This window comes from Streptomyces sp. NPDC058653, assembly GCF_042716895.1.
Lineage (GTDB): Bacteria > Actinomycetota > Actinomycetes > Streptomycetales > Streptomycetaceae > Streptomyces.
The window spans coordinates 183442-266246 of the sequence record NZ_JBHXRM010000004.1 but is presented as its reverse complement, the minus strand read 5'-3'; the positions used below and the strand labels follow the sequence as shown (position 1 = coordinate 266246).

The window sequence follows — 82805 nt, the reverse complement described above, 5'->3', positions numbered from 1 at the left end:
GGCCCGCTCCGCGGGCCACCCCAACCCGGTGGCTGCGCCACCGGGTTGACACTCCGTCCGCTGCGCTCCCGGAGTTGTCGGGCGCTATGACCCTGGCAAGGGGTCTTCCGCTTCGCTTCAGACTTGGGCGGGTCCGCTGCGCTCCCCCGCCTGACGGTCCTTCCGGCTGCGCCTCCAGTCCCTTGGGGCCCGCTGGCGCGGGCCGGGCTGGCTGTAGCGAGGGGGGGTCGCTCGTTCGTGTGGGTTCTAGTGTAGTGGGTGCATCAGATTGATGCACCATGTACTGTTGGCAGAAATATGGCAGAGGATGGGGGCGGAGAAATGTCGATCGCCAGAGACATTCCTGAGGGCATCACTCGCAGGGCAAAATACTTCATCGGTTCCCATGGTTACTGGACTGGTCGTGCCGATATAGAACAGCACAGAGCTCGATGGACGGAGCATGGGGTCCCCGAGGCTCAGATCGACCGGGTGTCCGCCTACGAAGCCGTCTGGGGCGGTCTCGCTCTTCCTCCTTCTCCCCACTACGACGGCGGACCGCGGACACTCAGCGGAGATGTACCCGAGGGCCCAGATCCTGACTGGCACTTCGAAGCCGGGTTGCAGCGCACGGCTCTCCCCTACTCGTTCGTGATCGGCCCCGGCGGGGAGTTCGGTCTCCACGCCGGGGACTGGGTGCCACTGCACGCCACTGTCGAGGGATGGGTGGAAGCGCTGGCACTGACCACCCATGCCCGCAGCTGTGCGCGCAGCACCATGACATTGACGGGCGACGCCGTAGAGGATCTTGAGCTCGACCGATTCGAAGCAGTTCCGGAGGTCGCCGGCATCGCAGACACCTGGTGGCGCGGCGCCGACTCGCTCATCGCCATCTACCGCGGCGAAGCCGAAGTCATGAACGCACCTCAATGCCGGACCGCCACGATCTACTCCGGACTTAATGAATGGGGACTCAGAGGACTCGGCACATAGACCCTCCAACGGCCTCGTCACCTGAATCCACGCCAACACAAAAGGAAACCGATATGCGGGGAATCTCACTCCGGGAACACCAGGTAGACCAGAAGTCAGCTTTCCGTAAGTGGGTGGGATTCCCTGCAAGATCATCTGTGCCCCTGCAGGGTGCCCGTGGAACGATCGTGTCAGCGACCGGCTCGGGCAAAACCATCACGGCCGCCGCGTGCGCGCTGGAGTCCTTCGCGGACGGCCGGATCCTCGTCACCGTCCCGACCCTGGACCTGCTCGCCCAGACCGCGCAGGCTTGGCGGACGGTGGGCCACCGGGCCCCGATGGTCGCGGTGTGCTCGCTGGAGAACGACCCGGTCCTCAACTCGCTCAGGGTGCGCACCACCACCAACCCGATCCAGTTGGCGCTGTGGGCCGGCTCCGGGCCCGTGGTTGTGTTCGCCACTTACGCCTCGCTGGTAGACCGTGAGGACATCGATGCACCCTTTGGCCAGCGGAAGGTTCGCGGGCCGTTGGAGGCCGCTCTGGCGGGCGGGGAGCGGCTGTATGGGCAGCAGATGAGCCCGTTCGACCTCGCGATCGTGGATGAGGCCCACGGCACCGCTGGTGATCTTGGTCGTCCGTGGGCGGCGATCCACGACAACGCCCGTATCCCCGCGGACTTCCGGCTCTACCTCACCGCGACCCCGCGCATCCTCGCCGCTCCCCGCCCGCAGAAGGGCGCGGACGGCCAGGAAGCGGAGATCGCGACCATGGCCGACGACCCCGACGGCACGTACGGCGCGTGGCTCGCCGAACTCGGGCTGAGCGAAGCGATCGAGCGGGAGATCCTCGCCGGATTCGAGATCGACGTCCTCGAGATCCGCGACCCCTCCCCCGCGATCGGGGAATCGGAGGAAGCCCGGCGCGGCCAGCGCCTGGCCCTGCTGCAGACCGCCCTGCTGGAGCACGCCGCCGCGTACAACCTGCGTACGGTCATGACGTTCCACCAGAAGGTTGAGGAAGCCGCCGCGTTCGCGGAAAAGCTGCCGGAGACCGCCGCCGAGCTGTACCTCAACGACGCCTCTGACGACGGCCTAGCTGCCGCCGACAAGCTGCCGAGGTCTTCAATCGACGCGGAGTTCTACGAGCTGGAGGCGGGCCGCCACGTACCCCCGGACCGAGTGTGGTCGGCCTGGCTGTGCGGCGACCACACCGTCGCCGAACGCCGCGAAGCCCTGCGCCAGTTCGCCAACGGCATCAACGCGACCGGCCGCCGGGTCCACCGCGCCTTCCTCGCCAGCTGCCGCGTCCTCGGAGAAGGCGTCGACATCACCGGCGAACGCGGAGTCGACTCCATCTGCTTCGCCGACACCCGCAGCTCCCAGGTCGAGATCGTCCAGAACATCGGCCGCGCGCTCCGCCTCAACAAGGACGGCAGCACGAAGATCGCGCGGATCATCGTGCCAGTGTTCCTGGAGCCGAACGAGGACCCGACCGACATGATCGCCAGCGCCTCGTTCCGCCCCCTCGTAGCGGTCCTCCAGGGGCTCCGCAGTCATGATGAGCGTCTTGTTGAACAGCTTGCCTCCCGCGCACTCACCAGCGGAAAGCGCACCGTCCACATCCAGCGCGACGAAGACGGGCAGATCGTCGGAGCCGGCGGCGAGAGCGACGGCAACAACCAAGAGCACGACACCGACACCGCCGCCGAGTCAGCCCTGCTCCACTTCTCCACCCCGCGCGACGCCGCGACCATCGCGGCGTTCCTGCGAACGAGGGTGTACCGGCCGGAGTCCCTGGTGTGGCTCGAGGGCTACCAAGCCCTCATCCGCTGGCGGGCAGAGACCGAGATCACCGACCTCCACGCCGTGCCCTACGACGTCGAGGTCGAGGTCGGGGCGACGAAGACGTTTCCGCTTGGCCGCTGGGTCCACCAGCAGCGCAAGGCGCTGCGGGCCGGTGAGCTGGAAGAGCGGCGCAAGACGCTGCTGGACGCCCCGGAGGCCGGGATGCTCTGGGAACCGGGCCAAGAAGCGTGGGAGACCAAGCTCGCCGCGCTCCGCTCCTACCGGCGGGCGACCGGGCACCTCGCGCCGCGGCAGGACGCGGTGTGGGGTGAGGGCGAGGCGATGGTGCCCATCGGACAGCACATGGCCAACCTCCGCCGCAAAGGCGGCCTCGGGAAGGACCCGCAGCGGGCCGCCGCCCGCGCGCAGCAGCTGACGGAGATCGACCCGGACTGGAACTGCCCCTGGCCGCTGAACTGGCAGCGCCACCACCGCGTCCTCGCCCACCTCGCCGCCGACGAACCAGACGGCCGCCTGCCCCACATCGCACCCGGCGTACTCTTCGACGGCGACGACATCGGACGATGGCTCCAGCAGCAGACACAGCCGGGCACCTGGACCCAGCTATCGACCGAACAGCACGAGCGGCTGTCCGTACTGGGCATCAAGGGCGCTGAGGCCCCATCTCCCGCCCCGGCGCCCGCGTCCGGGACAAAGGGGCCAAGCAAGGCGCAGCAGGCGTTCCAGCGCGGCCTCGCGGCCCTCACCCAGTGGGTCGAACGAGAAGGCGCCCACCGGCCGGTACCACGCGGACACAGCGAGACGATCACGATCGACGGCGAAGCAGACCCGGTGACCGTGAAGCTAGGCGTATGGAACTCGAACACCAAATCGAGGTGCGACAAACTCACCCCCGAGCAGCTCGCCGCGCTCGCGAAGCTCGGCATGAAATGGGCGGGACCGGCGCCGGCCATTGAGGCCGCCCCGGAGCCGCCCGCCCCGCAGCCCACGCCGCTGGCGGCCCCGACAAAGCGGCCGGTGCGGGAGCACCACGAGGAGTGCGACAAGATGCACTACGTAGGCGGGACCTGCACCTGCGACCTCATCGAGCAGTACGGGCCACCCTCCGAACGCGACGACTACTGACCGCCCCCGACTCCGACCAGGCCCCCGGCCCGATATCAGGGCCCGGGGCCTCGCACGTCACCAGCCGGGCATCGACACGACCCTGCAACACGGAGCGCAACACGCACCCGCCCTGCGCCTTTTGCAGGCGGTTCCAGCAGGTCAGCGCGCAACCGATCCTGTCCCAGCGCCTTCAAGTTCCGCATGAACCGCACGTGGTCATATTCGATCTTGTATTTCAGTCAGAGCATTGGGGCGGTCGGAGACTGTCGGAATCCGGCAGTGATCTCATGGTGTCGTGCCGGCACCGTGTTGGGACCGACGCGGACGTAGAAATCTGAGCGCTGTCCGTTGCGGTAGGCGTACATCTGGCCCCCGCCGGCGACTTCGACCACCAGAACCTTCTTGCCGTCGTGGTCGATCACCCGTGGCTCGTAGGGCGGCGCCGGCTCCACGTTGTCCCGGATCATGTTCACGACCTTCATCACCTGCGTATCGACGTTCTCCCCTTCGGGCAGGCCCACAACCTGCAAGTCGTCCCTGATGCCGATCAGGATGGTGCCGCCGTCTTGCGATGCGAAAGCGGCGATGGTCTTGAGCATTTTCTTCCGCGATTCGCCTTCCGGGACCTGCTGTTTGCACTCCAGATGCTGGCCCTCCCCGTTCGCCAGGAGGAGCTCCAGCTCAGGGCCGGGCTGCTCCCAGACGACTGAGGCATCGCGGGCGCGCCCGTACGTGGGAGTCGGGAAGTTGCGCCAGTCCAGCCACTGGTCATTGCGGCGGAGCATCAACAGGCTGTCGGGCGGGAGGCCAAGCGGCAGCTCGAAGGTGTAGGGGCCGGTACCGACGACGGAGTGGGTCCTGTTGCCCGCCGCCCAGCTCAGCTCCAGTACCGCGCCGTCCAGTGCCTCGCCGTCGACGACGGCCGTCAAAAGGTCATGCCTGATGGTGATCTGCTTGAACCAGCCCGCACGCTGCGACAGGACGAAACGCCACAGGTCAGAACGGCTTGCCCTGCCGTCGTGCGGGAGCCGATAGAGGAAGGCGCTGAGAGCTTGGTCGAAGTTCAGGAAAGAGGGCCCGTCCCCGACCAGCAAGCTGTTACCGGGCTGGGGAGTATCGGTGTCCCGGCTGACGGTCCACTCGGTGCGCGGCCACGGCGTGATCACCTGGCCCCACTCTTCGTGGCCGTGCAGCCGATAGCTGAAGGCGGAGGACGGCGGGCCGGGAGACACGACGTGGAGGTCATGGATGTCCTGCTCGTCGCCCCGCAGCAGCGCGGCGACCGTCGGGCCGGGCAGACGCCGTTCCAGGAAGGCCGCCGTGCTGTAGCGCCAGGCTCGTTCTGTCAGTGGGGCGTCTTCGTCCAAGATGACGTGCGCGTGGTGCAGTCGCCACCGTTGTGCGTGCGCGACCAGTGCCAGCCGGACGTTCACAACGGCGCGCTTGGTGAGCATCTCCATCAGTACGTATGTCTCCGTCTGCCCGCTGGTCATCGTGCCGGCTCCCCTCTCCCACTGGTGTCTGGAGCCGACCAGCCGCATCGTCACCGCCCGTGCTCGCGAGCAGGCTACGCCGGTCTGACTTCCCGTTGTGAGTTGGGAACGCGAGGCCGGGCGGCTACACCTCGAAGTACGCGACGACCACGACGGTGCGCAGCGCGGTGACCCAGTACAGGAGCCGTACGGCGGTGTTCCGCGAGGTGTTTCAGTGATCGGGCCGTGCCGTCGTGATTCGGGGACCAGCGGAGGTTCAGCCGCGTCACCACTTCGAGTGGCGTGTTCTTCGCCAGTCCTGGACGCCTTGTTCGGAAGCGCGCTTCCCTGTGGCCCGCGTCGGCTATACCGGAGCGGAGCCGATCTCCTGCCCGCTGTCGTAGAAGGAGTCCACTGCCTCATGGCCGACGCCGCGAACGCCCCTTCCGCCACCCGTGCTGCCCGTGTGACCACGATCGTCGCCATCGTCATCGGCGTCGCCTTCACCGGCTTATGGACCTTCATCTCCATCCCCCAGCTCATGGACTTCATCAGTGACCGGGACATCACCGCCCCGCTGTTCCTGGCCATCGCGGTTCTTGCCGGTCCCGCCCTGTTCTGGTCCTTCATCGGTCTCGGCATCGGCATGAGCGCGCTGGGCTGGGCTGCCGGGCTCGCCAGCACCGGCATCCTCGTCAGCCTCACCTACGGGTCCCTCGTCGCCGCTTCCGACGGCCACGGCTTCACCTACTGGCTGTTCCTCACCATGCTCGTCGCCTGCAACCTCGCCGCCTTCTGCGTGACTCCCTACGTCCTCGTCCGCAGCACGGTCGGGCGCCGCCGTTGACCCGTCGCGCGCCACCCCGTCCGCGCGACAGTAGGCCCCGGAGTACGAGTCAGCCGATGGTCGGTGTGACCCTCTCCTGGGCAGGCGCGGCCTTCAGGCGGTCCAGGCGGTCGTAGAGGGCGCGGACCAGGCGAGCGCGGTTCTGGACGCAGCGCACGGTGCCCTCCAGCGTTGTGGACAGCCAGCCTTCCGCCTCGCGGAGGACGACGTCGGCGAGCGCCCAGGGCCCGCTGCTCTTCGGCAGCTGCTTCTCGGCTGCCCTGCATCTGCCGGTAGATTCAGCCGATGGATTCCACTGAGCACATCCTGGCCCTGATTCGTAGGGCATTGGACGAATTTGACGATCATCCGGTGCAAGTGTCGGTCCGACGTTCCGTACGGATTGCCAGCCTCATCGGTGACTCGCGCGTAGCAGCACGCCTTGGACTCGACCTGCAGTCGATCGGCGGCGATCCGGCGCAGCATCGTGGTGACATTCAACGCCTTATAGCTGACCCCTCACGCTGGGGAGAACGTGAGGAGCCAAGTCCTGACGTGGAAGCGATGCGCGAGTACATCAAGGACCGTTCGAAGCGTGATGACTCGAACACAGTGCTAGCCCACTCGTTGGCAGACATTGAGTACTTGACCAGGCAGTTTCCGAGCACGAATAGCTCTGCGGGACTTGAAGCCGACATGGCCCTTCGTCAGATCGAGGACAGGGCACGCCTGCGAACGTTCTCGTATCTGGTGGCTTGGGAGCGACGCTTCGGCTACGCGTCAGTGAATGAGTCGATCTTCGGAAGCTACAAGGTTCAGGTCGACAAGATGGTGGCCGAGGGCGTCCCTGACCTCGTGGAGAAGTTCACCTCGGTCTACCGGCGCATGAACGAAGCAGCCGCCAGCACACCGGACGGGCCTGGCGCGGAAGAGCTCTCACAGGCCCTCACGACCTGCCGTCGCATCTTGGAGGCGGTCGTTGACCACGTGCTGCCTGCTCAGGCTAAGCCCAGCGAGTCGGGGCACAAACTCGACCAGCCCTCTTACCGCAACCGTCTCTTCGAGTTCATCAAGCGGGCGAGCAATAGCGGGTCCGCAGCGAAGGTGACCGTTGCCCTGGGGAAGGGGCTACATGAACGGTTCGTAGCTATCGATGAGCTGACGAACAAGGGAGTTCACGCCTCCATTGCCCTCCAAGCGGCAAACCTCTGCGCCTTGAACACCTACGTGCTGTGCGGAGAGATTCTGCTCCTCAGGCAGCAGGTTGACAGTCGCAGCGAAACAGCTTGACGCTGCAAGAAGCGGGCCCAGCATCACCCGATGGGTGAGTACGGGGCGCAAGGCAGTGTCGTTGACCTCGGTATGACGATTCATACTGCCGCTGGTTCCAAGGTGGCCCCGGAACGCACCTCCTGTTCAGCACGGTTGAGGATCCTGCCCCGTGAGACTGCGTATGTGCAGGAGACGCCGGGGATCTCACTGTTCTGGGAAGAGATGGTCATCAACCCGGGCCACTCCCCAGAGCGATGTCCTCGAGGCCGTGAGGCCCACTACGGGGTCTGTTACGACGAGATGCTCACCCCGGAGGTGCGCTCTACCCTGGTGTGCACGCTGGAACCAGGCGTTGAGGATGATCACGCGGTGGAGATCGGGATCAGCGACGAGGGCATGTGTGATCAGGACATGTGGCTGTCCTGGCGGGCTGGAGTCCCAGGTGCCCGGCGGATCCATCAACCGGGCGCCTGCAACTGGGCTGTCGGAGAGATGGGAGTCAACCCGTGTCTCCTCTTCGACCGCCATCCGGGGATGCACCTGGGGCAGGGCATCGGGCTGGTGAGCGACGCAGGGCTGAACCGCCGCGGTGAGCGCCCCGATGACGACACCTACAGCCGACGACGGCAATGAGCGCGCCGGTGGCTGCCTACTCCGGGCCGGGGTCGCGCAGCGGGTTGCGGTGACCGCAGTCCGAGCACCTCACGCTCTCGGGCAGGTTCTCGAATCGCGTGCCGGAGACACCGAAGGAGCCGTCGATGCGGAAGCCTCCGCAGCCCTGGCACGGTGTGGCGTGGAAAGGCTTGTCGCAGCGGAGGCAGGTGCCTTCCGCGCTGGTCTGGTCAAGGCGGGTGACTCGGGTGTCTGCGCTGCCGCATCGTACGCAGAACGCTTCTTGGGTCTTCGTGGTTCTGGTGTACATCAGGTTCACGGAATCGTTCCTCCCGCTCCGCTCCGGGGGCGTTGCCGGCCGTCGCGGAGCGTGTGACGCCAAAGCCGCCCCGGGCCCCGGAGAATGCTGGTCCCGGGGCCCGTGGTGTATCGGGCGGGTCAGGGCCGCCGGCGGAACCAGCCGCGGCCCCTGCCCGGTTCCTGGTCGTCCTCCATCTCCGGCGGCGCGGCGGCCGGGAGGGAGGCGGCCTCCTCCCGGGCAACATCGTCCGCACGGCAGGTGCCGCACACGGACGCGCCCCCGGCCGTCCAGGCACGGCCGCGCGCGGTGGTCTCCTCCCAGCGCTGGTCGGTGAACTTCTGCCCGCACCGCTTGCACACCGGGCGCTGCGCCTCCCGCGCGGCGGCGCGGTGTTGCTCCTCCGCCGCGTCGGCGCGGGCGGCCTGGTCGCGGTAGAGGGCGTCGCCGTCGGGGTTGTCGAGCGCGTCCGTCAGCGTCTGCTCGCCGGTGCGTCCCAGCCGCTGCCACACCGCCGCGCCGGCGCCGTGCTCCGTCAGCTGCTCCAGGGTGGTGACGACGACGGGCACCGCCTGGCCGTAGTCCCGCGCGGTGATCCCCCGGTGGTAGGTGTCGTACCGGCGCGGCGCCCAGTAGTCGCGGCCGGCCTCCTCCAGGACGGCGACCGTGTTGGCGACCTTCGCCTCGGTGGTGTCCGCGAACACGAACGCCACCGGGGCCAGGCCCTCCCGGCCGGTCGCGGGTAGACCCGGCGCCACAGCCGCTTCTCGTGGTTGACGTGGGGGATGACCGACTGGTTCGACGGCCGCCGCTCCGCGAGCGGCGATTCATGTTCAGCGCAAAGCCCCAGCGTGAGATGCCCTGGCGGCGACGGCCGCAGCCGCCCAGGGAAGTGAAGCCCTTGGGCGACTGCAGATTCTAGCTCGGTCGCGCCGGATTCGGTAAGACGGTCAGCCTGGCCAACCGTCGTCGTCAGCAGTGGACTTGGCGAATTCGGCGAAGGTCCGCGGCGGGCGACCAAGAGCACGCTGCACGCCGTCGGAGACGTACTCGTCCGTACCTTCCCTGAGTGGCTCAATGGCGTCCGCGAAGGCTTCGGCGTCCGAGGGCGGCAACCCTTGCTGAACGAGTTCCGCGACGTAGCCCTCGACGGAGAGCGGCACGTAGCGGATTTCGCGGCCGGTGGCCTCGGAGATCGTGGCGACCGCCTCGGTCAGCGTCACCGCCCGGGGTCCGGACAACTCATAGATCTGGCCCCCGTGCCGGTCCTCGGTCAGCGCGGCGACCACCACCGCCGCAATGTCCTCGGCATCGACGAAGCTGGCAGCCCCATCGCCGGCGGGCAACCGGAGCTCACCGGCGAGGACGGCATCGGCGAAGAAGCCCTCACTGAAGTTCTGCGCGAACCAGCCCGGCCTGCTGATCGTCCACTCCAGACCACTCTCCCGCACGGCGGCCTCGCTGTCGACGATGCCCTCAAAGATACCGCTGCTGTCCTTTGCGTAATCCGGATTGTCGATCCCACGCCCCGAGGCCAGCACGATTCGCTGCACCCCATGCTGCACCGCCCGCTCGATGAACGGGCGAACGAGCTTCGTGCCGTCCAACTGCACGATGTACATGGACCGCACGCCCGCCAGAGCGGCATCCCAGGTGCCGCTGTCGGTCCAGTCGAAGATGTGCTCGCCGTTCCGGGCCGCCGCGCGAACTGGCAGCCCCTTGGCCCTTAGTTGGCTGACAACGCGGCGGCCAGACTTACCCGTTGCCCCGGTGACAAGAATTGGATGTTCAGACATGGCCCCAGTCAACCGGCGGGCGCCGAGACGATCCATGGCTAACAAGCTCCGCATGATGTCTAGGCGTCTACGCTGAGGGCATGGACGCCGTGTCGGAGCTGTTGGCAGAGGTACGGGCGCGCGGCGCCGTCTTCCGGCAGACAATCATGCGACCGCCCTGGGCCCTGCGGATGGCCAGTGGCGCCCCGCTGACGCTGGCCACGATGCTGCGCGGCCGGGCCTGGATCGTTCCCGATCAGCACGAACCGATGCCCATCGGCGTCGGCGACATCGCCGTCATCCGCGGCGACGCGCCCTACACAGTGGCCGACGACCCCACGACCACACCCTCGCTGATGGTGACCAGCGCCGACTACTGCGCGGGAGCCGAGGGCGTCGAGCACGCCTCCGGGCCCGCCCGCACCTGCGGAACGCCAGCCGAGGGGGCTCCTGTGCTGGTCAGCGGGGCTTTCGAGCGCCGGGGAGAGCTCAGCGAGCGACTGCTGCAGGCCCTGCCCGCCATGCTCGTGGTGTCGGCTGAGGGCAGCCCCTACCCGTCGGTGGAGATGGTGGCCGAGGAGGTCGCCAGAGAGCGACCGGGACAGCAGCTAGTGCTGGACCGGCTGTTGGACCTGATGCTGGTCTCCGCGCTGCGCAGCTGGTTCGACAACCCAGACGCCGATGCCCCGGCCTGGTGCCGCGCACTGGACGACCCGGTCGTGGGTATCGCGCTGCGGCTGCTGCACGACACACCCGCCCGCCCTTGGACGGTGGCGGACCTGGCGGCCAAGGTGGGGGTATCGCGGGCAGCGCTCGCCCGGCGGTTCAAGGCGCTGGTCGGCGAACCACCGATGACCTACCTTGCGGGCTGGCGGATCACCTTGGCCGCGGACCTGCTGAGGGAGACCGAAGACACGGTGGGCGCGATCGCAAGGAAGGTGGGCTACGCCAACGCCTTCGCGCTGAGCGTGGCGTTCAAGCGGCTGCGCGGCACGCGGCCCAGTGATCACCGGAGCCCGGAACTAACGCAGTGGCGGGCTGGATGAGTCCCGCAGCTCTGTCCCACGAAGTGTGAAGGCGCGACGGACGGGTCCGTGAATACCCGAACCGATCACCCCGGCGTGTCCACTTGCTTGGTGCAGAGAAGGAACCGCCACCACCGCAGCAGATCCATCCCGTACGAACAGATCGTCGTCAACGGCCGCGCGCACGCCTGGAGCTCCGCGAAGAACTCCGACACCGGGACGACAACCACACCCTCCCCATCGACCAACACATACGGCCACATGGTGTCCGTGGTCGTCACCAGCGCACCGATCTGCGGCAGCACGAAGCCATCAAGTCCCGGGCAGAATCACCTGTCTCAAGCACGGCCCGGAAGCTAGCAGACCATTGCTCTGACCTGCGAATATTCTCCTCGTAGTTCAGTCAACGGGACTTCCTTGACCTAACGCTGGCGGGCTCGTGACCGCGTACGACAGGCCCATGGGCGAGCTGCTCTGGCCGCCGGCTTGGGTGAGCCGGCAGCAGGAAGCGGCACTGTGAGCAGTCGGCTGGTGGTGATGTCACGGCTGGGTACCGAAACGCCCAGCTCTGCCCGTGAATTGGTACCGGTGGGCATTCTCGGTGTTCCGGGACGGACGCGGGGGTGCTGGCGTGGTGGACGGGCAGGTGGGGCGTGGCCGGTGGCGGTGGGCGGTTGGGCGGCTGTTGTGGGCGCCGGCGGGGGCTGCGGTTGCGGGTGGGATCGTATGGGCGGTCGCGCGGGTGGGGCTGGAGGTGGCGGATCAGCTGGCCAGTGTGATCGGCGGAACCGCCGGCCTGCTCAGTCTCGCCGTCTCGCTGATCGCCCTGCGCTCCCCCGCTGCCGTGACGGCCCCGGTTGCGGGTGGCGGAGCGGACGGGGGTTGGGTGGGGGCGGCTGCCGCTCATGCTTCCTACCGTGTCCCCGCCGTCCAGGCCACTGTTCGCGGCCGTGAGCGTGAACTCGCCGATATCCAGGGTCTGGCGGCCGGGCGGGGTGGTGGGCTCGTCGTGGTCTGCGGAACTGGGGGGCTGGGCAAGACCACCCTCGCCGCCCAGGCCGCCCGGCAGGCCCAGGCACAGGGGCGGGCGGTGTTCTGGGTGCGGTGGCAGGACGACGCGACCCGCCTGGCCCACGACCTCACCCGCATCACCACCGCACTCGGGCTCCCCGAACCCCGGCTCCAGGACGCCCAGAGCGGCCGGGCCGCGCTCGTCGACGTGATCTGGGAACACCTGACCACTGTGCGGGGGTGGGTGATCGTGATCGACAACGCCGACACCCCCCGCACCCTCGGCCCCGGCAGCGAGCCCCCGGGCTCCTACCGCGGGTGGGTGCGCCCCGACGGGGGCGGGCTTCTCCTGGTCACCACCCGCGACACCGCCCCCGCCACCTGGGGACCACAAGCCAGCCTGGTCGCGCTCGAACCCCTGGACGCCGGTGCCTCGGGCGCGGTCCTGCGTGATGCCGCGCCCTCCGCAGGCACAGCCGAGGAGGCAGCCGCGCTCGGGGAGCGGCTCGGCGGACACGCACTCGCCCTGGACACAGCGGGCCGCTACCTCGCGAACCCCACCAGCCGCTACCGCACCTTCACCGCCTACCAGCACGCCCTCGACACCGAGTTCGGCGACCTCCTCGGCGCCGCACACCCGCAAGGCTCCGACCCGGAGGTCGCCCGCACAGTGGTACGGCACACCTTCGACCTCTCCCTGACCCAGATCCACAACGACGGCTACACCCTCGCCCGCCCCGCCCTCTACCTCCTTGCACTCCTCGAACCCGCACCCGTCCCCCGCCTCCTCCTCACCCCCGCCCTCCTCACCCACTCCACCGGACAGAGAGCCACAGCGGCCGAACTCGACGCCGCTCTCGCCGCCCTCCACCAGTCCGGCCTCATCAACACCCCAGCCACAACGGCGACCGACAGTGGCGGGCAAGCGCCGACCGTCGGGCAGATCTCGCTGCACCCCCTGGTCCACGACGTCATAGCCCTCACCCCACCACCCGGCACCACCCGCACCACCTGCCACACCGCCCTCGACACCCACCTCACCCAGACCGTCCAGGAAACCACCAGCGCGGGCCGCGCCGGCTGGCTCACCGCACGCCTCCTCACCCCCCACCTCCCACCCCTCCTCCACCGCACACCCAACGCCGACTTCACCACCATCCGCGACCTCCTCGACGACCTCGGCCACACCCTTCACGAAGCGGGCGCCGCCGCCGAGGAACACCTCCTGCGCCAGAGCATCCTCGACACCGAAATACGGGTCTTGGGCCCGGACCACCCCGACATCCTCGGCAGCCGCGACAACCTCGCCGGCGCTCTCCACGCGCTGGGGCGTTACCAGGAGGCCGTCGACCTTCACCAGCGGAACCTCACCGATTGCGGACGCGTGCTGGGACCCGATCACGCCGACACCTTCGCCAGCCGCAACAACCTCGCCAATGCCCTCGATGAGCTCGGGCGTCATCAGGAAGCCGCCGACCTCCACCAGCAGAACCTCAGCGGCCGCGACGGCGTCCTGGGCCCCGACCACCCCGACACCTTCGCCAGCCGCAACAACCTCGGCACCGCCCTCGACGGTCTTGGGCGTCATCAGGAAGCCGCCGACCTCCACCAGCAGAACCTCACCAACCGCGAACGCGTCCTGGGCCCCGACCACCCCGACACCCTCGGCAGCCGCAACAACCTCGCCCGCGCCCTCAACGCTCTCGGGCAAGGTCAGGAGGCTGTGGACCTCCACCAGCAGAACCTCACCAACCGCGAACGGATCCTGGGCCCCGACCACCCCGACACCTTCGCCAGCCGCAACAACCTCGCCAACGCCCTCTTCGCGCTCGGGCGGTATCAGGAAGCCGTCGATCTCCACCAGCGCACCCTCACCGACCGCGAACGCGTCCTGGGCCCCGACCACCCTCGCACCCACGCCAGCCGCAACAATCTCGCCGAAGCGCAAGCCGCGTTAGCGCGTACCCGACAGCGTCGGCTGCCGTGGCAGCGCCCGCAGCGCTGACCGGACCCGGACTCCTCCCGCGCCTGCGGCCCCCGGGGTGCGGCGCGCGGCGCTGGGTGACGATCGAGACGCGGGCGGTCCCCAGCACCGCCCGCAAGTCCTGCCCGTCGGTCCCCTGGGAGGTCCGCGTGCCGTCTGTCATCTGGTCCGGCGCGATCAGCTTCGGTCTCGTGACTTCTCTGAACTAAGCAGTGATGAACGGGGATGGGCCGCACAGCGGCAGGCGCTGCGGGGTCCCTATTCCGTCCGGACCCGGGAGTGGTGTTCGGTGCGGGGATCAGTTCGGGGCAATGCGGTTGAGGATGGCCGAGGCGACGTGGTCGTCGGCGTTGCGATGTCCTCGGGCGTGGGGGTGGAAGAGGGCGGCCGTCGTTGTCGAAGCCGATCGGCTGCTGAGGCCGGAAGGTGACGTCCTCGATCGGCGCTGCGCCGCAGCTGGCGTTGATCAGTCCGGTGAGCGAGCCGAGGTCCCGGTGGATGACCTGCGGGTAGGGCTGGTCAGTGTGCTGGCAGCCGTCCCGGGGGTTACTCGAAGCCGTTGTCGGCCGCGCTGATGATTCCGGCGGTGTACGGGTCGCTCAGAGCGGACCAGTCGTAGGACGCGGTAGCAGCGGGCTGCGCGCCGGCGGGCTGGACAGGCGGGAGGATGCCGGCGGTGAGCGGGGAGGCCGGCAGGCGGAGCCCGCTCTCAGGCAGAGGACGGGCTCCGCCTGTGCTCGCGGGCGCGCTGGGTGGGGAGGTCTTTCACCTGGTGGGCTTTTTCCGTGACGGCGCTGCTGACGCGGCCCCTCCGCCAGGCCGCCCGGTGTGAGAACCCGACCCGCTGGGTCGGTATCGACGGTGGAGGAGAAGGCCCCGGGAGGTGTCAGACGGTGGTGGCCAGCCAGCCGACCTGTTCGGTGGTGTGCTTGCCGTCGCTCTGGACGCTGGCGTTCACCCTGACCTCGTTGAGCCGGATCAGGAATCCGGTCTCGTTCACGTCGTGGACCCGGATTCCAGGGGTGTCCGGACCGTTGAATGTCTGGGTCAGCGGCAGCACGATGACCTCGGACCCGAGCGGGAACGGGGTCGGGAAGGTGACCCGGGTGAAGGTCGAGGTGTTGCCGCCCGAGGTCTCGACCGCGTTGTCCGAGCCGAGGCTGATCATGCCGGTCTGAATCATCGTCATGGCCTGCTCCAGTGTGATCTCGGGCTGCCGGGGCGGCAGCCGACGAAGATCTGTCCAGCCGTGCCCTGGTAAATCCTCTTTCACCCTCGTGAGTGATCCGCTTTCAGCCGACCCGCCTCGCCCCGCATCCCACGGGCTTCAGCGTGGCTTACGGCCTGGGCCCTGCGGCTGTGCGTCCGCCCCGGGGTCCGGCTCGCGCCGCCGGGTGACGATCGGAGTCACGGCGGCAGTACATGCCGCTGCGCCCCTCGCCCGACCGTATGGGGGTCCGCGTGCCGTCCGTCATCTGGAGCGGGGCCATCAGCTTCGGGCTCGTAACTTCTGAACCAGGGCCTGTGTGGCGGCCGACGTTGGCCGAAGGTCACGCCCATCTGGGATCCACGCGCGACTGAGGCTGCCTCGGCACCCGCCCGCCCGGGGCCGGGGCAATCCGTTGTCGGTGGCGGCGATCAGCTCAGCCGTCCGGCCAGCGAGAGGTCCGGGGTGGGCAGGACCGCCGGTGCGGTCCTGCCCACCCCGGGAGGGTGTCACCCGGTGGCGACGATCTCGTTCACGATCCACCCGCCGAGTACTTCGCTCATGGCGGTGTGCCCCTCGTTGCTGCTGGCGCACACGAAGGCGTCGAGTGCGCTGTTGTCCGGGGTGATCGGCCGGTAGAGGGCCTTCTGGTCGTCGATGGCACCGGCGGCGACGGCGCTGATGCTGGGGACGAAGCAGGAGGTGGCGATGACGTCCGGGTCGAGGGCGTTGCCGAGCTGGCCCATCAGGGCTGCGGCCAGTCCGAAGCTGCCGGTGTCGCCCTCGGAGGACGGCATGGTGAACAGGCCCCCGGGAGCACCGTCGATGTCGGGCAGCCCGCTGGTGCGGACCGATACCCGCTCGCCGCCGGTCTTCCGCAGGAGGGCGACTTCCGCCTCCCCCTGCGCCTGGGTCCCCAGCCAGGTGTCGTGCAGCGTTTTACCGTCGCACTTCACCGCGGTCACGCCGGGCTTGATGCCGTTGCCGCTGCCGGTGTCCACGCCGTTGGCGACCCCGACCTTGCGCACCTTCCGGGGCCATCCCCCGACCTCTTCAAGCGCCTTGAGGAACGCGGTCCGCTCCGGTGCCTGCTCCGGGGCGGCGTCGGCCTTGGCGATGTGCCACCGCGCCATCTCCTTGGCGGCGGGGCTGTTGAGCAGCCAGGAGAATTGGCGCAGGACGGCACCGGTGTCGGGGTCGTCTGCCCAGTTGTCCGTGGCGAAGTGCGTGAACGCCTGGAGGGCAACGGGGAACCATGCGCCCTGGTGGGGGGTGTCGTAGGAGAAGTACAGGGACGTCTCGTGGTCGGGCAGGCTGGGCTCCTGCTCCATCTTCGCCAGGGCGTAGCGGGTGACCAGTCCGCCCATACTGAATCCGCCCACGACGAGCTTGGTCTCGCCCGTCCGCTCGGCGATGGTCCGGCGGATGCAGTCGATGACGGTGTCGGCGTTGTCCGTGATCGAGGCCGTCCGGTCGGCGTAGCCCAGGATGATCACATCCCGGCCGGCCGCGTGGAGCTCGGAGACGAAGCGAAGGTTGTTGTTCTCCTCCAGGCCGTACCAGAGCCGGTCGATGTTGCTCGACCCGCTGGAGAAGCCGTCGGACACGATGACAGGGCGGACGAGCCGGCGGCGGCTCAGCGGGCTGAAGTAGACCCAGGCCGTACCGCCGGCGAAGCCCCATTCGTCATGCGGCTCCGGAGCAGGGGGAAAGGCCGAATGAGCTCCGGGGGCGGCAGCGCCCCAGACGTCAACGACAGGTGCGGACATGATCAGTTGGCTCCTTGCGCAGTTCACGGGCACGCCGAACGGCCGGTCCGTCACGCCGTCATGGCGAAGCCGTGACCACCCGGCACCATGATCGCAGAAAGTGACTCCGCAATTACCTGGAGTGCGCTGAGGGTTTGGCCTACCGTCTGCTGTCAGCAGGGGCGAGCAGACCGGTGGCCTCGGCGGTCGCGTCCGTGGAGGGATGGAAGCAGCGCCGTACCGCCCCCCGTATCGAGCCCTGACGAGGCAAGGAGGCTCGTGAGCATCGGACATGATGACCCGAAGTGCTGAACCGTCCCGCCGCACTGTGACGCCTCGCGCTCGCGTCAGCCGGCGGCGGGTTCGTCGCCCGGCCCGAAGGGCGGGACGTCGCCGGGCGCCATGTCCGACCGGACCCGTACGAAGGGCACCGGATGCCGGTAGATCCCCCGGTCGACGGCCGGGTCGGCGCTGATTTCGGCGATCAGCTCGGGGGCGACGAGGAGCGGGTCGAGTGGTTCACGGCTGCCCCATGCGGCGGTGAACCGCACGCCTGTCGATGGGTGGTCGGGCCCGGCTTCGGTAAGGCGGCCGGTGAGCTGGCGGGCCGCCTCGGGCCGCAGCGCCGTCGTACGGCCCACCGACCGCAGCACCCCGCCGGCGTCGTAGCGGCCCAGGACAAGCATCTGCGGCCGGGCCAGGGTTCCGGTCACCGCACCGACCACCGCCTCGGTCGTGTCCCGGCGCCGGATCTTCGACCACCCGCCCTGCCGCTTGCCCGGTGTATACCGCCCGGCTACCGGCTTGAGAACCACGCCCTCCAGACCAGGAACCTCGGTCCAGTCCCTCAGCCACTCCTCTGCCACCACCCGGTCCCTCGTCATCGGACACAGCGTCCACGGCGCCGTATGTGCCCGGTCGGTGAACAGGGCCTCCAGCACTGCCCTCCGTTCGCTGTACGAGCGGGCCATCAGCATCTGTTGGTCGCCGAGCTGGAGGATGTCGAACGCGGAAGTGAACGGGTTCATGGATTCCTGAAGGGCCAGGAGTGCGAACTCGCCCGCAGAAGCCTTGATTGGCCATCTCTCGTGTCCGGTTCCCGTGACGCACTTCGGCCTGCTGGTGTCGCCGCTTCCGGAGGCACCACGGTCGGCGACTGTTCGATTCTGTTAGTGATGTGGCAGTACGTCGCGACGGGGTGCGGAATGGGGAGGCGGAACGCAAGGGAACCTGATTGGAATTGCGCGCCGATGTGCCCTGTATGACAGCTCGGGTCATCTCACCGGCCGGAGGGGGTGCAGACGACCGTTTCCGCCCCCAGGTTCGATCGGAGCCGCGCCGCGCGGCGAGACCACAGAACTCTGCGAGGGCGCCGAGCCGACACAGGGCCTGCCGGGCGGGGCCGCCGTCACACAGAGGTGCAGGAGGCCCCGCCCGGATTCTCGGCGTTCCGACGACCGGGCGTGCGGCAGAAGGTGCCACCCGGGCGACGCGTTGTGGTGCGGCGCTGTGCCGGTCAGGCGACCTGGTGGTACCTGCCGACTTCCAGGAAGTAGCGCAGCGCTTCGGGTGTGTTGTCGTCGAGGGCGGCGTTGGCTGCCGCGCGCAGGGCCGGGCTGATGGACGGGTCGGCGAGGATGCGGGCGATGGCGACGCGGTCGTCCTCGGCCTGGGCGATGCGGTAGCCGGTCTCCAGCCAGGCGCGCATCGCGTCGGAGTTGTTGGCGTCCAGGAGGGCGTTGACCTCGGCGATGACGCGCCGGCCGCTGTCGGGGTCGGCGAGCAAGCGCGTAATGGCGACGCGGTCGTCCTCGGCCTGGGCGATGCGGTAGCCGGTCTCCAGCCAGGCGCGCATCGCCTCGGGGTCGTTGGCGTCCAGGAGGGCGTTGGCTTCTCGTGTCACACGCTGGCCGCTGTCCGAGTCGGCGAGGATCCGGACTATGGCCACCCTCAGGTCGTCGGCGTCCGCCTCGTCCGTGGACGAGGACACCGCGGGCACCGTCACCGCGGTCGGTGCCGCCGTGGCGGCGAAGGATGGGGTGGCGAGCAGGAGGGCCGGGGCGAGGATGCCCGCGACGATGCCGGGCGTTACGTGATGCAGTCGCAAGGAAAATGCTCCTCTTCGTTGGCTACGGAGGTGAGTTGAGGACGCCTCAGGGCGTTCACTTCGATGATGCTGCCACCTGGGTCTGACAGCGGCGGTTGCCCCGCTGCGGTTGCAGGGCACCGTCGCCGCGGACGTGGCCGATGCTTCATGGCGGCGGCGAAAGGGGTGATAGCAGGCCGATCTAGGCACTACCGCTTCCGCAGCAGGGGCGCAGACAACCGTTTCTGCCCCCCCATTCGGAATGGATCACGTGGGCGTGCCCCTTGGTCACCCGCCGGTCAAGGGGCGGTTGGCTCACGACCGGGGAATCGCGGGATCGTCCACCAGCGACTCCTCATCGCAGCCACAGGTGAAGGGGCCGCACTGCCTGCGGAACCGCATGAGGTCGACCAGTGGCACCTCCTGCAATTGGTCGGAGAGGGCCGGCAAGTCCTGCCGCCACCACTACACCAATCCGCCCGAGGGCGAGGAGAGCATCGAGGACAAGCTCGCCCGGGTCCAGGACGAGTACGTCGAGATGCTGCCCCAGGTGCACCAGGCCGCGCCCAACGCCAAGGTCATCAGGGTCGGCTACCCGGCCGTCCTGCCGGAGAAGGGCAGTGACTGCAACCGGCCCGCCCTCACCGAGCTCGGCTCGGTCACCCACGCCGACGTCAACTGGCTCCGCGACGACGTCCTCAAGCGGCTGAACAGCACGATCCAACAGGTCTCGGCATTCTTCGGGGACCGCTACGTCGACGTCTACTCCTCCAGCGTCGGCCACGATGCCTGCCAGCCCGCGGACACCAAATGGATCGAGGGCATCTGCGACAATGCCGAGGACTACTGGCCCGCCAAGATCTCCGGCATCCTGCTGGACTGCGCGACTGTCGGCAAGCGCGCCACCCTGGTCCACCCCAACGCCGCCGGACACGAAAACACCGCCGCCCACGTCGAGCGGGCCATCCGCGTCGCCCTCCTCGAACGCTGACCACACGCCCACCCCAGCCGCCGGAGTCCCGGAACCCTGTGCGGAAGCACGGCCCGGGCATCCCGCCAAAAGGCCCCGCGTCAGGGCCGCTGTCCGGCCGTCCTGACGGGTGTGCCTGGCCGGTCAGTGCGGGGTGTAGCAGTTCGGGTCGGTGCAGCCGCCAGCCAGCTCCAGTGTCCGGTCCTGGGGCGGGGCGTCCAGCCACCCGCGCGCATCGCGTGGAGCCGGTCGAGGTCCAATGACAGGCCCAGCACCTTGGTGGACAGTTCGTCGGCCCACTGCCGTGTGAGGGCCCCCCACGCCGGGAAGCGTCCCTACCTCCACACACCTCGTATCTCCATGTGGGCGCGTGCGGCACTCAGCCGGAGGCGGGTTCGTTGCCCGCGTCGAAGGGCGGGGCGTCGGCGGGCGCCATGTCGGCCCGGACCCGTACGAAGCGGACCGGGTGACGGTAGACCCCGCGGTCGACGGCGATATCCGTGCTGAACTCCGCGACGAGGTCGGGGGCGACCAGCGCAGGTTCGACGGGCTCGCGGCTCCATGCGGTGGTGAACCGTACGCCGGCCGGGGTGAAGCGGCCGGTGTCCCTGGCCCTGACCGGGCTATCGGGGCCACACGGCGATGTCGCTGACCTCGATGGGTGCGGCCACGGTGTTCTCGGCGAGGCCGTAGTAGCAGTGGCCCGGGTCCTGCCTCGGACACGACGTGGGCCCCGCGGACGTGTTCGTCCGCGGGGCCCATTGGGTGGATCTAGTTCTACGAGGCGCTGAGGGTGTGCTGCGCCTTGTCCACCGATGCTTCGTACCGGGCGAGTGCCGCGTCCTCGATCATCCGGACCCGCGGCGCTGTCGCCCCGGGCGCGAGCTCCCGCCACGCGGCGATCCAGTAGGACAGGTCCGGCACCCCGCATACCTCCAGGAAGATCGCGTACCTGTCGAAGCGGGGCAGGATCTTGTTGTCGAGGTGGAGCATGTCGTGGATGGTGGAACGCTTGAGCACCCTGCCGGTGCGCTCCTCCAGCTCCCGCAGGGACGGCCGCAGCGCCCAGTGGTAGACCTCGCGCAGCTTCTCCACGAGTTCCTCGGGGGACTTCGCCGTCAGCGGATCGGGCGCGCCGGCGGACATGACGTGCCTCTTCTTGATGTTGCTGGTCCGTTTCTGATGCTGCGGCTGGGCGAGGAGCGCGATGTACCAGAGATCCGCATGATCCGACTCGACGCTCAAGAGCAGCCGAAGCTTCAGGTAGGTCAGCGGATCGGGAACGATCTCCAGGTGAAGGTAGGCACGGACGTGGCCGGGAGAAGTGCCCAGCTCCCAGGCCAGCGTCTTCGCGGTATGGCGGGAGATACGGAATTGCTTGAGTAGGACTCTCCGCAGGTTGGGCCCCGGGGCCAGGGTGACTGCCATGTCGTCAGGCCTCCGCGCGACCGCGAAGGAGCCCCGCGAGCGCATCGACGAGCACGGCCGCGATGACGGCCGCGATGCATTCGACGGCGTGGCCGTACACCGTCCCCCACACCAGGGCGACGACCGAGAGGAGAGCCAGCAGCACGCGGACGAAGCCGAAGCGGCGGTCGCGGGCGGAGCCGCTGCTGCCGGAGAAGCCGAAACTGCGGGAGATGCCGGGAAGGACGACGCAGCCGGGCGCGGAGAAGCCCGAACCGAACCTCATCTGGAATTGCATGTACATGAGCGCTCACAATTCTGTTGATGCCGGTGCTTGGAGGTTGGTGGAGATGAAACGAAGGGCCGCGAACCCTTCGGCGCTTAGGCGCAGATCGAGCATGCCTGGCGGCACTCGGGCCGGGCAAATGCCCCTGGACGCAAACAAACTGACGGAGCGTGAGGCTCACGCCACTGGTTTGGTCGGTGAGAATCTCCCGTGCCGTCCGGACCTGTCCGAGGCGTGCGACCACGACGCGCGACTTGACAGCCTCCCGTCCGAAAGTGTCCGAGAGCTTTGACTTCCCGGTGGTCCAGGCAGCACTCTCTTGCACGTGAGCCGTCCGGTGCTTGGAGGGTTCGATCGGGCCGCGAACCCGATCCTGCGTGACTCAGATCACACATACGTAAGGCCCGTGCCATCGGCACGGGCCTTACGTATGTCCGGTGACGCTCTCAGCACCCCTCAGCGGAAGCCGACGACCATGGGGCTTCGCGGCGTCCACTTACACGCGCGGCAGTCATTGCGCGGAGAACCCCAAGTACACGCGGGTGAGGATCCGGATGGTGAGAGTCGAGCGTCGTCGCGATGAAAGCCGCCCCGCACGTCAAAAGCGGGCTGATCAGCCTCGCATCGAAGCTGCGACGCCGGCGGCGGAGACTAGCGACGCCGAAGCCTCCGTTCCCCTCACGGTCGTCGGCGCTGGCGGTGGCGGGGTTGCTGGGGGCAGGTCCCGCTTCGGGTTGCGAGACCGTGACGGGGCGGCGCAGGTCGACGGCGAGTCCGTCCGGAATGAGCACGTCGGTCTGGTCCGGGAGCGGCGTGTCCCAGCTGGGCTTCACCACGCTCGCAACCTGCGCCGGATCGGTCGGACGGGCCGGTCGGCGACCTGACGCAACAGACTGGCTACTCCGTTACGTCGAAGTATCCGCTGAAGTCGTTGCCCTCAGACTCCGACGGACCGGCCGCGCTGAAGGCGTAGTAATAGATTCCTGGCTCGATGAACGTGGGGGCAGGGGTGACGCACTTCTCCGGGGTGATCCGGAAATCCCAGTCGAACGTCATCTTGAGGGGACTGAATCTGTCGAACTTCGCCCAGCGGTCTGGGAAAACCAGGTTGGCATCGAGATCGTCTTCATTGCACAACTGAGAGTTCCAGTAACCGTCCTTGGCCGGGCGCGGCTCGATTCCCTCATAAGCATCGCCATCGACTCGGTACACATTGAGGTGGTTCAGCGCCCGGTTGAAGTTGTACCGGCACGCCTCGCCGTCCGCGTGCCTGAGTATCACTTCAAGACCGACTTCCTGCCCGAGTTGCGCAGGGGCGTGAGGAGTGGTCCGCGCTGATGCGCTGAACGTTCCCGGCGAGGCGACGCTGCACCGTGGCAGTTCCATGATCTCAGGGGTGTTGATCTCCACGTCGCCAATGTCGACGACCGGATCCCTGCCGACATCGGTCGGCAGGGTGTCCCGTTTGTCGTCAGCTATGTGCTGCCCGGCGGTACTGCCGCTGGGTCCCGGCTTCCGCAGTCCACCGCCGGGAGTGTCGGAGCTGAGGCCCCAGACGGCGCCTCCGGTGAAGAGGGAGACGAGGGCTGCCGTGGCCATCCATGTGCGGGCCCTCGGCGCCGTGCGTCGCCACGGGGGCACTGTCAGCATCGTGCGTCGCCCCGCAGCCGGCGGCTCCCCGCCGGGCTCCGTGGCCCTGTTGTCCACCGCATCCATGCTGATGGGCGGGTTGTCCAGTGGACTACCAGCGCCCATCTCCTCGGCCAAGTGATCCAGATGCCGGGTCCCGTCGTCGATCCGCTCTGAGACTTGGCGCAGCACTTGGTCGATGGCTTCTGCGTTCGCGTCCTGACCGAACTGGTCGTCGGGGAGGGCCAGAGTGCCCGCCGGGCCCTCGCCCGGACCGTGGGGACGCACCGCGTGCAGCTCCTCTTCGAGCGCGGCGGCGCGCGCCCGTGCCTGCCCGATAAGCACTTCGGCTCGGTTCCGTTCTGCCAGAACCCGCGCCAGTTCGGCCTCGGCACTGGCGCGCTGGCTTTCGCTCCTGGCCAGCCGGGCCTCAAGGTCGGCCAGGGCGGTTTCGCCGTACGGTTCCACATGTTCCCGCTGCCCGGTCAGATGTTCGGCCTTATGGGAAAGGGTCACCACAATGCCCAGAAGGAAGCTCGCGAGCTTTTCAGCGTCGCGGCGGGCCTTCTCCAGCTTGGCGATGCGGTCCCATGCCTGTGTCAGTTGCCATGAGGTCTCCACCGTGTGCTGCTGAAGCCGCGCCACTTCCTCCGCGCTCGCACCAGGTTGGCCCGGCGCGAGTGACGTGGGCGCCTGGCTGGCCTTCTTCCACGTCGGCCGTACGGAGTTCAGCAGGCGCTTTCGCTCGGTGTGGTCGGCCGAGCAGGCGTCCGCCACCGCCTCGATGAACGGCCAGTCCTTATCCAGGCCCCGGCCCTGTAAGCGGCTCGACACCGTGCTCTTGCCGGGGACATTCCCGTCCCGGAAATGCTCCTTGGTCAGCATGCGCTGCAATTCGTCGAGGGTGAGTCCGGCGGTCTTCACCCACGACCGCAGCTCCGAGGCGACCTCGTTGATCTCCCGGGAAGCCCCCCTCAGCTCTCCGTACCCTCGTCCAGGACGCTCACCTGTCACTACCCGGCCCCCCTCTTCGTCGATGCGAGGGGCCCTGGCGACACCCTCATCCAGTAAATCCAGCGGACAACATGGATCCGTAGATCAAGCTCCCGGCCCGGGACACGGTGGTCTCAACGCCACCAGGCGCCGATGACCGAGAGAAGGAAGACATCATGCCCCGCCCGCCCCGAGCCCCGCACACCCCCAACTGGCCCTACGTCGTCCTCACCGTGCTCCTCGTCGCCATCAGCAGCGGCTGGACACCCGCCGACATCAAGATCCTCGGCGTGCTCCTGCTCCCCCTCATCGCGGTCGCCTACGCAACCCACCGCCAGGACTGACCCCAGCCCCGAGGTGCCGGACTCCGGGAGTACCGGAGTCCGGCACCCGGGCCGGTACGCGGAACGCCCCGACCGGCCGTTCCGCGTCACCAGGGGCGCAGCGGCGCAACGACGGCAGCCAGGGAGGGCCACCGCCCGCAGCGGCCGGGACGGCGACAGGCCCGGTCCGCGCCCTCTGAAAGCGGTGCGGGCCAAGACGGCCAGGGACAACCACCCCGTGTCCGTTTACGCCTTGACCACACCTTGACTTGGTGGTTTGTCCGTGATCCACACCGCGGCGCGATCGGCGCTGTGTCAGCGCCCGAGCCGGACGGAGTGCCACCTGCGAGGGCTTCGGCTGATCATCCCCCAGCTCCTCCATCCGACCGACTGAGCTGGTACGCCACCGGCGCGGTGCTGGACAGGCCGACCAGGTCGCCGGTCTGCCGCAGTGACGGTCCTTCTCCGTGCTCCGCGATCCAGCCCCGGACCGTCCGCAGGATCTGCACCTGCCGCTCCGTCGGCACCCCGCTCCCGCTCATCCCGCCACGCGTCTGCCCGCCGGGTCCCCCACGCGCCGCAGCGGCGACAGCGGCGGCGAGGATCCCGGGGCGCTCCGGTGCCGGCTGCTGCGTGTCGGTGTCGGTGTCGGTCGTATGAACAGGCAAGCCGTGCGGCCTTGTGGACAGATTCCTGCGCCCGCACAGGCCGACGGTCGGGTCGAACGGCCATTTTCCTCAAGGCGGCCACGTGGTCGTTCGATTAGGCGACGCAGACGAGATCCCGAAACCTCGGACGGACCGTATGGTCCAGCCCATGCATGCCGAACAGCTCAAGACCTCGTCAAAGAAGTGGATGAGCGCAGCGCTCGCGGCGTTCTCCCAGGGACCTGAGTCATACGACTTCGCGGTTCACCACGCCGGGATCGCCGCGGAGCACCTTCTCAAGGCTTACCTCGTGACCCTGGATCCGGCCCTGATAGCCGACCCACGGCATCTCGACTCGCTTTTACATGCCACGGGCCACGGCGCCTACGCGTCCGTCCCCGTGAGTCAGACGAAGACCATCGGCCTGATGGAGGCTCATAACCGAGTCCTTCGGATCCTTCGCACCAAGATCCGGGGGTTGAGGAACTTCCGAACGAAAACCGGCGCTAAGCCTGCGTCGGCTCTGGTGGGCAGCTGACGAGGTGTCGGCGACCGGACGGTCTGAAGTCATCCCGCAGATAACACCCCAATATCTGCGGTAGGTTGATCCGTCACCTGCGGTGAGGTTCTCCGGGCGCTATGTGAAGCGGCCCTATTATCTGCGGCGAGGAGGAAGCGGTGCCCATCGTCGTACAGCTTCCGGCCTGGAAGGCGTTGACTGTCCGCGCGGCGACCGACGTCTTCCTCGACTCGCTCGGCAACCCGAACACGGTCCGCAACTACGGGATCGGGGTGGGCAAGACCGCCGAGCGGCTCGGCGAGGCCCGACCGATGGCGGCCGTCGCGGACGACGAGATCGGCGAGGCCCTGGAACTTCTTTGGGGCACTGCGGCAGTGAACACGAGGAACTCCCGCAGGGCGGGGGTGCTGTCCTGGCTCGGGTGGTGCCGTGAGCGAGGCTACGAGGGGCCGATGGTCCCCGCCTGGGCGAAACGGCTGGCGGTGCCGGACTCCGAGACCCCGGCCCGATCGAAGATGGCGATCGACCGGCTGATCGCGCGGCGTGAGGTGCACCTGCGGGAGAAGACGCTGTGGCGGATGCTCTACGAGACCGCCGGGCGGGCGGAGGAGATCCTCGGCGTGAACATCGAGGAACTGGACTTCGCTGGGCGCCGCTGCCCAGTCAAGGCGAAGAGCGCGCGGAGCAAGGCCCGCCGCCGGGGCCAGTCTCGTGAGGACTTCGTGCTGGAGACCGTGTACTGGGATGCCGGCACCGCCAGGCTGTTGCCGCAGCTGCTGAAGGGTCGCACCCGCGGGCCGGTGTTCGTTACCCATCGAAAGCCCGGCCCTGGCAAGGTCGTCAGCTCGCGCGACGTCTGCCCCGATACCGGGTTCGCCCGGCTGTCGTACGGGCGGGCCCGTGCCCTGCTCGACGAGCACACGGCCCTGCGCGGGCCGGGCACGGGCTGGGACCTGCACGAGTACCGCCACTCTGCCCTGACCCACCTCGGTGAGGTTGGGGCGAGCCTGCTGATGCTGATGGCGAAGTCGCGACACAAGAAGACGGAGAACGTCCGCCGCTACTTCAAGCCGTCCCCGGAGGCGATCGCCGAAGTCACCAGCCTGCTCGCGCCCGGCGACAGCCGCCGCTGAGCGCTGGCTTGCGCCTCGCGTCGCTGGGGGCGGGCCAAGACGTTACCGGCGTGGCCCGCCCCCTTTCTGATGCGGCCGATGGGGAGGCTGGGGCTACTTCATGTGGGTGGCGAACCAGTCCAGCATTTCCTTGGGCTCGCGCTGGAAGTGCAGGTAGCCGTCCCAGCGGGCGGTGGTTCCGTGGACCCAGACGAGTTTCTTGTCCTCGGTCGGGATGTTGTCGAACATCGCCTGGATGTCGTCGGGGCGAGTCAGCAGGTCGTCGTGGACCTGGTAGAGGAAGGTGGGGATGGTGACGCTTTTGGCGGCCTCGACCGGCGACATCTCCGAGAAGGGGAAGCTGACGATCCGGCGGACCTTTTCCTCCAGCTCGGCGATGCGCTCGGGCAGGCCCAGCATCTCCAGGGTGCGCTGCATGGTCACGCCGACCGACAGTGGCTGCGGGGAAACGATGCAGCGCACGCCTTCGAAATGCTCGGGGTACATCTGCATGGCGAACATGGTCGCGTTTGAGCCCTGGCATCGGCTGAACAGACCGATGGTCATGTCCTTGAGGTCTTCGCGGGCGCGCGCGTACTGCAGAGAGCCGACGACGTCGCGGGCTTCGAAGCGGCCGCCGCTGCCGATGCCGCCGTTGCCGGTTCCGCTGTGGCCGAGGTTGCGCATGTCGTAGGTGAGGACGTTGTATCCGGCCTCGTGCAGGATGCGGTAGTCAGGCACGAAGTCGACCTCGAAGTCGTTGCCGGTGCTTGCCCCGATCGACTTCCAGGGCTCCAGGTGGGCGGGGAAACCGTAGCGGTTGAACCACAGGGGATGGTTGGCGATGATCAGCTTGTCCGATCCACCACAGGGGATGTACCAGGCTTCCAGCGGCACGCCGTCCATGGAGGGGAAAGACACCTCCTGATAGGCCAGGCCGTAGTCGCCCGGGGTCTTGAGGATCGGCGAGCGCATGGGGTGGCCGAAGCCTTGCGCGACGCCGTCCAAGATCCGCTGGATCTCCTCTTCCCTGTGGGCCTGTTCCTGGTGGATGGTGCTCATGTGCTCTTCTTTCATGTCGAGTCCGCAGGTCGGGGAAACCTGCCGATGATGTGGCCAGTCGCCCCGGAGGGCGCCGTCAGGACGGGGCGCCGCCTGCCATGGGGCCGGGGACGGACAACCGGGCCAGCCATTCGCGCAACAGCGTGGCTTCCGAGGCACGTAGCGTGCCGACGGAGCCGTGCGGCATCTCTGCTTCCAGCCGCGCGGCAGCTCGCGCGAGCCGCGGCGTCACCGAAGCGGCCCCAGGGATGACCGGCGGGCTGATGACGGCCGCGGTGACGGCGTCACGCACGAGTGCTGACAGGTGGTCGCCGGCTGCCGCGCGGGTGCGGATCAGATGCAACGTGACCCCTACCGCGGCCGAGGCCACCATGTCCGCGGCCGTCCCGATCGGCATGCGCAGCCGTCCGGCTCGCTCCAGGTCGCGCATCATCGCCACGAGAACCGCGTGGGCGTTATCCGCCGGAGTCGTACCGCCGCCTATCGGGCGGCCGTACATGATGTTGTAGAGCGCGGGGTTGGTCACCCCGAACTCCACGTGCACGTCCCAGCCGCGAAGAAAGTCCTCGACCGGATCCCCGGTCGTCTCCAGGGCCTGCTTGCGGGTCAGGTAGCGGCTGAACCTGTCCGCCGCCACCTCTCGCAGCAGTCCGTCCTTGTCGCCGAAGTGGTGGTACAAGGTCGGCGCCGTGACGCCGGCCGCTTCACACACCTCGCGGGTCGAGAACTCCCCACTGGCCGACGCCGCCAGAAGATCGGCGGCCGCGTCGATGATCAGCGCACGGGTTCGCTGGGCCGATGAAGCTTCCTTCGTCATGTAGTGATGATACATCAAATTACTCCGGAAGCCCGCATAATACCTATCGACGCTATACGAGGTCCAGGGTCCGTTCGCCGGCACGCCTAGGCGGAACGGCACATCCCGCCCAGGTCTGTGTGTCGCACACCCACCCCAATTCGAACAGGCATACTATTCTAGCCATGGCCGAGTACGACTTCCCCGACGACCTCCGTGACGCCCAGCTGCGCCTTCACCAGGCCAGCGCCGCCTACCGGGCGCTGTGCCAGGCCCTGCCCTGGTCCGTCGAACCATCGCCCGGCTGGGAGGGCGACAAGCAGCCCTACAGCGAGCGCCGGGCCTCCATGGCCCCCAGCCCCGGCTACACCGATCAGCAGAAGACGGACGAAGCCCGGCTGCGCGGCGAGGTCCTTCAGCTCTCCCTCACCGTCTCCACGCACCCGTACTGGAAGACCCTGGAGACCGGCACCGTCGTCGAGGCACGGATGACGCTCAAGCACGTCCACGACCAGGACCCGGCGCTCCGCGGTGCCGGCCCCGGCGGACAACCGCCTCAGACCGCCTGACACGGATGACTCACACGCCGCGCGGACAGGACACACCTCACCGCAGCACCCCCACTGGCGCGCTGCCGCCGCTGCGGGTGCTGCTGCCGGACGGCCGCGTCACCGGGCGCCTTGTCCGCCGCTGGCAGACCAGCACCGGCGGCTGGGTCTACCGGATAGCGCTGCGCGGCTGGAGCTCCCGCGCCGCCACCACCGGGCACGATCTCGCCGAAGACCTGATCGAAATCGATGCCCCCGGGACGCACGTCCGGCCTCTTCCCGGTGTCTCCTACGACGGCGTGCCGGCCCTGCGCACGTCCAGGGCTCCCGCGCCGCCGCCCGACGCCGAACCTCCCGCCGACAGCCCGCAGGGGTGGATCGGCGAGCGACTCCGGGCCGCCCCGGGCGACCCAGACGGAAAAGGGCGCGGGGTGCGTTTCCATATCCCCGGCTGCTGGGCCATCAAAGGTCCTACGGGCGGCACTCTCACCACGGCACAGGCACGCCAGATGGTCCGGACAGATCCGATCGCCCAGGCCTGCGACGCGCACAAGGAACTGACCGGCGACGCATAACCCGGCGTCGCCCGGCTCGTGGTGCGAGCCGGGCGGGGCCGGGTGAGGATCGGGGTACGGGCGGGTAGTGCGCGCCCGTCTTGTTCTCCCTACTGGCGGCTTGGCCGCCGTACGGCCACGGAGGGTCGCATGCCGTCAGCCATCTGGTCAGGGGCCATCAGCTTCGGCCTCGTCACTTCTCTGAACTAAGCCCTGTGCGGGCGCCATCACATCGAGCCCGCCTGCCGGGATGCCGCACGGTCCTGGGCGCTTTCGCCGAGTAGCGGCTCTCCGGTCCTGCGGGGCCCGGTGGGACGGCGTGACGTGGAACCTGTACTGCGCCTGCACTCGTGCCCTCTGACGGCGGCTCCTCCGGCCCGCGTCACGCCCCCGGACTTGCCTCCCGGAACCCAGCACCTGGCTCACCATCTGTAGACGCGGGCTGCGGCGATCCTCGTGATCTTCCTTCCCCGGACGACTTCCAAGATCCCCGACACCTGCGAACTCGTCGTCGCCGGGCCGTGGTCTCGCGGCCCTGGGGCGACGCTCCTGTTGCGGTGTCAGGGAAGGGGGTGTCGGGCACGCTTGGGGGGCGGCAGCATGACGGGGAAGGGAACGGATGCGCACGGGGATACGGAAGAGCGCCGTCCTGGGCACGGTGGCGGCCGTGGCCGTGGTGCTGTCCGGCTGTGACGGAGGCGGAGACAGCGAGGAAGAGCGCACGGACAGGGCCCTGAAGGCCGTCCTCAAGGAGTACGGACCCCGCTTCGAGCAGCGGCGTACCGCGCTCGCCGCCGCCGCTTCGCGTCTGCCCAAGGGCAGCCGCGTCAAGGACTCGTGCAGCAGGGAGCTGGACCCGAGGCCGGACTTCCTGCCCTTCGATCACAAGAACCTCGTCGTCGACAGCTACAACAGCCCAGACCGGGGAGGGAACGTCGACATCGTGCCGGCGGGCGAGGCCGCCGCCCCCGAGAAGATCACGGACAATCCCGACTCGGCGCTGGGCAGGTTCGCCGTCGCGCCGGGGTGGCTCGTCCGCGGCCTGTGGATCACGGGCCCACAGGGCCCGTTGGGCACCAGCCGCTTCAAGGTGACCTCCCAATACGGCTACGAGCCGTACAAAGGGGTCGAAGAGGATCCCGCCGCGCGGCTTCGGCCTGCACAAGCGCTACGCCGTCCTGTTCCGTGTGACGACCTACGGCGAACCCGAACGGCCGGCGGACGAAGCCGCCGTCGTCAAGGCGGACGTGTTCCTCGCCGACCTGGAGAAGGGCGACATCCCCTGCCGGCTCACGGCATCCGGCGAACCGCTCTTCGTGAACGGGCACTGGTACTCGACCGCGCCGTACAAGGACATGCAGACATCATTCCAGTCCGACATCCGGACCAAACTGACCGCCATGGACCGCAGTTGACCCCAGCCCCCCGGAGGGCAGGCGACACGGTCATCGCGCTGTATGTCAGTGCGCGGTACACCCCCGGGGCGCGCAGGGCACCCTGCTCTGCCGGCCCCGGGGGGTCTGTCCGGTCCCGGACGGCGCGCGTGCTTACGCCGGCAGGTAGTGCACGGTCCACTTCTGCATGTGTTCGAAGGTGTTCTCCGGGGCCGGGGACATGAATCAGGAGCGGGCAAAGCCCTGGTCCAGGGCGTTGCCCGGGTACTTCTTGCTCTCGATGAGGAAGTAGTCGGACTGCGCCTTGTTCAGCGTCCAGTCCAGCGCGGGGTGCTCGGCCCCGGGAAGGTCGTAGGTGCACGTCGCCATCCTGACGGTGCCCTTGTCGATCGCCTTGAGGGGCTGGGTCCGGTCCTGCGCCTGTTACATCACGGCCCTGCGCTCGCATAGCTATGGTGAACCCGCGAGGTTGAATTCAGGATGTAACGGTGGTTCGGTCTGCATAGAGACGCCATGTCCCCTCCGTCATTCCGCTCCATCGGCCCTCACCTAGGTAGCGGGGGGAGAGGACCTGCCAGGCGACGGTACCAGCCATTTGGTCGACGACTGCGGCAATTACCGTTCGCGCAGTGGGATCAGCGGCAGTCTGGAGTTCGAGGACTCGCCGCTCGGCTTGTAGGGCGAGTCCGTGGATGTGGGTGACGGCTTGCTGGAGGTCGGCCCCAGTCTCATGCATATAGAGACTGACAAAGTTGCAGGGGTCGCGGCCCAATAGCACTTCTTTGCGATAGGAGATGATGTCGTTGATATATACGGCATTCCAAACGGCTGCATCGACCACCTCTTCCAATCCGGGGGTCGCGTAAGGGCTCGCGTCTATGGCGAGAGCGTACTCACACAACAAATAGGACCAGTACATTCCGCTACTCCCGGGGCGAGCCTTCACGTAGGTCGGTATGTCCCGGCGCGCACGTCCAGTCCTGATTTCGTCCTCGGCGGCGAAGCCGCTGATCATGTCGTTCATCAAGTTGACGAAGCGGTCCCACTGTGCGGGTGGCATCTTCGATTCAATGGTCCTTGCGATGGGTGTGATTATGTCGAATGGCGTGCCTGTGGCATGCCCCAGGACGGCTTCACGCATCGTGGGATAGACGGATTCATCGCCAATGGCGGATCCGTTGGTGCACAGGTCGTCCAGTGCGAACCAGGTGATTACCCAGTCCCCAATGTCTGCCAGCCTGTCCGGAAGTCCATCCGGATAATGCAGGGCCAGGTACAGTCCGTGCTCCTGTCGGGTGAAATTTCGGAAACTGGATTCAGTGGGGAACAGGTGTCGAACCTTTTCATAGAATTGACTGGTTCGCCCCTCAAGCCAGTGAAGGTGAGGGCTGCATTTAGGTTGTACGTAACGGAAGAACGGGCCCAGGGTGAACGCGCCCAGTACCGGTTGCTCGATAGCAGTCACAACAGTTCCCTTTCATTTCTCCCCGTATCAGGGTGCGGGTGGTTGGCGTACAGAAAGTTGCGCTGAGATTGATCTTGCTGGAGACCCCGCGGCTCGCGGGGGAGGTGGCGCCGCCGGCGGCTTCCCGGCGGTTTCTGAAAGTGGTCAGCCCCGTCACTGCGACCAGGGGACGGCGGGTTCAGGTGCCGAATCGAAAAGCATTGCCGCGGAGTTGGTGAAGTGGAACGACGTGACCGGATCGGTCTTGGTGCCCATCCGGTTCACGTCGGTGGTTGGGCTTGCCGAGGGTGTGGAGTGCTCAGGTGTGCCTGCGGACAGCGCGGTCGGCCAGGTCCCGCAGGTGGCGGGCGGACGCGGGCTCTAGAGGGATGGTGTGAAGGTGGTGGAGGGCCTGTCCGTGCCGTTCGGTGATCATGGTTTCGACGCGCTGGACGGCACCGGTGGCGGTGATGATGCTGCGGGCGGTGGCGGCCTGGTCGTGGGTGAGGCCGCGGTGGCCAAGGAGGTGCCGGAGCTGGTCGGCCTGGGTGCGGGTGGCGTGGCGCAGTGCGAGGGCGATGAGGACGGTTGCTTTGCCTTCGCGTAGGTCGTCGAGTGCGGGTTTGCCGGTGCGGGCGGGGTCGCCGAAGACGCCGAGGAGGTCGTCGCGGAGCTGGAAGGCTTCGCCGAGAGGGATGGCGAACGCGGACAGGGAGTCGAGCAGGCTCTGTTCGGCGCCCGCGAGGGCGGCACCGATGTGCAAGGGGCGTTCGATGGTGTATTTGGCGGTTTTGTAGCGGCAGATGGCCAGCGCCCGGCCGACATCGACGCCAGGGGTGCCGGTCGCGGTGACGTCGAGGTACTGGCCGTACATGACCTCGGTGCGCATGGCGTCAAGCAGGGGCAGGACGTCGGTGACCTGCTTGTGGCTGAGGCCAGCGGTGTGGAGGAGTTCGTCGGACCAGGCGAGGGCGAGGTCGCCGATGAGGACGGCGGCGCCGGCGCCGAGCCGGCTGGCGGCGGCGGGCGTACGGCCGGGGGCGTGGCGGGCGGCGAGGGCACGGTGGACGGTGGGATGTCCGCGGCGGGTGTCGGAGCGGTCCATGACGTCGTCGTGGATCAGGCAGAAGGCGTGGAACATCTCCAGGCTGGCGGCGGCCCGGGTCACGGGGAGCGGGAGGCCCCGCCCCCCGGCGGCACGCCAGCCGGTCAGGCAGAGCAGGGGGCGGATGCGTTTGCCGCCGGCCGCCAGGAAGTCCGCCAGGAGCACGGTCACTTCGCCCGGCAACCTCTGCCGGGCGGCGGCACGGGCCTTGCCGGTGAGAAAGCCGTCGAGTATCCGGTCGATGTCGGCGCGGGCCCGGTCCAGGTCGGCGCCGTCGGGCTGGGCTGGGGCTGTGGTGGTCATGAGGGGTCCTGTGGCGGTGGCGGAGTGTCCTGGGGAGACGGTTCGTCGGTGAGGCGGAGGGCTTCGTCGAGGAGGGTCTCGACGATCCTGTGTTCGGGGACGGTGGTGATGACCTGGCCCTTGCGGAAGATCTGGCCCTTGCCATTGCCGCAGGAGACGCCGAGGTCGGCTTCGCGGGCCTCGCCTGGGCCGTTGACGACGCAGCCCATGACGGCGATGCGCAGGGGGTGTGGGAAGCCGTCGAAGGCCGCCTCGACACGGGAGGCCAGTTGGTGGATGTCGACCTGGAGACGTCCGCAGCCGGGGCAGGAGACGATCTCCAGCTTGCGGGGGCGCAGTCCGAGCGAGGACAGGATGTGGCAGCCCGCCTTGACCTGCTCGATGGGTGGGGCGGAGAGGGAGACACGGATGGTGTCGCCCAGTCCTTCGCCGAGGAGGATCCCGAAGGCGACCGCGGATTTGATCGCTCCCTGGAAGGCCGGACCGGCCTCGGTGACGCCGAGGTGCAGGGGGTAGTCGCACGAGCGGGCGAGGAGCCGGTTCGCGGCGATCATCGTGGCGGGGTCGTGGTGTTTGACGGCGATCTTCAGATCCCGGAAGCCGTGCTCCTCGAAGAGGGAGCACTCCCACAGGGCGGACTCCACCAGGGCCTCGGAAGTCGCCCGGCCGTGTTTGGCCAGGAGCCGGGGATCGAGGGAACCGGCGTTGACCCCGATCCGGATCGGCACCCCCGCTGCGGCGGCGGCCTTCGCGATCTCGCCCACCCGGTCGTCGAACTTGCGGATGTTGCCGGGGTTGACCCGCACCGCGGCGCAGCCCGCGTCGAGGGCGGCGAAGACGTAGCGGGGCTGGAAGTGGATGTCCGCGATCACCGGCAGCTTCGACCTCGCGACGATGCGGGGAAGGGCGTCGGCGTCGTCCTGGGAGGGGACGGCGACCCGGACGATGTCGCAGCCGGCGGCGGTGATCTCGGCGATCTGCTGGAGAGTGGCGTCCACATCGGCGGTCACGGTGGTGGTCATCGTCTGGACCGAGACCGGTGCGCCGCCGCCCACCAGGACATCGCCGACGTGGAGTTGGCGGGTACGGCGGCGCACCGGAGTGCTGGGGAGGGCGGGCAGGCCGAGGTCGGTGGTCATCGGGTCCTGCCTTCCCGCTCGGGCTGGTCGGACTGTTTGGGCTGCGCGGGTCGCTCCGGCCGCTCGGTGTGGTGCGGGAGCCCCGCGCGGGCCCGGAGTACGGCGTGGACAATGCCCCGGCGGTCAAGGCCCGCTGCGCTGAGCAGGTCGGTGCGGGTGGCGTGGGGGATGAAGCGGTCGGGCAGGCCCAGGACGTGGGTGCGGACGGTGCTTCCGCTGTCGGTGAGCGTCCGGGCGACGGCCGTTCCGATGCCGCTGGTGCGGATGCCGTCCTCGACGGTGACCACCAGGCGGTGACGTGCGGCGAGTTCGGTGAGCTGGTACGGGACGGGCAGGGCCCAGCGGGGGTCGGCGACGGTGCAGCCGATGCCCCGGCGGTCGAGATAGGCGGCGGCTTCGACGGCCGCTCCGGCCAGCGGGCCGGCGGCGACCAGCAGGACGTCCCGGACTCCGGAGCGGAACAGGATGTCGACGGGACCGTGGCGTTCCAGCGCCGCGATGTCCTCCCCGGCGGCGCCTTTGGGGAAGCGCAGGGCGGTGGGTCCGGCGTGGTGGGTGACGGCCTCGGCGAGGAGTTCCCGCAGTTGTGCGGCGTCTCGGGGAACGGCGACCCGCATGCCGGGAACGGCGCCCAGGAGCGCCAGGTCCCACATGCCGTGGTGTGAGGGGCCGTCGGGGCCGGTGATCCCGGCCCGGTCCAGAACGAACGTCACGGGCAGACCGTGCAGCGCCACATCCATCAGGACCTGGTCGAACGCCCGGCTGAGGAAGGTCGCGTAGATGGCGACGACGGGGTGGAAACCCTCCATGGCCAGCCCGGCCGCCGACGTGACCGCGTGCTGTTCGGCGATCCCGACGTCGAAGACACGCTCCGGGAACTTCTCCCGCATAAGGTGCAAGCCGGTCGGCCGCAGCATCGACGCGGTGACCGCCACCACCTTGGGGTGTTCGGCCGCCACCGTCACGAGTTCATCGGCGAACATGCCTGTCCACGGCCGTCCCGAGCCCGAGCCCTTGGCCGCTCGGGCGGGACGGCCGGTGGACGGGTCCACGACACCGACCGCGTGCAGGCAGTCCGCCTCATCGCCCTCCGCGGGCGGGTAACCGCGGCCCTTGACCGTCACCACGTGCACAACCGCCGGACGATCCAGCGCCCGCGCCCGGCGAAGCGCGTCCTCGACGGCGGACGGGTCATGCCCGTTGACGGGACCAAGGTAAGCGAGTTGCAGCTCGGTGAACAGGTTCCGCAGCTCGTCCCCCGTCGTGCCCTCCGGCCGTTTCAGTGCGCTCAGATGCTCGGCGAGGGCGCCGGTGGTGGGGTCGTAGGAGCGGCCGTTGTCGTTGAGTACCACGATCACCGGGCGTCCAGGGGCGCCGCCGATGTTGTTCAGAGCCTCCCAGGCCATTCCGCCGGTGAGAGCCCCGTCGCCAATGACAGCCACGACCGCGCGGCCGCTTTCCCCGCTGAGAGCAAGTGCCTTCGCCAGGCCGTCCGCATAGGAGAGCGCGGTCGAGGCGTGGGAGTTCTCCACCAGGTCGTGGGGCGATTCGGCCCGCGACGGGTACCCCGACAGACCGCCAGCCTGACGCAGCGATCCGAACGCGTTGCCACGGCCCGTCAGCAGCTTGTGGACGTACGCCTGGTGGCCGGTGTCGAAGACGATCGTGTCCCGGGGCGAGTCGAACACCCGGTGCAGCGCCAGCGTCAGCTCCACCACCCCCAGGTTCGGTCCCAGATGACCGCCCGTCGCACACACCTTCTCCACCAGGAACGCCCTGATCTCGGCGGCCAGTTCGCCCAGCCGTTCCCGGGGCACGGCCTTCAGGGCCCCGGGGGTGTCGGCCTGCGCCAGCAGCGGGAAACGGGTGGGAGAAGTGCTGACGGGGCTCATCGGTTCTTCCTCACTGCCGCGGGCGGTGCGAAGTAGGTGTCCTCGGTCGTGGTGTTGTCTTCCTGCACGGCGAGAGGCCCCAGCCCGGCCAGGGCCGAGAGGGTCTCCTGGACCAGGGCGGGCGGGGCGGACGCCCCGGCGCTGAGGCCGATGGTGGCCACGTCCCGCAGCCAGTCGGGCCGGATGCGGGAGGGGTCCTCGATCAGATGAGCCCGAGTGCCCGCCGTACGGGCCAGTTCCACCAGCCGGACCGAGTTGGAGGAGTTGTCCGAGCCGAGGACCAGGACGAGGTCGGCCTGCGCGGTGATGGCGCTCAGGGCGTTCTGGCGGTTGGTGGTGGCGTAACAGATGTCCTCCGAGCCCGGACCGCGCGCCTGGGGGAACCGCTCCTTGAGCGCGGCGATCGTCGCCCGCGTCTCGTCCACGGCGAGCGTGGTCTGTGTCAGGTACGTGATGTTCGACGGGTCCGGCAGATCCAGGCCGGCGATGTCCTGCGGACCGCCGACGACAACGGTGGCGTCGGGCGCTTCGCCGTAGGTACCCTCGACCTCCTCGTGGCCCGCGTGGCCGATGAGGACGATGCTGCTGCCGCGGTCGGCGAAACGACGCGCCTCCGCGTGGACCTTCGTCACCAGCGGACACGTCGCGTCCACCACCGTCAGGTCCCTGCGCTCCGCCTCCGCACGGACCTGCGGGGAGACACCGTGGGCGGAGAACACCACCAGAGACCCCGCGGGAACCTCGTCCAGTTCCTCCACGAACACCGCCCCGCGCTCGGTCAGATCCGCGATGACATGGGTGTTGTGGACGATCTGTTTCCGTACGAACACCCGCAGCCCACCGGGCGCGTGCTCCTGCTCCAGCAGAGCCTCCACAACGTCGATCGCCCGCTCCACCCCCGCGCAGAACGATCGCGGAGAGGCCAGTAGGACCGTCCTGGGCCGCATGACCCCCGCCCAGGAGTCCACAGCTCCCTCCGCCACCGAAACCAGACGTACGTCCGACGCCGCCACCAGCACGGCCACCCCGCCGGGACTCTCGGCACCGGGGGCCTGACCGGACGCGCACGCGCTCACGGCGGTGCGGGCGACAGCGGCCTGGAAATCACTGTCCAGCCCGTCGCTCAGCAACCGGACCGGACCCGTCACCACCGGATGCCCGACGGAGCTCAGCGCGCCCGCGACCATCGGCGCCGCGGCGCACGCCATGACACGCCCGTCGGGCCACAACAACTCGTCAGCGACCAGGACTTGACCGGCTGGAAGCGCCACCCCCGGAATCGTGACCGGGTACCAGCACACGGAAGACGGAGACATACGTGTCCACCTCGCTCTCGGTATGGGAGATCAGCATCAGGAAGCGCTGCGTGCCCAGAGACAGCCGGCACACCGGCAAGGGGTGAGCACCCGATCGCGATGGGTACCGCACATCCAGTACATCCACCGAAGTCCCCTTCTGTGCAGGGGTATTGGTGCGCATATGTGCTGCACGTGCCGCAACCTTGCGCCCTTGTGAAACAAGGCGTATCCGGGTCACCTCCGGCCAACGCTCAGAACCCGGGGGGCGATGTCTTCCAAGCGACCCAACACAGGGCTCGCACAGCTTCTTGAAGAAGCGGAATGGAACGCGACCCAGCTCGCCCACGCCATCTCCCTGGTCGGGTCAGAACACGGTCACAGCCAGACCGTGCACCGCACGACAGTGACGCGCCGGCTCACGGGCACCCGCCCTCGTCCGCCCCACGCCCACGCCCACCTACATCCTGAAAGCACTGTCCCGCCGCCTCGACAGACCCCCGTCGACCGGCGACGCCGGACTGACCCGCGCACCCGCCCGCACACCGGACTGACCCTGAGCGGCAGCCCCCGTGTGACATCCGGCCAGGCTCACCAGCAACCAACCAGACCCCAATCGGGGCACGTATGCGGGGCGGGGTTCGAACACCTCGGTGACGCCGGGGCCGGCGCGGAGATGGCCACGGGGAGACTCTTCAATCGGTTCGGCGGGCATCCGCAGCCCGGCGCCGATGCCTTCCCACGCCGGTGCCCACGAGGCACACCGGCGTGGATCGCACAAGCGCCGGGGCGGCTCGTCCCGTGTGCCCCGACCTTCGTCTCCGGGCCTCGACTGCCTCCATCAGGTCCGTGGGCCAGGTGGGCAGGCCGAGGTCCACCGGTCTGCCGGTGGTCGCGGTGTCGAATCTGGTCGAGCTTGGCCCGGGCGCTGGCAAGGCTGACCTGAAGCCCTTCGATCTCGCCGAGCCAGCCCTCTTTCTCCGCTTCGGTGATGCGGGCAACGAGGTTGTCGCCGATCTCGACCAGCCGGCTGCGCTGGGTGGGGTCGGGGCGTAAGAGGGAGCAGCGGACGCAGGCTTATCCGAACTGATCTTGAAGCGGATCTCGGGGACAGCGATCTCGCGCGTTGACCGTGAGTGACCGTAGCGAACTGTGTGATGTTGCGGCGTTCGGCGTGTCGCGGACGGCCTGTTGTCGGCAGGCTTTGGTCAGCAGACCCCATTCCCAAGCATGAGCGGCAGCCGCAGGCGCGAGCCGTAGGGGGCAAGCGCGCTCGTCAGGGCCGTGGGGTCGACCCGGTCTGGTCCCGAAGCGCCCACCGGTGAGATGATGGCTAGCATGACGATCATCAGAAAGGCCGATGCCGCGTAGACGGCCTGGCCGCGTCCGTACCGAGCTTCCGCGCCGGCCTCGGATGCAAGACGACATCACGACCATCCATGGTCTGTCCTCGGCAGCGCTCGCTGAAGTTCGACGGATAGAGCGTCAGAAGAAGGACCGGTGGCCGGGCTCGATCGGGTCGGCCATGGTGCGCTGGAGAAGCTTCGTCCACCAGCCGAACCGTCGCTTGTGGGAATACGAGAGCGGCGGCTGCACGGAATGGGCCTGCTGCGGAGACCCTTGGCAGGCCCGTGAGCACCTCGAAGCGGTGATGCTGGCGATGTCCCGACGACGGGCGCGAGAACTCCGCAATCTTGTCGATGCTCTGGACAGACGCTACTGATGCGCGACGGGGCGGCCCGTGTTCGTGTCGCGGGCGGCCTGGTTTCCGAGCAGTTTCAAGAAGCGCTGTCCGGCGGGTGTGTCGCGTGAATCTTGTGCAACCACTTGTTGAGAGCGCTGTAGTCCAGGTTGGTGAGGCCCCGGCGGGGGTCGACGCGATGGAGGAGGGCATGTCCTTGGTGGTGGGCGGACACCCAGGCCCGATCGATGTCCGTGATCTCATCGTCGACCCAGGCGAACGAGCGCCCGGCTGCCCAGTTGACCAGAGTGCGGGTCTTCCAGTGCAGTCCGGCCCGCTCGGCCTGTTCGTCTTCGTCGGTGGGCTCCGGCCAGATCACCACTGTCAGCTGCGGCAGGCCGATCCGTGGTGCGATGCACTCATTCGCGTCGGCCGTCCAGGTCGTGGCCCAAACGAGATCGCACGGTAGCGCCGTCAATCGTGGCCCATGCTCGGGATCGATCCTGGCCAGAAGAGGATTCGAGCCGGCTCTCTGTGCTTCGGTACCTGCCTGATACGTCGGGTGTCCGTCCGGATACTCCTGCGGCGCCGTCCCGAACGGAATGAGCGGACCGTCGACATCGAGGAAGAGCAGGGGGCGCTGTGCAGCAGAACCGGTCACGGCTGCACGATAGCGGCTCTGTCAGGGAGTTGGCCGGGGGCTGATCCAGGAAGGGAGGCCACGTCCGGAGATGTTCTGGCCCCTTGTCAATCGTCACCCAGCGCGAGCAGGATCACGAAGTGCTCTACGGTGCTTCCGGCAACGACGACATCGATGCCGTGCCGGGTGACGGGCGTCCACGCACGGCCGTTGCCCATGTCCTCCGTGTTCGTGACCCAGCTCGCGCCTGGGCAAGGAGCTTCGCCACCCGCGTGGCCACCCGCTCCGCGTGATCGCGGTCTCGGAGATGGTGCCGCGAGTAGACGAGGTCGAAGGCCGACAGGTTGGTCATCAGCGCGATGGCGCCGGCCGCTTCGACGGGCTCAAGCGCCGCCTCGATCTCGCGAGCGGAGGCAGGGCCGACGGCGCCCGCGACGGCCTGATGCGCCCAGTCGGCCTGCGCGACCCTGACGAGGTCGAACACTTGCTCCGCGATGGTGACCTCCGATACCGCGCCCCACTTGGCGTAGACGTGACTCGAACTGGCCAGTGAGCCCAGCAGCGGCGCGATTTCCTCCAAGATCTCCATCCGGGCATCCTGCCAGGCCCCACTCCACAAGAGGACCTCCATTTTGCGGGCCGGAGAGGGGAAACGTATCGGCGCTCAGCCCTCCAGATCGGTGCTGCTTCGTCCGGCATCGCGGCGGAAGTCGGGCATGCCGAGGTGGACGGCGGACGGTTGCGCTGCACGCGCGCGCATGGTTTCCAGCTTCTGGGCGGCGGCGGCCATGGTGGTCTCGATGGCGGCGACTTCGCCGAGCCAGCCCTGGTCCTTGGCCTCCTGGAGGCGGTCAACAAGGTTGGCGTGGATCTCCTGGAGGCGTGGCATCTGGGCTGGGTCAACGAGCAGTAGGGGGCATCTGACACAGGCGTTTTCATGCTGGCACGGGGTCGCGTAATCGCGACCGCAGGTTCCCAGGGCGACCTTGCGAAGTTCGAAGTGGGCGAGGAACTCGTCCCACTCGGTGGTGGTGAGCTCGCGGTACTCCTCGCTGGGCCGCTCGGTTCTGCGACGGGCGATGAAGGCCCGGTGATGGGAGATCACGTCCTCCGGGTAGATCGCGGCATAGCCCATAGTCGTGTCCAAAGCGGCGTGTCCGCAGATCTTCGCGGCGATGTGCGGGGGCAGTCCGGAGCGGATGGCGTCGGTGATGAAGATGCGGCGGAAGTCGTGGGGGGGGGCGAAGTCCAGGGGCTGGCCGGTGGAGTCGGTCAGGCCGAGGAAAGTGAGGACTTCGCCGAGTGCGTTGCGGATGAACTCGCCGCTCATGCGGGACCCCTCGCCGCTGCGGTCTCACTGGAACAGCAAAGGTGCGGGCGGGTTCCAGACGCGTTCTTCGTAGTCGTAGTCGGACAGGAGCGGGATGGTGCCGGTCGCCGGGTCGCGGACGCGGCGGATGACCGTGGCCAGGACGTCGGCGAGTTCGGGGCTGACGAGCAGGACGCGTTCCTGGTCCGTTTTGGACGGGGCGATCTGGAGGAGCGGGACGGTCTCGCCAGTGGTGGGCAGGCGGTACTGGATCATCGCGTGGTGGCTGAGTTCCAGCATCTCCTCGATGCGGATACCGGTGTGGCGAAGGACTTCCACCGCGGCCCAGGCGAAGAACGCCCGGTGTTCGGCGATGTCGAAGTAGTGGAGGGCTCCGTCCTGGACGCGGGCGGCGGCGGAGGCGGGTACGCGCGGAGATGCTGACCCACTATCCGACGGGGATCCCCGTGGCACTGCCCGGCGAGCGACTCACCTTTGAGGTTCTGACGCACCTGTGAGACGGCATGAAGGCCGGGATAGCCGTGCCGGACGCTGTGGACACAGAGATCGGGAGCGTGCGCGTCGTCGTTGAGGAGTGAGACCAGCGCTGGCGAGCAGGCAGCACAGAATCGGGCGGCTGTCCTCGCTCCTCGCCGAAAGGGACCGCGGCGCCGGACCACAGCGGCACCGCGAACAAACCGAAGGCGAACCCCATGTACGAACTGAACCCGCCCGGGCCGCACTTCGACATGCCGGGCCGCCGCTCGCCGCCCCGTCGAGCCGCACCAGAACAGCGGAGTCTCGTAGAAAATCGAATGCCGCGCCTTGATGACGAAAAGTGAGTCGCCCGCCAGCCGTACGGGTTCGGCCAGACCGGCGTGCGGGACGGCCAGGGCCGTTCCGAGGATGTCACCGTGGCGCGAGCGCCACGTCGGCCAGGTCCGGTTGGATGTGGGCCACGGGCACCGCACGGCTCCGGGCTTCGCCAACCGGACGCCCGACCCGGGGCACCGCCTCCCCCGCGGACGGACACGAGCAGATCAGCATCGGCAAGGTAGTAGGTGTTGATCACGCCGATGCCGATCAGCGCGGACCACCCCACACCTCTCATGATCACCCGACCCTCCCGACCGTGCCCGTCGACACCGCCCAACCGAACGGCCCGCCGGACCGAGCGTGCCGGTCGCAGGAAGGCGTGTGGGCCACTTGTGCCGGGTGGGGGCGAAGACGCCGTGGCCGTTCCCCGTGTCCGTCAAATGCTATTCCATCTGTCCAGGCTGTCAGAGCGGGATGCGCAGGCTGGAGTGGCCCGCGTGCCAGGCGGTGAGCGTGCGGTCCCCGATGCGGGCGTCCAGCAGATCGGTGGCCCCGATACCGAAAGCCACATCCGCCTCCAGCCACGGCTCGTCCTCCAGCAGCCCGCCGACGACATCACGGCGCACCACCTGCTCGTGGACGGCGTCGGCCTCCACGTGCTCGGCGTAGAAGTGCACCGCCGCCTCACCCGCGTCCACCCGGCGCATCGCCTCTGCCAGCCGGCGGGACGCCGGCGAGGACGTCACCTCGACCGCGGCGAAATGCCCCACCAGAGCCCCGCGCAGAGCGCGGTGCAGACCGAACATCGACATCAGGTTGACGCTCGCCAGCATGTCGCCCGCCGCGGCGTCCACATACCGGCCGTACGTCGTGTCCAGAGCGAGATCCGTCATCAGGTCGGCGAAGAGCCGCGAATGCATCCGGTCGGCCCGCCCACCGCCGTACTCGTCGAACTCCACCGCGACCATGGCCGCCTTCGCCCTGCCCCGCAACCGCGGGACCACCCAGACGTGCGGATCGGCCTCCTTCAGGTGATACAGCGAACGCTGCGCGGCGTACTCACGCAGCTGCCACAGCTCACCCTCGTCCCGGAGAAAATGCGAAAGCCCCGTCGCGTGCGCCGGCTCGGCCAGAATCCTCTCCAACGCCTCCCCGGCACCGCGCGGACGGCCCCCGGTGTCCGCGCGCAGCGCGTCCAGGAAACGGCGTTCCAGCACCGACCGCAGCCCCAGCAGTCCCGGATCCCACTCCCAGGCGGCGTCAACACCCCGGAACCCGCGGTAGTGCAGTTCGTAACAGACATAGAGCGCCAGATGCAGATCCTCACCATAAGGATCACACCCCTCCGCCACGCCCTCCGGCGCCAGCAGGCTCCTCCCGTCAGGACGCCCTCGCAGCGCACAGAGAACCCTGTCACTGAGCTCGCCCCGGCCCGCGGGCAGAACCGGCTCACCCGGCCGGACACCGGTCGGTTCCGCCTGCCTCACTCGTGCCCCTCCCCTCTGCTTCCAGCGGCACCGGTATCACCGGCACCGCTCGAATTGCGCGTACGGCCCGAACCGGTCCGCCGCTCCCCCGGATCCCTGGGCCCGCGACGGTGACTCGTATCGCACCAGGGATACGTCCGGCTGCGCCGGCAGGCACACACGGCCACGACGAACCGGTCCGAACGCACCGCGCTCCCGTCGTCCAGCGTCACTTCCACCGGCCCCTCCACCAGGAACGGCCCCTCACGTGTCGGAGAGATACGGCAGGGCCCCTCACGCGGCGCGTTCGGCACGGATGATCACCAGCTCTTCCTTCTCGTCACCAGGTGCGATAAGACCGCGGTCCAGCAGCCACTGTCTGCGCGAGGCCAGTACCGGGCCGAAAGGCACGAGGCGGCGGTCCGTCACCCCGGCCGGCAGACCCGCGCGCTCCAGCCGCTCCAGGGTGTCGTGTACCCCGCACAGCGCCGACTGGACAAGAAGCAGCACCCCGCCGGGACGGAGCAGCCCGGCCGTACCGTCGCACAGCCGGTCGATGAACAGGCGTCCGTCGTGACCCGCGTCCCACGCCCTGGCCGGGCCACGGAGAGGCGGCCCGGCACAAGGCGCGGGCACGTACGGCGGATTGCTGAGGATGAGATCAAACCGCCTGCCGGCGGCAGGGGCCAGAAGATCGCCACGGACGGCTTCGACCCGCAGCCCGGCGAGCACCGCGTTCAGACGGGTGGTCAGAACAGCACCCCGGGCACGGTCCACAGCCGTCACCCGAGCACCCCGCCGCGCCGCGGCGAGAGCGAGAAAACCAGAACCCGTCCCAACATCCAGAACAGCCGACCCGAAACCGACCGCCTCCCGTTCCAGGGCATCACGCAACAACAGCGTGTCTTCCTGCGGCCCATAAACACCGCGCGGCAGCATCACACGACCGCCCGCGCCGTACGTACTGATCAGACCGAGCATCGACTCACCTCATCACTTCGCGGTCCCACAACGTCCGGGCTTCCGGGGCCGTGGGGCCTTCGGCCGAGCCGTTGCGGGGAATGGGTCCCGTTCCGCGGCAGAAAAGGGGGGCGCACACCACACGGAGCGCGTACGCCACACCTGTCACCGCCCTCCTGTGCCCCCGAAAGCGGCTTTGAGCACCGCGCGGCCCTCATGCGTCGCAGGTCACACGCCAAGGTGCGACCGCGCCAGCCTGTGAAGCACCGCTTCTCCGTCGCCGCCGCATGTCCTTGAGGCCCTCATGCGCGTACACCCGCGGAGCGGCACAGATATGGCCGGGAGCAGGGGCGGCAGGCTTCAACTCCACGGCACGGGGCACCCGCAGGACCGGTGTGATCCTCGGAGTACGACCCCCGGCAGTCCCTCCGAGCCGTACGCGGGCTCCCGGCCCGCCCAGGCCCCCGGTGATCGTGGTGGAAAGGCAGTGATGGTACGGAGCGTCGGTGTGGAAGAGGAACTCCTTCTCGTGGACGCGGAGAGCGGCGAGCCACGGGCGCTGGCGACAGCGATCCTGGCCGCCGCCTCGCGGGAGGCGGACGGGCACGACGAGGTGTTCGAGGCGGAACTCCACCGGCAGCAAGTGGAGTTCGCCACGCAGCCGCGTACCGACATGGGCGAACTCGCGGAAGAGATCGACCGGTGCCGGGCCGAAGCCGCCCGGCACGCCGAACACCTCGGAGCAAGAGTCGCCGCACTGGCGACCTCACCCCTGCCCGTCAGCCCTTCGATCGGCTTCGACAGAAGGCACCAGTGGCTCGCCGAGCACTTCGGGCTGACCACCCAGGAACAGCTCACCTGTGGCTGCCATGTGCATGTGTCGGTCGAGTCCGACGAAGAAGGTGTCGCCGTCCTCGACCGGATCCGCCCTTGGATGGCCGTACTGCTCGCGATGAGCTCGAACTCGCCCTTCTGGCAGGGGAAAGACAGCAAATACAGCAGTTACCGCAGCCGGGTCTGGGGAAGGTGGCCGTCCGCCGGTCCCGTAGAGGTCTTCGGTTCGGCGGACCGCTACCACCGGCAGGTACGGGAGATGATCGGCACCGGCGCCCTGCTCGACGAGGGAATGATCTACTTCGACGCCCGGCTCTCCCACTCCTACCCCACGGTCGAGATCCGGGTCGCCGACGTCTGCCTGGACTCCTCCACCACCGTGCTCCTGGCCACCCTGATCCGCGCGCTGGTGGAAACCGCCTCGCGCCAGTGGCAGGCGGGAGAACCACCGCCGAGGCACCGGGTCGAGCTGCTGCGGCTCGCCTCCTGGCGCGCCGCCCGCTCGGGGCTGGAGGACCAGCTGATCCACCCCCTCACGATGCAGCCCGCCCCCGCGGAGGCCGTCCTGCGAGCCCTCTTCGAGCACGTACGGGACGCGCTGGAGGACAGCAACGACATACTCCCCGCGCAAGAAGCACTCGCCACACTCCTGAAGACCGGCAGCGGCACACGGATCCAGCACGAACTGCTCGCCAAGACCGGTGGCCTGCCCGCCATGGTCACGGCATGTGCCCGACGTACCTGCGGAGAGAGGTAACTGCCACCGTCTCTGAGAAGTCCCGGAGGAATGGAGGGGAGCCGGCCGTGCGGAGGAGGGCCGCTGCGGCGGTGTTCGCCGGCCACCAAACGCAGCAGGTCCAGCCCCGACTTGGGCCGCCCCGGGTCTGCGCGCATCGGCTGCTCAGGGGCGCTCGCTGCGTAGGTGCTATCCCACTTCCGGCGTGCGCAAGGCGAGGATCGCGACATCGTCGTCGTTGCGTCTGTCGCCCGCCTGTGCCCGTTCGAGCAGCAGATCGGTGAAAGCGGCCAGCGGCCGGTGGGCCAGTGAGGCGGCGTGCTTGCGGAGCTGGTCCAGGCCGTGGTCGATCGGTCGGTCGCGGCTTTCGACAAGTCCGTCCGTGTAGAGGACGAGCGTCGATCGGGGCGGGAGCGTGAGGGTCGCGTCACTGCGCGTGGGTGCCAGGCCCGTGCCCAGCAGCAGTCCGTGGTCTTCGGTGAGGTAGTCGGCCCTGCCGTCGTGGGTGATCAGCAGCGGTGGCGGGTGGCCGGCATTGGTCCAGGTCAGACACCAGGTTCCGTCGGCATTTCGCTCCATCTTCCCGAAGACCAGCGTGGCGGTCGGAACTCCGGTGAGGTGGGTCATCGACGCGTCGAGCCGGTGCACGATCGCGCTGGGGGGCTCGTGGTGTGTCCACGCGTAGGCGCGGAGCATGCTGCGGACTTGCGCCATTCCGGCGGCGGCGTCCAGGTCGTGACCGACCACGTCCCCGATCACCAGGGCTGTCGTCGCGTCGGCGACGGTGAACGCGTCGTACCAGTCACCACCGACCTGCGAGTCGTCCGGCGCGGGCACGTACCGCGCCGTCAGCTGGAGGCCCGGCACGGTGGGCAACTGCGCCAGCAGATGACGCTGCATGGTCTCGGCGACCTTGCGCTGGCGCTGGTAGAGGCGGGCGTTGTCCAGGGCCAGCCCGGTGCGGCGGGTGAGATCGTCCAGCAGCGACAGATCTGCCCCGGTCAGTGGTGCACGGTCCTTCGACCGTCCCAGGGTCAGCGCTCCCAGCACGTCGCGCACCCCCCGTATCGGGGCTATTGCCGCCGAGACCATGCCCGTCTCCTCGAACAGCCGCCGCTGCTCGATGGCGACGCCCGTGTCCGGCGGCCCCTGATACGTCTGCGGCGTCACCAGTGCGGAGGCCGCGCCCCGCAGGGCCCGCGACAGCGGCATCGGGGAGTTCTCCGGCACCGGCGGCATCGGACCCTGCAACTCTTCCCGGGTGATGAACTCACCGTCCTCGTAGTGCACGACGAAGGCGCGCTCGACCTCGTCGAGCTCGGTGATCAGGTCGACCACCGCCCAGTCCGCGACCCGGGGAACCACCAGGCGCATCAGCCTGCGCAGCGCCTCGTCGGTGTCGAGCGTCGAGGTCAGCTGGGTGGTCGTCTCCGCCAGCAGCGCCAGCCGCTCCAGCTCCGACAGGGTCGGGCCGGGCTCGGCCGACGGACCGGGCGCCTCGGGACCGGTGTCCAGGCCGGTGAAGATGACCATCGTGTCGGCGTGACCGTCGGCGGGCGCGCACGGTGCGACGAGCCAGGCGAGCTCCACCAGCGATCCGTCGCCCCGCTCGAACCAGCCGCTGCCGGCCCGCGCGTCGCGGGCCAGGAACGCCTCGGTCATCCGGCAACTGGCCCTGGCGAGCGGCTGGCCGTGCTGGTCGCGGTGGAGCAGATCATGGGCGTCCCGGCCCGCGAGAGCGGCGGCGTCCCTCCCCAGCAGGCGCTGCGCGTACGCGTTCGACCAGGTGATGGCCCCGCCTTCATCCACCACGCACACCGCCGCGGCGATCATGTCCGGGACGTCGCGGGGGCGTGCCGACGGCACGGTGGGCGCGCCGCCGTCACTGGCCTTGGCCTCGGCCATCACCCGCTCCTCCCCTGGGGCTCTCCGCCCCTGCCCGCATGCTGTCGGCTCACCTTAGACGGTGGCCGTGTCCGCGCTCCGGGCCCGCCGGAAGGATGACCGGACGGAATAGGTCCGGGCATCCTGCTCGGGAGACGGTCGGCATCGCCGGTCCCACGGCCGCGCCGGCCGGTCCTGTTCGCCGTCGGCATCGACGTCGACGTCGACGTCGACGTCGACCTGATGCCACTCGGCTGCCGGATGTTTCCGGGGCGCCCCGGACACCGGCCGAGGCGGTGGCCCTGAGCAGGGCCACCGCCCTCTGCCGACGCAACAGAACTACCCGGCGTGTTCCGGCTCAGGCGGCCTGGACCAGTTCGGCGCGGCCGAAGAGCAGGGCGTAGCCGGAGGGGAGTTGGGCCAGGAGACGGTCGAGCAGGTCGTTGCCGGCGAGGTGCCCGACGAGGGCCAGGACGGTGCCGGCGTCCCATCGTGTGGTGGCGGGTGTGCCGCCGGTGCGTTCGGCCAGTTCCTTGACGAAGCCCCAACCGGTGAGGCGGTCGGCGGTGGTGGGTTCGGTCATGAGGGTCCGGGCCGCCTCGGCGGGCAGGCGTGCGGCGAGTTCGGCGCGCTCGTCGCCGGTGAGCTGGCCGCCGAGTGCCGCGAGGACGGTCCGCACCGTCCGCTCGGCACGTTCCCTGGTCGGGTACGCCCCGTCGTAACGCACCCGTTCGAGCATCTGCTCGTACGTCATGGCGAGTGTGCGGGGCGGCGGTGTCTGTGCCTGGGCGGACATGGTGCGGATGCCTCTCTTCATCGGGGAGCCGGGCCGAAGACGGTGTGCTGCCTGGGTCAGGAGCCGAGTTCCTGGTGCCGTGTTCCCGTGCCGACGGTGATCTTGCGGGGCTTGGCACGTTCGGTGACGGGGATGCGCAGGGTCAGGACCCCCGCGTCGTAGTCCGCCTCGATCCGGGCGGTGTCCAGGGTGTCGGCCAGGACGAGCTTGCGGGAGAAGACTCCCAGCGGTCGCTCGGAGAGATCCATGCGCGCCTGGTCGGAGTGGGCGACGGGCCGCCGTTCGGCCTTGACGATCAGCATGTTCCGCTCGACGTCGATGTCGATGGCCTCCGGTGAGACACCGGGCAGGTCCAGCGCGATCACGTACACGTCGCCGTCCCGGTAGGCGTCCATCGGCATCGTGGACGGCCTCGACCAGGTACCGGTCGCGCTCAGGAGCTGGTGGGAGAGGCGGTCCAGCTCACGGAAGGACTCGGTACGCATCAACATGTGAAACACCTCTGGTGGGTTCGGGCAGAAACTGCCGGGTGCGCTGTGGCTGACACCGTTGTAACATGTCATCCGAACGATGACAACTACGATGTCGCCGGATGGATGACATGCCGAAGGGGTGACCGTGACCACCGCCGACCGACCTTCCCAGCCCCCTGAGAACGCCCCGCCTCCCGCCACCTTCCTCGCCGCTTCAGCGGCCCTGGACACGATCGAGCAAGCGCTGCGCACGGCGGGGACCCCCGGCCCGCCGCACGGGCACGGGACCGGCGAAGGACTCACCAGCACGGAACAGGCCCTGGCCGCCCTGCTCCTGCTCCGGCAGGTACGCGAACAGCTCGCAGCCTGGGAGCCCGCCCTCATCGAGGCGGCGAGGGAGGCCGGCGCGAACTGGGCCGACCTCGCCGCCCCCCTGGGAGTCGCCAGCCGCCAGGCAGCCGAACGCCGCTACCTCCGCGTCCGCCCCGGCGCCCCCGGCACCACCGCCGAACAACGCGTCCAAGCCACCCGCGACCGCCGCGCCAGCGACCGTAACGTCAGCCACTGGGCCCGCGACAACTCCGCCGACCTCAGGCAACTCGCCGGCCAGATCACCGCCCTCACCGGTCTGCCCCCCGAAGCGCGAGCACGCCTCGCCCTCCTCGCCACCGCCCTCGCCGACGACGATCCCGCCGCTCTCCTCGGCCCCCTCAGCGGCGCACGTCCCCACCTCCAGCCGGACCACCCCGACCTCGCCGACCGCGTCGACACCATCACCCGTCACACCGACCACCTCCGCCACGACACCCCTCAATAACCAGACGCTCACGGGCGGGCAGACGTCTCCTGGGGCAGCGGCGGTCAGGCCGCCGAAGCCGAAGACCCGGACCTGGCGAACCTCCGCGAGACCCGGGCGGTGTCACTCGTCCGAGGGAATACGCTCCGGCGTCCGCCGAGGTCATAGGCCGGTCGGGCGCCGTCAGGTGCCTGCCCGGCAAGGAGCCTTGACCATACTGGGCGCAATGAGCCATAGCGGTCTCACAACGTGGCAAGTCGGTGGAGGGGAAACGATGTCCGAGGTGGAACTGGCGGCCCAGGCCGTGGTCGCGGGAGTGACCGTCGGGTTGACGGAGACGGTTCAGAGCGGCGCACGGGACGCGTGGGGCAGGCTGATTTCCCTGGTGCGCCGCGACCGAAGCACCACGGCCGACGAGGAACAGCCCACCACACACCCACGCGAGGAGTCCGCGTCGGCGGACGAGCCCGATCGCGGTGTTCAGGCGGGCAAGTACACCGTTTTCCTGAACGACGCCAAGGGTGTGCTGCTCGGGGACAACGCCCGACAGAACAACCATTTCCACTGACCGATGACGGAGAAGCGTTCCGGCGAACGCGAGCACAGGACGTACACGATTGTCCTGAACCGGCCCAAAGGGGTTCTGTTCGGAGAGCACGCCATCCAGCGCAACGGCCCCTCGCTGAGGGCCGTGGCCGTCGGTGTGATGGCGCTGGCGGCCGTTCTCTTCGGCGCCGACACCCCCGAAGAGCCCACTCGGCGCGCCCAGCCCGCACCGGCCCCGCGCCCGGCACCGTCGTCAGCGCCGCCGACGACCGCATCGAGCCCGACGCCAAGCCCCTCGTCAACGCCGCGTCCACTCGCGCCGACGCCGGCGCCACCACTTCTGGCTCCGGAGCCGGAGCCGCCCACCGTGTCCCCCCGACCGTCGGCACGTCCCACGCCCGAGCCGTCACCGACGGCACAGTGTCGCCAAGCACGGCAGTACCGGCTGACCAACAAGGGCCAGATCTGGGATTCGCGTGGGGAGCGTGTCGGCGACGTGGCCTCGGGCACTCTGTTCTTCCGGCAGGAGCCCGCCGACTACCCCGAGCCCGTCGACGACCGCTACTACGGCACCGTCGACGAGGTCATCTCCGGCAGCCCGACCGGTTATGTCCTGAGGAAGAAACTCGAGTTCGTGGGAACGCTCGAGATCTGCGAGTAGGCCGGATCCGCCCGAGCACAGGAACTCCCAGCCCGGGTCGGGTTGTCGGTCGGATGCGGTCGGTCCCAGGCACACGCGGTGGCCCGGCCGTAGCGGCGGCAACGGTGGCGATCTCGTCGAGGGGTGGGCCGCCTCGTCGACGCGGTCGGGGTGGAGGACGACGCGCACGGCGGTCATTCCTTTGTCGCGCCCGCGAGCATGCCGGACACCAGGGTGCGCTGTGAGACGAGGAAGAGTGCGAGCACCGGCAGGATCGCGAGAACGATGGCCAGGGCCAGTTCCGGGAGGGTGATGTTGAGACCGGCACCGGCGACCGGGTTGAACGACGGTGTGGAGGTGAGGAGTTGGTTCAGTCCGACCTGGATCGGGAATTGATCGCTGTTGGGCAGGACCAGGTAGGGCAGGAAGAAGTTGTTCCAGTTGCCGACGAAGCTGAAGAAGGCGACCAGTCCGACGACAGGCTTGGCCAGGGGGAGCGCGATGCGGGTGAACAGCTGCCATTCCGTGCATCCGTCGATCCGCGCGGCGGCGAGCAGGTCTCTGGGCAGGCTGCTGCCGAAGTAGATGTAGACCAGGTACACGCCGAACGGGTAGAACGAGAAAGGCAGGATGACCGACCAGACCGTCCCGATCAGGTGGAAGCGGTTGAGCTCCAGGAAGACGGGGAGCACCAGGGTGGCCTGCGGCATGATCATGGTGACAAGGGTGACCACCAGGAGCGACTTGCGGCCGCGGAAGTTGGTCAGAGCCAGCGCGTAGCCCGCGGGGATGCTGACGAGCATGGTGAGGACGAGTGAACCGCCCGAGTAGATCGCGGAGTTGCGGAGCCAGGTGAGCATGGCGCCGTCCTGGAAGGCGAAGAGGTGCTTCCATGCCGCGCCGATCTGGTGGACGGAGCCGAAGGAGAGCGGGTTGTCCCGCACCACTTCGCCGGCGGTCTTGGACGGTGCGAGGAGCAGCCAGATCACGGGCAGGACGAAGAACACCAGCAGCGCCGCCAGCAGAATGCCCACCACGAAAAGGGAAAGGGCGCGGCCGGGCCGGAGGATGCGGCCGGCGGTCGGTGAGGTGGGAGCGGATTGCGTCATTTCTCATCCAACGTGAACAGATTCGAGCGGGCGATCAGGAGACCGGCGGCCAGCAGCCCTACGACCAGCAGACAGACGGAGATTGCGGCGGCGCCGTTGAAGTCGCCCTGCTGGAAGGCGTAGACGTACGCCAGTTGGTTGGGCGACCAGGTCGGGCTCACGCGGCCGAGGCTGGCGGTCTGGAGCAGTTGCGGTTCGACGAAGAGCTGCGTGCCCGCCGCGAACGCCAGGATGGTCATGTAGACGATCCACTGCCGGATCATGGGGATCTGAATGTGCCAGGCGGTACGCCACGGCCCGGCGCCGTCTACGCGGGCGGCCTCCAGTACCTCGTCGGGGATGTTGTTGAGGGCTCCGTACATCACGACCATCCAGCCGCCCGCACCCGTCCAGAACGCGATCAGCATCAGGATAAGCGGCAGGTTTCCGGGTGAGAGCACGGCGGCGAAGGTGTGCATGCCCATGCTCTCCAGCAGCCAGGACACCGGGCTGACGTCCGGGTCCAGCATGAACAGCCAGACCAGGACACTGGCCACGCCGGCGAGCGCGCCCGGCAGGTAGTACAGGAAGCGCAGGAGCGCGGAGGTGCCGGGGCGAATCCGGCCGCGCAGCACCACGGCGACCAGGACGACCACCACGACCAGGGTGACGAGCCACAGGGCGAGGTAGAGCAGCATGTGGCCGAAGGCGGGGAGGAAACGGTAGTCCTGGGCGACCCGTACGAACTGGTTGAGGCCGGTGAACTGGCCCTGGTCGTTGGTCAGGGCCAGGTAGAAGGAGTAGCCGGTCGGGAAGACGCCGAAGGCGAGCAGCAGCAGCGCGTATCCGCCGACGAAGACGTAGCCGACCGGGCTGCGGTGCCTCCGCCGCGGCACGGTGCCGCGGCGGAGGGCGGGGGCGGCGGCGCGCCCGGTCTCCAGCAGGGTCACTGGGTGACCACCTTGTATCCCTGCGCCTTCGCCTCGTTGCCGATCTCGCTCTGCCACGCGGGCAGGGTCTCGGTGAGGCTCTTGCCCGCGGTGAGGGCGGGCAGGACGACGCTGGACCAGGCGGTGGCGTCGGAGAAGCGGGTGTTGGACCAGCCGGTCCACACCGAGTCGGCGGCCTGCTGGAAGGCACCGCTGACGTCGTTGGCGAAGTAGCCGCTGTTGGCCGGGTTGGCCAGCCAGGCCTGTGCCGCCTTGGTGTAGGCGGGGTAGGTGGGCGCGCCGGCCTGGTTGGCGTCGGAGGTGGTCAGCCAGGTGACGAGACCGGTGGACGCCTTGAGGTTGGCGCTGTGCGAGGAGACCATCCATACGCCGCCGCCCACGTTGCCGGTGGCGACGGTCGACTCGCCCTCCCACTTCAGCGGAGGCGCGGCGGCTATCTGCTTGGCGGGCGCCTTGAAGGCGGCCTTGAACAGGTACTGGCCGTACCAGGAGGGCCCGTAGGCCATGAGGACCTTGTCGCCGCTGTCCTTGGCGAAGCCCTGGCTGAAGAAGCCCTTGGTGGTGACGGCCTTGGCGGAGATCAGGTTGTCGAGGAGCTTAGCGGTACGCGTGCAGTTCGGGTCCTGGAGGTTGGTGCGCAGGGTGTCCGGCTTCACAAGGTTGAACGCGGGGCACTGTCCGGCCCAGAAGTACGACTCGTGGGAGTTGGTGTCACCGACCGAGCCGACCAGGTGGCCGGGGTGCTCCTTGGCCACCCGGGTGCCGAGCGCCTCGTACTCCTCCCAGGTGGTGGGGACGGTGTAGCCCCACTTGTCCATGAGGGGCTTGTTGTACCAGAGGACGACCTGGGCGATGTCGTTGCGCAGGCAGTAGGTGTGTCCGTCGAACTGGCAGGGCGAGAGTGAGCCCTTGGCGAAGCCGTCGAGGGTGCTCCGCGGCACCAGCTTCTGGTCCAGCGGCGCGGCGAAGGGCTGGGCGTCGGTGGTGGTGGGGCGTGAGGCCCAGGTGACGTCGGTGGGTGAGCCGAAGACGACGTCGGGCCAGCCCTTTCCGGTCCGGTCGAAGAGCTGGACCTTGGACTGGAGGTAGGTCGAGCCGTCGGCCCCGCCGTCGTAGGTGACGATCTTCAGCTTCTCGTCCGGGTGGGCCTTCTGGTACGCCTCCACGGCCGGCAGCCGGGTGGAGTCGGCCCATACGGTGATCTCGGAGCCCTTCTTCTGCTCGGCTGCCTTGAACGCGCCCTGGGACGAGGCGGACCGGGGGGCGGTGTCGGCGCTGGCGCAGCCGGCCAGCGTGGCCACGGTGGCCAGGGAGAGAGCCGTGGCAGCGGTGCGTACGACCGCGCGGCGCCGGGCCGCTCTGGAAGAGACGGAGGACCTCATCGTCGTGCCTTTCTGTTCGTGCGGTGTGCTGTGCGACGGGGAAGGGAGCCCCGTGCTGTTCGGGTGGTGCGCCGGACGGGGCGCGGCGGATGCCGCCGGTCCGGGGGCGGGCCGCTCACTCAGCGCGGTTGTTCGACGAACGGCAGCAGCGCGTCGCCGTAGCCGAAGTCGAGGGGAAGGGCTATGCCGGGTCCGGAGGGGGCGTGGACCAGGCCCTGGGCGTCCACGTGGCGTTCGCGGACGACACGGGCCGAGGTGACCAGGGACTCGTAGTAGGTGGTGTTGGAGATGGCCATGCACAGGTGGTGGTTGGGGATGTCCGACCCGTGCACCTCGGCCCGCAGCCGGTAGGCGTCGGCGAGGTGGGCGGTGCGCATGGCGCCGGTGATGCCGCCGCGCAGGGTGGTGCCGGCGCGGACGCCGAAGGTGGCGGCTCCGGCGCGGATGAAGTCGGCGGAGTTCATGTGGGCTCCGTCGGAGGTCTCGGCGACCAGCAGCGGGACGGGCACGGACTCGGCGAGCTTCTGGTACGCGGAGATGCTGAACTCGCGCATCGGCTCCTCGTACCAGAGATAGTCGGCCTCGGAGAGCGCCCGGCCCAGCCGGATCGCGTCGGGCAGGTCGAAGCCGGCGGAGCCGTCGTACATGAGGGGGACGTCGGGTCCGACGTGCTCGCGCAGTGCCAGGCACAAGGCGGCGTCGCGCCTGGCGTCGCCCCAGGCGTGCAGTTTGATGCCCTGGTAGCCGAGGGCCAGGCACTGGTCGGCCACGTCCAGGAACTCCTCGGTGGAGGAGAACGTGGAGGTGGAGGCGTAGGCGGGGATGGCTTCGCGGAAGCCGCCCAGCAGCCGCCAGACCGGCTGGCCCAGGTAGCGGCCGGCCAGGTCCCACAGGGCGGTGTCGATGAGACCCAGGGTGGGGAGCGGGAGTTCGTGGATGCGGTCCAGTTCCCACACCCGGTGCCACAGCCACTCCCGCTGGAGGGGGTCGGCGCCGAGCAGCTCTTCGCGGAACACCCGGTCGACCAGGTCGGTGAGGACGGCGAAGGCTCCCGGACGGGCGAACACCGCGACTCCCTCGGCGCCTTCGTCGGTGCCGATGTGCAGGACCGCGCCGTCGCCGGTCTCGGGGCTGCCGCTCAGGCCGTTGCGCCACCGGAAGGGCGGACTCGCCGCCGGAACGTCGATCCGGTGTACTGCGACATGGGTGATTTTCATCCTGGTTTTCGTCTCTGTGTGGGGAGGAGCCGGCCGGGCGCCCGGCCGCGAGGTGGCCGCCGGGCGCCCGCCGTGCGGGTGGCTAGAAGCCGCCGTAGACCTTGAGCTCGTAGACGCTGCCGCCGTTCCAGCTCGACCCGGTGACGGTCAGGCGCAGATGGCGGGCGGTGACGGGGTGTTCGGCGAACGAGTAGTTGATCGCCGAGGTGGTGTTCTCCGCCGTGTGGTCGTCGAACAGCGACCATGTCTCGCCGTCGGTGGAGTACTCCAGGCGGTACCGGTAGCCCCCGGACAGTTCGAAGTTGGTCATGACGCCGGAGACGCTGGTGGCCTCTCCGAGGTCGACCTGGATCCAGGACGGGTCGGGCAGGCCGGAGCCCTGGGCCCAGCGCGTCGACAGGTCGCCGTCGACTGCCAGGGCGGGCGCATACCCATCCGACTCGGAGGAGGCGGTGACGGACTTGCCGAGGGCCAGGTTGGTGTCGGCGGGGGTGGTGACGATGGCCGCGGGGCTGGGCTCGGACGTGTTCAGCGCCGCGTCCCGTGCGACAACCGTGAAGGCGTACTGGGTCCCGGCGGTCAGGTTGGAGACCCGCAGGGTGGTGTCGCCGGCGACGGCGATGCGCCTGCCGTCCTGGTAGACGGCGTAGGTGGTGACGCCCGTGTCGTCGGTGGGCGCCGCCCAGTCGAGGTCCAGGACGCTCGGCAGCAGGGGACGGGTCTCGGGCTTCCCGGGGCGCGAGGGCGCGGTGTGGTCCGTGCCGGGGGCGGCCGCCTCGCCGTAGACCTGGAGGTCGTGGATGCTGCCGCCGTTGCCGCTGGAGCCGGTGACGGTGAGCCGTACGTAGCGGCCGGTGACCGGGGTGGCGCTGTCGTAGAGGGTCTGGGCCGTGGTGTTGGCGCCGGTGCGGTCGGCGAACGTCTTCCAGTGCACCTCGTCCGGCGACACCTCAATGCGGTACTTGTATCCGCTCGGCTTCTCGAAGGTCGTGATCGCGCCGTCGATGTCGTGGTCGGCACCGAGGTCGACCTGGATCCAGGACGGGTCGGGCAGGCCGAGACCCTGGGCCCAGCGGGTCGACAGGTCTCCGTCGACCACCTTGTCGGGATGGTTGTCCTCGGACTCGGACGAGGCGGTGACCGGCTTCTTCAGCGCCAGGTCCCGGCCGGCCGGCGTGGTGAACCTCAGCGTCCGGCTCGACGCCGACTCGTTGCCGGCCGCGTCGCGCGCGGTGACCTTGAAGCTGTACGTCCTGCCGCCGGTGAGTCCGGAGATACGTACCGCGGTGGTGGCGGAGGCGTTGACGAGCGCGCCGTCCTGGTAGACGGAGTAGCCGGTGACGGCGGTGTCGTCGGTGGCGGCGGGCCAGCGGAGGTCCGCCACCGTCGGGAAGTCGGCCCGGGCGGTCGGGGTGCCGGGGGCACTCGGGGCCCGGTGGTCGGTCACGGCCGGTCCGGGGTCGAGGTGGCGGTAGGGCTTCTGGAGCCCGGCGTTGTTCACGATCGAGGCGGGCAACTGGTCGCAGGCGCCCACGGTGACGTTGCCGCTGACGTTGTTGCCCGTGCTGCGGTTCTGGACGCTGAAGGTGGGGTTGGTGGTGAAGTTGCCGGTGATCCGGCTGTCCATGCCGTGGTTCATCAGCAGCCACTGGAAGGTGATGTCGCAGAACGCGTTCCCGGTGTTCTGCCAGTGACGGCTGCCCTCGTCGTGGTAGACGGCGCCGTACGCGGCGTACGGGACACCGCGGATGTAGTTGCCGGAGACCCGGCTGCCGGGGTTGTCGCTGAGGGTGTAGACCGCTCCGCCGTCGGCCTGGGAGCGCATGATGTCGCTGATCTCGTTGTCGGCGACGACGTTGTTCCGGCCGATGGTCGGCCTGTCGGAGACCGGGACACCGGAGTTGTTCGGGTAGGTCGGGTTGCCGCCCTTGTCGGTCAGCCCCCAGCCCCAGCCGACGGAGATGCCGCTGTAGGGCAGGTCGTACACCTTGTTGTGGACGATCTCCGTGGAGTCGGTGTAGCCGGCCAGGATGCCGAGCGAGCCGTTGTACTGGTCGGCGACCTGGGTGACCACGTTGTTGTCGACGCGGGTGTCCTTGGTGATGTCCCGCGGGTCGTCGGGGTGCGCGTCGCCCCATTCGACGCCGCCGATCTGGATGCCGGTGGCGGCGATCTGGCGGAAGACGTTGCCGGTGATGTCGGTGTGCTGCGTGCCGGTGTTCAGGTTCAGGCCGACCGCGCCGAGGTGCGTGAAGGTGTTGCCCTCGAAGTCGATGTCCTGGCCGTGGCTGACGTTGACGGCGCCGGGGGTCTTCTTCCAGTTCAGCCGGGTGGAGTCGAAGTCGGGGTTGTCCTTGCCGACCATCCGGAATCCGGCCTGGCCCTCGATGTGCCCGTCGGGGGAACTCGGGGCGAGCCAGGTGGAGTGGGAGAAGGTGAGGCCCTCGAAGGAGACGTTCCTGACCGGGCTGCTCCGGGTGCCGTTCAGGTCGACCAGGTCCTGCAGGACGGGCACGGTCGCCTCGGCGGTCGCCATCTTCTCGTCGGGTTCGGGCATGTAGAAGATCTCGCCCGCGGTCTTGTCGAGGTACCACTCGCCGGCGGTGTCGAGCAGTTCGCGGGCGTTCTCCAGCCAGGTCGGGTTCTGGATCTCCTGGCCCTGCTGGAGGTGGGCGTTGTCCCAGCAGGGCTGGACCATCGTCATCGTGCGGCCGGAGATGGACTGCACGGGGCAGCGCATGAGCTTCCAGCCCCAGGAGCTGGCGACTTCCAGGTCCGATGGCCGCTTGTAGCCGGTGATGCTGTCGTCGGTGAAGGTGTAGCCGGTGGACGTCTTGCCGAAGCCGGCGGGGTTCTTGCCGCTGCGGGCGCGGGTCTTCAGTTCGCCGTTCACATAGAGCTGACGGGTGTCGAGGCCGCTGAGCTTCGCCCTGTAGACCTTCTTGGCGGCGTCGACGGCGGTCCAGCCGGTGACCTGCCGGCCACCGCTGATCACGGGGTGCGCGCCCGGGGCGGCCTCGTAGACGATTCTCTGGCCGGCGCGGCCGGAGTCGCGCGCGGTCAGGGTGAAGGTACGGCCGAGCCGGTGGGTACCCGACAGGAGGCGGACATGGACGTCGCCGTCGGCCCGGTCCTTCGCGTCACGCACGAAGTCGCGTGCGTGCTCAAGGGTCTTGAAGGGGTGGTGGGCGGTGCCCTTTCCGCTGTCCTTGCCGTCGGGCGCGACGTAGACCGTCAGCGCGGGGCCCTTCGGTGTCGCCTGGGCGGGCACCGCGATCAGGGGTGCCGAGGCCAGGGCCACGGACAGGGCGGATATCAGGGTTCTTCGCAGCGGCAGTGATCCGCCGCTGCGAGCGGACGGAAGAGACATGGGTATCCAATCGCCTGGGACGGTGGCCCAGGACGCCGGTCGTCCACGGCGTCCTGGGCTGTCGGGCGGCCGTCGTGCCGCAGGGGGAGGTACAAGGGCGGGTACGAGGCCGGACAGGGCTTACGAGGCCGACGTGTGCGGCGGTGACGAATTCGCGGGACCGTCGCTGACCGGTGTCCCGGGGGCGGGGCGGTCACCGAGGTTGAACAGCCGGTCGCGGATCTTGCGCTCGAACTGGCTCTGGGTGGTGGCGATGTGTTCCAGCATCAGCTTCTCGGCGAGCACGGCCTCCCCCGCGGAGACCGCCTCGGCGATGGCGAGGTGCTGGCGCGCCGCGACCTCCAGGGAGCCGGGAGCGTCGCCGTGGAAGAGCAGCACGTCGGACTGACCGGCGAGCCGCCGCACGCCGGCGACGCTTGAGCGGAGGAACACGTTGTGCGAGGCGGCGCCGACCGCGTCGTGGAAGGCCGCGTCGGCGCGGGCGAAGGCGTGCACGTCGTGCCGTACGGCGCAGTCCAGTGTGGTCTGGGCACTTTCCTTGATGGCGCGCACCTCGATGGGCGTGGCGAGGGTGGCGGCGCGCCGGGCCGTCTCCGACTCGATCACCGATCGGTAGTCCAGCAGCATCAGGACGTGTTCCATGCTCGTCGGCCGGAACTGGGCCGTCTGGTCGTCGACCAGTCCCCCGGTCCCCTCGGCGACGAAGATGCCGGCTCCCCGCCTCACGCTCAGCCGGCCGATGGCCGCGAGGACCTTCACGGCCTCCCTGGTGACGTTGCGGGTCGCACCAAGGATTTCGGCGAGGCCCTTCTCGGTGGGGAGCCGGTCACCGGGACGCAGCCCCTGTTCCGCGATGTGGTCCAGCAGTTGCTCGGCCACCAGCTCGTACCCCGGCCGGTAGGGACGTGAGGTGTCATCGTCTCCCCGGCCCGGGACGCGCGACGGATTGGCCACGATGCACTCCTTCTCACTGGCGAAATGAATCTGGTTCATCTGGTGGGTCACTATGACATCCGTGTTACGTGATGGATAGATGTAGACGGTGATCACTTTTGAAACCAGACTTAACGGGCCAGAGCGCCTGCTTGGTGGGCATCTGAGCACCCCTGTTGCGCCGGACCGATCACATCCTTATGGTCCTGAGCGTCGAATGAAGCACATCCATCCTCGATCGCGGGGTGCCGGGGAACCCGGTCCCGGACCAGGCTGCGGACGTGCTGCGACCGCGAAACGAGGAGTGAGAGATGGAACGCCACGCCGCCGTGGTCAGGCTGCGCCCGGAGAAGGAAGCCGAGTACCGAGCTCTGCACGCCGCTGCCTGGCCCGGCGTCCTGGACGCGCTCAAGCGCGCCAACATCGGCAACTACTCGATCTTCCTGCGCGACGGAGTGCTGTTCAGCTACCTCGAATACACCGGCGACGACTACGCCGCCGACACGGCCGCCATCGCCACCGACCCGACCACGCAGCGGTGGTGGGCCCTGACCGACCCCTGCCAGCAGCCGCTGGACACCGCGGCCGACGGCGAGCTGTGGGCGGGCGCCGAGGAGATCTTCCACCTCGACTGACCCGGCTTCCCGGCTGCCCCGGCTTCCTCACCTTCCCCGGCGGCACGCGGGCCGCCGGCACCCCACCCGCTCTTCCCTCACCCCGGAACGGACCATGCGGATCGACGCCCATCACCACCTGTGGAACCTGACGGTCCGTGACCAGCCCTGGGTCCATGGCCTGCCCGAACTGCACCGCAGTTTCGGCCCGTCGGAGCTACGCCCCCTGCTGGAGCGGCACGCCGTCGACGCGACCGTCGTCGTGCAGACCGTGGCCGACGCCGAGGAGACCCCGGAACTGCTCGCTCTGACGACCACGGACCCTCATGTGAGGGCCGTCGTCGGATGGACGAGCCTGACCGACCCCGCCATCGCCGACCGCCTCTCCGAACTGCGGGAGGCTCCGGGCAGCGCCGCACTCGTGGGGATCCGTCATGGAATCCAGGACGAACCGGCATCCGACTGGACGTCCCAGCGCGATGTCCGGCGCGGCCTGCGGGCCGTCGCGGCGGCCGGTCTCTCCTACGACCTGCTGGTGCGGCCCGATCAACTGGCCGACGCGGTAAGGACCGTACGTGAACTGCCCGACGTGCGCTTCGTCCTGGACCACGCCGGCAATCCCCTGATCACCGACGGAGGCCTGGAAGCCTGGAACGCCGGGATGGGCGAACTGGCTCGCTCCCCCAACGTCGCCGTGAAGCTCTCCGGCCTCCTGACCCGCGTACCGGCCGGAGACAGTCCGGCCCGCGCACTGCGCCCCTACGCCGATGTGCTGTGGTCGGCGGTCGGGCCGGAGCGCGTCATGTTCGGATCGGACTGGCCGGTCTGCCTCCTGACAGCCGGTTACGACGATGTCCTCGCCGTGGCCGAGGCTCTCTGCGAGGACTTGAGTGACGGGGAACGCGCCGCCGTCTTCGGTGGGACCGCCGCGCGCTGGTACGGAATCCCGGCATGACCGTGGCGCGGCTTGGGCGCACGGAGGTGCGTGTCAGTTCCCTGGGTTTCGGTGCCGCTCCCCTCGGCAACCTCTACAGCGCCATCAGCGACGGCGAGGCGCGGGCGACGGTCGACGCCGCCTGGGACGCCGGGCTGCGCTACTTCGACACCGCGCCGCACTACGGCCTGGGGCTGTCGGAACGGCGCCTGGGCGCGGCGCTCGCCCGCCGACCGCGGGAGGAGTTCGCTGTCTCGACGAAGGTCGGACGGCTCCTGGAACCTCACCCCGCTCCCACCGGGTCCGATCTGCCGGCCGGAGGTTTCGCCGTACCCGACACCCTGATCCGCCGCCCCGACTATTCCCGGTCGGGCATGCTGCGGAGTCTGGACGCCAGCCTCGATCGCCTGGGGCTCGACCGGGTCGACATCGTCTACGTGCACGACCCCGACGACCACCTCGACACCGCCGTCGCTGAAGCCATTCCGGCGCTGCTGGACCTGCGCGACCAGGGCGTCATCGGCGCGGTGGGCGTCGGCGGCAACGCCGTCGGCCCGCTCCTGCGGACCGTCACCGAGACGGACATCGACACCGTCATGGTGGCCGGGCGATGGACCCTGCTCGACCGCACCGCGCGACCGCTGCTGGACGCCTGCGCCGCGCGAGGCATCTCGGTCGTGGCCGCGGCACCCTTCAACTCCGGTCTCCTGAGCCGCCCTTCCCCGGCTCCCGACGCCACCTTCGACTACGGTCCCGTTCCCGCGCCTTTGCTGCACCGCGTCCACCGCCTCGTCGACGTATGCACCCGCCACGGGACGGTACTCCCGCACGCCGCCCTGCGGTTCCCTCTGCGCAGCCCCGAAGTGGCCTGCGTGGTGGCGGGTTTCCGCTCGGCTGACGAGGTACGGGCCGCCGCCCGCTGGGCCGGAGTCGACCTGACCGATGAGGCATGGGCCGATCTCGACAGCATCGCCGGAAGAGAATGAGGCCCGTGAGCCGCTGAGCCCAGGCGGGACCGGGACCATCCGCGCGAGCAGTCGATCGTCTTTGGTTAACGTCACCTCTCCGACTGCGTCGGTGGAACGTCGGTCTTCATACCCGCCGTTGAGTCCACATCTCCGTATCACAGCAGTTCAGATGCGTGACGAAGAGAAGAGTTCCTTGAGAGTCGGAGGGGTGGACCACTCCCGACAGCGTTGTTATCGTTAACATCACCCAAAGCCCAGCGAGGAGAACAGCGTGCCGTCCACCTCTCGTTCGTACGATGCCCGCCCCAGCTACGAACCCGTGGCCGGGCAGGTGGTCGCCGGTTGGCCCGCTGCGGTCGCCGAACTGCCCCCCGGTCCGCTGACGCTGTCGGTGGACGGTCCCGCCGCGCTGGACTGGGCCCTGCTGGCCGACGGTCTGTCCGCCGCCCTCCGCTCCAGGGGCCGCGAGGTGGAGTTGATGGACGTACGACACCACTACGCACCGGACGCCGCCGAGCGGATCACCGCCCGGCCCGCCCCCGTCGGCGACCCCTTTTTCACTCCCCTGTCCGAGGCGCGGGTCGGGGACCTCTTCGACACCGTCCCCCGGGCCGAGGGGCTCCCCGACGACGGTGTGGTGGTGGTGTTCGGACCGGGCGCGGGACTGTGCGAGCCGGACGTGCTCTGGTACGCGGACCTGCCCAAGCGGTACGCCGAGGCCGCCGTAGCCCACGGACACCTGCCGGTGGGCGTGAACCTGACCGGCCCCGGTGAACCCGGCCAACTGGTGGGGCTGTTCTACACCGACTGGCCCGTGCTGGACCGCCACCGCGACGCGCAAGCGCCACGGATCGACCGGTGGATCGACACCCAGGAGGCGTCGGCCCCCGCCTCACTGGACGGCGCCACCATGCGCGGCACGCTGGAACATCTGGTTCGGGGGCCCGTACGCACCCGCCCCTACTTCAACTCCACGCCCTGGGGCGGCCAATGGGCAGCGAGCGAACTCGGCTTCACCCCCGAAGGCGGCAACACCGCCCTCGGCTACGAACTGATCGCCCCCGAGGCGGGAGTCCTCATCGGCCGAAGGGGCGGGCCACAGGTCGAGATCCCCTTCCAACTCCTTTGCGTCCTCCACCCGAAGGCCATGCTCGGCGAAGAGGTCCACCGCACCTTCGGCACCTCCTTCCCGATCCGCTTCGACTACCTCGACACCATCGGCGGCGGCAACCTCTCCCTGCACTGCCATCCGCAGGAGCAGTACATGCGGGAGGTCTTCGGCTGGCCCTACACCCAGCACGAGACGTACTACATCACCGCAAGCGAGCCAGGCGCCCAGGTTCTCCTCGGGCTCACCGAACACGCGGATCCCGACGTCATGCGCCGACAGGTCGAGGACGCCATCGCCCAGGGCACCCCCATGGCCGTCGAGGACCACATCCAGACCCACCCGGCCACCGTCGGCCAGCTGTTCATGATCCCGGCGGGCACCCCGCACGCCTCCGGAGCGGGCAACCTGGTGCTGGAGGTGAGCGCGACACCGTACCTGTACTCCCTGCGTTTCTACGACTGGCTCCGCAAGGACGCCGCCGGCGCATCCCGCCTGCTCCCCTACGCACACGGCTTCGCCAACCTGGACACCACCCGGCGGGGGGACGACGTGACGAAGGACCTGATACAGCAGCCGCGCACCCTGCGCGCGGGCGACGGATGGCGCGAGGAGATCATCGGCGCGCTGCCCGAGATGTTCTACGCGGTCCACCGTGTGGTCATGGCCCCGGAGACCGGCATCACCGACGACACCGCCGGCCGCTTCCACATACTCAACGTCGCCGCGGGCCAGGGCGCCGTTCTCGAAACCCGCCACGCGGGCAGCCACTTCCTGGCCTTCGCGGAGACCATCACCGTGCCCGCCGCGACCGGCCCCTACCGCATCCGCCCGGTGGGCGGCGACGAGGTGCACATCGTCAAGGCCCTGGTTGTCGAGCGGTGACCGGTGCCGCGCAGCGGGCCGATGCGCCCATACCCGTGCTGGACATCGGCGGGACACATGTGACCGCCGCGCTGGTCGACCCCGCGACCGGACGCACCCTCCCGTCCTCGGTGGTCCGCAGGCCCCTCGGCTCCGACGTCGCGGCCGACGGCATCCTCGACGCCATCGCCCGGGCCGCACTGGAACTGCCCGCGGGGCACCGGGGGAATTGGGGAGTCGCCATACCGGGCCCCTTCGACTACGCCACCGGGATGGGCCGCTTCACCGGCGTCGGGAAGTTCGAGGCACTGTCCGGTGTCGATGTCGGCGCCGGACTGCTCCGACGGCTGGCCGACCGGGCGGAACGGCTGCGCTTCCTCAACGACGCCGACGCCTTCGCCATCGGCGAGTATCACGCGGGCGCCGCGGCGGGACACGAGCGTGTGGTGTGCCTGACGCTGGGCACTGGCGTGGGCTCGTCCTTCCTTCGCGGCGGTCGGCCCGTGCATGACGGCACGCGCGTACCACCCGACGGTCACGTGCACCGGCTGACCGTGCACGGCCGACCTCTGGAGGACCTCGTCTCGCGCCGCGCCATCCGCGCCCGGTACGCCCGCGTCGGGGTCGGGGTAGGGGGCGTCGCGGAACATCGGTCCCCGCCGGACGTCCATGAGATCGCCGCGCTGGCCATCGAGGGCGACCCGGCCGCTTCGGAGGCCTTCCGCTACGCTTTCGAAACCCTCGGCCAGGCCCTGGCCCCGTGGATCGATCGTTTCGAGGCGACCGCGGTGGTGATCGGTGGTTCCATGGCCCAGTCGTGGGGGTTGATCCAGCCTGCGCTGTCCGCGGGGCTGCTTCTCACCGGCGGGACCACCGCGCGCGTGCTGCCGGCCGGGCGGCCCGCGGAGGCACCGCTGATCGGAGCCGCCCGCTGGGCGCGGGACACGCCGGGCACGGTGCTTTGAGGGCTGACCAGGTCGGGTACGCCGCCACGGCGGAAGGAGAAGGGGCATGACCGCGCGCCGAGGGGGCGGGCCGACGATGCATGACGTCGGCAAACTCGCGAAGGTCAGCGCCATGACGGTCTCGCGGGTGATCAAGAACGATCCCGGGGTCTCCGAAGCCACCCGCGAACGGGTCTTCGCCGCGGTCGACCGTCTCGGCTACCGCCGCAACGAGACCGCGCGCAGCCTGCGGCTCGGTGGCAGCGGAATGATCGGTCTCGTTGTCACCAACCTTGCCAACCCGTTCTATTCGCGTCTCGCTCTCGGGGTCCAGGAAGTCCTCACCGAACACGACTTCCGGATGGTCCTCAGCAACACCGGCGACCGGACGGACCGCGAGCCCGGTCTTGTCGACAGCCTTGTCGACCACCGGGTCGAAGGGCTCGTCGTCGTCCCCGCCGGCAGCCGGCAGCAGCACCTGGCTGATGCCATGCGCCACGTCCCGGTCGTCCTCGCCGCACGACCACCCGCCGGGCTCGACACCGACTGTGTGCTGGTCGACGACTTCCACGGCGCGCGCGAGGCGACCGCCTGCCTTCTGGCAGAAGGGCACACCCGCATCGCCTTCCTCGGCAACCCGCCGGCGCTGTACACGGGGGCGGAGCGCCTGCGCGGATTCTGGGCGGCACACGAGGAAACCGCCGTGGAACCGGACAACGCCCTGATACGGCAGGGCGTTGTCGACGCCGCGACGGCCGAGCGCGCGGTCCTCGAACTCCTCGGCCTTCCCGAGGGCCCCACAGCGCTGTTCTGCACGAACAACCGCATCAGCCAGGGCGCGATCCGAGCCCTCCACAAGGCCGGCACCACTCTGCCTCTGGCGGGCTTCGACGACTTCGACCTCTCCGACATCCTCGGCCTCCCACTGACGCTCGTCTCGTACGACGCCGACGAAATCGGCCGACAGGCCGCACGGCTCCTCATCGACCGCCTGAGCCACCAGGGCTCCGACCCCCCTGCCGCCCGACGCATCACTGTCCCGACCCGTCTGATGCGCTACGGTCCCCAACCCGACGATCGCCTCCGCGACGGGCCGCCGCGCAAGGCCTGACCACCGCCGGAACACTCGCCGTCGAGGCGAGCGCCGGTTTCAGCGGCGGGCAGTTGGGCGGAACGGCGGGATTCTGCCGGTGCCCCGGGGCGGCCGACATCCGTGTTCCGCGACGCGGACCTGGGAGACCGAGGACAGCGCCGGGGGCGACGGATGCCGTAGTGGCTCGATGCCCTCAAAGGGAGAGGCGGCCTCCCCCATCTCCGCAGGCTCCGGCCGCAGCCTCAGTGCCGTCATCACCCGCACGGAACCGGGGTGTTGTCGAAAGGCGTGCCGACCGGATCAAGATGCTCCCCGTAACCGTGTTGTCAGTGACTGATGCGAGGATCCCGCGAGACCTTCGCAAGGAGATCAGCATGGGCACCTGGAACACCGGCCCCTTCGACAACGACACAGCCGCGGACTTCGCCGACGCTCTGGACAACGCCGGGCCCGAGGAGTGCGAAGCCCTGATCCGAGGTGTCCTCACGCGCACCGCCGACGCCACCGGCTACCTTGTGGAGGCGGAGGAGGCAGTGGCAGCCGCCGCGTTGATCGCGGCGCAATGCCAGGACGGGGACCCCGCCGACCTGTCCTACGGCCCCGAAACACCGATGCCGGTCTTCCCCGCCGATCTTCGGATACTCGCCGACGAGGCCCTCTCCCGCGTCGTCGGCGACGAGTCCGGACTGGCCGCGAACTGGGTCGACCCAGATGACGCGAGACGATGGCGGGCAGAGCTCAACAGCCTTCGCGCGGTACTTGCCCCGCCGCCACCCACCATCCCGCTCTTCGGCTCTGATTCATGACACAGCATCACCATCAATAGAGCTCGGGCCGGGACCCACTCTTGTTCGGGCTTCCGTCTCAGCGACCTGGTCGCGCGAGTGTGTGCGCTGGAGGACTGCGGCACGGGCGGTTTCGGACATGTCGGTCCAGTGCGCGCACCTTTCGCTAGTCGGGGAAGCGTGTCGTCTGTCGGCCTCCCGGCTTCTGCGGCAGGAATTGCGCAGAATGGCGGCGGGTTCCGCCCCCTCCCAGCTTCCATACCCCATGGACGCAGGTCTTTACTACGGCAAGCTCCGCACCTGGACATCGGCGCCCTGGCGGTGACCATCGCCCTGACGGCCGCCGCGACGCCTCAGGTACTGGACGCCCCGCGTTGGCCGTCATCCCCTTCTACGCGGTCTTCCCGCGTGCTGTTGCGCCGCCGGGCGGTCGCGTCCGCGCGGGTCACCGATGCCGTCCGCGTGGACACCGCCTTCATGCGTTCCGCCAGCCCGGCGTTCGGCCCGGCCTCCCGCGTGCCGGAGTTCAGGGTGTGCGCTGTCCGCGTCGAGTGGGCGGGATGACGGGGAGCAGCAGGTACGAGTCGTGCTCGCCGCCCGTGTGGACCGTGGTCCGGCCGTCGTACGTCCCCGCCACCCGGTCGCGGTCGTCGTTGTGGAGGAACGGTCCGCACCCGGTGAGGTCGTTCTTCAGGTTGGACAGCCGGGCGCTGGGGCCGGGGTAGACGTAGTCCTTGCCGCGTACCTGGAGCCCGATCCGGTAGCCGGCCGGGATGACGAGGCAGGTCGGCAGGATCTCGATGTCGAGTGCGTACACCTCGCCCGGCTCCAGCGGTTCGGCCCGGTCGTGGCGGTGGTACGGCCGGTGGGCGGTGGTCAGTTCGGGGTCGAGCCGGCGGTGCGAGGCCCGCAGCCAGCCCTGGGCGACGGGGGTGTGCGGGTCCAGTGCCCCCTGGAAGACGACTTCCTCGCCCTCCGGCGAGTAGACCCGTACGACGAGGAACAGGTCGGCGTCGGTGGTGCTGCTGGAGACGTACAGCCTGGCCGCCAGCGGGCCGGTGATCTCGGTCTCCTCGGTGAGCGGCGGGGTGCTGAACTCCACGCCGTCGCCGAGTGCGGTGAACTCCGCCGTTGCCCCGGCGGTCGGCATCTCCGCGGCGAGGGACGAACCGGCCGCGTCCAGATGGAGTTTCGTCCACCGCGTGGACGGCAGCGGCCAGGCGTCCTCGCCGCGCTCGGTGAAGGTCGCGTCGACGTGCCGGATCTGGAGCTGGACCGGTGATCGGTCCTCCCAGCCGTTGGGCTCGTCCTTCAGATAGCGGTCGAAGAACCTCTTCTGGAGGTCGACGCCGTAGTCGGTGTAGAAGAGCGGCCAGTGCGCGTGTCCGTGCATCTCCAGCCACTTGGCGCCGGACGCGGCCCGTACGAAGCCCTCCACGTTGCCCCGCAGATGCAGGCCCTGTCCGCCCCAGTTGCCGCAGCTGAGGACGGGTACGTCGATGGCGTCCCAGTCGGCCGACCGGTCGCGGTGGTACGCGTCGAAGAACGGGTGCGCGGCGATGTCCGCGCCCAGGTCGGTGCGGTTCTTGGCCAGTTCGGCCGGGTCGAGGATGTCGTCGCCGCAGATGAGCTGCCCCGTGTTCGGGTTGCGCCCGCCGCTCTCGCCGACGCCGTACTGGACGGTCTTGACCTGCATGTCGTACCAGTGGTCCCAGAAGGTGGAGCGGATGCCTCCTTGGTAGGAGCCGTCGCGGTAGAAGTCCGACGCGCCCTCCCAGGGACAGATGGCGGCCAGGTGCGGGGGCCGCAGGGAGGCGACCTGCCACTGGTTCATCGCGTAGTAGGAGATGCCGTTGAGCCCGACGCGGCCGTTGCTCCAGTCGCGGGTGCCCGCCCATTCGACGCAGTCGTGGAAGTCGCGGGTCTCGCGCGGCGAGAACGGGTCGACACGGCCCGGTGAGCGGCCGGTCCCCCGCGAGTCGACGCGCACGCACGCGTAGCCGTCCGGCACCCACTTCTCCGGGTCGACGACTTCCCAGTTCTGGTACGTGTTCGAGGTGCCGGTCACGGTGTCGGGATGGTCCCGTGCCATGGCCTCCCACGCGCTGGGGTAACCGCGCTCGAAGGGCAGCCCCTTGGCGTAGGGGCCGTAGGTCATGATCACCGGCACCGGTCCGTCGGTCACCGGGCGGAACACGTCTGCCCGCAGGACGATCCCGTCGTCCATCTCGACGGGCACGTCCCACTCGACCCGCATGCCGTGGACGATCTCGGTCCGCAGCGGCCGTGCGTCGTCGCCGTGGTCGGGCATTTCTCGCTCCTTGCGCCTGTGTATGTGGCTGTGGCTGTGGCTGTGTGGGCTGTGGGCTGTGTGGGCTGTGTCCGCGTCTGTGTGGTCCGGGGTCTTCCGGCCGCTCGGGCGTCAGCGGTTGACGTGCAGATGCCAGGGCGCGAGGCGGCGCAGCGCCGCCTCGGTCCCGGTGCGCGCGGCGATGCCGAGCAGGGCCAGCACGAGGACGGCGACGAACGCCGCGTCCTGGTCGAACGAACGGGCGTTGGTGAGGATGAACGTGCCCAGGCCCGGCAGGCTGGCCAGGAACTCCACCGCCACCGCGCCGACCAGGGCCCGTCCGACGGCGACCTGGACGCCCGCGACGACGAAGGGGAGCGTGGCGGGCAGCGTCACGTCGATCACCACCCGGGGGCGTGACAGCCCGAGCATCTGGGCGAGTTCGGAGAGCTGGAGGGGGATGTTCCGGGCGCCGTCGCCGGTGCTGACCACGCACGGCAGGAACGCCGAGAGGGCGATGACGGCCAACCGCGTGTCGCTGGAGTAGCCCAGCCAGATCGTCGCCATCGGGACGATCGCGAGCATCGGCATGGCGTACAGACCGCTGACGTACGGCGAGGTGAGGTGGCGCAGCCACGGCACCCGTCCGACGGCGAGGCCGAGTGCGGTGCCCGCGACGCAGCCGATGAGCAGGCCGAGCAGTACTCCGCCGAGGGTCTCGCCCAGCGCCGTACCGAAGTCCGACGAGGTGAGGGTCGGCCAGGCGGTGCCGGCGACACCGGAGGGGGTGGGCAGGTAGTCGGGCAGCCACAGCCGTACGGAGAGTTCCCAGACGGCCAGGACGAGGGCGGCGACGGTCAGCTTCCCGAGGACGTCGGCGCGGCGTCCGACGGGGCGGTCCCCGCGGTCGGCGCGCCGGGGCCTCGTCCGGGTCCGGGCGGGCTCGGGGGCGGGTGTCCGGGTGGTCGCGTCGGTCATCGTCTCCGGGGTCATGACTTCGCCTCCCGCCACCGTGCGAAGTAGCCCTCCACGGCCCGGCCGCAGCCCATCAGGGCGACGGCGAGGACCGACACCAGCAGGGTCAGCCCGAGCACGGTGGCCGAGTCGAACCGGGTGCTCGCGGCGAGCAACAGCCCGCCCACGCCGCTGGCGTTGAGGAAGAACTCGGCGGCGAGGGTGCCGACGAAGGCCATCGCGATGCCCTGGCGTACGCCGGTCATGGCGTACGGCACGGTGTGCGGCAGCAGGACGTCCTTCCAGATCCGCCACTCGCTGCTGCGGAACGTGCGGGCGACTTCGAGCAGCGTGGCCGGCACCCGGTGTGCTCCTTCCGCGGTGTTGACGGCGATGGGGAACACCGCTGTCAGGAAGACCACCAGCGTCTTGGCGGGCAGTCCGAAGCCGAACGCCGAGAGGATCAGCGGGGCCAGGGCCACGATCGGGACGGACTGGAGGGCGAACAGCAGCCAGTCGGTGCTGCTGCGCAGCAGCCGGGCCCGGGAGAGCAGCAGGCCGAAGCCGACTCCGCCGACGATCGCGAGGGCGAGTCCCACGACGAGCAGCCGGCCCGAGGAGAGCAGCGCGCTCGGGAGCGTGCCGTCCTCGGTGAGGGTGGCCAGTGCCGACAGGGAGCGCCCAGGGGTGGCGAAGAGCACCGGGTCGCGCCGGCCGGCCCACTGCCAGAGGCCGAGGCCGACGAGCAGACCGGCGGCGGAGATCGCGAGCGGGACCAGCCGGCGCCTGACACCGGCGGTCAGTTGACGCGGGCGGCTCGGGCCCTGCGGGGGCACGGCCCCGAGCGGCGGCTCGGACGTGGCCGGTGGCACGGAGCCGGCCGCCGGGCGGGTGGCCGGGGGCGTACCCATCACTTGCCCGTCGCGTCGGCGAACACGGACGGGTCGACCATGTCGTCGTAACTCGGCGCCTTCTGCTTGGGGACGTTGCCCGCGGCGACGGCGCCTTCGATGGTGTGCTCGACGGCCGCGCGGTCCAGGCCGTCACCGGTCTTGGGCCAGACTCCGAGCGAGAGGAACTTCGGCAGCGCCGCCTCGGTGACGCTCGAAGGCTCCTTGGTGAGACCGGCGGCCACGCCCGCGACCTCCTTGAGGTTGGCCGGGTCGTTCATGTACGCGACGGACTCGCGTACCGCGGCGACCAGATCGACCCACTGCTCGCGGGCCGCGCCCTCCAGCGCGCTCTTGGGCGCGACGAGCACCGTGTAGTGCTCCAGCGGGTCGACGCCGGCCAGCGTCATGATCTCCTTGGCCTCCGTGCCGGGCTTGATCTTCTCCTGGACGGTGGCGAGTTCGTCCGGGTGCAGTACGGCGACCTTGACCTGCCCGGCCACCAGCGCGTCGACGGTCGGCGGGCCGCCCACGTTGATGGTGCTGACGTCCTTGGGGCCGAGTCCGCAGCTCTTGAGCATGCCGGCCAGGGCGAGGGCCTTCGGGGCGCCGACCGCGTCCACGGCGACCGTCTTGCCCTTGACCGCCTCACAGGTGTTGATGCCCGGGTCGGTGCTGGCCAGCAGATAGGTCGGCTTGGGGAAGCCCATCACGGAGACGACCGAGCCGCCGGTGGCCCGCAGGGCGACGGCGCCCGGGGTGCCGATGATGCCGCCCTGGATCTCGCCGCTCTGCACCGCGCGGCCGACGTCGGCGCCGGTGGTGAGCGGGCGCAGGGTCACATCGAGACCGCGGTCCTTGAAGAAGCCCTGCTTCTCGCCCACGTACATCACGGTGTTGAGGAAGATGGGCGGTATGCCGGGCACGCCGATGGTCATCTTGCCGCCGCCGCCCGGGGCGGAACCCGCCGCCGTGTCGGAGGCGCCGTCACCGCAGCCGGCGAGAACGCCGACGAGGGCGAGGACGGTGGCCGCACCGGCCAGGGCGGACCTGCGCCGCGGAACGTTCATGGGAATTGCTCCTTCTTCTTCCGCGCGACGGTGCACGGCTGGGCTGAGGGTGGGTGTGGCGGTGCGTGGGGTGGGTGCGTCGGCGGGGCGCGCGGGCCGTGTGCCGGGCGGGGCGGTGGGCGGGTGGTCGGTCAGCGGCCGGATTCGGCGTTCATGACGAGCGACCAGACGCGTTCGCGGATCGCCAGGAACTCCGGTGTCGCCAGTACGGAACGGTCCCGGTCCTGCGGGAGCGGTACGTCGATCAGCTCGGCGACCCCGCTGGGCCGGCCGTTGAGTACGGCGATCCGGTTGCCGAAGAGAACGGCCTCGTCGATCGAGTGGGTGACGAACAGCATCGTCACGGGGTGGTCCTGCCAGATGCGCAGGAGTTCGAACTGGAGCACCTCGCGGGTCTGCGCGTCCAGCGCGCCGAAGGGCTCGTCCATGAGGAGCAGCCGGGGGCGCACGGCAAGTGCCCGGGCCAGGCCCGTGCGTTGCTGCATACCGCCGGACAGCTGGTGCGGATACGACTTCTCGAAGCCGGAGAGCCCGACGAGGGTGATCAGTTCCCGCGCCCGGTCGAGGGCCTCCTTCTTGCCCGTCCCCCGCACGCGCAGCGCGTAGGCGACGTTCGACTCGACCGTCTTCCAGGGGAAGAGGCCGAAGTGCTGGAAGACCATGGCCACGCCGTCCGGGGTGCCGTCCACCGCGCGGCCGTCGATACGGACCGCGCCCTCGGCGGGCGGGATGAGGCCGGCCACCGCGCGGAGCAGGGTGGTCTTGCCGCAGCCGGACGGGCCGACGATGGAGAGCACCTCGCCGGCGCCGATGGTCAGGTTGATGTCCTTGGAGACCGTGCGCTCACCGAATCGCATGGTCAGCCCGTCCAGCAGCACCGTGGCGCCGGAGCCGGCACCGGCGCCAACGGCGGCCCGGGTGTCGTTTCCGTCGTCGGCCGGTACGGCTCGGCCTACCGATTTGATCGTGGTCATAGACGGGATTCTGGGTCTAAGATGCCTGACACGCAATAGCTATACTTCAGAAACTGGAAAATGCATCATCTTGGTGTGAGGTGCCTATGACCACGAGGGCGACCCCTCTTCTCCTGCTGCACACCTGGGGCGGCTCCGCCGCGACCTGGGGGCCCGCGCTGGACCATCTCGGCGCGGGCGGGCGGCACTTGGAGGCGCTCGACCTGCCCGGTCACGGGGCACGCGCCGCCGAGCCGTTCACCGTGGACGGGGCGGTGGGCGTGGCCCTGGCCGCCTACGACGGAACCGGAGCCGTCGACGTCGTCGGGTCCGGGCTCGGCGCACTCGTCGCGCTCGCCCTGGCCGAGCGGCATCCGGAGCGGGTGCGTTCGCTGACGCTGGTCGGATTCCCCCCGGCCGACGGCGCCGAGGCGGCCCGCAGGCCGGCGGACACCCGGGCCGCCCTGGAGCGTGACGGGGTCGCCGACTTCGCCCGCGCCTACGTCGACAGCACGCTCCTGTCCGCCGACCCCGGCCACCGGGACCTGCTGCGCCACGCGATGGCGGGCACCCGGCCGGAGGTGCTGCTGGACTCCCTGCGCGCCACGCTCGGCTGGCGCGCCCATACCTCGGCGACCCCGCTCGCGCTCCCCTGCCGGGTGCTGCGCGGGGCGCGCGACCACCGGGTTGCCGCCGGCGCGGCCGACGCGCTCGCCGGACGGCTCGGCGGTACCGCCGCCGTGGTGCCCGGCGCCGGGCACGTCGCCTATCTGGACGAGCCGGCGGCCTTCGCCGCCGCGCTCGCCACCTTCCACGACGGGATCGGCACGGCGCCCCCGGACTGAGACACCTCCTCAACTGCCCGTGCCGGACGGTTCGTTCCGTTCGATGGGACACTCGTCAGGCCCGCCGACCGCACCCCGCACGCTCCCCACCGCTCGCCGAGCGCCACGACAGAAGGACCACGACATGCCGCCGCAGTCCCGACGAACCAAGACCGCCACGACTGACGGCGTCGTACCCAAGCGCGTCGCCAAGACAGTGCCGAAGCCGGCGAAGGCACCGACCAAACGGGACCGCATCGCGACCGAGCTGCGGCGGATGATCAGCGAGGGTGAGCTGCCCCGGGGCAGCCGTATCCAGCAGGACGTGCTCGCGGCGATGTTCGACACCAGCATCACCCCGGTCCGCGAGGCGCTGCGGCTGCTGGAGGCCGAGGGTGTGCTGGTCGGCGAGCCGCACAAGGGCGTACGGGTCGCGGACGCCGACTACGAGCAGGTCAAGACCGTCTACCTGCTGCGGCGTCTCGTGGAGCCGTACGCGATGCAGCGGGCCGCCCGGCGGCTCTCCCCGCTGGACATCGACCTCGCCGAGCGGCTGGTGACGGACATGGAGCAGGCGGCCGAGGAGGGGGACAGGGCGCGGCTGAACGCGTCCAACTACCAGTTCCACTTCCTCTTCTACGCCAAGTGCGGCAACGAGGGGCTGGCCGCGGAGATCGACCAGCTCTGGCAGAAGTTCCCCTGGGACGTGCTCCAGGTTCTCCACGACCGGGCCGACGAGACCTCCAACGAGCACCGTTCCATGCTGGCCGCCGCCCGCCTCGGCGACGGGGACGCGCTGGCGAAGGCCACGGAGTGGCACCTCTCGCGCAGTTTCCTGGCGCTGGGCAAGCACTTGACGGGCCGTCCGGTGGCCGACCCGTTCGACGTCGACAACGACTGAGCGGCGCCGCGCCGGACGCCGGACGGGCGGCTCCCCGGTCCCCAGCGCGCGCCAGGGACCGGGGAGGCCGAAGGGCCGCCGCGCCTCAGCCGGCCGGCTCCCGTTGCGTCATGTCCGCCTCGGTCAGGCCCAGTTCGGCCAGTACCTCCGCGGTGTGCTCCCCGAGCCCCGGCACCCGCCGGCCGCCCGGCGGTTCCGGTGTGCGGTGCAGCGGTGAGGTGACCACGCGGACCGCCCGCCCGTCAGGCAGCGTCGCCTCGGACCAGCGTCCGGCGGCCTCGGCCTGCGGATGGGCCAGTACGTCGGCGATCTGGTTCAGCCGCGCGTGCGGTACGTCCGCCGCTTCGAGCCGGGCGGTGACCTCGGCGGTGGACAGGGTGATCAGCCGGGCCTGCACCGCCCGTTCGGTACGTTCACGGTGCCGTACCCGGGCGGTGTTGGAGCCGAAGTCCGGGTCGGCCAGCAGCGCCGGGTCGGCCAGCACGGTGCGGCAGAGCCGCTGCCACTGTCCCTCGTTCTGCACCGCGATCAGCACGTCCTGGCCGTCGGCCGTCGTGTAGGGGCCGTACGGCGCGATGCTGGCGTGCCGCAGTCCGGCCGGCGGGGGCGCCGACCCCGAGTGCAGCTCGGCCAGGAGCAGCGGACTCATCCACTCCAGCAGTACGTCGAACAGGGCGACGTCGATCCGCTGCCCCAGGCCGGTCCGTTCGCGCGCGTACAGGGCGGAGGTGACGGCGCCGAGCGCGTACGACCCGCCGGCCAGGTCGGCCAGGGAGACGCCGGGCTTGGCCGGGGTCTCGGGCGTGCCCGTGGCGGAGATCGTGCCGGCCTCGCCCTGGACGAGCGCGTCGTACGCCTTGCGGCCGGCGTAGGGGCCAGCGGGCCCGTATCCGGACAGATAGCAGCGGACCAGGCGCGGGTTGAGCTCCGCCAGCGCCTCGTCGGTGATGATCCGATCCAGCGCGCCGGGTGCCAGATTGCAGACCAGCACATCGGCGCCGGCGAGCAGTTGGCGCAGCGCGAGCCGTCCCGGGTCGGTCTTCAGGTCCAGTACGACGCTGCGCTTGCCCCGGTTGAGCCAGACGAAGTGGCTGGACAGACCGTGCACGCTCTCGTCGTAACCGCGGGCGAAGTCGCCGCCGCCGGGCCGCTCGATCTTGACGACCTCGGCTCCGAGGTCGGCCAGATGGCGGGTGCACAGGGGGGCGGCCACGGCCTGCTCGACCGCGATCACCCGGATGCCCCGCAGGTCGCCGGCCATCAGCGGCCGAAGCGCAGCACGGTGCCGACCGCGGGCTGCACATAGTTGGCGGTCATGTCGGTGGACAGCCGCGTATGGGTGCTCAGTCCGCTGCAGTGCATCGGCATCACGGTCGCGACCTCCAGCTCGCGAAGGGCGGCGGCGGTCAGGGCGACGTTCTCCGCCGGGGTGGTGGGAAAGCCCAGGTGGAAGCCGCCCATCACGGCGCGGACGGGCTTGGGCCCGCACACGGCGCGTGCCTGCTCGATCGTGTTGACGACACCGGCGTGCGCGCAGCCGGTGAGGACGACCAGCCCGGCGCCGCGTACGTCGATCACCAGGCCCATCTCGTCCATGACCTCGTCTCGGCGCAGCTTGCCCTCCGCCGAGACCTGGTAGAGGCCGGGGTCGCCGGGCTTGAACGCCGGTGCGGCGCCCGCCTCGAAGGCGACCTTCCGGGGGATCACACCGGTGGTGTGCACACCGCAGCCGAGATCGAGGGAGTCCTGGGTCAGTACGGGTACGCCGCCGGACCTCTCCACCTCGCCGAACCGGAACGCCGCGTTGTAGACGGAGGAGGTGCGGCCGTCTCCCATGACCGCGTAGCGCGGCAGTTCCGCGTCGGCGTGGGTGGCGACCGGGATACGGCGCCCGGCGAGGTCGAGAAAGCGGTGGATTCCACCGAAATGGTCGGGGTGGCCATGGCTGATCACGACATGGTCGACGGAGGCGGGGTCGACGCCGAGCACCCGCATGTTGTGTTCGAGGACGGTGCCGGTGAGGCCGACGTCGAACAGGACACGCACGCTGTGCCGGCCCCGTACGGCCTCGACCAGGAAGCTGATGCCGTTCTCCGCCTGGGGCGGGACGCGCTTGGGATCGAAATGCTCGATGAGTCCGTACCGGGAGACGCAGTGGTCGTCCACTCCCCCGCCGTCACCCCCGGTGGGGCTGGCCTGGTCGGGCAGCAGCATGTCCACCTGGTTCTCGACCAGCACGGTAATCGTCACGCTGTCGGCTTCGAACACGCCGCGGTCCTCCCGTAGTTACGAGTCCGGGTCCCACGTCCGGGCGCATGCCCACTTCCGCACACGGCACTCGGACTTGAAGTATGGTGAGTCGCAAGCTACATCATCGTCATGGAAAATGCATCATCTGATTCATGATGTGTAAGGAGTCTCCGTGCCCGGTCAGCCGCCCCGCTCCCATCTGTATGTACCCGCCGACCAGCCCCGCTTTCTGCGTGCCGCGCCGCGCTCCGGGGCGGACGCGCTGATCCTCGATCTGGAGGACGCCGTGGCGCCGGCGCGGAAGGACGAGGCACGCTCCGCCGCCGTCACCTTCGCCCGGGAGCGCGCCGCCGAAGCCGGCGAGGCGCCCGAGCTGTGGGTACGGATCAACGAGGGCGCCCGCGGCCGGGACGACGCCCGCGCGCTACTGGCAGACGGACACGTCGACGGGCTGTGGGTGCCGAAGGCGACCGCCGGGGCGGACCTCGACGAGTTGCTGGCACTGGTCGCGGACACGACGGTCGCGCTGGGGCTGCTGATCGAGAGCGCCACCGGGCTGCTCTCCCTCGGTGACACAGCGGGCCGCCCCGGCGTACGGCACCTCCAGTTGGGCGAGGTCGACCTACGGGCGGATCTGCGGATGACACCGGATTCCGGCGCCGGGGACGACCTGCTCGACTGGGCACGCGGGCTGACGGTCGCGCACACGGCCGCGCGCGGTCTCGTCTCGGCGGTGGCGCCCGTCTCGGTGCACACCTCGGACCCCGAGGCGTTCCGCGCGTCGAGTCTGCGGCTGCGCGGTCTCGGTTTCCAGGGGCGCGCCTGTATCCACCCGGTCCAGGTCGCCGTCGCCAACGAGGTGTTCGGCGTCGCCCCGGACGAACTGGCCGACGCACACGCCCTGTTGGACCTCTTCGAGCGGCGCGTCGGCGCGGGCGACGGTGTATTCCGCGACAGCGGTGGCGCGATGGTCGACGCGGCGACGGTCCGCCGCGCACGCGAACTCACCGGCCGGGCGGATGGGGCGGGCGGGGCCGGGGCGGGCGGGGCCCGGGCTGACGGGGTCTAGAGCGGCACATCGACGCTCTCGGTGGGTCGACGGAGTACGTTCCCCAGGATCACTGCCTGGTTGGACGTGTTCAGCAACTCGGGACCGGTCGGCGTGTAGGTCCTGCCGGGGGTGGGCGTGGTCCGGCGGGGGTGGGCGTGGTCAGCGCGTCGACCGCGACCGTGACTTCGGCGATGGCGCGTTGATCGATCACCCCTTGGGCGCCCTTCCGGGTGAGGTTGGCGACCGGCTGCTCATGCGTCGGGAGCCGGCCGACGGCCAGTCCCAGACCGCCAACATCCGGTTCGCCGTCCGCCGTGAACACCTCACCCGGACGCATCCGGTGGTCGGTTCCTCACGGCTCGCCCCACAGGCGAACCATGCTGCTGGTCTCGTTGCTCACGCTCGTCTCGGCCACACTCGCACCCTGACCAGCGACATGATCAACCGGACAAGTCCTAGATCCATTGCGGTGCCGACGCCCGGTACGGGATACTCACCATCCCCCACAGTCGCCCTCCCCCACGCCTTCCATGTCCCTTTCCGGAGGACATGACCTTCCGTCGTGGGGAGAAGGCGTCCCGTGGACGCCCGTCCCCTCGATCGCCACCGAGAGGACCCCATGCTTCGGTATCTCCCCATGATCGTGGGCGCGGTCGTCATCTACTACTGGTTCAAGACTCGTCGCTACGACTCCGTGATCGCCTCCGGCAATCCCAGACAGTCCGCGCGCTCCATCAGACTGGGTCTACTTCCCGTAGCCCAGCTGGACAAAGAGTTGGCCGGACCCCCCGAGCCCGAACTGCAAGCCGCCCTCATGGCGGCCCGGTCCGGTGACTGGCGGCCGGCCGCCGAGCTTTTCGCGGACACCGGGACGGACTGGGAACGCCGTTCGATGTACGCGGAGAGACTCAGCGACATCGGGGCGGACGAGAGCTGGCTCCTCGCCTGGGAGAAGGCCCGCCAGGACGACCCGGATGCGGCGGTCGTACGGGCTCGCGCCACGGTGGCACTGGCGTGGCGGATGCGGGGTGCCCAGAGCGCGTCGCGCACCAGCCGCGAACAGGCCGACGGCTTCCACCGGACTCTGCACCGCTCACGCCAGGACATCGCGCGGGCCGCCGCGCTGAACCCCCACGACCCAACTCCGTACATCACCGAGATCTGGACGGCGCTCGGGCTCGGCTACCCGCACGCGGACATGGATCGTCTGTGGGCAGAGGTCACGGCCCGCGCCCCACACCACTTCGAGGCCCACTTCAGCGCCCTCCAGTACTGGTGCGCGAAGTGGCGGGGGTCCGACGAACTGGCCCACGCGTTCGCGGCACGCGCGGCGGCGAACGCACCGCTGGGGAGTCTGATGTCGGCCTTTCCGCTCATCGCGTGGTTCGAAGCCCACCTCGACACCACGGTGAAGGCGTCGGCCTATCGGAGCACCGAGTTGACGTCGCTCGTCGACGCCGCCCTCGCCGACGCGGCAGCCGCCCCGGCCGACCACCCACGCCTCGCGGAACTGCGCCATCTGCTCGCCTACTTCCTGTTCCGGCAGGGGCGGTACGACGCGGCACTGGAGCAGTTCCGGCTGGTGGACGGTTATGTGAACGCACTGCCGTGGACCTACCACGGCGAGCAGTTCTACGGCGCGATCCGCGAAACCACGGTCCGCAAAGCCCGCCCCGCCAGCATCTGAGAACCGACAGGGCCGAATTCCTCCTGACCCCAAAAATCGAAAGGGTACGCCGACGCCCCCGCCGCGCCGAGGGATTGGCCGACTAGCACGCCGCAAGCCGTAATCTTCCGCTTTCGCCGATGGCGCGTCTGGAGTGTCGTCGGCACTCCTGGAGCCCCAAGCGCGGAGGTTTCTCGCTGCTTTGCGCATCCGCGTCATCAAGTCGGGCGCGCTGCGCGGCCCCGCCGGGGTGATCGTGGATCCAGGCCGGTCCTCCGAGGCCGAGTCGGGTGCGGGCCCGGGGGACGACGGGGGGTGATGCGTCATCAGGAACTCCTCGGCCACGCCCGGCCGACGGCCCCACGAGAAGACTCGTGGTGCCGTCGACGTCCCGCTCGACCGCCCGCATTTCCCTGCCGACTTTCCTCTCGTAAACACTAGGAGCGAGATAGAGAAGACCCTCTGCGGCCTGGAAAAATGGTCTGACGAAACACGTAAACTCTGAGGCCGATCTCAAGGCCGCATCGTACGCACCCCTGCCAGCCAAGATGCACCCGCAACGCGAATACAGGAAGTGGTCGCTTGTTTGCGGCAGCTCCAAGCCAACCGCCAACACCACTGGGATCTCCGCCAGCTCCCGCCTGTCAATCCCATAAAGAGCCCCACGCAGTTCTTCGGAGAACTTGACCAAATCGGTCGCATCCAGCCCATCAAGTCGCCCGGAGACCCGATCGAGAGCTGACCGCACATCGTCTCCCGACTGAGCGGGATTCGACCCGATGATGCCCCAGAAGTCGGTCACATGATCCACCCTCACCAGAGCTCCAATTTCTGGACCCCTCTTTGTTGCAGCTTCTTCTTGCCGGGCGAAGTGATTGTTGCCCAGCCGAACCCTTGGCGCTTCAACTCCTCCACGCGGAGGTACTCAGCGATGAAAACGTCGCCCCCTGTGCCACATACGTGTGTGCACTTGACGTCATCGAGGATCTTCAACCGCCCACTGTCAAGTTGATCCCCGAGCCTGGTCTTGAAGTTCAACGTCTTGCCGACGTAATCCGCAGCTCGCCGAAGCCAGAACCCTGAAGCGGTCTCCTCGTTCTGACCATGAGGGCGCCTCATTCTGGACTTATACCAGTAGAAAACAATGAGGGTTGTCCATTGCCTCGGCGTCTCCGGCTTCCACCGCAGCAGGAAGCCATCGGCCGGCCGAGTCTTGCTTCTGGTCGGGCCCGTGAAAAAGGTATTTGCCGAACATCCGCATCGCGGTTGGATCGCCCGCTTCAGCGGCCAGCTCAAGGTTCGAATCCATGACGCCCGACATCCTTGGCGCCCTTGAACCCAGCCTCCTGACGTACCGATTGGGCGACGACAGCCCCAGGACATGCCGGGCCGAGAGGGTCGAGCGGGCCCATGCGACAGGACCCGGGGGTGTGGGTTGGCGGGGCGGCCGCCACCACAACGGGCGCGGCATACCCCCCAAATTTTTACTTAGGCGCCGGTGTGGTGAAAAAAGCCCCGAGGGGGTTTTGGG

General features: G+C 69.3%; 76 protein-coding genes and 1 pseudogene. 31 read left to right on the top strand and 46 right to left on the bottom strand.

From position 1 onward, the window contains the following. The first annotated feature begins 321 nt into the window (after positions 1-321). Together ACFWU9_RS05965 and ACFWU9_RS05960 are read left to right on the top strand one after the other, a co-directional pair. Positions 322-972, top strand: a complete 651-nt coding sequence (locus ACFWU9_RS05965; protein WP_384315150.1) for a hypothetical protein — start codon at positions 322-324, stop codon at positions 970-972. A 53-nt stretch (positions 973-1025) separates the two neighbouring features. Next, positions 1026-3881 (top strand): Helicase associated domain protein, encoded by a 2856-nt coding sequence (locus ACFWU9_RS05960; RefSeq protein ID WP_384315149.1) that lies wholly within the window; start codon positions 1026-1028, stop codon positions 3879-3881. Between the two features lie 221 nt (positions 3882-4102). Here ACFWU9_RS05960 and ACFWU9_RS05955 read toward each other — a convergent pair whose 3' ends face one another. Then, positions 4103-5356, bottom strand: a complete 1254-nt coding sequence (locus tag ACFWU9_RS05955) for a helix-turn-helix domain-containing protein (RefSeq protein WP_384315148.1) — start codon at positions 5354-5356, stop codon at positions 4103-4105. A gap of 400 nt (positions 5357-5756) precedes the next feature. Here ACFWU9_RS05955 and ACFWU9_RS05950 point away from each other — a divergent pair, with 400 nt between their 5' ends. The 3 genes from ACFWU9_RS05950 (at position 5757) to ACFWU9_RS05940 (ending at position 8066) form a co-directional block, all read left to right on the top strand. Beyond that, positions 5757-6182 (top strand): hypothetical protein, encoded by a 426-nt coding sequence (locus tag ACFWU9_RS05950; RefSeq protein ID WP_384315147.1) that lies wholly within the window; start codon positions 5757-5759, stop codon positions 6180-6182. 285 nt (positions 6183-6467) lie between these two features. Beyond that, entirely contained in the window at positions 6468-7451 is a 984-nt protein-coding gene (locus ACFWU9_RS05945) for a hypothetical protein (protein WP_384315146.1), read from the top strand. A gap of 30 nt (positions 7452-7481) precedes the next feature. Beyond that, a complete protein-coding gene (locus ACFWU9_RS05940) occupies positions 7482-8066 on the top strand; it encodes a hypothetical protein (protein WP_384315145.1) in 585 nt (194 codons plus the stop codon). Between the two features lie 417 nt (positions 8067-8483). Here the strand turns inward: ACFWU9_RS05940 and ACFWU9_RS05935 are convergent, their stop codons facing one another. Continuing rightward, positions 8484-9101: a hypothetical protein gene (locus ACFWU9_RS05935; protein ID WP_384315144.1), complete on the bottom strand. Its 618-nt coding sequence runs from the start codon at positions 9099-9101 to the stop codon at positions 8484-8486. Positions 9102-9293: 192 nt separating this feature from the next. After that, positions 9294-10139 carry an SDR family oxidoreductase gene (locus tag ACFWU9_RS05930; RefSeq protein ID WP_384315143.1) on the bottom strand — a complete coding sequence of 282 codons (846 nt, stop codon included), beginning with the start codon at positions 10137-10139 and terminating at the stop codon, positions 9294-9296. 80 nt (positions 10140-10219) lie between these two features. On the opposite strand from ACFWU9_RS05930, the gene ACFWU9_RS05925 reads away from it, so the two are divergent. After that, positions 10220-11164: an AraC family transcriptional regulator gene (locus ACFWU9_RS05925; protein ID WP_384315142.1), complete on the top strand. Its 945-nt coding sequence runs from the start codon at positions 10220-10222 to the stop codon at positions 11162-11164. Between the two features lie 65 nt (positions 11165-11229). Here ACFWU9_RS05925 and ACFWU9_RS05920 read toward each other — a convergent pair whose 3' ends face one another. Next, entirely contained in the window at positions 11230-11448 is a 219-nt protein-coding gene (locus ACFWU9_RS05920) for a hypothetical protein (protein WP_384315141.1), read from the bottom strand. Positions 11449-11897: 449 nt separating this feature from the next. Here ACFWU9_RS05920 and ACFWU9_RS05915 point away from each other — a divergent pair, with 449 nt between their 5' ends. Beyond that, a complete protein-coding gene (locus tag ACFWU9_RS05915) occupies positions 11898-14159 on the top strand; it encodes a tetratricopeptide repeat protein (protein WP_384315140.1) in 2262 nt (753 codons plus the stop codon). 865 nt (positions 14160-15024) lie between these two features. Here ACFWU9_RS05915 and ACFWU9_RS05910 read toward each other — a convergent pair. From ACFWU9_RS05910 to ACFWU9_RS05895, 4 genes are all read right to left on the bottom strand, one after another. Continuing rightward, positions 15025-15327: a hypothetical protein gene (locus tag ACFWU9_RS05910; RefSeq protein WP_384315139.1), complete on the bottom strand. Its 303-nt coding sequence runs from the start codon at positions 15325-15327 to the stop codon at positions 15025-15027. 527 nt (positions 15328-15854) lie between these two features. Beyond that, entirely contained in the window at positions 15855-17114 is a 1260-nt protein-coding gene (locus ACFWU9_RS05905) for an esterase/lipase family protein (RefSeq protein ID WP_384315138.1), read from the bottom strand. A gap of 326 nt (positions 17115-17440) precedes the next feature. After that, positions 17441-18121, bottom strand: coding sequence for an ATP-dependent DNA ligase (locus tag ACFWU9_RS05900; RefSeq protein WP_384315137.1), 681 nt, complete (start codon positions 18119-18121; stop codon positions 17441-17443). 488 nt (positions 18122-18609) lie between these two features. Continuing rightward, positions 18610-19200, bottom strand: a complete 591-nt coding sequence (locus tag ACFWU9_RS05895) for an ALF repeat-containing protein (protein ID WP_384315136.1) — start codon at positions 19198-19200, stop codon at positions 18610-18612. A gap of 379 nt (positions 19201-19579) precedes the next feature. Between ACFWU9_RS05895 and ACFWU9_RS05890 the strand changes: the two genes are divergently transcribed. Then, complete coding sequence (locus ACFWU9_RS05890; protein ID WP_384315135.1) at positions 19580-20170, top strand: GDSL-type esterase/lipase family protein; 591 nt, start codon at positions 19580-19582, stop codon at positions 20168-20170. A 756-nt stretch (positions 20171-20926) separates the two neighbouring features. Here ACFWU9_RS05890 and ACFWU9_RS05885 read toward each other — a convergent pair. The 3 genes from ACFWU9_RS05885 to ACFWU9_RS05875 all read right to left on the bottom strand — a co-directional run bounded on the left by ACFWU9_RS05885 (position 20927) and on the right by ACFWU9_RS05875 (position 24395). Then, the gene (locus tag ACFWU9_RS05885) at positions 20927-21577 is read right to left on the bottom strand and encodes a hypothetical protein (protein WP_384315134.1); all 651 of its coding nucleotides are present in this window, start codon (positions 21575-21577) and stop codon (positions 20927-20929) included. Between the two features lie 4 nt (positions 21578-21581). Then, on the bottom strand, positions 21582-21860 hold the full coding sequence (locus ACFWU9_RS05880) for a hypothetical protein (protein ID WP_384315133.1): 279 nt from the start codon (positions 21858-21860) through the stop codon (positions 21582-21584). A gap of 879 nt (positions 21861-22739) precedes the next feature. After that, entirely contained in the window at positions 22740-24395 is a 1656-nt protein-coding gene (locus ACFWU9_RS05875; protein WP_384315132.1) for a hypothetical protein, read from the bottom strand. A gap of 245 nt (positions 24396-24640) precedes the next feature. On the opposite strand from ACFWU9_RS05875, the gene ACFWU9_RS05870 reads away from it, so the two are divergent. Next, positions 24641-24808, top strand: a complete 168-nt coding sequence (locus ACFWU9_RS05870; protein ID WP_384315131.1) for a hypothetical protein — start codon at positions 24641-24643, stop codon at positions 24806-24808. A gap of 341 nt (positions 24809-25149) precedes the next feature. Here ACFWU9_RS05870 and ACFWU9_RS05865 read toward each other — a convergent pair whose 3' ends face one another. Then, a complete protein-coding gene (locus tag ACFWU9_RS05865) occupies positions 25150-25455 on the bottom strand; it encodes a hypothetical protein (RefSeq protein ID WP_384315130.1) in 306 nt (101 codons plus the stop codon). Positions 25456-25603: 148 nt separating this feature from the next. Between ACFWU9_RS05865 and ACFWU9_RS05860 the strand changes: the two genes are divergently transcribed. Beyond that, a complete protein-coding gene (locus tag ACFWU9_RS05860) occupies positions 25604-25972 on the top strand; it encodes a HEPN domain-containing protein (RefSeq protein WP_384315129.1) in 369 nt (122 codons plus the stop codon). A gap of 140 nt (positions 25973-26112) precedes the next feature. After that, entirely contained in the window at positions 26113-27087 is a 975-nt protein-coding gene (locus tag ACFWU9_RS05855; RefSeq protein ID WP_384315128.1) for a tyrosine-type recombinase/integrase, read from the top strand. Positions 27088-27180: 93 nt separating this feature from the next. Here ACFWU9_RS05855 and ACFWU9_RS05850 read toward each other — a convergent pair whose 3' ends face one another. After that, positions 27181-28128 carry an alpha/beta hydrolase family protein gene (locus ACFWU9_RS05850; RefSeq protein WP_384315127.1) on the bottom strand — a complete coding sequence of 316 codons (948 nt, stop codon included), beginning with the start codon at positions 28126-28128 and terminating at the stop codon, positions 27181-27183. Between the two features lie 76 nt (positions 28129-28204). Further along, a complete protein-coding gene (locus ACFWU9_RS05845; RefSeq protein WP_384315126.1) occupies positions 28205-28945 on the bottom strand; it encodes a TetR/AcrR family transcriptional regulator in 741 nt (246 codons plus the stop codon). A 164-nt stretch (positions 28946-29109) separates the two neighbouring features. Between ACFWU9_RS05845 and ACFWU9_RS05840 the strand changes: the two genes are divergently transcribed. From ACFWU9_RS05840 to ACFWU9_RS05830, 3 genes are all read left to right on the top strand, one after another. After that, positions 29110-29493, top strand: coding sequence for a hypothetical protein (locus ACFWU9_RS05840; protein WP_384315125.1), 384 nt, complete (start codon positions 29110-29112; stop codon positions 29491-29493). A gap of 5 nt (positions 29494-29498) precedes the next feature. Beyond that, positions 29499-30047 (top strand): hypothetical protein, encoded by a 549-nt coding sequence (locus tag ACFWU9_RS05835; RefSeq protein ID WP_384315124.1) that lies wholly within the window; start codon positions 29499-29501, stop codon positions 30045-30047. Between the two features lie 1166 nt (positions 30048-31213). Further along, entirely contained in the window at positions 31214-31441 is a 228-nt protein-coding gene (locus tag ACFWU9_RS05830) for a hypothetical protein (protein WP_384315123.1), read from the top strand. Between the two features lie 204 nt (positions 31442-31645). On the opposite strand, the gene ACFWU9_RS05825 is transcribed toward ACFWU9_RS05830, so the two are convergent. From ACFWU9_RS05825 to ispH, 6 genes are all read right to left on the bottom strand, one after another. Then, positions 31646-31789, bottom strand: a complete 144-nt coding sequence (locus ACFWU9_RS05825; RefSeq protein ID WP_384315122.1) for a hypothetical protein — start codon at positions 31787-31789, stop codon at positions 31646-31648. A 106-nt stretch (positions 31790-31895) separates the two neighbouring features. Beyond that, positions 31896-32885, bottom strand: coding sequence for a terpene synthase family protein (locus ACFWU9_RS05820; RefSeq protein ID WP_384315121.1), 990 nt, complete (start codon positions 32883-32885; stop codon positions 31896-31898). Between the two features lie 298 nt (positions 32886-33183). Further along, the gene (locus tag ACFWU9_RS05815) at positions 33184-34272 is read right to left on the bottom strand and encodes a polyprenyl synthetase family protein (protein ID WP_384315120.1); all 1089 of its coding nucleotides are present in this window, start codon (positions 34270-34272) and stop codon (positions 33184-33186) included. Further along, a complete protein-coding gene (ispG, locus tag ACFWU9_RS05810) occupies positions 34269-35411 on the bottom strand; it encodes a flavodoxin-dependent (E)-4-hydroxy-3-methylbut-2-enyl-diphosphate synthase (protein ID WP_384315119.1) in 1143 nt (380 codons plus the stop codon). Before ispG ends, ACFWU9_RS05815 begins: the two co-directional genes overlap by 4 nt. Continuing rightward, positions 35408-37303, bottom strand: coding sequence for a 1-deoxy-D-xylulose-5-phosphate synthase (locus tag ACFWU9_RS05805; RefSeq protein WP_384315118.1), 1896 nt, complete (start codon positions 37301-37303; stop codon positions 35408-35410). Before ACFWU9_RS05805 ends, ispG begins: the two co-directional genes overlap by 4 nt. Further along, positions 37300-38574, bottom strand: a complete 1275-nt coding sequence (gene ispH, locus ACFWU9_RS05800; RefSeq protein WP_384315117.1) for a 4-hydroxy-3-methylbut-2-enyl diphosphate reductase — start codon at positions 38572-38574, stop codon at positions 37300-37302. The genes ACFWU9_RS05805 and ispH overlap by 4 nt, the downstream gene beginning before the upstream one ends. 873 nt (positions 38575-39447) lie before the next feature. Here ispH and ACFWU9_RS05795 point away from each other — a divergent pair. Then, complete coding sequence (locus ACFWU9_RS05795; protein ID WP_384315116.1) at positions 39448-39654, top strand: hypothetical protein; 207 nt, start codon at positions 39448-39450, stop codon at positions 39652-39654. 358 nt (positions 39655-40012) lie between these two features. Then, positions 40013-40321, top strand: a complete 309-nt coding sequence (locus tag ACFWU9_RS05790) for a hypothetical protein (RefSeq protein WP_384315115.1) — start codon at positions 40013-40015, stop codon at positions 40319-40321. A gap of 55 nt (positions 40322-40376) precedes the next feature. On the opposite strand, the gene ACFWU9_RS05785 is transcribed toward ACFWU9_RS05790, so the two are convergent. From ACFWU9_RS05785 to ACFWU9_RS05755, 7 genes and pseudogenes are all read right to left on the bottom strand, one after another. Continuing rightward, positions 40377-40940 (bottom strand): HAD domain-containing protein, encoded by a 564-nt coding sequence (locus tag ACFWU9_RS05785; RefSeq protein ID WP_384315114.1) that lies wholly within the window; start codon positions 40938-40940, stop codon positions 40377-40379. A gap of 124 nt (positions 40941-41064) precedes the next feature. Next, positions 41065-41508 carry a hypothetical protein gene (locus ACFWU9_RS05780; RefSeq protein ID WP_384315113.1) on the bottom strand — a complete coding sequence of 148 codons (444 nt, stop codon included), beginning with the start codon at positions 41506-41508 and terminating at the stop codon, positions 41065-41067. Positions 41509-41583: 75 nt separating this feature from the next. After that, positions 41584-42249 (bottom strand): integrase, encoded by a 666-nt coding sequence (locus ACFWU9_RS05775; protein WP_384315112.1) that lies wholly within the window; start codon positions 42247-42249, stop codon positions 41584-41586. Positions 42250-42273: 24 nt separating this feature from the next. Continuing rightward, positions 42274-42702, bottom strand: coding sequence for a hypothetical protein (locus ACFWU9_RS05770; RefSeq protein WP_384315111.1), 429 nt, complete (start codon positions 42700-42702; stop codon positions 42274-42276). Between the two features lie 806 nt (positions 42703-43508). After that, on the bottom strand, positions 43509-44531 hold the full coding sequence (locus ACFWU9_RS05765) for an iron-containing redox enzyme family protein (protein ID WP_384315110.1): 1023 nt from the start codon (positions 44529-44531) through the stop codon (positions 43509-43511). 95 nt (positions 44532-44626) lie between these two features. Continuing rightward, a pseudogene (locus ACFWU9_RS05760) lies at positions 44627-44824 on the bottom strand (CDGSH iron-sulfur domain-containing protein); the annotation flags it as partial. Further along, positions 44805-45491 carry a HemK2/MTQ2 family protein methyltransferase gene (locus tag ACFWU9_RS05755; RefSeq protein ID WP_384315109.1) on the bottom strand — a complete coding sequence of 229 codons (687 nt, stop codon included), beginning with the start codon at positions 45489-45491 and terminating at the stop codon, positions 44805-44807. The pseudogene ACFWU9_RS05760 and the gene ACFWU9_RS05755, both read right to left, overlap by 20 nt. Positions 45492-45960: 469 nt before the next feature. On the opposite strand from ACFWU9_RS05755, the gene ACFWU9_RS05750 reads away from it, so the two are divergent. Next, positions 45961-47061: a glutamate--cysteine ligase gene (locus ACFWU9_RS05750; protein ID WP_384315108.1), complete on the top strand. Its 1101-nt coding sequence runs from the start codon at positions 45961-45963 to the stop codon at positions 47059-47061. Between the two features lie 168 nt (positions 47062-47229). On the opposite strand, the gene ACFWU9_RS05745 is transcribed toward ACFWU9_RS05750, so the two are convergent. The 3 genes from ACFWU9_RS05745 to ACFWU9_RS05735 form a co-directional block, all read right to left on the bottom strand. After that, complete coding sequence (locus ACFWU9_RS05745) at positions 47230-48945, bottom strand: SpoIIE family protein phosphatase (protein WP_384315107.1); 1716 nt, start codon at positions 48943-48945, stop codon at positions 47230-47232. Between the two features lie 337 nt (positions 48946-49282). After that, on the bottom strand, positions 49283-49720 hold the full coding sequence (locus ACFWU9_RS05740) for a DUF2267 domain-containing protein (protein ID WP_384315106.1): 438 nt from the start codon (positions 49718-49720) through the stop codon (positions 49283-49285). 56 nt (positions 49721-49776) lie between these two features. After that, positions 49777-50211 carry an Hsp20/alpha crystallin family protein gene (locus ACFWU9_RS05735; protein ID WP_384315105.1) on the bottom strand — a complete coding sequence of 145 codons (435 nt, stop codon included), beginning with the start codon at positions 50209-50211 and terminating at the stop codon, positions 49777-49779. 127 nt (positions 50212-50338) lie between these two features. Here ACFWU9_RS05735 and ACFWU9_RS05730 point away from each other — a divergent pair, with 127 nt between their 5' ends. The 3 genes from ACFWU9_RS05730 (at position 50339) to ACFWU9_RS05720 (ending at position 52196) form a co-directional block, all read left to right on the top strand. After that, on the top strand, positions 50339-51010 hold the full coding sequence (locus ACFWU9_RS05730) for a type III effector protein (RefSeq protein WP_384315104.1): 672 nt from the start codon (positions 50339-50341) through the stop codon (positions 51008-51010). 253 nt (positions 51011-51263) lie between these two features. Further along, positions 51264-51557 carry a hypothetical protein gene (locus tag ACFWU9_RS05725; protein WP_384315103.1) on the top strand — a complete coding sequence of 98 codons (294 nt, stop codon included), beginning with the start codon at positions 51264-51266 and terminating at the stop codon, positions 51555-51557. 474 nt (positions 51558-52031) lie between these two features. After that, positions 52032-52196, top strand: a complete 165-nt coding sequence (locus ACFWU9_RS05720; protein ID WP_384315102.1) for a hypothetical protein — start codon at positions 52032-52034, stop codon at positions 52194-52196. Positions 52197-52369: 173 nt separating this feature from the next. On the opposite strand, the gene ACFWU9_RS05715 is transcribed toward ACFWU9_RS05720, so the two are convergent. The 6 genes from ACFWU9_RS05715 to ACFWU9_RS05690 form a co-directional block, all read right to left on the bottom strand. After that, positions 52370-53284 (bottom strand): carbohydrate ABC transporter permease, encoded by a 915-nt coding sequence (locus tag ACFWU9_RS05715; RefSeq protein ID WP_384315101.1) that lies wholly within the window; start codon positions 53282-53284, stop codon positions 52370-52372. Then, on the bottom strand, positions 53281-54213 hold the full coding sequence (locus ACFWU9_RS05710) for a carbohydrate ABC transporter permease (protein ID WP_384315100.1): 933 nt from the start codon (positions 54211-54213) through the stop codon (positions 53281-53283). The genes ACFWU9_RS05715 and ACFWU9_RS05710 overlap by 4 nt, the downstream gene beginning before the upstream one ends. Continuing rightward, a complete protein-coding gene (locus tag ACFWU9_RS05705) occupies positions 54210-55595 on the bottom strand; it encodes an extracellular solute-binding protein (RefSeq protein WP_384315099.1) in 1386 nt (461 codons plus the stop codon). The genes ACFWU9_RS05710 and ACFWU9_RS05705 overlap by 4 nt, the downstream gene beginning before the upstream one ends. Positions 55596-55714: 119 nt before the next feature. After that, entirely contained in the window at positions 55715-56812 is a 1098-nt protein-coding gene (locus ACFWU9_RS05700; RefSeq protein WP_384315098.1) for an enolase C-terminal domain-like protein, read from the bottom strand. 82 nt (positions 56813-56894) lie between these two features. Next, positions 56895-60182 carry a discoidin domain-containing protein gene (locus tag ACFWU9_RS05695; RefSeq protein WP_384315097.1) on the bottom strand — a complete coding sequence of 1096 codons (3288 nt, stop codon included), beginning with the start codon at positions 60180-60182 and terminating at the stop codon, positions 56895-56897. 120 nt (positions 60183-60302) lie between these two features. Then, on the bottom strand, positions 60303-61175 hold the full coding sequence (locus tag ACFWU9_RS05690) for a FadR/GntR family transcriptional regulator (protein WP_384315096.1): 873 nt from the start codon (positions 61173-61175) through the stop codon (positions 60303-60305). A 251-nt stretch (positions 61176-61426) separates the two neighbouring features. On the opposite strand from ACFWU9_RS05690, the gene ACFWU9_RS05685 reads away from it, so the two are divergent. The 7 genes from ACFWU9_RS05685 (at position 61427) to ACFWU9_RS05655 (ending at position 68446) form a co-directional block, all read left to right on the top strand. Further along, positions 61427-61750 carry an L-rhamnose mutarotase gene (locus ACFWU9_RS05685; RefSeq protein WP_384315095.1) on the top strand — a complete coding sequence of 108 codons (324 nt, stop codon included), beginning with the start codon at positions 61427-61429 and terminating at the stop codon, positions 61748-61750. A gap of 94 nt (positions 61751-61844) precedes the next feature. Continuing rightward, complete coding sequence (locus ACFWU9_RS05680; protein ID WP_384315094.1) at positions 61845-62684, top strand: amidohydrolase family protein; 840 nt, start codon at positions 61845-61847, stop codon at positions 62682-62684. Further along, on the top strand, positions 62681-63649 hold the full coding sequence (locus tag ACFWU9_RS05675) for an aldo/keto reductase (RefSeq protein WP_384315093.1): 969 nt from the start codon (positions 62681-62683) through the stop codon (positions 63647-63649). The genes ACFWU9_RS05680 and ACFWU9_RS05675 overlap by 4 nt, the downstream gene beginning before the upstream one ends. A 253-nt stretch (positions 63650-63902) precedes the next feature. Beyond that, positions 63903-65624, top strand: coding sequence for a class I mannose-6-phosphate isomerase (locus ACFWU9_RS05670; protein ID WP_384315092.1), 1722 nt, complete (start codon positions 63903-63905; stop codon positions 65622-65624). Then, positions 65621-66568, top strand: a complete 948-nt coding sequence (locus tag ACFWU9_RS05665; protein WP_384315091.1) for an ROK family protein — start codon at positions 65621-65623, stop codon at positions 66566-66568. Before ACFWU9_RS05670 ends, ACFWU9_RS05665 begins: the two co-directional genes overlap by 4 nt. 46 nt (positions 66569-66614) lie before the next feature. After that, positions 66615-67658, top strand: coding sequence for a LacI family DNA-binding transcriptional regulator (locus ACFWU9_RS05660; RefSeq protein WP_384315090.1), 1044 nt, complete (start codon positions 66615-66617; stop codon positions 67656-67658). 356 nt (positions 67659-68014) lie between these two features. Further along, the gene (locus ACFWU9_RS05655; RefSeq protein ID WP_384315089.1) at positions 68015-68446 is read left to right on the top strand and encodes a DUF4259 domain-containing protein; all 432 of its coding nucleotides are present in this window, start codon (positions 68015-68017) and stop codon (positions 68444-68446) included. A gap of 505 nt (positions 68447-68951) precedes the next feature. On the opposite strand, the gene ACFWU9_RS05650 is transcribed toward ACFWU9_RS05655, so the two are convergent. The 5 genes from ACFWU9_RS05650 to ACFWU9_RS05630 form a co-directional block, all read right to left on the bottom strand. Continuing rightward, a complete protein-coding gene (locus ACFWU9_RS05650; RefSeq protein WP_384315088.1) occupies positions 68952-70736 on the bottom strand; it encodes a CocE/NonD family hydrolase in 1785 nt (594 codons plus the stop codon). A 111-nt stretch (positions 70737-70847) separates the two neighbouring features. Further along, positions 70848-71708 carry an ABC transporter permease gene (locus tag ACFWU9_RS05645; RefSeq protein WP_384315087.1) on the bottom strand — a complete coding sequence of 287 codons (861 nt, stop codon included), beginning with the start codon at positions 71706-71708 and terminating at the stop codon, positions 70848-70850. Continuing rightward, complete coding sequence (locus tag ACFWU9_RS05640; protein ID WP_384315086.1) at positions 71705-72580, bottom strand: ABC transporter permease; 876 nt, start codon at positions 72578-72580, stop codon at positions 71705-71707. The genes ACFWU9_RS05645 and ACFWU9_RS05640 overlap by 4 nt, the downstream gene beginning before the upstream one ends. Beyond that, on the bottom strand, positions 72580-73629 hold the full coding sequence (locus ACFWU9_RS05635; protein WP_384315085.1) for an ABC transporter substrate-binding protein: 1050 nt from the start codon (positions 73627-73629) through the stop codon (positions 72580-72582). The genes ACFWU9_RS05640 and ACFWU9_RS05635 overlap by 1 nt, the downstream gene beginning before the upstream one ends. A gap of 131 nt (positions 73630-73760) precedes the next feature. Beyond that, positions 73761-74603 (bottom strand): ABC transporter ATP-binding protein, encoded by an 843-nt coding sequence (locus ACFWU9_RS05630; RefSeq protein ID WP_384315084.1) that lies wholly within the window; start codon positions 74601-74603, stop codon positions 73761-73763. Between the two features lie 86 nt (positions 74604-74689). On the opposite strand from ACFWU9_RS05630, the gene ACFWU9_RS05625 reads away from it, so the two are divergent. Together ACFWU9_RS05625 and ACFWU9_RS05620 are read left to right on the top strand one after the other, a co-directional pair. Beyond that, positions 74690-75427, top strand: a complete 738-nt coding sequence (locus tag ACFWU9_RS05625; RefSeq protein WP_384315083.1) for an alpha/beta fold hydrolase — start codon at positions 74690-74692, stop codon at positions 75425-75427. 124 nt (positions 75428-75551) lie between these two features. Then, complete coding sequence (locus ACFWU9_RS05620; protein ID WP_384315082.1) at positions 75552-76307, top strand: GntR family transcriptional regulator; 756 nt, start codon at positions 75552-75554, stop codon at positions 76305-76307. Positions 76308-76392: 85 nt separating this feature from the next. Here the strand turns inward: ACFWU9_RS05620 and ACFWU9_RS05615 are convergent, their stop codons facing one another. Both ACFWU9_RS05615 and ACFWU9_RS05610 read right to left on the bottom strand, forming a co-directional pair. Further along, on the bottom strand, positions 76393-77568 hold the full coding sequence (locus tag ACFWU9_RS05615; protein ID WP_384315081.1) for a CaiB/BaiF CoA transferase family protein: 1176 nt from the start codon (positions 77566-77568) through the stop codon (positions 76393-76395). Next, positions 77568-78575, bottom strand: a complete 1008-nt coding sequence (locus tag ACFWU9_RS05610; protein ID WP_384315080.1) for an MBL fold metallo-hydrolase — start codon at positions 78573-78575, stop codon at positions 77568-77570. The genes ACFWU9_RS05615 and ACFWU9_RS05610 overlap by 1 nt, the downstream gene beginning before the upstream one ends. A 154-nt stretch (positions 78576-78729) precedes the next feature. Here ACFWU9_RS05610 and ACFWU9_RS05605 point away from each other — a divergent pair, with 154 nt between their 5' ends. Together ACFWU9_RS05605 and ACFWU9_RS05600 are read left to right on the top strand one after the other, a co-directional pair. After that, entirely contained in the window at positions 78730-79626 is an 897-nt protein-coding gene (locus ACFWU9_RS05605; RefSeq protein WP_384315079.1) for an HpcH/HpaI aldolase/citrate lyase family protein, read from the top strand. Between the two features lie 601 nt (positions 79627-80227). After that, complete coding sequence (locus ACFWU9_RS05600; protein WP_384315078.1) at positions 80228-81295, top strand: hypothetical protein; 1068 nt, start codon at positions 80228-80230, stop codon at positions 81293-81295. Positions 81296-81377: 82 nt separating this feature from the next. On the opposite strand, the gene ACFWU9_RS05595 is transcribed toward ACFWU9_RS05600, so the two are convergent. The 3 genes from ACFWU9_RS05595 to ACFWU9_RS05585 are packed head-to-tail and all read right to left on the bottom strand — an operon-like array spanning position 81378 to position 82583. Beyond that, positions 81378-82076: a DUF4240 domain-containing protein gene (locus tag ACFWU9_RS05595; RefSeq protein WP_384315077.1), complete on the bottom strand. Its 699-nt coding sequence runs from the start codon at positions 82074-82076 to the stop codon at positions 81378-81380. An 11-nt stretch (positions 82077-82087) separates the two neighbouring features. Further along, a complete protein-coding gene (locus ACFWU9_RS05590) occupies positions 82088-82393 on the bottom strand; it encodes a hypothetical protein (RefSeq protein ID WP_384315076.1) in 306 nt (101 codons plus the stop codon). Positions 82394-82400: 7 nt separating this feature from the next. Next, complete coding sequence (locus ACFWU9_RS05585) at positions 82401-82583, bottom strand: hypothetical protein (protein ID WP_384315075.1); 183 nt, start codon at positions 82581-82583, stop codon at positions 82401-82403. Between the last annotated feature and the right edge of the window lie 222 nt (positions 82584-82805).

Excerpts from the sequence above, each read along its gene's own strand:
- ACFWU9_RS05965 (WP_384315150.1), top strand. The coding sequence starts at position 322 with ATGTCGATCGCCAGAGACATTCCTGAGGGCATCACTCGCAGGGCAAAA.
- ACFWU9_RS05960 (WP_384315149.1), top strand. The coding sequence starts at position 1,026 with ATGCGGGGAATCTCACTCCGGGAACACCAGGTAGACCAGAAGTCAGCT.
- ACFWU9_RS05955 (WP_384315148.1), bottom strand. The coding sequence starts at position 5,356 with ATGACCAGCGGGCAGACGGAGACATACGTACTGATGGAGATGCTCACC.
- ACFWU9_RS05950 (WP_384315147.1), top strand. The coding sequence starts at position 5,757 with ATGGCCGACGCCGCGAACGCCCCTTCCGCCACCCGTGCTGCCCGTGTG.
- ACFWU9_RS05945 (WP_384315146.1), top strand. The coding sequence starts at position 6,468 with ATGGATTCCACTGAGCACATCCTGGCCCTGATTCGTAGGGCATTGGAC.
- ACFWU9_RS05940 (WP_384315145.1), top strand. The coding sequence starts at position 7,482 with ATGGGTGAGTACGGGGCGCAAGGCAGTGTCGTTGACCTCGGTATGACG.
- ACFWU9_RS05930 (WP_384315143.1), bottom strand. The coding sequence starts at position 10,139 with ATGTCTGAACATCCAATTCTTGTCACCGGGGCAACGGGTAAGTCTGGC.
- ACFWU9_RS05925 (WP_384315142.1), top strand. The coding sequence starts at position 10,220 with ATGGACGCCGTGTCGGAGCTGTTGGCAGAGGTACGGGCGCGCGGCGCC.
- ACFWU9_RS05910 (WP_384315139.1), bottom strand. The coding sequence starts at position 15,327 with ATGACGATGATTCAGACCGGCATGATCAGCCTCGGCTCGGACAACGCG.
- ACFWU9_RS05905 (WP_384315138.1), bottom strand. The coding sequence starts at position 17,114 with ATGTCCGCACCTGTCGTTGACGTCTGGGGCGCTGCCGCCCCCGGAGCT.
- ACFWU9_RS05900 (WP_384315137.1), bottom strand. The coding sequence starts at position 18,121 with ATGAACCCGTTCACTTCCGCGTTCGACATCCTCCAGCTCGGCGACCAA.
- ACFWU9_RS05890 (WP_384315135.1), top strand. The coding sequence starts at position 19,580 with ATGAGGTCGACCAGTGGCACCTCCTGCAATTGGTCGGAGAGGGCCGGC.
- ACFWU9_RS05885 (WP_384315134.1), bottom strand. The coding sequence starts at position 21,577 with ATGGCAGTCACCCTGGCCCCGGGGCCCAACCTGCGGAGAGTCCTACTC.
- ACFWU9_RS05880 (WP_384315133.1), bottom strand. The coding sequence starts at position 21,860 with ATGTACATGCAATTCCAGATGAGGTTCGGTTCGGGCTTCTCCGCGCCC.
- ACFWU9_RS05870 (WP_384315131.1), top strand. The coding sequence starts at position 24,641 with ATGCCCCGCCCGCCCCGAGCCCCGCACACCCCCAACTGGCCCTACGTC.
- ACFWU9_RS05860 (WP_384315129.1), top strand. The coding sequence starts at position 25,604 with ATGCATGCCGAACAGCTCAAGACCTCGTCAAAGAAGTGGATGAGCGCA.
- ACFWU9_RS05850 (WP_384315127.1), bottom strand. The coding sequence starts at position 28,128 with ATGAGCACCATCCACCAGGAACAGGCCCACAGGGAAGAGGAGATCCAG.
- ACFWU9_RS05845 (WP_384315126.1), bottom strand. The coding sequence starts at position 28,945 with ATGACGAAGGAAGCTTCATCGGCCCAGCGAACCCGTGCGCTGATCATC.
- ACFWU9_RS05840 (WP_384315125.1), top strand. The coding sequence starts at position 29,110 with ATGGCCGAGTACGACTTCCCCGACGACCTCCGTGACGCCCAGCTGCGC.
- ACFWU9_RS05835 (WP_384315124.1), top strand. The coding sequence starts at position 29,499 with ATGACTCACACGCCGCGCGGACAGGACACACCTCACCGCAGCACCCCC.
- ACFWU9_RS05825 (WP_384315122.1), bottom strand. The coding sequence starts at position 31,789 with ATGGCGACGTGCACCTACGACCTTCCCGGGGCCGAGCACCCCGCGCTG.
- ACFWU9_RS05815 (WP_384315120.1), bottom strand. The coding sequence starts at position 34,272 with ATGACCACCACAGCCCCAGCCCAGCCCGACGGCGCCGACCTGGACCGG.
- ispG (WP_384315119.1), bottom strand. The coding sequence starts at position 35,411 with ATGACCACCGACCTCGGCCTGCCCGCCCTCCCCAGCACTCCGGTGCGC.
- ACFWU9_RS05805 (WP_384315118.1), bottom strand. The coding sequence starts at position 37,303 with ATGAGCCCCGTCAGCACTTCTCCCACCCGTTTCCCGCTGCTGGCGCAG.
- ACFWU9_RS05790 (WP_384315115.1), top strand. The coding sequence starts at position 40,013 with ATGCAAGACGACATCACGACCATCCATGGTCTGTCCTCGGCAGCGCTC.
- ACFWU9_RS05780 (WP_384315113.1), bottom strand. The coding sequence starts at position 41,508 with ATGGAGATCTTGGAGGAAATCGCGCCGCTGCTGGGCTCACTGGCCAGT.
- ACFWU9_RS05775 (WP_384315112.1), bottom strand. The coding sequence starts at position 42,249 with ATGAGCGGCGAGTTCATCCGCAACGCACTCGGCGAAGTCCTCACTTTC.
- ACFWU9_RS05755 (WP_384315109.1), bottom strand. The coding sequence starts at position 45,491 with ATGCTCGGTCTGATCAGTACGTACGGCGCGGGCGGTCGTGTGATGCTG.
- ACFWU9_RS05750 (WP_384315108.1), top strand. The coding sequence starts at position 45,961 with ATGGTACGGAGCGTCGGTGTGGAAGAGGAACTCCTTCTCGTGGACGCG.
- ACFWU9_RS05745 (WP_384315107.1), bottom strand. The coding sequence starts at position 48,945 with ATGGCCGAGGCCAAGGCCAGTGACGGCGGCGCGCCCACCGTGCCGTCG.
- ACFWU9_RS05740 (WP_384315106.1), bottom strand. The coding sequence starts at position 49,720 with ATGTCCGCCCAGGCACAGACACCGCCGCCCCGCACACTCGCCATGACG.
- ACFWU9_RS05735 (WP_384315105.1), bottom strand. The coding sequence starts at position 50,211 with ATGTTGATGCGTACCGAGTCCTTCCGTGAGCTGGACCGCCTCTCCCAC.
- ACFWU9_RS05725 (WP_384315103.1), top strand. The coding sequence starts at position 51,264 with ATGTCCGAGGTGGAACTGGCGGCCCAGGCCGTGGTCGCGGGAGTGACC.
- ACFWU9_RS05715 (WP_384315101.1), bottom strand. The coding sequence starts at position 53,284 with ATGACGCAATCCGCTCCCACCTCACCGACCGCCGGCCGCATCCTCCGG.
- ACFWU9_RS05705 (WP_384315099.1), bottom strand. The coding sequence starts at position 55,595 with ATGAGGTCCTCCGTCTCTTCCAGAGCGGCCCGGCGCCGCGCGGTCGTA.
- ACFWU9_RS05700 (WP_384315098.1), bottom strand. The coding sequence starts at position 56,812 with ATGAAAATCACCCATGTCGCAGTACACCGGATCGACGTTCCGGCGGCG.
- ACFWU9_RS05695 (WP_384315097.1), bottom strand. The coding sequence starts at position 60,182 with ATGTCTCTTCCGTCCGCTCGCAGCGGCGGATCACTGCCGCTGCGAAGA.
- ACFWU9_RS05690 (WP_384315096.1), bottom strand. The coding sequence starts at position 61,175 with ATGAACCAGATTCATTTCGCCAGTGAGAAGGAGTGCATCGTGGCCAAT.
- ACFWU9_RS05685 (WP_384315095.1), top strand. The coding sequence starts at position 61,427 with ATGGAACGCCACGCCGCCGTGGTCAGGCTGCGCCCGGAGAAGGAAGCC.
- ACFWU9_RS05680 (WP_384315094.1), top strand. The coding sequence starts at position 61,845 with ATGCGGATCGACGCCCATCACCACCTGTGGAACCTGACGGTCCGTGAC.
- ACFWU9_RS05675 (WP_384315093.1), top strand. The coding sequence starts at position 62,681 with ATGACCGTGGCGCGGCTTGGGCGCACGGAGGTGCGTGTCAGTTCCCTG.
- ACFWU9_RS05660 (WP_384315090.1), top strand. The coding sequence starts at position 66,615 with ATGACCGCGCGCCGAGGGGGCGGGCCGACGATGCATGACGTCGGCAAA.
- ACFWU9_RS05655 (WP_384315089.1), top strand. The coding sequence starts at position 68,015 with ATGGGCACCTGGAACACCGGCCCCTTCGACAACGACACAGCCGCGGAC.
- ACFWU9_RS05650 (WP_384315088.1), bottom strand. The coding sequence starts at position 70,736 with ATGCCCGACCACGGCGACGACGCACGGCCGCTGCGGACCGAGATCGTC.
- ACFWU9_RS05645 (WP_384315087.1), bottom strand. The coding sequence starts at position 71,708 with ATGACCCCGGAGACGATGACCGACGCGACCACCCGGACACCCGCCCCC.
- ACFWU9_RS05640 (WP_384315086.1), bottom strand. The coding sequence starts at position 72,580 with ATGGGTACGCCCCCGGCCACCCGCCCGGCGGCCGGCTCCGTGCCACCG.
- ACFWU9_RS05635 (WP_384315085.1), bottom strand. The coding sequence starts at position 73,629 with ATGAACGTTCCGCGGCGCAGGTCCGCCCTGGCCGGTGCGGCCACCGTC.
- ACFWU9_RS05630 (WP_384315084.1), bottom strand. The coding sequence starts at position 74,603 with ATGACCACGATCAAATCGGTAGGCCGAGCCGTACCGGCCGACGACGGA.
- ACFWU9_RS05625 (WP_384315083.1), top strand. The coding sequence starts at position 74,690 with ATGACCACGAGGGCGACCCCTCTTCTCCTGCTGCACACCTGGGGCGGC.
- ACFWU9_RS05620 (WP_384315082.1), top strand. The coding sequence starts at position 75,552 with ATGCCGCCGCAGTCCCGACGAACCAAGACCGCCACGACTGACGGCGTC.
- ACFWU9_RS05615 (WP_384315081.1), bottom strand. The coding sequence starts at position 77,568 with ATGGCCGGCGACCTGCGGGGCATCCGGGTGATCGCGGTCGAGCAGGCC.
- ACFWU9_RS05600 (WP_384315078.1), top strand. The coding sequence starts at position 80,228 with ATGCTTCGGTATCTCCCCATGATCGTGGGCGCGGTCGTCATCTACTAC.
- ACFWU9_RS05590 (WP_384315076.1), bottom strand. The coding sequence starts at position 82,393 with ATGAGGCGCCCTCATGGTCAGAACGAGGAGACCGCTTCAGGGTTCTGG.
- ACFWU9_RS05585 (WP_384315075.1), bottom strand. The coding sequence starts at position 82,583 with ATGGATTCGAACCTTGAGCTGGCCGCTGAAGCGGGCGATCCAACCGCG.